Below are 112,185 nucleotides of genomic sequence, written 5' to 3' on the forward strand. Positions count from 1 at the left end.
ACTACCTCACGGACCTGTTCCCGATCATGGAGCTCGGCACCTCGGCGAAGATGCTCTCGGTCGTGCCGCTGATCAACGGCGGCGGGCTCTTCGAGACCGGCGCCGGCGGCTCCGCCCCGAAGCACGTGCAGCAGCTCGTCGAGCAGGACTACCTGCGCTGGGACAGCCTGGGCGAGTTCCTCGCGCTGGCCGTCAGCTTCGAGCACCTGGCGACCACGACCGGCAACGCCCGGGCGCAGATCCTCGCCGACACCCTCGACCGCGCCACCGGCACGTTCCTCGACGAGAACAAGTCGCCGGGTCGCAAGCTGGGCTCGATCGACAACCGCGGCAGCCACTTCTTCCTGGCGAAGTACTGGGCCGACGAGCTCGCCGCGCAGACCGTCGACGCCGAGCTGGCCGCCTCGTTCGCCGAGCTCGCCGCGACGCTGGGCGAGGGCGAGGAGGTCATCACCGCCGAGCTCATCGCGCCGCAGGGCACCGCGGTCGACATCGGGGGCTACTACCGCCTCGACGCCGCCAAGACCGAAGCGGTCATGCGCCCGTCGGCGACGCTGAACGCCGCGCTCGCGACGCTGTAGAGCCGAGACGATCCCTTCAGGAGGCGCGGTGCCGGTCGGCACCGCGCCTCCTGCCGTTCCCCGGTCCCTTCGGAGGCGCCTGCGCCTAGCGTGCAGTCATGACCGTGACCCTGCCTGAAGCCACCGACCAGACCGACCGCACCATCGTCATCACCGGCGCGAGCTCCGGCATCGGCCGCAGCGCCGCTCGCGAGCTGTCGCGTCTCGGGGCGAAGATCGCCGTCGTCGGGCGCAACCCCGACCGCACCACGTCCGTCGCCGCCGAGGTCGGCGGTCGCGCCTACGTCTCCGACTTCGCCGATCTCGCGCAGGTGCGCGATCTGGCGGCGTCGCTCCTCGCCGACCACCCGCGCATCCATGTGCTGGCGAACAACGCCGGCGGCATCTTCGCCGAGCGGACGAGCAGCCGCGACGGCTTCGAGACGACCTTCCAGAGCAACCACCTCGCGGGGTTCCTGCTGACCTCGCTGCTGATGCCGCGCCTCCTCGAGACCGCCGAGAGCTCGCCGGCCGGTGCGGTCCGCATCGTGCAGACCTCGAGCGCGGGCAACCGGATGGGCGGGGTTCGGCTCGACGACCTCGGCACCGCCACCGGCCCCTGGGTCGGCGGCATGAGGGCCTATGGGGCGTCGAAGCTCGAGAACGTGCTGTTCACCCGGGAGCTCGCCCGGCGCCTGCGCGGCACGGGAGTCGAGGCGTTCGCGTTCCACCCCGGGTTCGTCGCGTCGGGCTTCGGCGGGACGGGCGGCCTCATGACCCTCGGCAAGCGACTCGCCGTCACGACGGAGGAGGGCGCCGAGCCGCTCGTGCGGCTGGCGGGCGCGGCACGGGTCCCGGCACCGAGCGGGAACTACTTCGACCGGTTGCAGGCCCCCGGTCGTCTGCACCGGTCGGCGGACGACGCCGAGCTGGCCCGCGGCCTGTGGGAGTGCAGCGTCCGGTTCACGGAGGCTCCCGACATCGTCTGAGGGGTCCGCTCGGTGTGATTTCGCTCGGAGTCGCGATCCGGGGTCGCGTTCGCCGCCGGTGTTTCGTAGGCTACATATCGTGACTCGACTTCCGCCACGCCTCGTGCCCGACGGCCCAGACGCCGATGCCGCCCCCGCCGCCCAGGGGGTGATGGTGCGTGCGTACGGCGAGACCATCTCGCTGCTCGACCACATCGCCGGTCTCGAGCTCGACGGCATCGTCGGCCTCGAGAGCCTCTTCGCCGAGGCGATCGACCGACGCGAGAGCCTGATGCTGCCGGGGTTCGGCGCCCCGGGCCTGCCGCCCACCGAGGTCGCCCGCCTCGACGACGAGATCCGGCGTCGCATCGATCTGCTCGTGGCGCGCGGCCGTCACGACGGCACGGTCGACAAGACCCTCCGTGGCGTCGACGTCGTGTTCTGCCTGTCGCTGCTCGTGCAGGGCCTGCCCGAATACGACGACTACGAGGCGGCGGCGCAGGCGCTGGCGCTGCGGTTCGTCGAGAGCATCGCCATCGGCGCGAGATCCCGCCTGTCAGCCTTCTGACGGCGACGACCCAGCAGTCGGTGATGCTGACCCCCTAACGTCGCATCGACCAGAGGGGGAGTCATGCGTCGAGAACATCGCCACGTCACGCGCCGCGCACTGCACGGCACGATGATGCTCACGACCATCGGCATGGTCCTCCTCGTCGCGACCGTCGTCTGGGGCCGGACTCCGGTCGGTCCTGCTCCGCGCTCGGCTCCCTCCGATCAGACGGTCGTCGACGGGCCGGCGACGGTCTCGCCGACACCTCCTCCATCACCGACGCCGACGGCCGAGCCGCAGGGCCGACCGACCTCGGGCGCCGCCGCGCAGGCCGCGGTCGTCGACGTCTCCGTGTCGGCTCCCGTCGACGCCGCGGCCATGCTCGGCGTGATGCGCAGCCGGTCGATGGCGCTCGTCTCGGGCTGACCCGCGCCTCCTGCGGGCCACTCCTCCTCGGCTGTCCGATCGTCGCCAGGCGACAGGTGCGGTCGAGGGCGGGCTGCGCCTCGGTGGTCTGGACGGATGGGCGTTCGTTTAGCGGACTGTGCACGAAAATCGGTCGGCGGCCCGGTATCCCCTCGCATCGGCGTCCCGCCGCGGATCGAGGGCTGTGGGGGCTCGCAAGACGGCCTGGGAGTCCTGCGACCTCCTCGCATCGCAGCATGATCGACTGATTGACTGACGGAACAAGAGATCAGGCCGAGGTGAGAGGTGGTGCGTCGTGGTGCAGCAGCAGCAGCCCGACCCGACCGCCGGGCGTGACTCGATGACCGACGCGGGCAATGCCCTCCTCGACGCGTTCAGCGGGGCCGACGGTCGACCCGCCGCCATCGCCGACCGCCGTCCGGCCGCTTCCGAGCTCACCGCCGACGACGACTGGGCCGACTTCTTCGGCGAACTCGACCCCGAGCTGGTGTTCGAGTGCTCGGCCACGCTCTCGGGCGATCACAACGCCGTCTACGTGTACCCCGACCGCATCGCGATCGAAGGACCCGAGATCGTCGGCGGGTCGGCGACCCTCCGGCTCGCTGCCGTGACCGGCTGGGCGCTCGTCGTGCAGGGGTCGAACGTCGTGCTGACGCTGCAGGGCGATCGGCGGTACCGCATCAGGGTGCCCAAGGCGTTCCGCTCGGTGCTGCGGACGGCCCTGCTCAAGGTGCTGGGCGACTCCGAAGACCGCTGACCGCCGCGGTCGTCGACCCGCGCCTCCTGCCGTCTTCGCATTGCGGCCCGAGAAGCGGCACCATCAGGCCATCTGTGGGACCATCTGGGCATGACCCGCGAGACCGAGCCGCCGATCAGGTCGGAGATCGCGGGTCGCGACATGGACCAGGCGCGTGCCATGTACGAAGACGGCTACAACGGCAAGGGCTTCGACACCGAGCACAGCCAGTCGGACTTCGCGTACCGGTACACGATCACGGGCGACGACGAGATGACGCTGCGGTCGTCGATGTTCCTCGGGTCGATCAAGGGGGCCATCCAGCCCGAGAACGAGTACGTCGTGTCGTGGATCACCGGGGGCTCGGGCGTCTACGACCTGAACGGCGACGAGCTGCCCCTGCAGATCGGCCGGCCGGCGATGTTCCCCACCGGCAAGCAGTTCGAGTTCGAGTTCGAGGACTACCGCCAGAACCTCGTGCACTTCAACGCCGGGTTCCTCGAGCGGGTCGCCGCCGAAGAGGAGGGCACCCTGCCGGGCGCGCTCGAGTTCGATCACACGGCGATCCCCGAGGCGACGGCGCTGCTGCAGTGGAAGAACACGATCACCACGGTGGCGAAGACCGTGCTCGGCGGCGAGGCGACGCCGCTGCTGCGCTCCGAGGTCAACCGGCTCGCCGCGGTCACGCTGCTGAGCACCTTCAAGCACCGGGGGCCGCAGCTGCCCGAGCAGCTGCTGGCGCCGCGCAACGCGCGACTGCGCGCGGCCGTCGAGTACATGCACGCCAACGCCGAGCTGCCGATCACCCCGACCATGATCGCCGAGCACGCCGACCTGGGCCTCCGCGGGCTGCAGGTCGCCTTCAGCCGCCAGCTCGGCACGACGCCGACCGACTACCTGCGCGGCATCCGGCTCGACCGCGCCCGCTCGGATCTGCTGAACCTGGGGCCGCGCGAGACGACCGTGGCCGCGATCGCGACGCGCTGGGGCTTCGCCCACCTGGGACGGTTCTCGGCGTCGTACGGCGAGCGCTTCGGCGAGAAGCCGTCCGCGACGCTGCACCGGTAGCGGCGCAGCCAACGGCGCTGCGCTGCTGCGCGGCGCTGAGGCCAGCGGCGCTGCGGCGCTGAGCTGCGCGCGGTGCCGGGTGACGCCATGAACCCCGTTCGCGAAGATGAACCGCGATATAACGCGGTTCATCTTCGCGAACGGGGTTCGAGGGAGGCGGCGCTGGGCCGGGTGGCGCGAGGCCGGGTGGCGCGAGGGAGGGTGGCGCGAGGCCGGCTGGCGCCAGGGCCGGTCGCGCGAGGGCGCAGCCCCCGGCTAGGCGGCCGTGCGGTACGTGACGATCGACCCCGTGAGGGTGCGGACCGCGGTGGTCCAGGCCGAGACGCCGCGTCGCTCGCTGCGCGTGTAGCGGCCGACGGCGAGGTTGCGCTCGGCGCCGGTCGTGACGTACGAGCCGATCACCGTGGCGTCGTGAGCGCTCGAGCCGATGTACGAGCCGACGCCGACGCCGACGCCGACGCCGGCGCCCGTGTCGATGCGCGAGACGAACTGGCCGCCCAGGGGGTGCAGCTGGGCTGTGGGGGTGGTGGTGTGCGTCGAGGTCATGCCCCGACTCTAGACCTTGTTTTGAAGAATTCAAAACAAGCACTCGCATAGCGGCCTGATCGGTGCGCTAGTCCCGGCCCCCGTGCTGTTCATCGGGCAACAGGGCCGAGAAGGCGTGCCCGATCTCGGTCCGCATGTAGGCGATCGCCTCGCCGTTCTCGGGCGGTTCGAGCGAGCTCGTCGTCGACTCCGCCATCAGGGGCGAACCCGAGTCGAGCAGGAACGTCGCGACGACCTGGTTGCCGTCGGCGTTGATCGCGTTCAGCTCGACCGTGTCGGCGTCGCCCGACTGGGCGAGCAGGGCGGCGTACTCGAGCAGCGTGTCCGCCGCCTCGTCATCGACGAAGAGCGACTTGGCGGCGAACGTGATGTGCTTCATGGACCCTGTGTAGCCGGTGCCGATGCCGCCGACAAGGGATGGGCCGAGAGGTCACCCGCGGCCCGCCCGCTCCGCCCGGTGCGCCTCCTCGACTCCATGGGCGGACCGAGGAGGCGCGGGTCAGCCCCGCGGGCTCCGCACCACGCGCACGCCACCGGCCGGCACCGTCAGCGGGCCGTCGACGACCTCGCCGCCGAGCAGCTCGACCCCCGCCTCGGCCACCACGTCGGCGTCGGCGTCGGCGTGGTTGACGAAGAAGGTGAAGGTCGCGTCGTCTCCATGGCGGACGACGACCTCGAGACCCTCGACGTGGCCGCCGGGCACGACGACCCCGGCCTCGTCGAGCACGTCGCCGACGAAGGCGGCGAGGTCGTCGCCGGCCAGGCGCGTCGAGACGTACCAGGCCGTCCCGTCGCCGAGCGCGTTGCGGGTGACGGCCGGGCCGCCGGCCGCGGGGCCGGTCATGTAGCGCGCCACGGCCTCGGCGCCCTCGAGCACGATGTCGTCCGACCAGCCGGTGCCGGTGGCGCCCGAGTCGAGCGTGACGACCTGGTCGGCGTAGAGCGGCAGGAACTCGGGCACCGAGAGACCCAGCACCTCGCGCAGGCCGCCGGGGGCGCCGCCGGCCGGCACGGCGTCGTTCTCGTCGACGACTCCCGAGAAGTACGACGCGACGAAGCGGCCGCCCGATCGCACGTACGAGGTCAGGTTCTCGGACGTCTCGGCGTCGACGATGTACTGCGACGGCGCCAGCACGAGGTCGTAGCCGGACAGGTCGTCGTGCGGGTGGCGGAAGTCGACGGTGACGCCGAGGTTCCAGAGCGCGGTGTAGAAGGCGACGATGCGCTCGCGGTGGTCGAGCTCGACCGAGGGGCGCCACTCCAGGTCGTGGGCCCAGAACGACTCGACGTCCCAGAGGATGGCGACCCGCGCCTCCACCCGGGATCCCCGCACGTCGGCCAGGCGACCGAGGTCGGCGCCGTACTCGACGACCTCGCGCCAGATGCGCGACGAGGTGCCGGCGTGCGGCAGCATCGCCGAGTGGAACTTCTCGGCGCCGTACCGCGACGCCCTGAACTGGAAGAACAGGATCGCGTCGGCGCCACGGGCCAGGTGGGTCGTGCTGTTGCGGGCCAGCTCGCCGGGCCGCTTCGCGATGTTGCGCGGCTGCCAGTTGACGGCGCCCGTCGAGTGCTCCATCAGCATCCACGGCTCGCCGCCGGCCAGCGACCGGTTCAGGTCGGCGTCCATGGCGAGCAGCACGTGGTTGTCGTGGCGTTCGGCGACCAGGTAGTGGTCGTTGGCGACGACGTCGACCTCGCGGGCCCACTTCCAGTAGTCGATCGACGGGCAGTTGGTCGACATGAAGTTCGTGGTGACAGGGAGGTGCGGTGCGTGTCGCTTGATCACGTCGCGTTCGGCGACGAAGCAGGCGAGCAGGGCGTCGGAGGTGAACCGCGCGAAGTCGAGGCGCTGCGTCTGGTTCACGACCGTGGCCGAGACGCGGGGCGCGTCGATGTCGGTCCACTCGCCGTAGGTCTGACCCCAGAAGAGCGTGCCCCACGCCGCGTTCAGCGCGTCGAGCGTGCCGTACCGGGTCTTCAGCCAGGCGCGGAAGGCGCGCACCGAGTGCACTCCGTAGTCGTCGCTGATCGGGGCGCCGTACTCGTTGTGCACGTGCCAGAGCACGACCGCCGGGTGGGTCGCGTAGCGCTCGGCGAGCTTCTCGGTGATGGCGGTCGCCGCGCGACGGTAGTCGGGGGAGCTCGGGCTGACCATGCCTCGCGAGCCGCGACCGAGGGTGATGCCCTCGCGGGTCACGGGGTGCGAGTCGGGGTAGGCGGACCAGAACCAGGCCGGCGGCACGGTGGTCGGCGTGGCCAGGTCGACGTCGATGCCGGCGTCGTGCAGCAGCCCGAGGATGTCGTCGAGGAACGCGAAGTCGTACTCGCCCTCGCGGGGCTCGAGCAGCGCCCACGAGAAGATGCCGACGCTGACCAGGTTGATGCCGGCCTGCTTCATCAACGCGATGTCCTCGAGCCAGACCTCGCGGGGCCACTGCTCGGGGTTGTAGTCGCCGCCGTAGCGGATGTCGGCACGACCGGGCAGCCAGCTCGTCGTGCGACGCGGGTCGGACTCGGGGGTCGGCGTGACGGCCGGGGCGTCGAGGTCGAGTGACATGCGGTGATCTCCTTTGACTGTGTGCGCTCCCAGTTCTAGCACACGTGATGAGTCTGCAGAAGGCGCAACGACTATGTCGAACCGTGACCCGCAGTGTGTTGACAAGCGAAAAACCGTGTGCGTAACTGTAACCGCTCACAGGCACAGCGTGGTGGTTCTCCCGGCTCGCGCTGTCCGCTCACCAGCTCTTGCTTTCCTCAAGGAGGACGAATGCACAGCTCACTCCGCCGCATCGGCGTCGTCACGGTCGCCACAGCGGCCCTCATCCTCACCGGCTGCTCCGGCGGCGGTGGCAGCTCGTCCGACGGGCCCGTCGAGCTCACCTACTGGGCCTGGGCGCCCAACCTCGACAAGGTGGTCGACATCTGGAACGAGGAGAACCCCGACATCCAGGTCACCGTCAACAAGCAGGACGGCGGCGACCCCGCGATCACCAAGCTGCTCACCGCCATCAAGGCCGGCAGCGGCGCCCCCGACCTGATCCAGGCCGAGTACCAGAAGATCCCGACGCTCGTCTCGTCCGACGCGCTCGCCGACCTCACCGACCAGGGCGTCGGCGACCTCGAGGGCGACTTCAGCGAGGGCGTCTGGTCGTCGGTCACCCTCGACGGGCAGGGCGTCTACGCCATCCCTCAGGACAGCGGCCCGATGATGGCCTACTACCGCACCGACATCCTCGACCAGTACGGCCTCAGCGTCCCCACCACGTGGGACGAGTACGCCCAGGTCGCCGAAGACCTGCACGCCGCCGACCCGAGCAAGTACCTCGGCACCTTCTCGGCCAACGACGCGGGCTGGTTCGCCGGTCTCTCGCAGCAGGCCGGCGCCTCCTGGTGGTCCATCGACGACCAGAGCTGGGGCGTCGACATCGCCGAGGGCCCGACCGAGCAGGTCGCCTCGTACTGGGGCGGACTCGTCGAGAGCGGCGCCATCGACAACAAGCCGATGTACACCCCCGAGTGGAACGCCGGTCTGAACGACGGCTCGCAGGTCGGCTGGATCAGCTCGGTCTGGGCTCCCGGCGTGCTGAGCGGCAACGCACCCGACACCGCCGGCAAGTGGACCGCCGCGCCGCTGCCGCAGTGGGACGCCGCGAACCCCTCCGACGGCAACTGGGGCGGGTCGACCACGGCCGTCACCACGCAGTCCGAGAAGAAGGAGGCGGCGGTCGAGTTCGCCACCTGGCTGAACACCGACCCCGAGGCCGTCGCCGCGCTCGCCGACATCGCCGGCGTCTACCCCGCCGCGACCGAGGCCGCGGCCGACGCGCTGACCACCTCGCCCGAGTTCTTCAGCCAGCAGAGCGACTTCTACGACATCGCCGCCGAGGCGTCGTCGACCGTCGCGCCGTTCACCTACGGCCCCAACGTCAACGTCGCGTTCAGCGCGTACAACGACGAGTTCGCCAAGGCCGCCGACGCCCGCACCCAGGCGGCGTTCGAAGACGCGGTCGACGCCATGCAGGAGATCACGACGGACGACCTCGTGAAGAGCGGCTTCTCGGTCGAGTAGCCGAGTCCCTCGGGAGGGGCGGCCCTCTGCGCCGCCCCTTCCGCCCTTCCGCCCTCCACCCCCTTCACCGTCCGCGACCAGCGAGGAACCGTCATGGCCGACACGCTCACCCCTCTCACCCCGGCGGAGGTCGCCGCACCCGACCGTCGTGCGACCGCGCCCGTCGGCCGGCACGGCACGGGCAGCTTCCGCAGCCGCGTGCTCACGCCCTACGCGATGCTCGCCCCGGGCATCATCCTGTTCGTGCTGTTCATGGCGGCGCCGATCGTCTACACGCTGTTCCTCAGCTTCCAGAAGAAGCAGGTCTCGGGCCTCGGTCTCGGCTCGGCCTCGCGCGGCACGGGCTTCGCCGGTCTCGAGAACTACATCGGCACGCTCACCGACCCCGAGTTCGGCGCGAGCGTCGGTCGCGTGCTGCTCTACGGCCTCGTGCTCGTGCCCTGCATGCTCGGTCTCGCGCTGCTCTTCGCCCTGCTGCTCGACTCGAAGCGCACCCGCGCGACGTCGTTCTCGCGCATCGCGATCTTCCTGCCGTACGCCGTGCCGGCCGTCATCAGCTCGCTGCTCTGGGGGTTCCTGTACCTCCCCGCCGTCAGCCCCTTCTATTACGTCTTCGAGCGGCTCGGCTGGGACGTCCCCGGCGTGCTCGGCTCGGGCACCGTGCTCTTCGCCATCGCGAACATCGCGCTCTGGGGCGGCGTCGGCTTCAACATGATCGTCATCTACACGTCGCTGAAGGCCGTGTCGAGCGACATCTACGAGGCCGCCCGACTCGACGGGGCCTCCGAGGTGCAGATCGCCCTGCGGATCAAGATCCCGATGGTCGCCCCCGCGCTCGTCATGACCGCGCTGTTCTCGATGGTCGCGACGCTGCAGGTCTTCGCCGAGCCCACCACGCTCCGCCCCCTGACGAACAGCCTGTCGACCAGCTGGTCGCCGCTGATGCTCGTCTACCGCGACGCGTTCACCCGCGACGACATCTACTCGGCTGCGGCGACCTCGGTCGTCATCGCCCTCGCCACCTTCATCGTCTCCTTCTTCTTCCTCCGGGTCGTGCAGAAGCGAGCCTTCGGCCAGGAGGACTGACCATGACCACCACGGACCTCGACGGCGCCACCCGCCGCGGCGACCTCTCCGTCGCCGACTCGACCCGCGCCTCCTCGGCGACCGCTTCAGGAGGCGCGGGTCGGCCCCGCAGCACCCGTCGCCCCGGCGGCAGCTCGCTGACCGAGCGCCGCAGCCTCGTCTCGACCGCGATCGTGCTGATCGGCGCCGTCTACTGCCTGTTCCCCGTGCTCTGGGTCGTCATGGCGTCCACGAAGGACGGCGGCGAGCTCTTCTCGACCTTCACCCTCGCGCCCAGCACGCACCTGCTCGACAACCTCGTCGTGCTCAGCCAGTACCGCGACGGCCTGTTCTGGCGCTGGATGCTCAACACCGCCCTCTACGCCGGCATCGGCGCCCTCGCCTCGACCTACGTGTCGGCGCTCTCGGGCTACGTGCTCGCGAAGTTCGAGTTCCCCGGCAAGAAGGTCGTCTTCAACGTGCTGCTGATGGGGGTGCTGGTGCCCGGGGTCATCCTCGCGATCCCGCAGTACTTCCTGCTGGCGAACGTCGGCCTGACCAACACGTTCTGGGGCGTGCTGCTGCCGCAGATCATCAGCCCGTACGGCATCTACCTGGCCCGCATCTACGGGGCTGCGGCCGTGCCGACCGACGTGATCGAGGCGGCCCGCACCGAGGGTGCCGGCGAGCTGCACATCTTCCATCGCATCGCCGTTCCGATGCTCGGCCCGGGGCTCGTCACGATCTTCCTGTTCCAGTTCGTCGCCATCTGGAACAACTTCATGCTGCCGTACATCATGCTCGGCGACGACTCGCTGTTCCCGCTGACGGTCGGCCTGAACGGGCTGCTCAACCAGGGCGCGTCGGCGCCGGCGCTGTACACGCTCGTCATCACCGGGGCCCTGCTGTCGGTCATCCCGCTGATCCTGATCTTCCTGGTGCTGCAGCGGTACTGGCGGGTCGACCTGGCCGCCGGCGCCGTCAAGTAGTGGGAGGCGCGGGTCGGCCCGGCCCGGCGGGCGCAGGAGGCGCGGGTCGGCCCGGCTCGGCGGGAGCGGGCCCCGCGAGTCGGCAGCCCCCTAGGCTGGCCGCGTGACGAGCACTCCCGGTCGGCAGCGGCCCACGATCAACGACGTCGCCGACCAGGCGGGCGTCTCGCGGGGCACCGTGTCGCGGGTGCTGAACGGCGGTCGCTGGGTCAGCCCCGACGCGAAGGCCGCCGTCGACGCCGCCATCAAGAAGACCGGCTACCGGGTCAACCCGCACGCGCGCAGCCTCGCGACCAACCGCACCGGCTCGGTCGCGTTCCTGCTCACCGAAGACCACCAGCAGCTCTTCGAGGATCCGAACTTCTCGGCCCTGCTCAAGGGCACCGCGGCGGCGCTCGCCGAGAGCGACATGTCGCTCGTGCTGATCATGGCGGGGTCGTCGGCCGAGCAGAAGCGCGCCGTGGCCTACATCGAGGCGGGCCACGTCGACGGCGTGCTGCTCGTCTCGGCGCACAGCGGCCAGCGTCTGCTCGCCGACATCGTCGGGTCGGGCGTGCCCGCCATCGCCTGCGGCATCCCGCTCGGCTACCAGCGGCGAATGGGGTACGTCGCCGCCGACGACGAGGAGGGCGCCCGCGAGATGGTGGCGCACCTCCGCTCGCTCGGTCGCCGCCGCATCGCGACCATCGCCGGGCCGCTCGACACCCCAGGCGGCATCACCCGGCTCGACGGCTACCGCACAGAGCTCGGCGACGACCTCGACGAATCGCTGATCCGTCACGGCGACTACTCGCGAGCCAGCGGCGAGGTCGCCATGGCCGACCTGCTCGCGGCGTCGCCCGACGTCGACGCCGTCTTCGCGGCCAACGACCGCATGGCCGCGGGGGCCCTCGACGCGCTCGCCGCGGCGGGCCGCCGGGTGCCCGACGACGTCGCCGTCGGCGGCTTCGACGACTCGAGCATCGCGGCGTCGACCGAACCCGCGCTGACCACCATGCGCCAGCCGTTCGACCGGATCAGCTCCGAGATGGTGCGGCTGCTGCTGCAGCTGATCGACGGTCAGAAGCCCGCGGCGATGACGCTGCCGACCGAGCTGGTGCGGCGCGCGACCACCTGACCCGCGCCTCCTCGGCCCTGCCAATCCGCTGGACGCGCGGACGCGGCAACGGTCGCGGACCTACCGTCCACTGCAGACAGAGCACCACCAGCAGAACGAAGGACGAAACATGTCGCAAGCAATCGAGACCGTCGACGTCAGCGTGCCCGTCAGCGTCGCCTACAACCAGTGGACCCAGTTCGAGGACTTCCCGAAGTTCCTCGACGAGGTCGAGTCGATCACCCAGACCACGCCCACCCTCACGGTGTGGAAGGTCAAGGTCGGACCGGTCGAGAAGACGTTCGAGGCCGAGATCACCGAGCAGCACCCCGACGAGCGCGTCGCCTGGAACAGCACCGGCGGCGAGGTCGACCACGCCGGCGTCGTCACCTTCCACAAGCTGAGCGACTCCGAGACGCGCATCACCGTGCAGATCGACTGGACCCCCGAGGGGTTCCTCGAGAAGGTCGGCAACACGCTCGGCGCCGACAACCACGCCATCAAGAAGGACCTCAGGAACTTCAAGGAGTTCATCGAGTCGAAGGGCTCCGAGACGGGCGCATGGCGCGGAGACGTCCAGGCATGAGCGACGAGTCGACGTACACCGCGTCGTTCGTCGGTGAAGACGGCGCCGAGGTGTCGAGCGAGCAGCTCGAGCCGATCGACGGCGCACCGGTCAAGTCGCTGACCCGGCCCGGCGCGGCCGACGGCGAGGACATCACGTACGAGCTGGACCCCGAGACCGCGGACGCCGACCCGGTCGTCTACCGCGCGACGGGCGTCGCCGGGCACGACTACAGCTGACAGGCTGCGCTGCGCGCCGCGCTGCGACGCGCCGCGAGCTGCGCTGCGCCGCGCTACGACGCGCCGCGAGCTGCGCTGCGCCGTGCCATCGATGTGACTCGTTCTGCGCAGTCGGCCGCGTCTGATACGCCGAATGAGTCGCATCGACGCGCGGAGCCAGGCGCGGCTGGCGCGCGAGTCGTCGAGGTGACTCGTTCTGCGGAGTCGACCCCGTTTGATCCGCCGAACGAGTCGCATCGACGCGCGGAGCCGGCCGCGGGGTGGCGAGAGTGAGCGCTCACATGGCATGATGTGAGCGCTCACTTTCGGCGCGGATCACTCCGCCCACCCCGACGACGAAGAGGTCATCATGGTCGATCACGCTCCCCCGACCGCCCCCGGCTCAGCCGCACCCGCCGAGACCTACGTGGTGGGCGTCGACTACGGCACGTTGAGCGGCCGAGCCGTCGTGGTGCGGGTCTCCGACGGGGCCGAGCTCGGCACCGGCGTGCACGAGTACTCGCACGCCGTCGTCGACACGACCCTCCCCGGCACGGGCGACCGCCTGCCCGCCGACTGGGCGCTGCAGGTGCCGTCCGACTACGTCGACGTGCTGAAGAAGGCCGTGCCCGAGGCCCTCGCCGCCGCGGGCGTCGACCCCTCGTCGGTCATCGGCATCGGCACCGACTTCACGGCCTGCACCATGGTGCCGACCACCGCCGACGGCACTCCGCTGAACGAGCTCGAGCAGTTCGCCGGCCACCCGCACGCCTACGTCAAGCTCTGGCGTCACCACGCCGCGCAGGGTCAGGCCGACCGCATCAACGAGCTCGCAGCCGAGCGCGGCGAGTCGTGGCTGCCCCGCTACGGCGGACTCATCTCGAGCGAGTGGGAGTTCGCGAAGGGCCTCCAGCTGCTCGAAGAGGACCCCGAGGTCTACGCCGCGACCGAGCACTGGGTCGAGGCCGCCGACTGGATCGTCTGGCAGCTGAGCGGGCGCTACGTCCGCAACGCCTGCACCGCCGGCTACAAGGGCATCTACCAGGACGGCGAGTACCCGAGCCGCGAGTTCCTCGCCGCGCTGAACCCCGACTTCGCCGACTTCGCCGAGTCGAAGGTCGTGCACGAGATCGGCGCGCTGGGCGACGCCGCCGGCACGCTGACCGCCGAGGCCGCCGGCTGGACGGGCCTCCCCGAGGGCATCGCCGTCGCGGTCGGCAACGTCGACGCGCACGTGACGGCCCCCGCCGCGAAGGCCACGCAGCCCGGTCAGATGGTCGCGATCATGGGCACGAGCACCTGCCACGTGATGAACGGCGACAAGCTCGCCGAGGTGCCCGGCATGTGCGGCGTCGTCGACGGCGGCATCGTCGACGGGCTCTACGGCTACGAGGCCGGGCAGTCGGGCGTCGGCGACATCTTCGCCTGGTACGTCAAGAACCAGGTGCCGCAGTCGGCCGTCGACGCGGCCGCGGCCGCCGGCAAGAGCGTGCACCAGCACCTCACCGACGTCGCCTACGAGCAGCCCGTCGGCGCCCACGGACTCGTCGCCCTCGACTGGCACAGCGGCAACCGCTCGGTGCTCGTCGACCACGAGCTGAGCGGCGTCATCGTCGGTCAGACCCTGGCCACCTCGCCCGCCGACGGCTACCGCGCGCTGCTCGAGGCCACGGCCTTCGGCACGCGCCGCATCGTGCAGGCCTTCGACGAGTCGGGCGTGCCCGTCACCGAGTTCATCGCCGCCGGCGGTCTGCTGAAGAACAAGCACCTGATGCAGACCTACAGCGACGTGCTGCGTCTGCCGATCTCGACGATCACCAGCGAGCAGGGCCCGGCCCTCGGCTCGGCCATCCACGCCGCGGTCGCCGCCGGCGCGTACGCCGACATCCGCGCCGCGGCCGAGGCGATGGGCAGCGTCGAGCGGGCCACCTACACGCCCGACCCCGCGAACGCCGACGCCTACGACGCGCTCTACGCCGAGTACCTGCTGCTGCACGACTGGTTCGGTCGCGGGGGCAACGACGTGATGCACCGCCTGCGGGCGATGCGTCGGGAGGCGACCCGCGCCTCCTCGGCTCCTGCTCCCGGGTCGGACGGCGACAGCCGAGGAGGCGCGGACTCGGTCGAGCAGACCGCCGCCGACGCGAGCATCGAGGCCTCCGCATGAGCGGCTGGATCGATCGCGCGACCCAGGCGGCCATCGACGCCACCCGCGAGGACGTGGCGGCGCTGCACGCCGAGCTGGTGCGCTACGACCTCGTCGTCTGGACGGGCGGCAACGTCTCGGGTCGCGTGCCCGGCACCGACCTCTTCGTCATCAAGCCGAGCGGCGTCGGCTACGACGACCTCACCCCCGAGAACCAGATCGTCTGCCGCCTCGACGGCACCGTGCTCGAAGGCACCCCGGGCAGCGAACGCAGCCCGTCGAGCGACACCGCCGCGCACGCCTACGTCTACCGCAACATGCCGCACGTCGGGGGAGTGGTGCACACGCACTCGACCTACGCGACGGCCTGGGCTGCGCGCGGCGAGGCGATCCCCTGCGTGATCACGGCGATGGCCGACGAGTTCGGCGGCGAGATCCCCGTCGGGCCGTTCGCCATCATCGGCGACGAGTCGATCGGCGAGGGCATCGTCGAGACGCTGACCGGCCACCGCAGCCGCGCCGTGCTGATGCAGAACCATGGCGTCTTCACGATCGGCAGAGACGCCCGCGACGCGGTCAAGGCCGCCGTCATGACCGAGGACGTCGCGCGCACCGTGCACATCACCCGCCAGCTCGGCGAGCCCATCCCCATCCCTCAGCAGAGCATCGACGCTCTGTTCGACCGGTACCAGAACGTCTACGGCCAAGCGCCAGCAGGAGAACTGTCATGAACGACACCCTCGACCCCGTCGCCTTCCTCGCCTCGAAAGAGGTCTGGTTCCTCACCGGCAGCCAGGGCCTCTACGGCGAAGAGACCCTGAAGCAGGTCGCCGACCAGTCGAAGGCGATCGCCGACGAGCTGGCCGCCGCCTCCGACGTGCCCGTGCGTCTCGTCTGGAAGCCCGTCCTGACCGACGCCGACTCGATCCGCCGCACGATGCTCGAGGCCAACCTCGACGACTCCGTCATCGGCGTCACGGCCTGGATGCACACCTTCAGCCCCGCCAAGATGTGGATCGGCGGGCTCGACGCGCTCCGCAAGCCGCTGCTGCACCTGCACACGCAGGCCAACGTGGCGCTGCCCTGGGCCGACATCGACTTCGACTTCATGAACCTCAACCAGGCCGCGCACGGCGACCGCGAGTTCGGCTACATGCAGACCCGCCTCGGAGTGCCGCGCAAGACGGTCGTCGGTCACGTCAGCGACCCCCGCGTGCAGAAGCAGGTCGGCACGTGGATGCGCGCCGCGGCCGGAGCCTCGGCCATGCGTTCGCTCAAGCTGGCGCGCTTCGGCGACAACATGCGCTTCGTCGGCGTCACCGAGGGTGACAAGACCGAGGCCGAGCTGGCCTTCGGCGTGCAGGTCAACACCTGGGGCGTCAACGAGCTGGCCGAGGCCGTCGCCGCCGCGACCGAGTCCGAGATCGACGCGCTGGCCGCCGTCTACGAGGCCGAGTACGACGTCGTCCCGGCACTGCGCGCCGGTGGCGAGCGCCACCAGTCGCTGCGCGACGGGGCGGCGATCGAGATCGGTCTGCGGTCGTTCCTCGAGGCGGGCGGGTTCAGCGCCTTCACGACGAACTTCGAAGACCTCGGTGCGCTCAAGCAGCTGCCCGGTCTCGCCGTGCAGCGCCTCATGGCCGAGGGCTACGGCTTCGGCGCCGAGGGCGACTGGAAGACGTCCGTGCTGGTGCGCGCGGCCAACGTGATGGGCGCCGGTCTGCCGGGTGGCGCCTCCTTGATGGAGGACTACACGTACCACCTCGTGCCCGGCGAGGAGAAGATCCTCGGGGCGCACATGCTCGAGGTCAGCCCCGCCCTCACGTCGCATCGCGCGTCGCTCGAGGTGCACGCGCTCGGCATCGGCGGCAAGGACGACCCGGTGCGACTCGTCTTCTCGGCCGACCCCGGCCCCGCCGTCGTCGTCGCGATGAGCGACGTGCGCGACCGGTTCCGTCTGACGGTCAACGTGGTCGACGTCGTCGAGCCCGACGAGGACCTCCCGAACCTGCCGGTCGGCCGCGCGGTGTGGAAGCCCCGCCCGTCGTTCCCGGTGTCGGCCGAGGCCTGGCTCACCGCCGGCGCCGCGCACCACACGGTGATGTCGACGGCCGTCGGACTCGAGGCCTTCGAGGACCTCGCCCGCATCGTCGAGACCGAGCTGCTTGTCATCGACGAGGACACCCGCATCCGCGACTTCCGCCACGAGGTCGCCTGGAACGCCGCGTACCACCGCCTCGCCCGCGGCCTGTAGGGGTCCGCTCGCGGGCTCGCGGGCTCGCGGGCTCGCGGGTTCGCACTCGAGTGGTCAGAAGATGTCTTTCCGCTCAGCCTGAAGGACATCTTCTGACCACTCGGCAGCCCTGTCCGGGAGCCCGGACCTGTGCTCCATCCAGACGCCCTTCCCCTCGCGGGGGGGCGTCGTCCTTTCGCCATGCGCCGACCCGGGGCGCGCGACGCCCTCAGAGCCACCCACGGTCGAGGGCCTCAGCCGCCGCCCGTGTCCGATCCGGCTCGCCGATCTTGCGACAGGCCGAGGCGACGAGGTTGCGCACCGTGCCGACCGCGAGATGCAGCTGCGCGGCCACGTCGGCCGATCCGCTCGCGTGCGCGACGAGGCGCATGACGTCGCGCTCCCGAGGGGTGAGGGGGCACTCAGCGTGGGCCAGGGCCTCGGCGGCGGCCCCGGGGTCGACGTACTTCTCGCCGTCGACGGCCCGGGCGACGAGGGCCAGCAGCTGTCGCATCGAGAGGTTCTTCGTCAAGACGGCGTGCACTCCAGCGCGGACGCACCGTCGCACGAGTGCCGGAGGCAGCTTGTGAGCTAGCACGATGACCGTCTCGCCGGAGTCGACGGAGCGTCGCGCCTCGTCGACGGCGACTGCTTCCCAGTGGTCGAGGTCGATGACGACAGCTGACCGACGTCGTGTCGATCCACCGGCCTCCGGACCCTGAGGAGGATCGGCGGTCGACCCGGGGGTCGTGCGGCCGGTTCGGGCGACGAACATGCCGGGCGTCGAGCGTATGCACCTCTCGAGTGCCGACACGGTGAGGGTGTCGGCAGCGATGACCTTCACTGCGATCTCGTCGTCGTTCATCGATCGGTCTCCGCTCCGCTGACTCGCCTGGTCGATCACATCACGCCCATCATGTTAGATGCATGAGTCACTCACGGGCAGTCGATGATGCGAGGCACTGATGCGTCCCCATGCCTCTGGAGAAGCTTGATCCATCGACCAGAGGACGACGTGAAGGGGGTGACGAAGATGAAGAAGATCGAGACGACAACGATCAAGCCCGGTAGTGCAGCACGCTGCGACGGCGCCTGCCTGTGCACCTGACCATCGAGGGCGGGTCGCCGACGCGGCGGCCCGCTCTTCCTCTTCTTGCGAGTGATCATGAATCTCCCCCTCCTGACCTTGTTCGAGATCGAGCGGTACGAGAACTTGTGGCTGGCTCTCCGAGCCGCAGGTCCGAGACGTGCAGATCGGCTGATGACAGAGCTGGCCGCCCTCGACTCCGAGCGCTACGAGAGCGCGGCTGAAAGGCGCGACGGTCGAGTCGCGAGCGCAGCGCGTGCCCGAACGGCCATGCAGTCCCTGCCTGCCGTGCCTCGCCACCTGATCGACGAGGCTGCGAACCGGTACGGCACCTACGGGCCTCGAATGCAGCGCGACGCGAGTTTCATCATGCTGTGGTTGTCGGATCGGGACAGGCTGTCCGAGGTCGTGACGGTCGAGGGACGAAAGCATCTGGACGACGCACTGGCAGCAGACCGTGGAGTCCTGGCGCTGCCGCTTCATCTCGGAGCGTCTTACGTCATCCCTCCTCTCCTGGGGCACATCCATCCGACCCGCTTCGTCGTGAACCGGATGGACGTGGAGACCCTCAAACGGTTCGCTTTCCCGGACCTGGACGTCGCGGGCTTCCCCCTCGACGACACGACGACGTTCAGGCGTGGTCTGCGGGCGCTGAAAGCAGGGCAGATCTTCGCGATGTTCCCGGAATACGACCCTCGCGGGCAAGACCATCGCCATCAGGAGGTCGATTTCCTGGGGTCGCGCATCAAGGCCCCTCAGGGTCCGGCGCTGCTCAGCGCCGCGGCAGGGTCTCCGATGATTCCGATGCAACTGGACGCCGATGGTGACGGTCGCTTCGTCCTGCGCGTCCACGAGCCCATTCCTGCGCCCGTGACGGAGAACGACATCGCGACCGCCGTGTCATGCCTCTGGAACCTCATCGCAGCACTGCTGCTGGACGGCCGACTCGGCGACTGGGAGATGTGGACGGACTTCGATCGCATGCAACCGGGTGGCGGCACATGACCGAGGCGCCTCTGGTGAGTGTGGAAAGAGTCACCCGCCGATTCGACTCGCCGCCGGCCCCCGCCGCCGTCGATGACGTCTCCCTCGAGATCAGGAGAGGGGAGATGGTCGCGATCGTCGGGCGCTCGGGATCCGGCAAATCGACTCTCCTCCAACTCATCGGAGCGCTGGACGAACCTGACGCCGGGGAGATAAGCATCGGTGGCGTTCCGCTCGCAGGTCTCTCGGAACGAGAACGGACGGCCCTCCGCCGAGAACGTCTGGGGTTCGTCTTCCAGTCCAGTCACCTGGTGCCGACGCTCAGCATCGCCGAGAACGTGGCGCTGACCGCCATCGTCGCGGGGGAGCGGCGGCGATCCTGGGGCCCGCGTGCGGACGAACTGCTGAGACATCTCGAGCTCGGCACGCGGGGTCGTGACCGACCAGTCGAGCTGTCCGGAGGCGAACGGCAGCGCGTCGCTCTCGCGCGAGCCCTCTTCGCGCGACCGGAGGTGCTGCTGGCGGACGAACCGACCGGCGCGCTCGATACGGCGACGGCATCACGAGTCCACACTCTGCTGCGTTCGGCCGTCGGGGCCGGGACCTCCAGCGTCGTCATCGTCACGCACGACCTGGAGACGGCCTGCATCGCCGACCGTCTCATCGTCCTGCGAGACGGCCGCGTCACCGCGGATCGATCGTTCACCCCACCCGGCATAGGCCACGAGGAGGTGAGGGCTCATGAAGAACGCGTTCGTCGTTGGCTGGCGGAACATCGCTGACGGGCGCCGGCGGTCGATCTTCACGGGGCTGAGCACGGCACTGGGGGTCGCGCTCTTGACGACCGCCGTGCTCGGAGGCCTGACATCACGCCAGACAGTCGTCGGGGGCATCGAGTCGCTCGTGTCCTTGGGAGATGTCGGCGTCGTCCCCGGACCGGGACGAGAGCTGCTGCAGCAGGACGCCGTGCCGGATCTCGCCGCGCTACCTGGGGTGGACAGCGTCCTGCCCACCTTGAGCCGTGAGACGGTACTCACGGGAGGCGGTCTGTCAGACGAACCCGCCCTCCTGACCGGCGTACCCGTCGGACCGGACTCGCTCGCTGCCCTGGTCGTGACCGAGGGTCGGCTTCCGTCGGCCGACGCGACGGAGATGCTCGTTCCGTCGAGGCTCACGACTGACGCCGACGTGAGCGTCGGCACACCAGTGAGTGTCGCTACCCCGAACGGCCCCGTTCGCTTCACCGTCGTCGGAGTCGTCGATCAGCAGTCCCTCGGCGTATTCGCCGACGGACATGTGTTCACGAGCCTCGGCAACGCCCAGACGACGTACGGCCTGGACGGGGCCTTGACCCGCATCGATCTGACACTGGACGCGGCCGACGCGGATGGATGGACGACCCTGCACCAGCGCGATCTACCCGAGGGCGCGGCGTTTCAAGACACTGCCGCGATCGCTCGCGGTATAGAACCGGTCGCGACGGCGGTCTCCGTGGTCACGGGGCTGCTCGGTGTCCTCGCGCTCTCGCTCTCGACGATGCTCGTCGCCTCGGCGAGTCTCGGCGCGGTCCGATCGCGCCGCACCACCTACGCCGCACTCCGGGCCATCGGTGCCGACAGGCGCTGGATCGGCGCCTCCGTCCTCGCGGAGACGGCGATCGCCTGCGGGGCGGGAACCGTCGTCGGCGCCGTCGTGGGGGTGCTGACCGGAATCGTGCCAGGACAGGACATCCCGGGGCCGGTGTCGATCGCGCTCGCCATCGGAATCGGGGTCACGGGTGGGATCGTCGCGGGTGGTGCCGGCGCCCTCCGAGCCGTCCGCGAGGTGATGGGCATCTCGCCCGCCCTGCAGCTTCGGGGGCTGGCAGACCGCGATGTTCGAGCCGCTGGCCGTGCTCGTCCAGTCAGCCTCATCATCGGCTCGGCGGCCGTCACGGGCGTGTGCATCGCAGCGGCCTCAGGGGGACGAACCTCGCCATGCTCGGTGTCGTCGGGTGCGCCTTGCTCTCGATGATCGCCGCGCGGGCTCTCGTTCGGCCGGCGTCCGTCATCACGGCTCGCTGTCTCCGAAGCGGAGAGCTGGCTTCGCGAGACGAGCGCACCGTGCGGCGGCAGGTGGCCGCGCCGGTTGCGATGGTCGTGTTCGGCGGGGTGCTCTTGTCATCGACTGTGGGCGCGGTGTCCGACGCGACGGTCACGCAGATCGAGCGGCAGTTCGGGGCGGACGTGCAGGTGACGTCGATGGTCCCGCTCAGGGAGGTCCCCGATTTCGGCAGCGTCGACGGCGTCGGACTCATAGCCTCCGCCTCGACGGGGACGGCCAGCCTCAGCAGTGGAACGTCCGTCATCGATGTGCCTGTCCAGGCGGTCGACAGCGACGCGTGGTTCGACGTCGCCCAACTGCCGTGGCTCGATGTGGGCGACACGGAAGGGGCGGCCAGCGTGCGCGCCGCCTCGGGCATCGCCGTGCCTCGGGGGGTGGCGGAGATGCTCGGTGTCGAGGCGGGCGACGACGTCGTCCTGACGAGAGGCGGAGTCGACCGCGAGGTGACCATCGCAGGGACCTTCACCTCGCTGGCGACTGGTCAGCAGATAGTCGTCGACCGGTCGCTCGGCCGTGCTCTGGGATTCGTCGATGTGAGCAGGTGGGACATCTCCGCAGCGCCGGGTGTCGAACCCGAGATGCTCGCGGAACGCGTGGATGACCTCGTCGGACAGCAACCTGGAGTCCAGGTCATCACAGGACACGAGACCAGGACACGCGCTACGACTGAGATCGTCGGACTCACCGCCGGACTCTTCGCAGTCGTCGCTCTGACCATCGGACTCGGTGCCCTGGGTGCGAGCAGCGCCCTCAACTCGAACGTCGAGAGGCGTCGAGGGGACCTCGCCATCTTGCGCGCCATAGGCGCCGATCGTCGCTTCGTGGCCCGCGTCATCGCGACAGACGTCACAGTGGTGGCCGTCGTCGGGATCCTCGGCGGGGTCGCAGGTGGGCTCGTCGGCGGATTCCTCGGCACGGGCCTCGTCTCGGGTCTGCTCGGAGTCGCCCTCCCCCAGCCGATCCCCTGGAGTCTCGCCGGGGGTGTCGTCGGCGTGACCGTGGTCGCGCTCACTCTCGCCGCCGTCGCGCCGTTGCGGTCCGCGCTGACGACCGACCCGCTGATCGTCATGAGAGCTGAGGCGACATGACCGAGCGATACGAACCCGGCACCCGACCACGGCTTCGCGACAGCATCGTCGTCGCGATCGGAGAGGACGGGCGCATGCAGGTGAGAAACCCCTACGAGAGGACGGTCTCCACATTCGACGTCGAGGCGTGGGTGCCGCAAGTCGTCTCGAAGATGGACGGCTCCAAGACGGCGGAGGAGCTCGGATGGGCCGTGGCGCCGGCTGTTCCACGCGGCGACGTCGAAGCCATCATCGATGCGCTCGCCGAAGAACGTCTCCTCGCGGTCTCGGCCCCGAGTCGGGACGTCTCGGGACGACACAGCCGGCAGCTGCGCCTCTTCGACGACATGCTCGCGTCGGGGGATCTCATCGACGCCTCCACGTCGGACGGGGCTCAGTCGATCCTCCGGAATTCTCGAGTAGCAGTCGTCGGGGTCGGCGGTGCAGGCTCGTGGGTCGTCCAGGCGCTCGCTTCGGCGGGAGTGGGCAACCTCGATGTCATCGACGCAGACGTGGTCGAAGTCAGCAACCTCAACAGGCAGGTCCTGTTCCGACTGGAAGACGTCGGTTCGATCAAGGTCGAGGCGGCGCGACGCCGCGTAGAGCAGATCGACCCATCCATCCGGGTCACGTCCCGGAACCGGACCATCCGAACGGTGGCCGCTCTGCGCGAGATCATCGCGGGCTGTGATCTCGTCATCAATTGCGCCGATCACCCCACGGTGACACTGGCCTCCGACATCGTGGCCGAGGCCTGCATGGCGATGGGCATCCCGCACATCGTCGGAGGGGCCTATGGGGCCGTCCTCGGGGCGCCGGGCGTCTCGGTGATTCCCGGTGAGACGGTGTGCTGGTTCTGCGTCCGCGCGACTACCGCCGATGACGACGTGGGGACCCAGGCCCAGGTGATCAAGTCCGCCGGCCCAGCTGGATCGATCGCCCCCATCGCGGGAGTCGTCGGCAGCTTGACGGCGTGGGAGGCCGTGCGACTGCTTCTCGGTGTATCGCCGACTCTCTCGGGTTCCATCAGGGAGCTGGATCTCTCGACCCTGGAGTGGCATGTGCGTGCTGTTCAAGCCCGTGAGTCCTGCCGCTGTGTCCAGGCGGTTCTGTGACGGGCCGGGGCGGCGGCTCGCGGGCCGGGCGCAGGGGGCTGGCCTAGCGTGGCGGGGTGACCGAACAGAGCTCTCGCACCGCGCCTCCTGCAGCATCGATCCCCGAGGAGGCGCGGCGACGGTTCGAGACACCGGCCGGCCCGATCATCGGCCGGGTCGACGGCGACGTCGTGCGGGCGACGGGCATCCGCTACGCCGAGTCCGACCGATTCACCGCACCACGCCCGGTGCCGCCCTCGACCGAGCCCGTGCTCGCCTTCGACCGCTCGCCCGGGTCTCCGCAGCTGCCCTCCGAGACGCTGAGCGCCCTCATCGAAGGCGCCGCCGACGGCATGGTCGCCGACGAGAGCTGCCAGTTCCTCTCCGTCACCCTCCCCGCCGACCTCCGACCGGGCGAGCGCCTGCCCGTCATGGTGTGGATCCACGGCGGCTCGTACGTCACCGGCGCCGGCGACCTCTCCGTCTACGACCCCCGCGCGCTCGTCGTCGAGCAGCGCGTGGTCGTCGTCACCGTCACCTACCGTCTCGGCCTGTTCGGCTTCTTCGGCGACGGCGACCGGATCCCCGCCAACCTCGGGCTCCTCGACCAGCTCGAGGCGCTCCGCTGGGTGCACGCGAACATCGAGGGGTTCGGGGGCGCGGCCGACCGCGTCACCCTCTTCGGGCAGTCCGCGGGCGGCGACGCCATCGCCCACCTGATGATCAGCGACGGCGCCGCAGGGCTCTTCCAGCGGGCGATCGTGCAGAGCGCCCCACTCGGCATCACCTCCGGGCGCTCGAAGATGTCCGCCGCGATGGCGGTCGCCGTCGGAACCCCGTCGCGCGACGCCCCCGTCGACGAGGTGCTCGCCCGGCAGGCCGTCGCCGAGAAGGCCGCCCGACGGTTCGGCCTGCGCGGCGGCATGGCGTTCGGGCTCCAGTACGACGAGGCGCCCCTGCCCGCCGAAGCCGACCGCGACGCCGCCTGGCGCCGGGTCGCCCCCCACATCGACCTGCTGATCGGCACCACGAGCGAGGAGACCGGGCTGTTCCTGGCGTTCATCCCGGTGCTCCGTCGCCTGGCCGCGCTGCCGGTGGTGGGCGGGCTGGTGCGCAGGGCGCTGGTCGGTGGGACGACGCACGTGATCTACGGCCGGGACGCGCGGGCGTTCGCGGACCGGCACCGCGCCTCCGGCGGGAGGGCCGTGCGGTACCGGATGACCTGGGCCCCCGAGGGCGCCGAGTTCGGCGCCGCCCACGTGACCGACGTGCCGCTGCTGCTCGGCGGCCGCGAGTCGTGGGGGCACACCCGGCTGGTCGGCTCGAGCTCGTGGGAGGACGTCGACCGCCGCGGGCGCCGAGTGCGGCAGATCTGGGCCGACTTCGCCCGCACCGGCACACTGGCGGCGGACGCCGCGGCGGGGGCGCACGACACGATCACCCTCGACCGGGGCTGAGCCGGCGCGCCGCCGGCTCGCTCGCGTGACACCCCGTTTTCGGCGCTACACCCGCATCTATCGGGGTGTCGCGCCGAAAAGCGGGTGTAGCGGCGCGGCGCGGGCGCGGCGCGGCGCGGCGCGGGCTACGCGCGGAGGGCGGCGGCGACGCGGTCCCACCACGCGGCGGAGGCGGTCCGGGCGGAGTCGACCCGCGCCTCCCAGGCGGTGCGCACCGCGTCGCGCGCGCCCCAGGCGTCGAGCACGACCTGGTCGGCCGAGCCGGCCAGCACCTGCTCGGCCGAGACGACGCTCGACTGACCGAAGTTCGCCAGCGCCCCGGTCAGCTTGACCGTCGTGTAGTCGTCGACCGCGATGCCGACGGTGGGGACGCCCGCCGCGACGGCGAAGACCGCGGGGTGGTACCGGCTCGTGAGGTGCAGGGCCGCCTCCCGGGCGAAGCGCGCGGCGGCGGGGGTGTCGGTGGTCGGCTCGACGCGGGCGGGCCGCGTCATCCGGTCGATCACGGCGCGGTGCAGCAGCGAGTCGCCGCGCTCGTCGTCGGCCCGCAACGACGCCCAGTGCGCGAGGAACACGACCTCGAGCCCCGTCTCGTCGACGACCCGATCGAGGAGGCGCGCCACGGCCTCCGCGAACAGGGTGCGGTCGGCGGGTCCCACGTGGGCGGAGAGGCTGACCGCGCAGTACGGGGCCGCGGGCGCGGCGGTGCCGGTTGCGGCGTCGGCCTCGACCCCGACGAAGCTCGCATCGTCGATCGTCGCCGTCAGCCGCGACTCGGGCACGCCGAGCGTGCGGACGAGGTCGAACGAGGCGCGTTCGCGCAATCCGACCAGCTCGGCGCCCGACAGCAGCTCGGCGACGAGCGCGCGGTCGTCGCCGTCGAGCACGGGCCCGATCGTCTGCCCGGTCACGACGTACGGCTTGCCCGCGCGGCGCGCGAGCTCGGCGAGCGTCGACCGCTCGAACACGTGCATCGGCCAGAGCGACGCCATGTTGCCACCCCCGGCGACGGCGAAGGCGTCGGAGGCGCGGATCGCCTCGATCGCCTGCCACGCGGTGTGGGAGGCGGGGAGTGCGGAACGGTCGCCGTCGGCGGCGGCCAGCACGCGCCTCCTGCGCTCCAGCTGACCCTCGCGGCCGCCGGTCGACGCCGGCGAGAAGTCGAGCGCGGGCACGGCCTCGATGCCGTAGCGGGAGGCGGTCTCGGCGGGGGTGGACGAGACCCCGGTGATCGAGGCGCCGCGGGCCCGCAGCTGCGCGGTGAACTCGTCGAACATGGCCTCGTCGCCGATGTGGATCATGTCGTCGACGACGCCGACGTCTCCGATGGTGACGATGCGCACGGGGCCTCCGGGGGGTGGTGATGGGGGTCGCGGTTCCGCGCCGAGACGACGGTACCGGACGGCGGAGCGGGGCTTCGGACACGGGCTGCGGCGGGTTCGCGTCCTCCGGGGCGGGTCAGCGCTGACCCGCCGCCGATGACACGGACCCGCCCCACCGCCAGGGGCCCCGCCCGCGCGGATCGGACCCGCGCGAGAGTGTCACCGGGCGGCGATAGGCTCCCCTCTGCCCGGGGAGTCCGGGCGCGACGCACCGGCGGCGCCGCACACGCAGCACCGCCCGCGCACCAGCACCGCCCGCGCACCAGCACCGCACGGCACACGACCTCGAGAGGCACCACATGGGGATCCAGACCTCGCTCGACGCGATCCACGAGGCCGAGCGGCTCGTCGACTCCATGCGCCTCGCCGACGAGCTGGCCCTCGACGCCGCCCGCACCGGCGGCCCCCGCACCATCCGCGTGCTGCGCACGGCCCTCTCGAGCGACGACCAGCTCGTCGCCATCGCCGCCACGAACGCCCTCGCGCAGGTCTTCGACGACGCGGCCGACGTCGTGCTCTCGGGGCTGCTGTCGAGCGACCGCACCTTCTTGAGAGAGCACGCCGCCTCGGCGCTCAGCCAGCGCCTCCCTCGCTACGACACGATCGGGCGGCTGATCGGCCTCGTCGCGACCGGCGGCTTCACGGGGATGGTCGCGCAGCGCACGCTCGAGCAGTGGACGTCGTCGTCGCCCGCGCTCGTCGCCGTCGGGCTCGAGGGCGCGCTGCTCGGCGTGCACGAGCCCGATGCACGCTACCGGCTGGTCGAGACGCTCGGGCTGGTGCGCGCCGCCATCGCCACCCGGCCGCTGCTGACCATCGCCCTCGACCCCGGCGAGCACGAGCGCGTCCGGGTCGCCGCCGTCTCCGCGCTGGGGCAGCGGCAGGGCGACTCCGCGGTCGCCGCGGCGGTCGACGGGCTCGCGCGGCACGAGGGGTTCCTCGGCGACGTCGCACGGCTGGCCGTCGTCGACCTCTCGGCGCGACCCGACGAGCTCCGCGCCCCGACCGGCGACCTGACCATCGCCCAGCTGTTCCTGCACGCCGACATCGACGCCGACCTGACGCAGGCGGGCAGCGGCGACAACGGCGGGATCGCGACGCTGCTCGTGCGGCTCGGCGACGCGCTGGCGGGGCGCTCCGACGCCGGGGCGCCGGCCGGCTCCGGCGCGGGCGGCGGCTTCGGCGCGGGCGGCGGCTCCGATGCGGGCGGCGGCTTCGGCGCGGGCTTCGGTGCTCAGGCCGACCCCGACAGCCGAGGAGGCGCGGGTCGCGAGCCCGACACCCGTCACGTCGGCCGCGTGGTCACCCTCTCGCGAGGTTCGGCCGCCGGGGCGCTCGACAGCGTCGAACGGATCGCCGCCACCACGACCGGTCACACCTACGGACGGGTGCCCCTGCTCAGCGAGCCCGTCTCGTCGGCCACCGCCTGGCCGCTGCGAGTCGCGGCCCGACGCGGCATCCGTCGCATCCTGCGCGCGAGCGGCGGGGTCGACCTGCTGCACCTGCGCATGGCCGACGTCGGCAGTCTCGCGGCGTCCGACGTGGCGCGCGAACTGGACATCCCCGTGGTGTTCACGGTGGCGCCCGACCCGCACGCCGTCATCCAGTCGCTCGACCTCGCGGGCGGTCTGACCCGCGAGACCTTCGGCGACGTCGACGAGCGCGAGCACTTCTGGTTCCGCACCCGACTGGTGCAGCAGCTCGCGGCCAACGCGTCGCACACGGTGCTGTTCCCCCGACCCGAGCTGCAGCGCGACATGCGCGAACTGGTCGGCATCGACATCACGGCCCACCCCGAACGCCACACGGTCGTGCCCGAGGGCATCGATCTCGACGTGGTCGATCGCGCGGTGTCCGAGGCCGCCGAGCACGCCGCGGGGCTGCCGCCGACCCCGCCGCTCGCCGAGCTGCGCGAGCTGCTCGAGACCGTGCCGCCCGAGCGGCGCGACCTGCCGCTGCTGGTGAGCGTCGGGCGGCTGCACCGCGTGAAGGGCATGGCGACGATCGTCGAGGCGTGGGCCGGCGGCGGTGCGGGCGCGGTCGGCGGCGGCGCAGGCGCAGGTGCCGGCGGTGCGCGTGCGCTGCGCGACCGGGCCAATCTGCTGCTGATCGGCGGCGATCTGCGGCACCCGAGCGCCGACGAGCGCGAGCAGCTCGACCTCATCGACAGGATCATCCCCGCCGACCGGCACCGCGCCTCCGGCCTGCTGCTGCCCGGGCATCGCCCGAACGACACGGTCGCCCGCTGGGTCGCCGCGGCGCGCTTCGGGGTGCCCGGGCTCGCGGCCCCCCGAGGCGTCTACGTCTGCGGCAGCCTCAAAGAGGAGTTCGGCATCGCGCTGCTCGAGGCGATGGGTTCGGGTCTGCTCGTCGTCGCGCCCGAGGGCGGCGGGCCCTCGACCTACGTGCGCCAGGGCGACACCGGCTACCTCACCCGCACCTGGGACGTCGACGCCCTCCGCAGCGCGATGGGCCAGGCGCTCGAGGCCGCGGGCGACGAGACGACGGAGGCGCGGGCCGGCCGGTCACGCGACACCGTCGAGCGGTCGTTCACCATCCAGGCCATGGCCCGAGCACTGACCGGCGTGTACGAGACCGTGCACCACGACGAGCTCGAACAACGCGAATGGAGCGTGAGCAGCCGATGACCCTGCTCGTCATCAGCCCCGACTACGCCTCGCACCTGCTGCCACTGGCGACGCTGGCCACCGAATGGCGCGAGCGCGGCGAACGGGTGGTCGTCGCGACCGGGCCAGCCACCGCCTCCATCGTCGAGTCGTTCGGCTTCGAACGAGCGCACCTGCAGCTCGGCCGCGGCTCGAACCCGGGCGTCATCCGGGCGGAGGAGCAGGTCGCCGACGAGGACGCCTCGCTGCGCGGCTTCTTCGACGCGACCCGCGTCGGCATGATCGAGACCCTGACGTACCAGGCTCGCGAGCGGCTCACCGACCTCATGTGGCAGCCGGTCGAGACCGCCCGCGCCGTGCTCGCGGTCGTCGAGTCGGTCGCGCCCGACCGCATCATCGTCGACCACCTCGCCTTCAGCGCCCGCCTCGCACTCGTCGCCGGGGGAGTGCCCTACGCCGACGTCGTGCTCGGGCACCCGACGGCGCTGCCCGTCGGCGACGAGGTCTACGGCTGCCCGCCGGAGTGGCCTGCGGCGTTCGCGGCGGAGGCTGCCGGTGCGGTCGGTGCTGTCGGGGAGGCCGGTGCTGCGGGTGCGGTCGGGGAGGCCGGTGATGCGGATGTCGCGGGTGCCGCGGGAGGCGCGGGTCGGCGCGACGACGGAACGGCCGGCATCGCGGGGCTGCGCGAGCTCTGCGAACGGGTCGACGCGTCGTTCACCGCCGAGTGGAACACCGCGCTCGCCGAGCTGGCCCCGCACCTGCCGCCGTCGACGAGCGCGTTCGGCGAGCACGGCGAGCTTGCTGCTCTACAACTACCCGGGCGAGCTGGCCGACCCGGCGCGCGAGGAGCTCCTGCCGCCGCACGTCTGGCTCGGCTCGGCGGTGCGCACCGAGCCCGCCGACTCCGAGGTGGAGGCCTGGCTGGCCCAGGGCGGGGCGGTTCGGCGGGTTCCCGTCATCGGCGGCGGGTCAGCGCTGACCCGCCCCCGCCGACAGGAACCCGCCGCACCCGCCGAGCCCTTCGTGTACGTGAGCTTCGGGAGCTTCCTCTCGGTGCGCTCGGACGTGCTCGGGCGTGTGGCCGGGGCGCTCCGCACGCTCGGCGTCCGAGCGGCGATCGCACTGGGGTCGGGCGCCCGGGAGGACCTCGGCGAGATCCCGTCCGACTGGCTCGTGCGGGAGTTCCTGCCGCAGGTCAGGTTGCTCGGGGCGGCGTCCGCGGCCGTGACGCACGGGGGGAACAACAGCGTGACCGAGGCGATGACCGCCGGTGTGCCGCTCGTCGTGCTGCCGTTCTCGACCGACCAGTTCGCGGGGGCCGCGGCGCTCGAGCGGACCGGCTTCGGCGTCGCGCTGCCCCCCAACACGGCCACCGAGAGCGAGCTGGTCGAGGCGCTGCGGCATGTGCTCGCCCTCCACGAGAGCGCGCCCGACGCGGCGGCGCGCCTGGCCGCGCTCGCCTCGTCGCTGAACGAGGTGCCGGGGAGGGTGCGAGCCGCGACCGCGCTGACCGCCGGGCGCTGACCCGGGCGACCCGCGCCTCCTCGGATCAGCGCGCACGGTGCGTTCGGGGCGTTCGGGGCGCTGCCCACCTTGGTCGGAAGCGGCCCGTCGGGGGGCGCGGAGGGGCGTCTTGTGACCAAGGTGCGCTGCGCGGGGCGAGGGCGCTGCCCACGGTGGTCGGAAGCGGCCCGTCAGAGGGTGCCGAGGGGCGTCTTGTGACCAAGGTGCGCTGCGCGGGACGAGAGCGCTGCCCACGGTGGTCGGAAGTGGCCCGTCAGTGGGCGCGGAGGGGCGTCTTCTGACCAGGGTGCGCGGCGCGCGCGGGGCGCGGCGTCAGCCGAAGACGACCGCGCGCATCGCGTCGGGGCTGACGGCGGCCTCGCGATAGCGCTCCATGAGGGCGGCGTTCGCGTCGTACTGCGGGCCCTCGCGCACCTCCGCCTGGTGATGCAGCGCGAAGACCATGCCCTCGTGACGCCGCGGAGCCTCACCCAGCAGCGTGCTGTGCGCGAGATACCACGCGGCGTCCTCGAAGCCCCACCCTCGGAAGCGCTCGTCCTGCCCGCCATGACTCCGCCACGAGGAGGCGCGGGTCACGTACACCCCCGAGCACGCCCCCCGCACGAGCTCGAAGTCGCACTGCTCGAGGGGCGTCCCCGCAGCCGCCTGCGTGGTCCCCTCCCGACCGAGCCAGTGATACTCGGTGTAGGGCAGGTGCACGCGGCCGCTGTCGCGGGCCGCGTCGATCGCGGCGAGGAGGGGCTCGCGCTGGGGCAGCGTGTCGGCGTCGCCGATGACGGCGATCTCGTCGTCGGCGAGGGCCGCGACGCCGAGGTTGCGGCACTGGGCCAGGTTGAAGACGGGGTCGGGGGAGTCGACGGTGCGGATCTCGGCGTCGGGCAGGGCCTCGGCGTACCAGTCGCGGACGACCTCGAAGGCCGCGATGCGGCTGGGCTGCGGACGCCAGGGGAGCACGACGGTGACCATCCGGCGAGCCTAGCGCCGCGGGCGCGCGCGGCGACGCCGCCGGTGCTAGCTCTGCCCTGCTCCGCCCCGCGCCGCCCCGCTCCACTCTGCGAAGAACCGCGTTCGCGAAGATGAACCGCGATACAGCGCGGTTCATCTTCGCGAACGCGGTTCATGGGCGGGAGTCGCCGCACGGCGCGAGCACCGCGGCAGGAGGCGCTGGCCGCGAAGCGCAGAGGAGGCGCGCTCCGCAGGAGCCCCGCAGCCGGCGTGGATACCCTGACGGCGGCCGTCTCGTGCGGTCGACCGTCCGGAACGAGCCGGGCGCCGCCTCCGCGGTCCGCCCCTCGGCCCGCGGGTGCCTGTCGGCCGCCTCGGCCGCGACTCGCGGATGGACCCCGGGTCGGAGAGGCACCCGTGACCCCCGCATCGACCCCGTCCCCGGGCGCCGCCGCATCGGCTCACCCCACCGCCTCCGCCCGCGCCGCCGACCCCGCCGCCACGCCTCACCCCGCCGCCGCTGACCGGAACACCAGCACCGGCACCCGCGGCGCCGACGCCGACGCCGGCGCCAGCACCAGCACCAGCACCAGCACCGGCACCCGCAACACCCGCGGCGCCGACGCCGCCACCAGCACCAGCAGCACCAGCACCCGCAACACCCGCAGTACGCGCGCCGCCGCCGCCACCACCACCACCGCCCGCCCGCCGGTCCGCCTCGCGGTCGTGCTCGGCCTGCTGGCCGCGGCGATCTCCGCGGCCGGCTCGTGGATCCCGTCGTTCTGGGGCGACGAGGCCGCGAGCGTCATGTCGGCCCAGCGCCCCCTGCCGAGCCTGTTCCACATGGTCGGGCACATCGACGCCGTGCACGGTCTCTACTACCTCGGGCTGCACTTCTGGATCGACCTGTTCGGCGCCTCCCCCTTCTCGACCCGCCTGCCCTCGGCGCTCGCCGTCGGGGCGATGGTCGCCGGAGTCGTGCTCCTCGTCGACCGCCTCGGCACCCGCCGCCTCGCCGTGATCGCCGGTGTCGTCGCGGCCGTGCTGCCCCGCGTCACCTCGATGGGCACCGAGTCCCGGTCGTACGCGATCGGGGCCGCCCTCGCGGTCTGGAGCACCTGGGCGCTCGTACGGATCGTGACCTCCCGGCACCGCGCCTCCCGGGCCGACTGGGTCGTCTACGGCGTGCTCGCCGGCGCGGGGGTGGGCGTGTTCGTCTACTTCGGCCTGATCGTCGGCGTGCACGCGCTGCTGCTGCTCGCGCTGGCCCGCGACGCCCGCCCGGCCGCTGCCGCAGGAGGCGCGGCGACGATCCCCGCAGGAGGTGCGGCGACGATCCCCGCAGGAGGTGCGGCGAGCATCCCCGAAGGAGGCGCGGCGCGCCTGCGCGAGGGCGGCGACGTCGTGCGGGCCTGGGTCGCGACGGTCGTGGTCGCGCTGCTCGCGGTGTCGCCGATCGTCGTCTTCTCGGTGGCGCAGCGGGGACAGGTGTCGTTCCTCGCGCGGCGCGACACGACCAGCCCGCGCGCCCTGCTCGTCGAGCTGTGGTTCGGCGACACCCGGTTCGCCGTCGTCGCCTGGGCGCTCGTCGCAGTCGCCGTCGTGGCGCTCGCCGCCGGGCTGCTGCACCGCGCCCGCGACGGCTGGTCGGCCGCCCTCTCGGTGACACCGCGCGGCGTCCTCACGGTGACGGCGCTCCTCCTGGCGTTCGTGCCGGCCGTGGCGCTGCTCGCGCTGAACCTCGCCGTGCCCGCGTTCTCGGGCCGGTACCTGTCGTTCAGCGCTCCGGCCGTGGCGATCCTCGTCGCGATCGGCATCGACGTGCTCGCCTCACGACGGACGGCCGTCGCGGCCCTCGGCGTCGCCGTCGTCGGGCTCGCCGCACCCGTGTGGCTCGACCAGCGCGGACCGTACGCGAAGAACGCGACCGGCTGGCAGGACCTCAGCGCCCTGGTCGGCGAGCACGCCGTCGCCGGAGACGCCGTCGTCTTCGACGAGTCGCCGAAGCCGTCGATCGAGCCGCGTCTCGCGCTGCACACCTACCCCGACGGGTTCGAGGGGCTGCGCGACGTGACGCTGAAGACGCCGTTCGTCGACGCCGACGGCTGGCGCGACGACGTGCTGACGGTGCCCGAGGCGGCCGCGGCCGGTCGGTTCGACGACGCTCCGCGGGTCTGGTTCGTCGAGTACGTGGCGGCCGACGGCAGCACGTCGCCGAAGTCGGGACTGCGCGAGCTGCTGGGCGACGGCTACGCCGAGGTCGGCAGCTGGAGCACGCACCGCGCCCGCCTCGTCGAGCTCGAGCGCTAGCGCCGCGCGGGCTGCCGGCCGCGCGTCCCCGGCGCGACACCCGGTCCCGGGCGTGACACCCCGTTCCCGGCGCGACACCCGCATTCATCGGGGTGTATCGCCGAAAACCGGGTGTAGCGATGAACCGGAGCCGCGCCGCGTGCCGACCCGCGCCTCCTGCGGTCCGGTGCGGGCCGCGCTACCGCGTCAGCGCGGTCAGCTCGGCCCGGGTGCGGGCGCCGGCCTTCCGCAGCAGGTTCGAGACATGGAACTTCACGGTGTTCTCGCTGATCCCGAGCGAGTCGGCGATCGCCCGGTTGCGCGCCCCCGACGCGACGAGCCGCAGCACCTCGCGTTCGCGCCCGCTCAGCGCCACGGTCTCGTCGAGCGTCCCGCTCTCGGCGGGCGGGTCGAGGGGCAGCGAGACGGCGACGTCCGACCCCCACCCCGGCGTCGAGGCGACCGTGAGCGAGCCGTCGAGCGCCGTGACCCGTTCGGCGATGGGCCGCAGCGAGTCGTCGTGCACGGTGAGGGCGCCGGCCCCGTCGTCGCGGATGCTCATCAGCAGGTTGAGCCCGTCGCAGTCCCACTGGATCCGCACGCGGCGCGCGTCGCCGGTGTCGACGAGGGCCAGCACGGCGCTCCGCACGATGGCGCGGGCGGCGTGGGCGACCTCGCCGGGTAGCGCGCGCCCGGTCGCCGGAGGCTCGACGAACTGCACGTCGAGGTCGCCGAAGCGGACGAGCGGTCGCAGATCGCTCCGGAGGCGCGCGAAGGCCCCGACGACCGGCTCGAGCAGCAGGGATCGCTGGTGATCGGTCTCGGTGCGGATCTCGACCATGGCCGAGGCGGCGATGTCGATGGCCATGGTGCGGGCGGCGCGGTCGTCGAGCCGCGACGACCGGAGCGTCGCGAGCAGCGACTCGAGGGTGAGGGCCTGCCGGTCGACCAGCTCGGCGACCGACCGGGCGTGCTCGACGACGAGCGACCGGCTCGCGGGTGACGGCAGATCGACGAGGGGCTGGGCCGTGTCGGCTGCGGCGGCGTCGCGGGCTGTGTCAGCTGCAGCGGCTGTGTCGGGCATGGCCTCAACCTATCCTCCACAACCCGACCTACCCGAACGGATAGTCACACCTCGTCGGACGCACGGCGCATCAGGAGGTGCGGGCGAGGAGGGTGGTACCCATGCCTCCCGCAGACACCCGCGACACCGCCGCCCCCGCACCCGCCGACGCGCTCGACCTCGTGCGCGCCGAGGTCGACCAGGCCCTCCGCGCCGTGATCGAGACGAGCCCCGACGGTCTCGAGGCCGTCGCGGGTCTGCTCGCCGACGCCGACCGCGTCTTCGTGCACGGCGCGGGCCGATCGGGTCTGGCCCTCCGCATGACGGCCATGCGCCTCATGCACTTCGGGCTGACCGTGCACGTCGTCGGCGATGTCACCACCCCCGCGATCCGCGAGGGCGACGTGCTGCTGACGGCGAGCGGCTCGGGCACGACGGGCGGCATCGTCCGTGCGGCGGAGGCGGCGACCGAGGCCGGCGCCCGCGTCGCCGCGGTGACCACCGCCTCCTCGTCGCCCCTGGCCGAGCTGGCGACCGCCGTCGTCATCGTCCCCGCGGCAGAGAAGCTCGACCGCTCGGGCGACGCGTCGGCGCAGTACGCGGGCGGCCTGTTCGAGCAGGTCGTCGTGCTGGTCGGCGACGCGATCTTCCACTCGCTGTGGAAGCGCTCGGGCATCGACGCCGACGACCTCTGGCCGCGGCACGCCAACCTCGAGTAGTCGCACCGCGCCTCCTCGGATCCCGTTCCACCCCACCTCATAGAAGGAGCACCACATGAAGCTGCAGTTCGCCATGGACACCCTGACCACCGAGGCCGCTCTCGAGCTCGCCGCCGCCGCCGCACCGAGCGTCGACATCATCGAGCTGGGCACCCCTCTGATCAAGGCCGAGGGCTTCCGCGCCATCACCGCCATCAAGGAGGCGCACCCCGACAAGATCGTGTTCGCCGACCTCAAGACGATGGACGCCGGCGAGCTCGAGGCGGGCGAGGCCTTCAAGGCCGGCGCCGACCTGGTGACCGTGCTCGGCGTGGCCGGCGACAGCACCATCGCCGGTGCCGTCAAGGCGGCCAAGGCCCACGGCAAGGGCATCGTCGTCGACCTGATCGGCGTCAGCGACAAGGCCGCCCGCGCGAAGGAGGTCGTCGAGCTCGGCGCCGAGTTCGTCGAGATGCACGCCGGTCTCGACGAGCAGGCCGAAGAGGGCTTCACCTTCGAGAAGCTGCTCGAGGCCGGCAAGGCCTCGGGTGTGCCGTTCTCCGTCGCCGGCGGCGTCAAGGCGTCGTCGGTCGGCTCGGTCCGTGACGCCGGTGCGCAGGTCGCCGTCGCCGGTGCCGCGATCTACGGTGCGGACGACGTCGCCGCGGCCGCTGCGGAGATCCGCGCCGCCATCTGATCCACCGCACCACGTCGAACCCCCGTGTGAGCATCGCACCCTGTCAGGTCGGGGTTCGATGCTCATGCGGGGGTTCGTCGTCGAGGCGACGAGCGTACGCGGAGCTCGCCGAGAGGCACGGCCGTCGTCAGCGCCATTGCTGCCGGCGGCCGCACCTCTCGGCTCGCCGGGGTCGAAACTAGCGCGGACCTGAGCCGTAGTCGAGTTCACTCCGGGTGGTCGTAGTGTGATCGTGATGAGCGAGTCGATCACCCCCGAGCCCACCTCCGTCTCCGAGCCCGAGCCCGACCCCGCCCCCGGCGCCGCGCCCTCGCCCGGCATCTACCGGCACTTCAAGGGCGCGCTCTACGAGGTCGTCGGCACAGGGCGGCACAGCGAGACCGAAGAGCAGCTCGTCTTCTACCGGAAGCTCTACGACGACTACTCGTTCTGGGTTCGCCCGCTCGACGACTTCGTCGCGGACGTGCAGCGCGACGGGTACGACGGGCCGCGGTTCGTGCGCGAGCACTGATCCGGTCGGCGCTGCCCCGGTCGGCCTTGACCCGGTCGGCCGTGACCCGGTCGGCCGTGACCCGGTCGGCCCTGCCCCGGTCGGCGGTGCCCGGTCGCGCCTCACCGCACCTCCCGCATCCCTCTGCAGGATGATTCTGTGCGGATGATCAGGAACCTTCTGCATACTTGCCGCTTCGCCCGAGCGCACGCCCGTCCGCACGGGAGCGTGGGCGGACGACTCGAGGCTCAGCCGCCTCGACGGAATCCACCGCCGATCCCCGGTGTCGACGACGTGTCCAGTCCGTCGTCAGAACCGGGGTGCGCCCTCCTCGCGAGCACCGAGGAGGCGCGGGTCGGCCGAGCACTAGGACCTCATGCCCCTCGAGACACCCGGCACCACCCCCGCCCCGCCCACCCCTGAGACCGCCGCCACCGCCGTGCCCCCCACCCGCCGGGCCCTGGCCACCGCGCGTCGCCGGGCCGCCCGCCGCAAGCTGGTCGCCATCGGCTCGATCGCCGCCGTCGCCCTCGTCGGCGGCACCGGCTTCGCCGTGTACACGACGTCCGGGCCCGCGACCGGCGTGACCGCCGCCTCCCACGCGGCCGACGTCGAGGAGCAGGAGGCCGCGATCGCCGAGTCGCTCAGCCACGCGAAGGCGAAGTCGACGATCTCGATCGCGAACCAGGTCGTCGCCGCGTCCGCCGGCAAGGTCGACACCAGCGCGCTCGAGACGTCGCTGGCCGCACTGGACGACTACCGGTCGCTCGACGCCGACGCGGTCGACGACCGGGTCGCGGAGGCCGCGAGCACGGCGCAGACCGTGCAGGCCGCCGCCGCCGAGGTCGACAAGCAGGCCAAGGCCGCCGCCGAGAAGAAGGCCGCCGAGGAGAAGGCCGCCGCCGAGGCGAAGGCCGCAGCGGACGCCAAGGCCGCTGCCGACGCGAAGGCGGCCGCCGAGGCCGCTGCCGCCGCTGCCGCCGCCGCGTCGCTGGCCGAGGGCAACTCCGTCGCCGGGGCCAAGGCCACCGCGCAGCGACTCGCCGCGTCCGACTACGGCTGGGGCGCCGACCAGAACTCGTGCCTCGTCTCGCTCTGGACGAAGGAGTCCGGCTGGAACTACAAGGCGTACAACGCCAACGGCGGTGCGACGGGCATCCCGCAGGCGCTGCCCGGCAGCAAGATGGCGTCGGCCGGCTCGGACTGGGCCACGAACGCGACCACCCAGGTCGTGTGGGGGCTGGACTACATCGACCGCGCGTACGGCAGCCCGTGCGCCGCGTGGTCGCACAGCCAGGCGGTCAACTGGTACTGAGCCGCGCTGCGCGCTCGCGAGACGCCCTTCCCCGTGCGGGGGAGGGCGTCTCTCGTCTCTCCTCTCTGCCCCCCCCGGGTTCCGCGCTCGATGAGTCACGACACGCCGCGCCTCCTCGGGCCATGCGGCGTGTCGTGACTCATCGACGCGGGTGCGCGAGCGCGGCGGGCCGGGCGCCGAGTGGTAACACGCGCGACACGCGGCAGGGGCCCGCGGCTGCCAGGATCGAGGCATGAGACGCCACGCCTCCGCCCTGCTCGAGTTCGACGTCGCGGCGCCCGCCGAGTTCGTGCTGTCGGTCGCCGTGTCGCGCCTGTACGACGGGGTGGTCGACGAGTCGCTGGCGGTGACGCAGAACGGCGAACCGATCGAGGTGCGCGAGATCGACGACCGGCACGGCACGCGACTGCACCTGTGCGAGGTCGAGGCCGGGCGGGTGACCGTCGACTACCGGGCCGTCGTCGAGGGCCGGCTCGCGCCTCCTGAACTCGACGAGATCGACCTCGTGCGGTACCGCCGGCCGAGTCGGTACTGCGAGTCGGACACGCTGTTCCCGACGGCGCGGGCCGAGTTCGCCGGGCTCGACGGTCGCGATCTGCTCGCGGCGGTCAGCTCGTGGGTGGGCTCGCACCTGGCGTACGTGCCCGGGGCCAGCGCGCCGACCGACGGCGCCGTGCAGACGCTGCTCGACCGTCGCGGGGTCTGCCGCGACTACGCGCACCTCGTCGTCGCGCTGCTGCGGGCGCTCGATGTGCCGGCGCGGCTCGTGTCGGTCTACGCGCCCGGGCTGTCGCCGATGGACTTCCACGCCGTCGCCGAGGCGTGGGTCGACGGGCGGTGGCACGTGGTCGATGCGACGGCGCTGGCCCCGCGCCAGTCGCTGGTGCGGATCGCGACCGGGCGCGACGCGTCCGACACGGCGTTCCTGTCGAGCCGAGGAGGCGCGGTGACGGTCGCGAGCATGCGCGTCACCGCCGTCGTCGACGAGCTCCCGACCGACGACGTCGCGCAGTTCGTCAGCCTCGGCTGAGCCGCCGACCCCGACCCTGCGCCGAGACCCCAGCTGCTCGCTGAGACCCCAGTTCGCGCGCTGGGGTCTCGGCGACTCGCTGGGGTCTCGGGTGGCGATAGCCTCACCGGGTGCAGAATCTCGTGAATCGTCTGAAGACGCTGTCGGGCGCCCGCTGGTGGGTGCTCGCCGCGGGAGTCCTGACGCTGGCATGTGCGGTGACGGGGCTGGTCGCGATCGGTACGGCGATTCGCAACCTCGCCGCCTGGTGCGCCGTCGGTGACGTCGACGAGTGGGGAGTTCAGACCTTCGAGGGCTGCCCCGGCGACGGATCGGGGTTGTGGTGGGGCAGCGCCCTCGTGGTCATGGGGCTGCTGCTGGCCGGCTTCACCTGCCTGGCCGGCGCCGTCGTGTGGAGCGTCGAAGCGTCTCGTCCGGTGTCGACCCGGATCGGCGGACGGGGTGGGCAGGGAGACGGGGCGTCGCCCTCGTCCGAGTTGGCGCGTCTCATCACGCAGACGTGGTCGCGCGAGGCGGAGCGAGAGGTCGACGCTCACCGCTGACCCGGCCGCGAGACCCCAGCTAGTCGCTGAGACCCCAGTTCGCGCGCTGGGGTCTCGGCGACTTGCTTGGGTCTCGCGCGGCTACGGCCAGAGCGGACGCGCTCTCGCGGCCTCGATCTCGAAGTCGACGGCGTCGAGGGTGTGCCGCGCTTCGGCGACGTCGAACTCGGGCCAGCTCACGACGAGATCGAGTGCGCCGGCGGGCGGCAGCGGCCAGAGCCACAGCGAGGCCGACGTGGTGAAGAGGTCGTCGTCGCCCGTGCCGCCGTGTTCGATCAGGGTCAGGAGGGGCGGGTCGGGAACCTCGGCATCGTCACCGAAGTGATGGTGGCCGTGACCGACCCCGGTCAGGGCCTTCGTGCCGTCGGCGAGGGCGACGCCGAACCGGATGCCTCGAGTCGGGTCGGCTCTGCCCGGCCGCCAGCGTCCGCCTTCGAAGCGGTCCGACAGGTCAGCCCACTCGCGGGGCGTCTGGCCCCGGCTGCGGAGCGACCAGTCGACGTCCAGCGCGACGCCCGTCGAGTAGACGGCGAGGCCTCTGATCGTGATGGCCACATCGTCGGTCGAGGCGAGCAGCGCCGACACCCCGGTGCGCGAGGGAAGCCAGGCGGTAGGAGGCGCGGCCCACTCGGGAGCCCGATACGACTCCGCCGGGACCTCGTCGTCGGACGGCACGACCGCGGGAAAGAACGTCATGCCTCACCGTAGTCAGGCAGGTGTCCGCGCGAGCCGCCGACCAGCCGCCGAGACCCCAGCTCCTCGCCGAGACCCCTCTGCGCGCACCGGGGTCTCGGAGAGGAGCTGGGTCTCGAGCTCAGAGGATCGAGCGGCCTGCCGGCCACGCCGCCCGACCCGTGAGCGCGGTCAGCAGCGCGGGCGCTCCGGCGACCGCCGCGTCGTCCACCGCCGCGTCGGCGACGAGCGACCCGAGCACGGCGAGGGCCACGCGACCGGGGCCGGTGGGCAGCGCGTCGGCGATGCCTGCGGCGCGCCGGAGGTCGAGGGTGTGGACGACGAGCTCGAAGACGCGGGTGGGGAGGTACGTCGCGAGGGTCCATTCGCCGATCGGCGTCGAGACACGGGTGTCGGCCCGCTGCTGCGAGACGAGGTCGATCACCCGCTCGACGATCCCGTCGACCGCGTCGGGCAGACGGTCGCCGAGCTCGTCCGCCGCGCGGCGACCACGCTCGGCGACCTCGTCGGGGTCCGAGCGACCAGAGCGAACCGCCCGGAAGTAGTCGATGGTGCGCCGCGACGACGACGACGGGCCGCCGTCCAGATACTGCTCGACGGTGAGCAGCGCTCGCGACGTGTGACCGACGAGGTCACGGCGTGACCACTCGCCGAGGGCCGGGGCGTCCCACTCGTCGGGCGCGAGATCGAATTCGCGGACGGTCCGACCGAACCAGGTCGCCGCGTCGGCGAAGGCGGCCCGCGTCTCGGCGAAGTCGTCGGGCCCTGGCACAGCCACGGCTAGCCCACCAGCCGGGCGAGCCAGGCGATCAGTTCGGACGACCACCAGGCGATCGCCATGCCGATCGGGGGGATGATCACGATGCCCGAGGCGACACCGCTGATGCGTCCCCACCGGCCGCCGTACTCGCCGGCCGCGATGCTCACCGCGATGGTGACCGCGACCAGGGCGACCACCGCAACCCAGACGCTCTCGACCGATGTCGAGGCGAACGAGAAGAGCATCTCGACACCGACCGTCGCGATCGCGGCGAGCGGGGCGACGGCTGTCAGGACGCGGCCGACCCGCGATACCGGGCGCTCGCCACCACGGCCACGCGGGGGCAGCAGGGCGCGGCTCGGCACGTGCGCCACGGCCCGCTCGGCTCGCTCCAGCTCGGCGTTCTCAAACGGGTCCACGGCCATGGGTTCACAGTAGAACCCGCCGGCCGCGAGACCCCATCTTCCCGCCGAGACCCCAGTTCGCGCTCTGGGGTCTCGGCGACTAGCTGGGGTCTCGTTCGAGGCCGGCCACTGAACGTGCCCGAGACCCTAGGCCTGAGCGGAAGCCTCGTCGCTCTCCAGCCGCTTCCCCATGCTGACCGCCTCGTAGGTCGCGTAGCCGAGGCTCTCGTAGAACGCGATGACGTCGGTGTTGTCGGGTCGCACCTGCAGCTGCACCTTGGGGCAGCCGAGCGCGGCCAGCATCGCCTCGGCCTCGCCGACCAGCGCCTTCCCGAGCCCGGTGCCACGCTGGGACGCGGCGACGGCGAGGTAGTGGATCCACCCCCGGTGCCCGTCGTAGCCGACCATGGCGGTGCCGACCACCGAGTCGGCGTCGTCGGCGACGAGGAACATCTCGGGCTGGGTCATCGTCTTGCGCTGGATGTCCCGGTACGGGTCGTTCCACGGCCTGACGAGCCGCGCCTCCTGCCAGAGTGCGACCACGGCCTCGGTGTCCGCCTCGGCGAACGCTCGGATCTGAACCATGCCGAGAGCCTGACACGAGGAGGCGCGACTCCCGACCGCGAGTCGCTCACGACGCCTCGGATCGGCCTCTATCGCGTGGCGTGCGTGGGAAGCGGCACCGCGTACTTGAACCCGACGTGCGAGTCGACGAAGCCGAGGCGCGTGTAGAAGCGGTGCGCGTCGGTGCGGGCGGAGTCCGAGGTGAGCTGCACCAGGGGCGTGGCGAGGTCGATGGCCGCCTGCTCGGTCACCCAGCGCATCATCGCGCCTCCGATGCCCGACGACCGCTGCGTGCCGGCGACGCGGACCGCCTCGACCAGCAGTCGCGAGCTGCCGCGGCGTGCCATGCCGGGGATGACCGTCAGCTGCAGCGTGCCCACGACGACGCCGGCGGCGTCCACCGCCACGACGAGCTCGTTGCTCGGATCGTCGACGATCCGATCGAGTGCGGACGCGTAGGCGCCGCGGTCTGCGTCGCTCGCGACGTCGCCGCGCCCGGCGCTGATCGGATCGTCGGAGAGCAGCCGCATGATCGCCTCGAGATCGTCGCGGGTGGCCCGTCTCACGAGCACGCTCGCGTCGCGGGCACGGACGGACACGGGCAGGTTGAGTCGTGCGATCACCGCTCGTCCTCGGTGAGGGCGGCGGCGTAGGCCTTGACCGAGCGGTGGTAGCGGGGGAGGGTCGGTTCGACGGCCTCGATCGCGACGCGGAGTGCTTCGTCGGGGCGACCGGCGCTGTGCAGCGCGAGAGCGAGGAAGACCTTGGGGGCCGCGCCGGTGGCCGCGTGCTGGGGTGCGTCTCGGAGCATCGCGATGGCCTCGTCGATGCGGCCGATGTTGCGGAGGGTCGACGCGTGCTGCACGACCATCCGGGCGGCCCGGTCGGGGTCGACCGTGTTGAGGCCTGCTGCGGTGGCGGCCGCGTAGTGCACGTCGGCCTCGACCTCGTGCCCGCCGGTGTCGAAGGCGCCCCCGAGCTCGAACTCGCCCAGGGCAGGGTGCGGTGCCTCGTCGGCGAGGGCGCGCATTCGATCGATCCGCTGCTGGTCGTCGATCGTCTCGTCAGCCCACAGCGCGGCCACTCGGTCTTCCCACATTTCGTCGCTCATGCCACCACGCTATTGCGATCCGGTGGCCCGGTGGTGAGCTCGGCGCCTCATCCTCCTAGGCTTCGGGCATGACAGGGGACGTCGAAGGGTCGTACTCACGGCGTGCCGCCGAGTACATCGAGCAGCTGGGAGCGATGTCGACGGCGCATCCGTCCGATGTGCAGCTCGTGACGACATGGGCCGAGGGGGTCGACGGCCCGGTGCTCGACGCGGGGTGCGGGCCCGGGCAGTGGACGGCTCATCTGGCGGGCCGGGGCGTCGCTGCCCGAGGTGTCGATGCGGTCGGGGCATTCGTCGACCATGCCCGCGCCTCCTACCCTTCTGTGCCCTTCGCGGTGGGGAGCATCGACTCCCTGACCGACCCGGCGGACAGCTACGGGGGAGTGCTGGCGTGGTACTCGCTCATCCACCACGAGCCGGCCGCCCTCCGCGGTGCGCTCGACGAGTTCGCGCGGGTGCTCCGGCCCGGCGGCCGGCTCCTGGTGGGGTTCTTCGTCGGCGACGAGGTGGAGGCGTTCGACCACGCCGTCGTCACCGCGTACCGGTGGTCGGTCGACGCGCTGACCGCCGAGCTCGAGGAGGCGCGGTTCGACGTGGTCGAGACGCATACGCGGACAGGTGGTCGGCCTGGGTCGCGGCCGCATGGTGCGATCCTGGCGGAGCTGCGTCGGCACCCGTGAGCGTCCGGGGGTCGGCGGCGTGGTGCTCGACGCGGGGTGCAGGGGCCGGGCTCGGGGACGTGCCGATGGTCGGCGGCTATTACGTGTGGATGCGTAATAGCTCGTCACCACGATGCCCTCCGCAGAGCGGGCCCCTCGGTCGGCATCGCCGGCCGGCACCGGTGACCGCGCCGCATCGGGTCCTCGCGGGGGATGCGGGGCGCGCCTCCTGCTGATGGACTGTCGTCATGTCGCCGACCGCAGCATCCCGTCTCCGTGTGGTGCTGCTGACGCTCGGGTCTCTCGGCTCGATCGTGACCGCGGGCGGGCCCGTCTTGCTGGCCGCCGACGTTCTGGCGGAGTCACGCGGATTCCGACCGGACGGCATCGGGCTGATCGTGCCCGGAGTCGTCGCCACGGCACTCGCCATCGCCCTGTCGGCCGTCGCCTGTGTGGTCGTCTTCGCGAGCGGCGGCTCGTCTCCGACAACTCGGGCGAGGTGCAGCGCGGCCCTCGCGGTGATGCCGGTGCTGCTCACCGGGGGCATCGCGGTGTGGTGCGCTCGATACCTGTCGTCGGGCACGACCTTCGGGGCGGAGAGCGTCTGGATCGGCGTGGCGGCCGCATCCGCCATCGCCTTCACCGTCGCGTGCGCCGCCCTGCTCGGAGCGTCGCTCGTCCGTGGCGACGTGAGCCGGTCCGTGCTGCTCGCCGTCGCTCTCGGCTGCCTGAACGCCGGCGCCGTCCTCCAACCCGCGTTCCTCTCGGGCGCCATCCTCGCGTGCGCGCTCGCGGCGTGCTCGGGTGCGTTCGTCGCCGACGCGAGTGCGGACCGAGTGCGGCGGGTTCCCGTCATCGGGGGCGGGTCAGCGCTGACCCGCCACCGATGAGGGGAACCCGCCGCAACTGTTCCGCATCGGAACGTAATAGCTCGTTACGAATAGCGCTCCCGGGCCGCTCCTGCTCAGTCCTCCTGCGCCTCCGGCAGCACCTGCCCTGCGAACGGCTCGGCGCGGCGCTCGAACTCGGCACGGCGCGACTCGGGCAGCAGCCCGTCCGCCCCGTACGACAGCGTGATCGACTCGGGCTCCCACCCCGCATCCGCCACGTCGTCGAAGCGAGCGGCGAACGTGCCCTCGGCGTCGTCCTTCGACAGATCCTGGAAGGTGAACGAGAGCCACTGACCCGTCGGCCCCTCGAGACCACCCGACACGATCACCTGCTCGGCCAGCGTCGTCCCGCCGGTCTGAGCCAGGCGGTCGGCGGCGGGCTGCGGCCAGCGCTCGTCGTCGAACCAGGGCTCGGACCAGCCGTGCCGGGCGGCGACCTCGCCGATGATCGCGACCGCCGCCTCCTTCTCGGCCCACGACCGCGGCACCGACGAGGTCTGCTCGGTCGGCAGGTTCACGACCTCGAGCAGCGACGGCCCACCCCACCCGTTGTCGGTCGGGAACGTCACGTCGTCGTCGGACAGACCTGCAGGAGGCGCGACCCACCTCACCGAGAACCGCTCCGTCAGCGCCGCCTCCATCTCGTCGACCATCGCCTCGCCCTCCGCGACGCCCTCCTCGAGAGAGAGGCCGGCCAGCACCTCGTCGACGGGCAGACCGAACCGGCCGGGATGCTCGCTCCAGTCGAGCTCGGTCTCACGCCCCTGAGCGTCGACGACCGTCGTGACGACCGGATCGGGCACGAGCAGCCAGGCCAGGGCGCCGATGCCGAGAGCGGGCACGGCCAGAGCCAGGCCGACGACCAGGGCGACGGTGCGGCGGCTCGACCCGCGCCTCCTGCCGTCTGTCGCGGCGGCGGGGTCGGCGGCGGGGTCGGTCGTGTCGGAGGGCATGAGCCGAGTCTCGGGCAGCACGGCGGCGGCCCGCATCCCTCGTGAGGACCATCCCGCTCGGCAGGAGGCGCGGCGCCGCACGGCAGGAGGCGCGGCGCGGCACGGCAGGAGGCGCGGGCCGGGTTCGGCGGGTTCCCGTCCTCCGCGGCGGGTCAGCGCTGACCCGCCCCCGATGACGGGAACCCGCCGCAGCCCCGGCCCCAGGCCCCCCCGGACCCAGGACAGCAGGAGGCGCGGGGTCCAGAGTCGAGGGATGGCACACATCCTCGTCACCGGCTCGACCGACGGCCTCGGCCGCGGCGCCGCCGAAGCCCTGCTCGAGCAGGGGCACCACGTCGTCGTCCACGCGCGCGGCGACACCCGCGGGGAGGTGCTGCAGCCGCTCGTCGACCGCGGCGCCCGACTCGTCGTCGCCGACCTCGGCGACCGAGACGCGGTCACGGCGCTCGCCGACGAGCTGAACGCCCTCGACTCCCCGCTCGACGCGGTCATCCACAACGCCGGGCTCATCCGCGGCGCGGCGATGATGCCGGTCAACGTCGTCGCGCCCTACCTGCTCACCGCCCTGCTGACGGCGCCGACCCGGCACGTGTATCTCAGCAGCGGCATGCACAAGAGCGGCAGCGCGTCGGTGCTCGACGCCGTCGACTGGGCGGGGACGCGCGAGACGGGGTCGTACTCCGACAGCAAGCTGTTCGTGACGGCGTTCTCGGCGGCTGTCGCGCGCCTCCTGCCCGATCTGCGCAGCAATGCGGTCGACCCGGGCTGGGTGGCCACGAAGATGGGAGGCGCGGGGGCGCCCGACGACTTCGAGCTCGGTCACCGTACGCAGCGGCGGCTGGCCCTCGGCGAGCTGGGCGAGGTCAGCGGGGCGTACTGGTTCCACGACGAGCAGCAGCGGCCGCACGAGTCTGTCGGCGACGAGGGCTTCCAGGACGCGGTGCTCGCGGCGCTCGAGCGCGAGACGGGCGTGGTGCTGCCGCGCGGGTGAACGCTGTGCGTGCGTGCGTGCGTGCGTGCATGCATTCGTGCGTGTGCGCGTGCACGGGCCGGGTTCGGCGGGTTCCCGTCATCGGCGGCGGGTCAGCGCTGACCCGCCCCGAGTGACACGAACCCGCCGGACCCACCGCGCGTGGGCTGGGCCCGTCGTGCGTGGGGCGGACCCGGCGCACGTGGCGGGAACCCGTGCTCCCGAGGTCCGAGACCCTGGCCCAGGAGGTGCCATGGTGCCACAGCTATTACGCATCGTCGCGTAATAGCTCGCGAGCGTCGGCCCGGCCCGGCCCGGCCCGGCCCGCCCGCCTCGCCCCGCCCCGGCTCCGTTTGCAGTCATGACTCGACGAGAGGGTGCGACCCTGGTGGCATGGATTCGAGAAGAGTCGTGGTCGACCCTGTCACGCAGGTCGAGCTCCTGGTGCCCGAGGGCCTCTCGTCGTGGCGGGCCATCGAGCGTGCCCGCAAGGCTCGCGACGGAGAGCTGCGCAGCATCCGTCTGTTCGTCGACTGGGGTCACGCCTATCCGCTCTGGGAGAGCGGCACGGACAAATACGGGATGGAGCCCGACGACTACGGCCTCTCCGCTGAACTCGCCGCCCGACTACTCGCGTGGACCGACACCTTCTTCGACCATCTCGTGCCCGAGACGGGCTGGGACACGCTGGAGTGGGAGCAGGCGTGGCACGCCGAGGGCGAGACCCTGGCGGACCTCCTCGAGCTCGAGGTCTACGACATCGCGGAGGTGCAGCGCGAATTCCGCCCCGCCGGATGGTCTGCCGCGTGAAGCATCGACACCCCGTAAGCGGGGTGCCTGTTCCCACCTCAGCCGCGTAGCGTGATCGGCAGCGGCCGGGCCGCAGGTGTCGGATAGTTCGAGCGGTGGAGGACGAGGAGGCGCGGTGAGCGAGACGACGATGGATCGTTCCGAAGCACGGGAGCGTCTCCGGCTCGCGGCGCTGGACGACCTGGGGATCATGGGCACCGGTGCGGAGGAGCGCTTCGACCGGATCACGCGCATGGCCAAGCAGCTCTTCGGGGTGCCGATCGCCGAGATCAACTTCATCGACCAGGACCACCAGTTCACGAAGTCCCCGCAGTCACCGGGCGCGGCGCCGTTCGGACCGCGGGCGGACTCGTTCTGCGATGTCGTCGTGCAGCAGCCCGACATCCTCGTGGTCCCCGATGCCCTCGAGGATGCGCGGTTCGCTCACCGAGGGTCCGTCACGGGCGACCCCCACATCCGCTTCTACGCAGGGCGACCCCTGAGCGTGGCCGACGGCGCCCAGGTCGGCACGATCTGCCTCGTCGACACGGCCGCACGGGACCTCACCCTCGAGGACCAGGATCTGCTCGACGAGCTCGGCGCCTGGGTCGAACGCGAGCTGCGCCAGGTGCACGCCGCCGATCACGCCCGTCGCACCCAGCAGCAGATGCTCCCCGCGCCGTTCACGCACGAAGACGGGTTCACGGTCGCCGGCTTCACGCGGCCGTACTCCGAGGTCGCAGGCGACTTCTTCACCTCCGTCTCGTCGCCCGAGCGGATCGACGTCACCCTCACCGACGTGATGGGCAAGGGCTACTCCGCCGCCCTCATCGCCGCTACGGTGCGAGCCGCATTCCAGGCTCGGCCCGGCTGGGAGCCCGCAGCGGCCGTCTCCGCGGTCAACGAGCAGGTGCTCGCCGACCTCTCGGCGACGGGGACCTTCGCCACCCTCTTCCACGCGGCCCTCGACACTCGAACCGGTCTTCTCCGATACGCCGATGCGGGACACGGCCTGTCGGTCGTCCTCCGCACCGACGGGACCTCGGTGCGGTTGGCCTCGACGGACCTCCCGATCGGAATCGCCCAGGGCGGCGGCTGGACGGCCCACGAGACCACTCTGAACCCCGGCGACGTCCTGTTCACCTGCTCGGACGGCGCGCTCGACCTGTTCGACGGCACGCTGGGCGCCCTCGATGAGCTCGCGGCCCTCGTCCGACGGTCCGCCGACGACGCGAGCCTGTTCGCAGAGCTGTCGGATGCCATCGGAGCCCTCCGTCCCGAGGACGACGTCACCGTGCTGGTCGTCCGTCGTCACGAGAAGAAAGCGAGGCGACCGTGATCACCTCCCTGACCTACCTGAGCACGGCGTCGACGCCGTTCGATGCGACGCAGATCGCGGCCCTGCTGCTGCAGAGCCGCGAGAACAACGAGCGCCACGGCCTCACCGGGATGCTCCTCTACAAGAAGGGCCGCTTCATGCAGGTCCTCGAAGGCGCCGACAGGGATGTCCGCGAGAGATACGCGGCGATCTCCGGCGATCCCCGCCACACGGGTCTCAAGACGCTGCTCGACGAGTCCATCGAGCAGCGGAGGTTCCCGCAGTGGTCGATGGGCCTCCCCGACCCCGTCGACGCCGACCTGCGCACGGCACCCGGCTACGAGTCCCTCTTCGAGACACCCGTCGGGCGCTTCGGAATCCGCGAGGACTCCTCCCGTGCCCAGCTCCTCCTCGAATGGTTCCGCCGCAAGGCGTAGCCCGTGGCCGGGCAGTCGCCTCAGGGATTCGCGGCGACCCGTCCCGGAGAAGTGCCCGCGACGAGAGACCGGCGCGAGTCACGGTCGGTGCCAGTGACGCGGCCGTGCGATGTCCTGAGGGAGCGCCGTTCGGGCGTCGCCCCGGGCCGCAGCGATCTGCGACTGCGTGACGAAGAGCGCCGCGGACAGGTCCGCGCCTTCGAGCCGCGCATCGCGGAGGTCGGCTCCGAGGAGGTCCACGTGTGAGAGATCCATGCCGCGGAGGTCGGCGGCGATGAGACACGCCCCGCGCAGATCCGCACCGCCGAGCGTCATGGCTCGCAGGTCCGCCCCCGCATGATCCGACCCGGCCATGAAGTCCGAGGCCCCACCCTCGTCCTCGTTCTGGTATCCGCCTCGCACCTCTGCGCTCACGTCGATGAGAACCTGTCGAACCTGTTCATGGAGTTCTGACACATCGGTGGCCAGTACCGACTCCGCATCAGCAGCGAGGGAGGCGGCGATCCTGTCACGGAGGTCGTCTGCGGGCGCTGCGGAATCAGGCGACATCGCTCTCGCGCTGGCCTCGGTGAGGTGCCACAGCATCTCGTGCAGTTGACGGGCCAGCGCGAAAGCAGCGAACATCTCGGGCGCCGTCGCTGGGCTCTCTCGCCAACTCACGTCGTCGAACAACTGCTGGGATACGAACTGACCGGCGCCGAAACAGTCGAAGACCGTGCAGCCGCGGAAGCCTCGCTGGGGAAGCGAATCGTGGATGGTGCACGCGAAGTCGTCGGACAGGTTTCTACAAGCGGTCCCCGCTGGCTTGTCGATCGCGAAGTCAGCGGAGCGTTGAAAGCCGAACGCCGTGCAGCAGAGTGCGAAGCAGTCGCCGCAGTTCGCTCGGAGATCTGCGCGGCTGTGAGATGAGGGGTCGGGAAGGTTGATGGACGCCATGAGGAGAAGCTCTCTGGAAAGTGAATTTCGATAGGGGGCGAGGAGGGGGAACTCCCGGAGGAATTCCCGATCCGGGCGCACAAAATCACCGCCCTCGTCGAGGAGAGCGAACCGGTGCTGCTTATGAGCCTCGGCGTCACAGAGAGAATGAGGATGTCACTGCCGCCAGGCTAGCGGGCGGCGGGAGTGCGAGCCCGGTGGCGCTGCGCCCAGTCCCTTCCGGCGGCATCAGATCTGGCTGTGGTCGCCCAATATGCCGGTGAATGCGTACAGCACGATGGCGACCGAGACCATCAGCATGAAGAGGCCGACGACGATCATCTGCCCGGGGGATTGGGTCTGCGCACCGACGTATGCCCCCCGCTCCTTTCGGAACAGTCGAGCCATGTCCGAGATGTGCTGATGGAACACGATGAAGCAGACACCGAAGATCGCGAAGGCAGGGGAGAAGAAGAGCGCAGCGACTTGGATCCCGGTCATCATCAGAATGTATCGGTGAAGCGCCGGCGGTTCCGCCTTCTCAAGGGCACCCGTCGGGATTGGCGCGCCCTGTCGCACGGCGCACGACGACGCGGCGTCCAGGGCCCGTGGGCCCTGGACGCCGCGTCGTCGGTCGGTCAGCGCGCGGTCACGCCTCGCGGCCGGCGGGCATCTGGGTCTTGCGGGGGTCGGTCTCGGCGAGCCCGGCGAAGATCGACTCGATCTTCGAGAGCACGTCGGACTCGAGCTTCACGCCCGACGCCTTCGCGTTCGACTCGACCTGCTCGGGGCGCGACGCCCCGATGATCGCCGACGCCACGTTCTCGTTCGACAGCACCCATGCCAGCGACAGCTGGGCCTGCGTCAGACCGAGCTCGTCGGCGATCGGCTTCAGCTGAGCGACCGCGTCGAGGACGTCGTCGCGCATCCAGCGCTCGATCATCGCCGCCCCGCCCTTCTGGTCGGTCGCCCGGCTGCCCTCGGGCAGAGCGGCGCCCTTCGTGTACTTGCCGGTCAGCACGCCCTGCGCGATGGGCGACCAGACGATCTGCGAGATGCCGAGCTCCTTCGAGGTCGGGACCACCTCCTCCTCGATGACCCTCCACAGCAGCGAGTACTCGGGCTGGTTCGAGACGAGCTGGATCTTCAGCTCACGTGCCAGCCGGTGCGCCTCGCGCAGCTGCTCGGCATTCCACTCCGAGACGCCGATGTAGAGCACCTTGCCCTGACGCACGAGGTCGGCGAAGGTCTCCATCGTCTCCTCCAGCGGCGTCTCGACGTCGTACCGGTGCGCCTGATAGAGGTCGACGTAGTCGGTCTGCAGCCGCTTCAGCGACGCGTTGATCGACTCGGTGATGTGCTTGCGGCTGAGGCCCGTGTCGTTGTGACCCTTGGGGCCGGTCGGGCCGTAGACCTTCGTGAAGATCTCGACCGACTCGCGCCGCTCGCCCTTCAGCGCCTCGCCGAGCACCACCTCGGCCTGCGTGTTCGCGTAGACGTCGGCCGTGTCGAACGTCGAGATGCCGACGTCGAGCGAGGTGCGGACGCACGCGGTCGCGGTGTCGTTCTCGACCTGCGAGCCGTGCGTCAGCCAGTTGCCGAACGTGAGCTCGGAGACCTTGAGTCCTGAGTTGCCGAGGTACCTGAATTCCATGGGGTTCTCCTTGTCGGGCGCGCTCCGCTGCGGGCCGTCGTCGACGCTACGCCTCGAGGGCGCCGTCGCGGCCTCACCCCACCCGCGGCCAGTCGGTCGTCAGGTACGCCTCGACCGCGCGGTTGCGGAACGAGTAGGGCTTGCCCCGATCGATGATGCCCCGGACGGTGTCCAGCCTTCGCGACACGGCACCCACCTGGGGCGCGCTCGTCGCCCCCATGCGCTGCGCGATCACGGTGAGCTTCCGGTCGTCGCGGGGCAAGGCCGCCATCGCGTTGATGAACTCCTGTTCGCCGGACGGCAGACGGTTCAGGATGCGTTCGACGTGGGCTGACGCTTCGCTCTCGGCGCCTCGCCACCCGGAGACGACGTCGTCTTCCGAGATCGTCGCGCCGTCGCTCGCGTTCCAGGCGCGCTGGCCCGCGAGCTGGAAGAGGAACGGCTCTCCGCAGCACAGCTCGGCGATCGCCTTCGTCGCATCTCGGCTCATCCGCACGATCTCGACACCGCCGTCGGCGGCCGCAGTCTCCCAGCCTTCGACGACGAACGGCTGCAGGGCCTGAAGCAGGGCCCCTTCGTCGAGTGCGGCCAGGGTCGTGGTGCGGAACCGCCGGGCGAAGGTCGCCCCCTTGCGCGCCCCGGCCATGTCCTCGAAGTCGGGCAATCCCGTCAGGTAGACGGCGATGGGCAGGAACCGTGTCACCACGACCCCGCCCGGGGCCGTCACCTCGACCTCGTACGACAGGGCGTCGCCGAGCGCTATCAGCAGCTGCGACAGGGCCGCCTCGTCGGCGATGTTCTGCACCTCGTCGATGTGGATCATCACGACGACGCCCTGCTCGATCGCCGCTCGTCCGAGCTCGACCAGCAGCTCGAACAAGGCGGTGGACGGCTCCGCACCCTCGCCGCCTCGCACCGTGACCGAGAACCCCGAGATCGCGACCTGCTCGACCCGAGCCAGGAGCTGCAGCACATGCTGTCGAGACGAGGCGCGCAGACCCGCTGTGTCGGCCAGGCGCAGCACTGCGGAGGCGACCAGCTTCAGAGGGTCCGCCCCGACCGGCATGCGCACCTGCGGGGTCACCCAGTCGCCGAGCTCTGCGGCGTCGCGGGCGATGCGGCGTACCAGGCTCGATTTGCCGGTGCCCGGCTCGCCGAGGATCGTCCGGCCGGTCTCGTACAGACCCGCATTCCTCCGGGGTCGCAGGACGTCTCTCCAGTCGCTGAGCTGTTCGAAGCGACCTGCCCAGACGTCGGGGACGATGTCGGATCCAGCCTGGAAGGGGTTCGTGAGGGGCGACCGCATGAAGATAAAGTTATCAGAGGGCAGGTCGACTGCTGATAACTTTATCAAGCAAGATCAGGGTGGCCCGGAGGTGCTGCGCGCATCGCCCGGTCGTCTCCGTGGGCTGCCGTCACGCGCCTGTATGCCCGTCTGGCAGCTATTACGCGTTCATGCGTAATAGCCGATCTGCAGAACCCCGCCCCCGCTCGAAGCGCGAGCCCCCGCTCGAAACCCGAGCCAACCCGCGCTCTCGGTCGGGGACTGCGCCCTGCGCCTACTGCGGCCGCTGCACCGCGCGCCGAGGCCCGCGACTACTCCGGCCGCTGCGAGGCAGGCTCCGTCTTCTCCGCGCGCACCGCGGGCTCGTTCTGCCGCGCCCCCGCGGGCCACGACTCGGGCCCCGCCGACCCGGCCGGGTACGTGTCGAGCTCGACGTCGCCCGCGTTCCACGCCGCGATCACCGGGTCGACGATGCGCCAGCACTGCTCCGCCGTGTCGCCGCGCACCGACAGGGTCGGGTCGTCGTCGAGGATCCCGCTCAGCACCTCGCCGTAGGCCGTCAGATCCGAGCTGCCGAACTCGGCGTGCAGCGCCGCCCGACCGAGGTCGTACGCGTCACCCGGGCCGTTGACGTTGAGCTCGAGCGACATCTCGTCGGGGCTGATGGCGATGCGGAGGCGGTCGGGCGTGCCACCGCCGACGAACTCGGCGGGGACGTGCGCGGGCGGGCGGAACGTGATCACGATCTCGCGCCTCCTCGAGGCCAGCGCCTTGCCCGACCGGAGCAGGATCGGCACCCCGGCCCAGCGCCAGTTCGCCACCTCGACCACGACCTCCGCGAGCGTCTCGGTCTCGAGCGAGGGGTCGACGCCCTCCTCCGAGGCGTAGGCCGGCAGCTCGCGCCCGTCGACCGTGCCCGCCTCGTACCGCGCCCGCCGGCTGTTCGCCACCGGATCGCCCTCCCACAGCCGTGTCGCCCGCAGCACCAGGGCCTTCTCGTCGCGCAGATCGGCCGCCGTCAACGTCGCCGGAGCGTTCATCGTCAGCACCGCCATCACCTGCAGCAGGTGACTCTGGATCATGTCGACCAGCGCCCCCGCGTGGTCGTAGTAGCGGGCACGGTTCTCGAGACCGAGCTCCTCGTCGTAGACGATCTCGATGCTCTCGACGTGCGTGTTGTTCAGCATCGGCTCGATCAGCCGGTTCGCGAAGCGCAGCCCGAGCAGGTTCAGCACCGTCGACCGCCCCAGGAAGTGGTCGACCCGGTGCACCTGGTCTTCGGGCACCAGCGCCAGCACCTCGCGGTTCAGCTTCTCGGCCGACGCCAGGTCGGTGCCGAACGGCTTCTCGAGCGCGAGCGCCGTGCCCTCGGGCAGGTCGAGCTCGGCCAGGGCCGCGCAGCACTTCGCGGTGATCGCGGGCGGCAGAGCGAAGTAGATCGAAGGAGGCGCGGTGCACTCGCCGAGGAGCGCCCGCATCTGCTCGGCATCGGTCACGTCGACCGTCCGGTAGATCGTCGACTCGAGCAGCGCCTCGACCGCCGGGCCCGACGCCTCGACGCTCTCGAACGCCTCGGCGACGTGCGCGCGCCACGCGCTCTCGTCGAACTCCTCCGTGCCGGCGCCGACCAGCTGCACCCGCCGCTCGGACTCGTACGTCAGCAACCCGCCCAGGCCGGGCATCAGGAGGCGCGCAGCGAGATCACCGCTCGCGCCGAGGATCAACAGGGTCGCGGACTCGGTCGGCGCGTTCGTCATGCCTGCACGCTAGTCGGGAGGCGCGCCCGACGCCCTCGCGCGCCTCCTCGTGCCGCCGGACACCCCGTTTTCGGCGCTGCACCCGCATTCATCGGGGTGTTGCGCGGGAAAAGGGGTGTTCGGCGAGGAGCGCGCGGCCGCCGACGCGGGCCGACCGCCGCACTGCACCCCGTTTTCGGCGCTGCACCCGCATCTATCGGGGTGTTGCGCGGGGAAGGGGGTGTTGCGCGGGGAAGGGGGTGTTCGGCGCGGGGCGCAGCGCGCGTCAGCGCTTGCGGGTGGGGCGGAGCGAGAGCGATTCGACGGTCGCCCCGTGCGGCAGATCGACCACCAGGCGGACGGCGTCGGCGACCGACTGGGGCTCGAGGTAGAGCGCGGCGTCGTACTCGCCGCCCTCCTTCTCGACGAGCTCGTGCTGCATGTCGGTGTCGACCCGGCCGGGGTGGACCGAGCTGACCCGCACGCCGTGCGGACGCTCCTCCTCGCGCAGCGAGTCGGTCAGCGCCCGCAGAGCGAATTTGCTCGCCGCGTAGGTGCTGCCGCCGGGGCCGGCGGTCAGACCCGAGCCGCTGTTGATCGTGACGACCGTGCCCTGCGCGGTGCGCAGCGCCGGCAGCAGCTGCCGGGTCAGCTCGGCCACGGCGAAGACGTTGACCTCGAAGACGCGGCGCCAGTCGTCGAGGGCGGTGCGCTCGACCTCGGCGCCGCCGATCACACCGGCCGCGTGCACGATCACGTCGAGCGACTCGAGGGTCGGCGCCTCGAACGAGTCGCCCGCGAGGTCGGCGACCCAGGCCGTCGCGGACGGGAGCGACTCGACGATCGCGGCCACCGCCTCCTGCGAGCGGCCGTGCACGATCACGTGATGGTCGCGCCCGAGCTCACGGGCGACGACGAGCCCGATGCCGCGGGTCGATCCGGTGACGAGAGCGGTCTTCACGTGCGTGTGCCTCCAGGAGGGCGATGCGGGTCGGGGCGATGCGGGTCGGGGTCGGCTCAGGTGCGGGTGACGGGGATCTGCCCGGTCAGCATCGGCATCTTGCGATCGCTGAGCAGCCAGTGCTCGTCGGTCGCGGTCACCAGGAACGCGAGCGGCCCGGGTCGGCACACGACGATCGCGCCGTGGTCTTGATGCTGCAGCACCTGGTCGAGCGCGCCTCCGAGATCGCGGTCGTCTTCGGTGCCGCGCGACGTCACGACGGCGCATCGGCTCTCGGCGCCCATCGCCTGCAGCAGGCGCCGCATGCCCTCGGGGTCGCTGCGGTCGGGGCCGACCGGGTGCTTGGCGTTCATGTCGACCCAGTCGGCCGACTCGAGCACGGCGGCGAGACGCTCGTCGGCCTCGTCGGCGGCGACCTGGGCGAGGTCGTGGACGGTGCCGCGCTGGTCGGGTGCGGCGAACGCCTCGAGTGCGTCGATCACGGTCTGGGGGAGCGAGGCCACAGGGTCTCCTTCAGTTCTGGTCGTCCATCATCCCATCCACAGCCTCCGGACGTTTCAGCCGACGGGGGGAGGTTCTGCTGCGAAGATGACGGGGTGAACTCGTCTGCCACCCCACGCCCCGCCCTCGGGCTGCTCCTCGACGTCGACGGGCCGATCGCCAGCCCGATCACCCGCAGCATCGCGATCCCCGCCATCACGCGCGATCTCGTCGCCCTGGCCTCGGCCGGCATCCCGCTGGTGTTCAACACGGGCCGCTCCGACGCGTTCATCCGCGACGAGGTCGTCGTGCCGCTGATGGCCGCCGGTCTGCCCCGCGGCGCCCGCGTGCACGGCGTCTGCGAGAAGGGCGCCTCGTGGTTCTCGATCGGCCCCGAGCACGGCCCCGACGGCATGAGCGAGGTCGTCGTCGACGAGTCGCTCGCCATGCCCGCCGACTTCTCGGCCGAGATGGACTCCCTGGTCGCCGCCGAGTTCGCCGACCTCGTCTTCTTCGACCGCACCAAGCGCGCCATGGTCTCGATCGAGCAGCTCACCTCGGTCACGTCGGCCGCCTACCTCGCCCGCCAGGCCGATCTCGACCGCAAGGCGATGGAGGCGCTGGTCGCCCGGGGCTTCGGCGTCCGCCGTCTCGACGACGTCCGCCCCGACGCCGACGGCGCCGTGCAGTGGCGCATCGACCCGACCATCATCTCGACCGACATCGAGTCCGTGCTGCTCGGCAAAGACCGGGGCGCCGAGCGCGCCCTCGAGCTGCTCGCCCTCGACGGCCCGCTGCCGATCAGCTGGCGCACCGTCGGCGACTCCCGCAGCGACTACGCCATGGCCGACTGGCTGCACGCCAACGGGCACGACGTCGCCCACGTCGACGTGCGCCCGGCCGACGGCGTGCCCGTGACCCCGTACCCGGTGCTGACGAGCGCCACCGACCTCATCCACGACGAGGCCGGGGCGGAGTTCCTGGCCGGCTGGGTCGGCGACCTGCGCGGCTGACGCGACCCGCGCCTCCTCAGCGGGCGACGGTGTCGGTGACGCGCACGTCGTCGACCAGGCGGCGGATCGAGCCGTCGTCGCCGATCTCGACGAGCGCCCCGCCCCAGAACTGCAGGTCCGCGTCGGAGTCGAGCCTCCAGAGCGTGCGACCGCCGGCGAGGTCGACGCCCATCACGGTCGAGAACACGCGGTGACCCGCGATCGCGTCCGAGCTGTCGCTGCCGGCGACGTAGGCGACCGAGCGCGAGACGGCGACCACCGACGAGTCCGGGGGCACGTACGCCCGCATCCGCTCGGAGCCCGTCTCGGCGTCGAGCAGCAGCAGAGCCCGGTCGGTGCTCGGGTCGCCCAGCCCCGAGCGGGCGCTGAAGGTCTGCACGAACACGTCGTCGTCCCAGCGGCCCGGGCGGGAGTCGCTGACGAGTGGGATGCCGCGGCTCTCACCCGTGCGCTCGACGACCCAGCGGTCGTCGCCCGTCTCGAGGTCGGCGCAGTGCACGCCCGTCCGGTCGGAGAACGCGACGCAGCCGCCGGTCACGACGGGCAGCCGGTCCTGATCGAAGGGGCGCCGCCAGCGCTCCGTGCCGTCGGGCGACCAGGCGGACACCTCGGCCCGAGAGTCCATGCCGCGCCCGAAGTCGACGACGAACACCGTGTCGCCGACCCCGTACGCCTGGGCCGAGGGCGACAGGTCGTCGGCCCACGACCGCTCGTCGCCGGTCGCGCCGTCGATCACGGTGCCGGTGCCGCCGCTCACGACGAGCAGACCGTCGTCGAGCAGCACCGACGAGCTGATGTCGCCGGTCTGCTCGTCCGACCAGACCGGGGTGCCGAGGTCGTCGCGGCGGTAGAGCAGGGTGCGGGGACCGCTCTGCGAGTCGAGGAGGGCCTCGGCCGCGGCGCCCGCGAGAGGGTCGTCTGAGTAGCCGTAGACGGGTGCCGGCGAGACCGAGACGAGCACGAGCCCGTCGTCGGCGGCCTCGACGATCGGCGTCGCGTCGTCCGAGGTGGTGACGTCGGCGAGGGCGCCGGTCGCGAGATCGACGCGCGCGTAGCCCGAGGCGCCCCGCCCGTAGCCGTAGAGGCCGGTCGTGCTGACGATCGCGTCGCCCCGGGCCTCGTCGACGAACGCGGCGAGCGTGCCGCCGCCCCCGCTGATCTCCGAGATGTCGACCGACCAGCGCACCGTGCCGGCCAGCGGGTCGAGGCGCACGAGCCGCTCGGAGCGGCCGCGCTCGTCGTAGCAGCCGGTCTCGGTGTAGGCCAGCTGCGACGAGGTCGACACGAGCACGTCGGCGCCGACGGAGGCGAGCACCGAGTAGGTGAGGCAGCCGTCGGAGACCTCGGGCAGACCGAGCGCCGCGGTCGTCAGCTGCCACGGGCCGGGAGTCGGGCGGTGCCGCAGCTCGTCGACCACGAGCCCGTCGACCGGCCCGCCCGACGCCCCGCCGGCGGGGTAGCCGGGCTGCGTGGCGAGACCGAGTCCGATCACCGCGGCGGTCGCGACGACGAGCGCCGTGGCCGACACGACGAGCCGACGCCCGAAGGAGGCGCGGTGCCAGCGGGCGCGGAGGGCCCCGTCGACGCGACGGTCGCCCTGTCCGTCCACCCGCGCCTCCTCGGTGCCTCGTCGTCGTCGCCGTGCCGCAGCCGTGCGGCTCAGCATTCAGCGTACGGGTGGGCGCCGGACGAGGAGGTGCGGGCTCGGCGGACGGCGGGCGCACCGCAGGTAGGCTGGTCGCGCTTCGACCACCCGCACCGCGCCTCCTCGGAAGGACACGTCATCGACGTCCTGATCATCTCGATCCTCGCGGTCGCGGCCGTCGCGCTCATCGTGATGCAGGCGGTCTACCGCCGGCGGGTGCTGCGTCGACGCGAGGCCGCGGGGCAGACGGTGCTCGGCAAGGGTCCGTTCATCCTGCTCGGCGTGATGGCGGCGTTCTTCGTGTTCGCGGTGTTCGTGTTCCCGGCGCTCGTCCGCGCGGGCTAGCCGGCGCTGCGCTGAGGGCTGCCCGCACAGCGCCAGAAGATGGACACGACGCCAGGTTTAACCTGGCGCCGTGTCCACAACCTGGCGTCGTGGCGCGGGCTAGCCGAGCGGCGACGTCGCGGCGTCGGCGGTCGGCGGCACCACGTCGGCCTGCGTCCGCAACCCGTGCGCGACCCCGTCGGCGTCGACCGACACGAGCGCGCCCGCCCAGAAGTCGAGCGTGCCCCGTGCGGGCGACCGCTGCTGCCAGAGCCGCCGCCCGTCGGAGAGGTCGAACGCCGTCACCATCGTCTGCGAGAAGTCCTGGCCGACGATCGAACCCGCGAAGCCCGCCGTCCTCGCCAGACCGGCGGAGAACGACATCGCCGGCACCTCCGCCGAGAACATCGTGGCCCCGGTCGCCGTCGACAGGCCGACGAAGGTCGACGGGTGGTCGTCCTCGAGGTCCGCGACGCCCGCCGCGCCGGAGCTCATGTCGACCACGATCGCCGACCCGCCCTGCGGCTGCTGATACGAGTCGACCCGTGCCGAGTAGCCGTCGTCGAGCGCGAGGGTCCGCTGCCAGCGCTCGCCGCCGTCGACGGCGTCGAGGCAGCGGAACGTCGACGGCGGTTCGGAGACCATGACGCAGTCGTCGGTCACCGTCACCGCGCCGCTCAGCGCGAGAGGCTCCGACCACCTCGACCCGCCGGATCGATCGAGCGCCATCACCTCGCGTTCACCGGCGCGCGTCGTCACGGTCGCGATCAGCAGCTCGTCTCCGGCCCCGCCGATCGCACCGTCGCCCGCGTCGCCCGCGTCGCCCGCGACCAGGCCCGCGACCCCGCCGCTCTCGACCGTGGCCGCGCCTCCGGGCACGGGGTTCGCCTCGCCGGTCTCGGCGTCGATGATCACCGGCCCGTTCGTCGTCTCGACGATCAGGAACGCCCCGAGCAGCAGCGGGACGTCGCTCGTGCCGACCTCGCCGCTCCAGATCGTCGCAGCGGGGTCGTCAACGTCGATCAGACGGTAGAGCGTCGTGTCGCCGTCGGTGTACTCGATGCCCTGGCCGTCGTCCGAGACGCGGTCGCGGGGCTGGAGAGCCACGAGTGCTCGGCCCGAGTGGATGCCCATGAGCACGGGCACGGCCGCGGTCGGATCGTCGACGGGGCCGATCACGTCGGCGACCACGCTGCCGTCGTCGAGATCGACGCGCACCGCCCGATCGCCGGGGGCTGCCTGCCCGAAGACCGTCGCGAGCGACCCGTCGTCGTCGGCGACGAGGTTCAGGTACGCGCCCGAGGCCCCCAGGCGCGACGTCAGATCGAGCACCCAGCGCACGTCGCCCGAGTCGGGGTCGATGCGCAGGAGCATCGCCGGGGGAGAATCGCACCCGTCGTACGCCGTGGCGGAACCGGCGACCAGCGCGTCTCCGTCGATCTCGCCCACCGGTCGGAATCCGCGGCACCCTGCGGGCAGCGGGGTGTCGTTCAGGGCGGCGAGGTCGGTGCTCCACGCCTCGCGGGTCGGCGCCTGTCGCAGATCGCCGAGCAGCGTCGCCCCGTCGGGCCAGTCGGGATAGACGGGCTGCGAGCCGGTGCCGACACCCGCGACGAGGGCCGTGGCCACGACCAGGCCCGTGAACAGGCCCACCAGCCGACGCCCCGAGGAGGCGCGGTGCCAGCGGCCGCGCACCGCCCGCCCGACTCGTCGCCGCGCGCGCTCGAGCGGCATCGGGTCGGGTGCCCCCGCGCTCGGCCTGCCGTCGCCCGTGTCGTTCCCCATGGCGTCATCGTACGAGGAAGGGGCGCGCCTCCTTGTATGCTGGCGCGTCGTCCCCAGGCGGGGGCCGGCACCGTCGAACGAGGAGACGAGATGGCGAACCCCACGCCCACCCGCGGGCCCCGCAGCCTGTGGCGCACGAAGTCGGTCGAGTCGTCGATCGCCGACTCGAACATCGCCGAGAACGGCCTGAAGCGCACGCTCGGCACCTGGGATCTGACGCTCATGGGCGTCGCGGTCGCCGTCGGCGCGGGCATCTTCTCGGTCGGCGCGAACGCCGCGGCGAACTACGCGGGGCCGGCCGTCACGCTGTCGTTCATCCTCGCCGCGCTCACCTGCGGGCTCGCGATCATGTGCTACGCCGAGTTCGCGTCGACCATCCCGGTCGCCGGCAGCGCCTACACGTTCACCTACGCGACGATGGGCGAGTTCCTCGCCTGGATCATCGGGTGGGACCTCATCCTCGAGATGTTCACCGCTTCGGCCGTGCTCGCCAAGTACTGGGGCGTGTACCTCGCGTCGGCGTTCGAGACCTTCGGCATCGGCATCCCCGCGACCTTCATGCTGGGCGGCATCGAGGTCAGCTGGCCGGCGTTCCTGATCGTCGCCGTCTTCACCGCGCTGCTCGTCGCGGGCACGCAGCTGACCGCCCGCGTCGGCGCCGTCTTCACGATCATCAAGGTCGCGATCGTGCTCTTCGTGATCGTCGTCGGCTTCTTCTTCGTGCGTGCCGCGAACTACACGCCCTTCGTGCCCGCCGCCGAGCCGAGCGCGAACGGCGCCGGCGCGAGCGACACCTGGTCGCAGTCGATGTTCTCGTTCATGACCGGCGCGGCCCCCGCGCAGTACGGCGTCTTCGGCCTGCTCGCCGCGGCATCGCTCGTCTTCTTCGCGTTCATCGGATTCGACGTCGTCGCGACCAGCGCCGAAGAGGTCAAGAACCCGCAGAAGACGCTGCCCCGCGGCATCTTCCTCGGTCTCGCCGTCGTGACCGTGCTCTACGTGCTCGTCTCGATCGTGCTGACCGGCATGGTGTCGTACCGCGACCTCGCCGGCGAGGAGGACCCTTCGCTCGCGACCGCGTTCCGCCTCGTGGGCGCCGACTGGGCCGCCGGTGTCATCTCGGTCGGTGCGCTCGCCGGTCTGACGACGGTCATCATGGTGCTGCTGCTCGGCCTGTCGCGCATCGTGTTCTCGATGAGCCGCGACGGCCTGCTGCCGCGCTGGCTCGCGAAGACGAGCCCGACCCGCAAGACCCCGGTGCGCATCCAGGTCATCGCCGGAACGGTCGTCGCATTCGTCGCCGCGTTCACCGACGTGGGAGTGCTCGAGGAGATGATCAACATCGGCACGCTCTCGGCGTTCGTGCTGGTCAGCATCGGCGTGATCGTGCTGCGTCGCAAGCGCCCCGATCTGCCGCGGGCGTTCCGCGTGCCGCTGTCGCCGGTGCTGCCGATCCTGTCGGCTGCGCTCTGCGTATGGCTGATGCTGAACCTGACGACGCTGACCTGGGCGCGGTTCGCGGCCTGGCTCGTGCTCGGCGTGATCGTGTACTTCGCGTACGGACGGCGGCACTCGCGGGTCGGTCGGGGCGAGGACGCATCGGCCGATGCCGGGGTCGAGACGTCGGCCGCGTCGGGGGTCGAGCGCTCGTAGCGGCGGGCCTCCACTGCGAGGTCGTCGATGCTCAGGAGGCGCGGGTCGGGTTCGCCTGACCCGCGCCTCCTGCGTCTGTGCTCACGCAGTGCGGACTCGGGTGAGCTGTGCCGGCCGGCAGGGTCAGACGACGCCGAGCTCGAGCAGGTCGAGGGTCTCGAGCACGAGGGAGACCTCGGTGCGACTGGTGTAGTCGGTGTGGATGTCGACGAAGACGACGCGGCCGTCGCCGTCGATGACGAGGACGGTCGGGAACGGGATCTCGGCCGACCCGTCGACGTTGTCGTCGGCCATGTCGAAGCCGAGCTCGCGCTGGGCGCCGCGGGCTCCGACGCTCGGCTCGGTCGCGATGCCGAGCGCGCGGCTGAGCACGTTGCCCGGGTCGGACAGCACGGTGAACTCGAGGTCCCCGGCGGCGACGGACTTCTCGGACCCGGCCGGCGTCTGCGGGCTGATGGCCACGAGCTCGACACCGCGCTCGCGGAGCGACGGGAGCAGGTCGTCCTGATAGGTCTTGAGCGTGATGTTGCAGTAGGGGCACCAGGCTCCGCGGTAGAAGACCACGACCGCGGGAGATGCGCCGATCGCGTCGATGAGCGCGATGTCACGACCGGTGGGGGTGAGGAGCGCGGCGTCGACGATCTGGTCGCCCACGCGCACGGCGTCGGCCGGCACCCCGAGCGAGCGGAGGTGAGCCTGCTCGGCCTCGAAGATCGCCTCGAGTTCGGGGCCGATCTCGGCGTTGAAGGTCCGTTGGAAGTCGGCGACCTGCGTGGCGATGTCCTGGGACGTCATGTCGTCGTGGTCCTAACGGGTCGAGGCGCGAAGAGTCCCCTGATCGTAGTCGAGTGCGTGGGTGCGGGGCCGGGGCTGGTGGGCGGCCGCTCACCGACGCCGCGGAGGTGGCGGGCGCTCTGTTTCGAGCTATTACGCATCGATGCGTAGCGACACGTCGTCGGCGGGCACCTCGGGGCCCCGTCACCTACGACTCCTATGACTCCTACGACTCCTACGACTCCTACGACTCCTACGACTCCTACGACTCCTACGCATGCGTGCGTAATAGCTGATGCGCGCGCGCCCCCGCCCGTGAGTTCCGGGTGTCGTGACCGGGCCGTCGCGCCTGCGGGTCGGGAGGCGCGTGTCGGGTCGACCCGCGCCTCCTTCGGGTCAGGCCTCGGGCGTCTCGAGCAGGTCGAGCGCCGCGACGATCTCGTCGACCTCGGTCCGGGTCGTGTAGTCGGTGTGCACGTCGGCGAACACCACGGTGCCGTCGCGATCGACGACCAGTACCGTCGGGAACGGGATGTCACCCGTCGCATCGGCGTTGCTGTCGGCGACGTCGAACCCCAGCTGACCGTGCACGGCACGCGCGTCGGCGCTCGGCTCGGTGCGGATGCCCAGCGCACTGCTGAAGACGTTGCCCGGGTCGGACAGCACGGGGAACTCGAGCGAGCCGTTCGTCACCGACGCCTCGGACCCCTCGGGGGTCTGCGGGCTGATGGCGACCAGCGCGACGCCGCGCTCACGGAGCCGGGGCAGCAGCTCGGCCTGGTAGGTCTTGAGCGTCAGGTTGCAGTAGGGGCACCAGGCTCCGCGGTAGAAGACCAGCACGGCGGGGCCCTCTCCGACGGTCTGGGCGAGCGAGACCTCGTCGCCGGCGGGCGTGACGAGCGTCGCCTCGACGATCGTGTCACCCGCCGCCACCGCGTCGTCGGGGGTGCCCGCGGCACGGAGGGCGCTCTGCTCGTCGGCGAACACCTTCGAGAACTCGGGCCCGATCTGCGCCGTGAACCCCTCGTCGAACTCGGTCACCTGGTCGGCGATGCGGGGGGTGGTGGGGGATTCGGCGTTCGACATGGTCGTCCTCTCGGCGGTGAGCGGCACGTCGGGTACGTGCAGTTCGGCTGCGGCCGATCGTAGGCAGGCGAGCTGGGCGGGCGGCCCGGGTGCGTCACGCGGCGTCACACGCGACGGCGGTCGCGCATCAGCTCTGGCAGTGCGGGCACCAGTACGTGTCGCGCAGCTCGAGCTCGCTCTCACCGAGGGTGCCCCGGAGGATCTTCGTGCCGCAGCGCAGACACGGCTTGCCGGCCCGCCCGTAGACCCAGTCGGTCACGCCCCGGAGGTTGCCGGTCGTCGTGCGGTCGACGCGGTCTCTGTTGGCGAGGATCAGGCGGTGCGCGAGGTCGATCAGCTTGGGCCGGTTCTCGACCTCGCCGACGGGACGCGTGGGCAGCACACCCCGCAGGAAGCACAGCTCGTTGCGATAGACGTTGCCGACGCCGGCGAGCACCCGCTGATCGAGCAGGGCGAGACCGACCTCGCGCCGAGGGTCGGCCTCGAGGTTCGCGAGCGCCGTCGCGGCGTTCCAGTCGGGGCCGAGCAGATCGGGGCCCAGGTACGCGACGACGCTGTCTTCGGGGTCGCGGGCGACCAGCTCGACCAGGCCGAGATCGAACCCGACGGCGACCCACTCGGCCGTCTCGAGCACGACCCGTGCCTGATAGGCGGGGCGCCGCCACTTCGTGCCGTGGCGGTATACGTGCCACGACCCCTCCATCTTGAGGTGCGTGTGCAGCGTCAGGTCGCCGATGTGGTGCAGCAGGTGCTTGCCCCGCGGGATGACGTCGTCGACGACCTCGCCGGTCAGATCGACGGTCGCGAACGCCGGCACCCGGAAGTCGGTCGCCGTCAGCGTCTGCCCGTGCAGCACCGCGTCGAGGTTGGTCGCGGCGCGGTAGACGGTGTCTCCTTCAGGCATCGGTCACGACCTCAATCGGATGCCGCTGGGGGTGGGGGCGAAGCCGGCGTCGCGCAGGGCGTCGCCGAGGGCGGTGCCGAGCACGAACTCGCCGTCGACCCGCTCGATGGCGAGCTTCTTCAGACGCGTCCGCACCGTGGAGGCCAGCGACGCGGCCGCCAGGGCCAGCTCGCGCTCGTCGGGCTCGCCGAAGGTCAGCACGGTCTTGCCGCCCCGCTCGACGTAGACGGTCAGCCGTCCGTCGACCAGCACGACCAGCGAGCCGGCCTTGCGCCCGGGGCGGTGACCCGATCTCTTCTTCGTCGCCGCGCCTCCTGCGTCGACGGCCGTGCGATCGGCGGCCGCACGATCGGCGGACGAGGAGGCACGGGCCGCGTCGACCGGGGACCTCGCCTCACCCCGCGCCCCGGCCCCCGTCGCCGTGGTCGCCGCTGCAGCGGAGGCCGCCTCGGCCGCGCTCGCCGCCGCGCGGGCCGCCTCGTCGGCGGGGGCGCCGTCGAGGGTCTGCCCCGGCCAGGGGAGTGCGGCGCCGTACGGGTTCGCAGGGTCGGTCGCCGCGAGCGTGACCACGGGCACGTCGAGCTGGCGACCGGCGGCGACGAGGGTGTCGTCGTCTCGACGGTCGCCCTCGTCGCGGATGAACGAGCGGAGGCGGTCGACGGTCGGACCGGTGGCGAACTGCGCCGCCCCGAGCCCCTCGATGAAGTAGCCGCGGCGGGCGCGACCGGTCTCTTCGAAGCCGCTGAGCACCTTGTACGCCGTCGAGAAGCCGCCCCGCACGCCCTCGTTCACGACGGCGCCGCGCGTGACGACGCCGTGGCGCTCGAGCAGGATCTCGGCCGTCGCCGCGGCCCGGATCGTACCGTCGGGCTCGGCCAGCGGCAGCAGCGACCAGCGACCGCCCACCGTCGGCGGACCGGCCTGGCGGGGCATCGCGATGCGACCGCGGCTGCGGTACGACGACCGCGAGCGGGTGGGTGCACGGGGCCGGGGGGCCTTGCCGCCGCCGACCTGGGTGCGGAGCGGCGCGAAGGTGTCGTTGGTGATCTGCCCGGCCCAGACCAGCTGCCAGATCGCGGTGACGAGGGCGTCGTCGTCGGTGCTGCCGACGGCGTCGGAGAGCTGACGGAAGAAGTAGGCGCCGCCGCCCGCGAGGGCCGCCAGCACCTCGCGCTGGAGGTCGTCGGTCTCGGCGCCCGACGGCTCGGGCAGGGTGACCTGCGCACCGTCGGCGAGGTGCAGGCTGACCCAGCCGTCGTTGCCGGGCAGGGTGCCGGTGCCCGACCAGATGATGTCGCCGGTGGCGGTGAGCTCGTCGAGCATCGCGGGGCTGTAGTCGGTGATGCGGGCGGGGAGGATGAGGGACTCCCACGCGGAGGCGGGCAGCGAGACCCCGCTCAGCTGGTCGACGACCTGCAGCACCCCGTCGAGACCGCGCAGCCCCGAGCCCTTCAGCCCGGTGGCGACGTGCTGCCACGCGGGCAGGAACCTGCCGAGCGTCTCGGGCGCCACCGGTTCGACCTCGTGCCGCAGCGCGGCGAGCGACTTGCCGCGGAGGCGCCGCAGCACCTCGGCATCGCACCACTCGCTGCCCTGCTGGCGGGGTCTGAACTCGCCCTCGACGACGCGGCGCTGGGTCGCGAGCTTGCGGAGGGCGTCGAGCACGACGGCGCCGCCGAGCCCGAGCCGCTCGGCGACCATGGCCGAGGTGAAGGGCCCGTGGGTGCGCGCGTACCGGCCGACGAGATCGCCGAGGGGGTCGTCGACGGTCTCGACGAACGCGGTCGGCACCCCGATCGGCAGGGCGACCCCGAGGGCGTCCCGGAGGCGCGAGGCGTCTTCGATGCCCGCCCAGCGCACGACGCCGGAGTGGGTGAAGCGCAGCACGCGGTTCGACCAGGCGAGATCGGTCAGGGCCGTCTCGAGGGAGCGGTGCGCGTCGTCGCGGGCCGCGACGTCGCCGGCGACGAGCGTGGCCGCGAGCCAGCTGCGGTCGATGATCTCGTCGGTGGTGAGCGGGCCGAGCAGACGCAGCAGATCGACGACGCCCTCGATGTCGCGGGCGCGCCGGTCGGGGGCGAGTCGCTGCAGCTCGAGCTCGTGCTGGTCGATGACGTCGGCGTCGAGCAGCTCGCGCAGCTCGGCGCGCCCGAGCAGCTCTTGCAGCAGCGTCGAGTCGAGCGACAGGGCCGCGGCGCGGCGCTCGGCGAGGGGCGAGTCGCCCTCGTACATGAACGCGGCGACGTAGCCGAAGAGCAGCGACCGGGCGAAGGGCGAGGGCACCTCGGTCTCGGTCTCGACGATGCGGACGGTGCGGCTGGCGAGATCGCGGGTGAGGCTCATCAGCGCGGGGAGGTCGTAGACGTCTTGCAGGACCTCGCGCACCGCCTCGAGCACGATCGGGAACGACGGGTACTTGCGGGCGACGTCGAGCAGCTGCGACGAGCGCTGACGCTGCTGCCAGAGCGGTGAGCGCTTGCCGGGGTTGTAGCGCGGCAGCAGCAGGGCGCGGGCGGCGCACTCGCGGAATCGCGACGAGAACAGCGCCGACCCGCCGACCTCCTCGGTGACGATGTCGTCGAGATCGTCGAGCTCGAACGAGAAGAGCTCGGCCCCGGGAGGCTCGGCGTCGGTGTCGGGGATCCGCACGACGATGCCGTCGTCGGCGGCCATCGCCCCGCCGTCGACCCCGAGCTGGTCGCGGATGCGCGCCGACACGGCGAGAGCCCACGGGGCGTGCACCTGCATGCCGTAGGGCGAGTGGAGGATGAGGCGCCAGTCGCCGAGCTCGTCGCGGAACCGCTCGACGACGAGCGTCGTGTCGGTCGGCACGTACGAGGTGGCGGCCTTCTGCTCGGTGAGGAACGCGATGAGGTTGCGGGCGGCGCGCTCGTCGAGTCCGCCGGCGGCGACCCGCGTCGTCGCGTCGGCCTCGCTCGAGTTGGAGAGCTCGCGGATGTAGCCGCCGATCGCCTTGCCGAGCTCGGCCGGGCGGCCGATGCCGTCGCCCTTCCAGAACGGGACGCGACCCGGCTGGCCGTAGGCGGGCGACACGAGCACGCGGTCGTGGGTGATGTCTTCGATGCGCCAGCTCGTGGCGCCGAGGGCGAAGACGTCGCCGACCCGCGACTCGTAGACCATCTCCTCGTCCAGCTCGCCGACGCGCGCGGCCTTCTCGCCCACCATGAAGACGCCGAAGAGACCCCGGTCGGGGATGGTGCCGCCGCTCGTCACGGCGAGACGCTGGGCGCCCGGTCGGCCGGTGAGGGTGCCGTGCACGCGATCCCACACGATGCGGGGGCGCAGCTCGGCGAACTCGTCGGAGGGGTACTTGCCGCTGAGCAGATCGAGCGTCGCATCGTAGGCAGAGCGGGGCAGGGTCGCGAAGGGGGCGCTGCGCCGGACCGTCTCGAACCACTCGTCGGCGTCGAGCTCGTCGAGCGCGACGGCGGCGACCGTCTGCTGCGCGAGGACGTCGAGGGGGTTGGTCGGCACCCGCAGCTCTTCGATCAGGCCGGCCACCATGCGCTCTGCGGCGACGGCGGAGTGGATGAGGTCGGCGCGGTGCTTGGGGAACAGCACGCCCCGCGACGTCTCGCCGACCTGGTGCCCGGCGCGCCCGACCCGCTGCAGACCGCTCGCGACCGACGGTGGCGACTCGACCTGGATGACGAGGTCGACGGCGCCCATGTCGATGCCGAGCTCGAGCGAGCTGGTCGCGACCACGCACCGCAGCCGACCGCTCTTCAGGTCGTCTTCGATGAGCGCCCGCTGGTCTTTCGACACCGACCCGTGGTGGGCGCGCGCGAGCAGCGGATCGGAGCCCGAGGTCTGCCCCGAGCCGCCCATCAGCTGCGCGGGCGCGCCGCCGCCGACGGCGGGGTTGCGAGTCGGAGGGGAGGGCGCGAACGGGTCGACGACCACGTCGGCACCCGCTTCGGACGCGTCGCCTGCCGCAGGACCGCCATCGGCGTCGAGCGCCACGCCGCCGCCGCCGGCCGCGACCAGCTGGCCCCGTGCCTCTTCGGTGGCCCGCACCGCGGTCTCGAGGTCGCCGCCCTGGCGTTCGATCCAGATGTCGTTGAGTCGCGCGGTCAAGCGCTCGGCCAGTCGGCGCGAGTTCGAGAAGACGATGGTCGACCGGTGCTCGGCGATCAGATCGACGATGCCCTCTTCGACGTGCGGCCAGATCGACCCCTGAGGCGCGGCGCCCGCCGCCGAGCCCTCGAGCGGTGCGGCCGTGCCGAGCTCGGTCATGTCGTCGACCGGCACGACGACCCGCAGGTCGAACTTCTTGTCGGCGCGGGGGTTGACGATGGTGACCGGTGCCGGGCCGGCCAGGAACCTCGCGACCTCTTCGGGCGGACGCACCGTCGCGCTGAGGCCGATGCGCTGGGCCGGCTCGTCGAGCAGGGCGTCGAGCCGCTCGAGCGAGAGGGCGAGGTGGGCGCCCCGCTTGGTCGACGCGACCGCGTGGACCTCGTCGATGATGACGGTCTGCACGCCCTTGAGCGTCTCGCGCGCCTGCGAGGTGAGCATCAGGTAGAGCGACTCGGGTGTCGTGATGAGGATGTCGGTCGGGGTGCGGGCCAGCCGCCCGCGATCGCTCGAGCTGGTGTCGCCCGAGCGCACGCCGACCGTGATGTCGGGCGCCTCGGTGCCGAGTCGCCGGGCCGTCTGCGTGATGCCGACCAGAGGCGACCGGAGGTTGCGCTCGACGTCGACGCCGAGGGCCTTGAGAGGGGAGATGTAGAGGACGCGGGTGCGGTGCAGCTTCTCTTCGGGCGGGGGCGTCGACGCCAGCGAGTCGATCGACCAGAGGAACGACGCCAGTGTCTTGCCCGACCCCGTGGGTGCGATGACCAGCGCGTGGTCGCCCTGGCTGATGGCCGCCCAGGCGCCCTCCTGCGCGCGGGTCGGCGCGGCGAATGCCCCGCGGAACCACTCGCGGGTGGCGGGGGAGAAGCGGTCGAGCACGTCGTTCATCGGTGCCATCTTGCTCCGGACCACTGACATTCCGTCTCGCGCGCCTCCTCGGGGTCGTGACTCCCCGACCGACCGTCACCGGGCGCGGCCGGCGGCCCGGCTACGGTGGTCGCATGCCCCCCGCGCTCCGCATCGACCCGTCCGCCGGCCCCGGCCGTCGAGCGACGAGTCGCGGATGACCCGCCGAGGAGGCGCGGCTCTCCGCCGCGGGCAGCTGGCCGTCAGCAAGGCGCTCGCCTTCGCCTCGGCGCTCGCCCTCCTCGTCGGCCTGGTGCGGATCCTGCAGGCGCACGTCGTGGCGGGCGCGGCCTTCGTCGTCATCGCCGTCGCGCTGATCGCGGTCGCGTTCGCACTCGCCCGGGCGGCGACCCGGCGTCGCTGAGCCGACCCGCGCCTCCTCGGCCCGGTGTCGGCGGCACCGCCTACGCTGGCCGCATGCACAGTCGCACACTCGGCCGCACCGGCCGCGAAGTATCCGTCATCGGCCTCGGCACCTGGCAGCTCGGAGCCGACTGGGGTGACGTCACCGAGAGCGACGCGCTCGAGGTGCTCGGCGCCTCCGTCGAGGCGGGGGTCACCTTCTTCGACACCGCCGACGTCTACGGCGATGGGCGCAGCGAGCAGATCATCGGCCGGTTCCGCACCGCGAACCCCGAGGTCGACGTCACCGTCGCGACCAAGATGGGCCGCCGTCTCGACCAGCTGCCGGCCAACTACGTCCGCCAGAACTTCATCGAATGGACCGACCGCTCGCGCCGCAACCTCGGCGTCGACACCCTCGACCTCGTGCAGCTGCACTGCCCGCCCACGCCCGTCTTCGAGAGCGACGCCGTGTACGACGCGCTCGACGAGCTGGTCGCGAACGGGGCGATCGCCGCCTACGGCGTCAGCGTCGAAGAGACGGCCCAGGCCCTCACCGCCATCGCCCGCCCGAATCTCGCGACCGTGCAGATCATCCTCAACGCGTTCCGGCTCAAGCCGCTCGACGAGGTGCTGCCCCGAGCCGAGGAGGCGGGGGTCGGCATCATCGCCCGCGTCCCGCTGGCCAGCGGCCTGCTCTCGGGCAAGTACACGACCGAGACGACCTTCGCCGAGAACGACCACCGCAGCTACAACCGCAACGGCGAGGCGTTCGACCAGGGCGAGACCTTCAGCGGCGTCGACTTCGAGCAGGGCGTCACCGCGGCTCGCGAGTTCGCCGAGTCGGTGCCCGAGGGCGTCACCGTGCCCCAGGCGGCCCTCGCCTGGATCGTCGATCAGCCCGGCGTCAGCACCGTCATCCCCGGTGCTCGCAACGTCGAGCAGGCGCGCGCCAACGCCGCGGCCGGCGAGGTGACGCTCGACGAGGGGCTCGACTCCGAGGTCGTCCGCATCTACGAGAAGTACTTCCGCGAGGCCGTGCACCCGCGCTGGTAGCGCGCCCGGTGGGCTGGGCAGGCCACGTCACACCTCGTATCCGGCGTGACACCCCGAGAACGCGGGGTGTGACGCCGGTTCCGGGGTGTGGGGCCGGTTCCGAGGTGTGAGGCCGCGGATCAGCCGCGAGGGCGGTACACGCGCAACGCCCGGGGCAGCAGGCGCACCTCGTAGCGGAACCCGTCGCGCTCTGCGGTCTCGGGCAGTGAGGTGTCGCCCTCGCCGTCGTGCGCGATCGCCGGGCGGGGCGCCCCCGCGACGCTCACCGCGAACCGCGACGTGACCTCGGTCGAGAACGCCTCCTTCTCGGGCAGGAGGCCGAGGAGGCGCAGGGTCGCCGTGCTCCTCGGGCCGAACGCCAGCGACGACAGCGCCCCGATACGGCCGAGCCTCGAGCCGGACGACAGGGTGCGGACCTCGAGCGAGCCGTCGTCGAGGGCCCGGCGCCGCATGGGCGAGACGACGTCGTCGTCATTGCGCCCGACCCCGACGAAGACCGACCACGCCGTGCGCGCGGCCCCCTGGCGCACAGCGCCGCCGTCGCCCGTCGCATCGTCCGCACCGACGCCCGCCGCACCGACGCCCGCCGCATCGGCGCCACCGCGGCTCCCCGCGTCGCCGTGTCGCTCGAAGGTCACCGTGCGTCCCCGTCGCAGGATCAGCACACCGGACACGAGCCCGGCCACGCGCTTGCCCAGCCGCCCTTCGAGTCGGTCGCGCTCGGCGAGGTAGTCGGCGTAGACGCCGAGGGCCGTGGCGTTGATCGCGAGGTGGTGCGGCTCGCCGTCGACGTCGACCGCGGCGACGTCGACCCGCGCGCCGGTGCCGGCGGCGAGGGCGGCGACCGCGGTCTCGACCGAGTCCGTGCCGACGGCTCGCGAGAAGTGATCGAAGGTGCCGCCGGGCACGACGAGCAGCGGCAGATCGTGCTCGAGCGCGACGCGGGCGGCCGTCTCGACCGTCCCGTCGCCGCCGACGACCGCGAGCACCCGCGGAGGATTCCGCCGCCGCAGTTCGGCGGCGACCATCTCGCCGAGGTCGGTGTCGCCGAGCGACCGGTAGCGCGCCTCCGGAAGCCGCTTGCGCAGCAGCGTCACGGGGTCTCGCCGACGAGCAGCCCCCGACGCCCCGTTCGAGACGACGAGGACGCCCTCGCCGCGCGACGACGCGGGCAGTTCGATCGGTTCGCCGGCCAGAGCGGCCGGGCCGACGGGGTGCGCCGGCACGGGCAGCACGAGCCGCCCCGCGACCGCGACCCCGGCCCCGAGCAGCGCGCCGCCGACCACGTCGGACAGCCAGTGCGCCCCGACCTTCAGCCGCGAGTACGACACGGCGGCGGCCAGCGGAGCGAGCACGAGACCGGTGCGGGGCGACTCGAGGGCCACCCCGGTGACGAACGCGATCGCGCTGGCGGTGTGACCGGAGGGGAAGGAGGCGCTCCGAGGCTGGCGACGCAGCTGACGGCCGATGGGCACGTCGTCGAGCAGAGGCCGCGGACCCCCGACGAGGTTCTTGCCGACCGCGTTGGCGATCAGGCTGGCCATCCCGAGCGAGAGCGCGCCGCGCGAACCGGCGCGGCGGTTGCCGACGAGCAGCAGGACGGCGGCGGTCGTCAGCCAGAGCGTGCCGTGGTCGGCCGAGTGCGAGAGCCGCTTCCAGGCACGATCCGATCGCGGGTGCCGTTCGCGTCCGTTGATCAGGTTCGCGGCCGCGCGGTCGACACGACGGACGCCCATCGGCAGGGTGATGACGGGGAGGATCCGTCGTCGGGCGGCAGGGACGTCGTGGTCGGGGAGCACGCGTCCACCGTACCCGGGGTCACCTGGCGCTCGGCCCGTGGGGCGAGTGCGTGGCGGTGGCCAGAAGATGCCCTTCGCCGCGCCAGGAGGGGCGTCTTCCGACCAGCGTGAGGGGTGCGTGCTCGACGGTGGTCGGCAGATGCCCGTCGCCGCACAAGGGAGGGGCGGTCTGCGCCCAACGTCGCTTCGCTCGGCTCACGCGCCGCACGGGGCGGGGGCGGGGCGGCGACGGGCTGCTCGGTGGGCAGAAGATGCCCTTCTCGGCGCGGCGAAGGGCGTCTCCTGACCAGCGTGGGGGGCGCGTGCTCGACGGTGGTCGGAAGATGCCCTTCGCCGCGCGAGGAGGGGCGTCTTCTGACCAGCGTCGCCTCGCTCAGCCGCGCCGGGTCAGCCGCGCTCGCCCAGCGTCGCCGGCTCAGCCGTGCCGGGTCAGGCGTGCCGCGCGCCCTCGCCGGCGATCACGGCCCGGTACCCCTCGCGGAACGTCGGGTACGCGAACGAGAACCCCGTCGCCCGCAGTCGGGCGTTCGAGAGCCGCTTGTCGCCGCCCGACTGCCGCCCCGTGGGAGGCGCGCTCGGGGGAGCCTCGACCCCCAGCTCGTCCGCGAGGAACAGCAGCACGTCGTCGAGCCGGACGGGCTCGTCGTCGACGCCGAGGTAGACGGCCTCGGGCTGCGAGACAGCCGTCGTCAGGTGCACGATCGCGGCGGCGGCGTCGTCGCGGTGGATGCGGTTCGTGTGCGGCGACCCTCCAGGCCGGTCGGACAGCGTGGCCGCACCGCTGCGCACCTGGTCGATCAGTCGCTCGCGACCGGGTCCGTAGACCCCACCGAGCCGCAGCAGCACCGCCTCGGGAGCCCGTCCGCGCAGCAGCCGCTCAGCCTCGAGCAGCACGTCGGCGGTCGGAGTTCCGCCGCGGGCCGGAGTCTCCTCCGTCACGAGTCCGCCGTCGGCGACGTCGTAGACCGCGGTCGACGAGACGACGAGGAGGCGCGGGTCGGCCGCCGACGCCGCGATCCCGTCGAGCACGTGGCGCAGCCCGTCGACGTAGGTGGTGCGGTACTCGCCCGGCGTGCGCGAGCCGGCCGCCAGAGCGACGACGACGACCTCGGTGTCGTCGTCGACCACGGGTGTCTCGCGACGGAGGTCGACCGAGCGACCCTCGATGCGGGCGGGCAGCAGGTCGGCACGACGGCGGAGTCCGACCACGCGGTGGCCGTCGGCGGCGAACCGCAGACCCGCCTCGGTGCCCAGGTCGCCGCAGCCCGCGATCAGAACGCTCATGCTCCGAGGCTATCCCTCGCGCGCCTCCTCGATCTGTCGCGGGGGCGCGTGCGCGTCAGGGTGGGCGTGACTGGCCCCTTGTGCGCGTGGGAGGGGCAACAACTGACCACTGAGTTCGGCCGGGGGAAGCGTGCGGGGCAGGGTGGGCAGGGTGGGCAGAATGGGCCCTTCGCGCGCGTCGGAGGGGCGCTAACTGACCACTCGAGTTCGGGGCGCGCCAGGGAGGTGCGGCGCAAGAGTCAGGGTGGGCGTGAGTGGCCCCTTGTGCGCGTGGGAGGGGCGACAACTGACCACTGGAGCCGGGGGGCGCGGCGGCGCGCGCGTCAGAGGAGGTCGAGGGTCGCCTGGTCGGGCTCGCCGCCGAAGTACTTCGTCAGGGCGCGCCCGAACCGCGACTCGGCGGGCTCCGCCTCCGCGAAGAGGGTCAGCGACGAGCGCGCCTTGAGCGCGTCGACGCCGCCGAACACCGCATCGGCGTCGGAGATCGACAGGGAGAGCAGCACGTCCACGCTCTCGCGCAGACGCGGCCCGAGCAGCGGGTGCGCCAGGTACGCGCGGGCCTCGCCGATCGACCCGATCGCGTAGTGCTGCGCCGTCGCACTGCGACCCAGCCCCGCGATCTGCGGGAACACGAACCACATCCAGTGGCTCACCTTGCGACCGTCGCGCAGCTCGGAGAGGGCGCGGTCGTAGGTGCCGTGCGCCTCCTGGGCCGTGACGAAGCGGTCGAGGTCGAACGGGTCGGTATCGGTGTCGGCGTCGCCGTGACGGCTGTGCGGGTCGGTGCCGGTCGGATCGCTCATCGGTCTGTTCTACGCCGCACCGGACCCGCTAGTCTGGTCGGCTGCCCACGGGGCGGCGCGCATCGACCGCACGCACCTGCGGCCGGAAGGCCCGACATGACCCCGACCGACCCGACGCCCACCGACCGAGCACCGATCGTCATCGAGCGCATCGCCATCCCGCAGACGATCGACGCGCCCGACGCCGCCGACTTCGTCGAGTCCGTCGCCGTCGAGAACGCGATCCGGGCCGACGCGATCGGCTCCGACGACCTGGCCTGGCTGCCCGACGAGCAGCTGCCGAACTGGCTCGACGCCTACAGGGACATGCGCTGGTACGTCGTCCGCGACGCCGGGCGCATCGTCGCGACCGGGTCGTACGAGAGCCGACTCGACGGCGACGGCGCGAGCACCGCCTACGTCGACGTGATGGTGCTCCCCTCGCACCGGCGCCGGGGGATCGGCTCGGCGCTGCTCGCCCACGTCGAGGAGGTCGCGCGCCGCGAGGGCCGGACCCAGGCGATCGCCTACGTGCGGTCGACCGGCGAGGCCGAGCCGCGCCTCCTGCCCCCCACCGGCGCCGGGTCGGTCGGAGCCGACGATGCGGCCGTGCAGCTGCTGCAGGGCGCCGGCTGGGTGCTCGGGCAGGTGGTGCGCTGCAGCCGCCTGGCGTTGCCGGTGGACGAGGAGGCGCTGGCCGGCATCCGAGACCGCGCCCGCACCGCCGCCGGTGACGACTACCGACTGCACACCTGGGTCGGACGCTCACCCGAGCGGTGGCTCGACGACCTCGCCGCGCTCGAGACGCGGATGAGCACGGACGCCCCCTCGGGCGGCGTCGACGAGCCGGAGGACGTCTGGACGCCCGAGCGGTTCCGCGACGCCGAGGAGAAGGCGCTCGCCGGTCCGCGGACGCGGTTCACCGCCGCCGTCGAGCACGTGCCGACCGGGCGGCTGGCGGGGTTCAGCCAGCTCGAGGCGCCGGCCGAGCGGACCCGACCGGCGTTCCAGCAGGACACCCTCGTGCTGCGCGAGCACCGCGGGCACCGACTCGGCTGGCTGTTGAAGATCGCGACGACCGACCTGCTCACCGCCGAACGCCCCGGTCACCCGGGCGTCTTCACCTTCAACGCCGAGGAGAACCGCCCCATGCTCGACGTCAACGAGGCCGTCGGCTTCGTCCCCTTCGAGTACGAGGGGGTGTGGAGCAGGAGGCTCAGGCCGTGAAGTCGGCGCTGATCGTCGCGGTGACCTCGATGTCGGCGGGGTGCAGGTCGTAGACCACCGAACCGCCGTCGTCGAGCATCGAGGCGGCCATCAGCGAACGGGATGAGCCGAAGCCGAGGTGACCCGCGCCTCCTGACCCTCCTTCGCCCGGTCGCAGCCCCGGCTCGTAGACGGCCTGCAGCACGGGGCTGCCGAGACCCAGCGCGTCGGCGTAGTCGGAGGCGCGCGCCACGGCGTCGGCGACCGCGGCGAGACGGGCGTCCTGTTCGACCTCGGCGCGACGCGCGTGACCGAGCGACCACTCGATGCCGTCGATCGACACGCCCTCGACGTGCGCGAGCTCGCCGACCCAGTCGGCCAGCGCGGCGAAGTCCTGGAACCGCACCTCGATCGTCGACCGCGTGCGGTACCGGACCGAGGAGGCGCGGCTCCCGTCGGGCGACGCCGGCTCGGTCACGAGACCGACCGACACCGATCGCGCCGTCCACCAGGTGGCCGCGCCCTGCCGGCGCAGCACCGTCGCCTGCTCGGTGACCCGGTTGTGCACCGCGATGCCCTCGTCGACGACGGCCGCGCGGTCGTCGCCCTCGAGCTCGACCGCCAGCCGGAGCAGGCCCCGCTCGGCGTGATGACGGTGCGTGACGGTGCCCGAGACGACGATGTCGGCCATGTCTCCGCCGCCCCCTAGACGACCAGGTCGGTGCTGTCGGGCGCGTGCGTGCCCTCGGCGGTGAACGGGTTCGTCACCCTCGAGATGAACGCGTTCAGGTCGTCGAGCTCGTCTTGCGAGACGCCGTGGGCGAGCTCGGCGTAGACCTCGACGTCGGCGTCGGCGTGCTCGCCGAGCCACTCGACGGTGCGGGTCACGGCGTCGATCGGGATGACCTGGTCGGCGTCGCCGCGACCGTAGAAGACGGCGGGGCGCACCCGCGCGAGGGCGGCGTCGGCGTCTGCCGAGGCGGGGTCGGCGACCACGAAGCCGGCCAGCACGGCCGCGAACGTGAAGCGCTCGGGCGCGCGGCGCAGCAGCTGCAGCGACAGCGAGCCGCCCTGCGAGAAGCCGAGCAGGCTGACGCTCGTGTACGACTCGGCCAGCGAGTCGAGCCAGTCGAGGACGGCGGTCGCCGCCTCGTCGACCGGCGCGGGGTCGGGCGAGCCCGGCAGAGCGAGCGGGTACCACGAGAAGCCGTCGCCGTGAGGCAAGGGCGCTCGCAGCGAGGCGATCGCGAAGGCCTGCGGCAGATAGGGAGCCAGCCCGATCAGATCGCCCTCGTGCGAACCGACCCCGTGCAGCAGCACCAGCAGCGGCCGACCGTCGCGCTCGGACTCGTCGACGGACCACGTGACCACGGAGGGATCGATCTGCACCATGGCCAGAGCCTATCCAGCACCACCGTCGCCGTGTTCGCCTGTAGCGTTTTCGTCACCCGACCGTCACACGGGGTTGGTAGACATGCCTCATGAGCTCCGTGCAGACCCCTGACCCCAATCCCGGCTGGCTCTCGGAGGAGGAGCTCTTCCAGATACGTCAGCGGCTGCCGATCCTGTACGTCGAGGCGGTGCCGGTGCGCGTCGACGGCATGGGCGTCGTCACCGAGGTGGGCGTGCTGCTGCGCGCCTCGTCGGAGGGCTCGATGTCGCGCATGCTCGTCTCGGGCCGCGTCATGTACGGCGAGAGCCTGCGCACGGCGCTCTTCCGCCACCTCGAGAAGGACCTCGGGCCGATGGCGTTCCCGCAGCTGCCGCTGTCGCCCGTGCCGTTCCAGGTGGCCGAGTACTTCCCGCTGCCGGGGTCGTCGGTCTACACCGACGCGCGTCAGCACGCCGTGTCGCTCGCGTACGTCGTGCCGGTCACGGGCACCTGCGACCCGCGCCAGGACGCCCTCGAGCTCACGTGGCTGACGCCGCACCAGGCGGCGAGCGACGACGTGGCCGCCGAGATGGAGGGCGGGCGCGGCGCTCTGCTGCGCAGCGCGCTCGCCTCCGTCGGCGCCCTGCAGTAGCCCGCCGCCGCGCCGCCCCGCCGGCGCTCGTTCGCTGCGACACCTCGAAAGCCGCGCTACACCCGCATTCATCGGGGTGTAGCGCGGCTTTCGGGGTGCTGGGCCGGTCATCCACAGCCGAGGAGGCGCGGGTGGCGCCGTGCGGATCACATGCGTCATGCTCTACCCGTGCTCGAAACGCTGATCCGCCGTGACTCCGTCATCCGATCGGGCGGCGACAGCTCCACGATCGAGCGCGATGCCCGGCGAGGGCTCCTGCGGCGGGTCGCACCCGGCGCCTACGTGCCCACTCCGGTCTGGCAGGCGCTCACGGCCGCCGAGCGCCATGTGATGCGGGTGCACGCCATCGTGCCGCGGTTCGGCGACGAGGTCGTCGTCTCGCACGAGTCGGCGTTGGCGCTCCGCGGCTTCCCGCTGCTGGGGGACTGGCCCGAGCGCGTGCACGTCATCGACCCCCGGCGTCATCGCGACAAGGTCGGCCCCTGGGCGCATCAGCACGCTGGGCCGTTCGTCAGCGGCGAGATCGATATCGTCGACGGTCTGCGCGTCGCGGTGCCTCGTCAGGCCGCCGTCGACGCGGTGAGGCGACACGATCTCGCGGGCGGGGCCGTGATCCTCGACCACGGTCTGCGCACCGGCGCCTTCTCGCGAGCGGAGCTCGAGGCGGTGGCGGCACGGCGTCCCGGCGTTCCGGGCAGTCGACGCGCCGCGGCCGCGATCGCCTTCGCCGACGCCCGCGCCGATTCGCCGGGCGAGTCCCTGAGTCGCGCTGTCATCCACCTCGCCGGCCTCTCGAAGCCCGAGCTGCAGGCCCGGTTCCCGCGGGGAGGATCGCTCGTGGGGATCGTCGACTTCTGGTGGCCCGAATGCGGAGTGATCGGCGAGTTCGACGGCGAAGTGAAGTACCGCGATGCGGGCCCGAGGCGCGGACGCACGCCCGAGCAGGTCGTCATCGACGAGAAGCGCCGAGAGGACGCCCTGCGCTCGCTGCCCGGCGTGAGGGCCGTCGTGAGGTGGAGCTGGGCCGACGCCCTCCGGAAGGACCCGCTCGTCGCTGCGCTCCGCCGCGCCGGCGTGCGCTGACGCGCGGCGCGGCGCGGCGCGCGGCGCGCGGCGCGCGCTCGGCGCGGCGCGCCGCGCGCGGCGCGCGCTGCAACGCGCAACACCCCGTTCTCGGCGCTACACCCCGATGAATGCGGGTGTTGCGCTGAGAACGGGGTGTCAGGCGGGTGGCGCCGTCAGGCGCGGGTCAGCGACCGCCGCGCTGGCCGCCGCCGGTGCGGGCCTTGCCGCCGACGAGACCGCCGACCTTCAGCGAGCCGGGGCGTCCGCCCTCCGAGGAGGCGCGGCGTCCGCCGGAGCGCTGCCCGCCTTCGCGGGGGCCGCCCTGCGACGCCGCGAAGTCGGCCTGGTCGTTGCGGACGGCGTTGGTGCGGCTCTGGCCGCCGTCGCTCTGGGCGCGGCGTCCGGTCTGGCGGGTGCCACGGGCCTCGTCGCGGCCGGCGTCACGGCCGCCGTCGCGCACCGGCGTCACGGCGCCACGGCCGGACTCGGTCGAGTAGAAGGTCGAGGCGCCACCGCGGGGGGCGGCGTCGCGGCGCGCGCCGCCGTCGCGGCCGGCACCCTGGCGTCCGCCGTCACGCGAGCCACCCGAGCGGGCTGCGCCGTCGCGACCGCGACCGGTCTCGGAGCCGCGACCCGCGCCTCCTTGGCGTCCGTCGCGCGAGCCGCCGGCCGATGCCGCCGCGGGGCGACCCGAGCGGTCCTGGCGGGCGATGGGGTTGCCCTGCGAGTCCTGACGAGCGGCGCGCTTGCGCTGCGCGTTGGCGCCCTGCGAGCGACCGCCGCCGCCCTGCTGCTGCTGCACGGCGGCACGGGGGGCGGGCTTGACGTACGCGGCGACCTCGCCGACCAGCGCGGCGACCTCGGGCGAGGACGGCACGACGGCGGTGATGGTCGGGCGGATGTCCGCCTTCTTCATCAGCTGGGCGACGTCGCGCTTCTGGCTGGGGATGACGAGGGTGACGACGTCTCCCTCGGCGCCGGCGCGGGCGGTGCGGCCCGAGCGGTGCAGGTACGCCTTGTGCTCGGTGGGCGGGTCGACGTGGATGACGAGCTCGATGTCGTCGACGTGCACACCGCGGGCGGCGACGTCGGTGGCGACGAGCACGCGGGCGCTGCCGTCTTGGAAGGCGGCGAGGTTGCGGTCGCGCTGCGGCTGCGACAGGTTGCCGTGGAGGTCGACGGCGGGGATGCCGGCGTCGGTCAGCTTCTTGGCGAGCTTCTTGGCGTGGTGCTTGGTGCGCATGAAGAGGATGCGACGGCCCTTGCCGCCGGCCAGCGTCTGCACGAGGGCGTTCTTGCTGTCGAGGTCGGGGGTCTCGAACACGTGGTGGGTCATCTTGGCGACGGGCGAGTTGGCCTCGTCGACGGAGTGCAGCACCTCGTTGTGGAGGAACTGCTTGACCAGCTTGTCCACGCCGTTGTCGAGGGTCGCGCTGAAGAGCAGGCGCTGACCGTCGGTCGGGGTGGCCTTCAGGATGCGCGTGACACCGGGCAGGAACCCCAGGTCGGCCATGTGGTCGGCCTCGTCGAGCACGGTGATCTCGATGGCGTCGAGCTTGACGAAGCCCTGCTTCATGAGGTCTTCGAGGCGGCCGGGGCAGGCGATGATGATGTCGACGCCGGCCTTGAGGGCCTGCACCTGACGGTTCTGCGAGACGCCGCCGAAGATGGTGGTGGTGCGCATGCCGTAGGCCGCGGCGAGCGGGGCCAGGACGGCGTCGATCTGCGTGGCGAGCTCGCGGGTGGGGGCGAGCACCAGGCCGAGGGGGCGGCCGGCGCGACGCTGACCGCCGGCCAGCTTGCCGCCGAGGCGCGCAGCCATCGGGATGGAGAACGCGAGGGTCTTGCCCGAGCCGGTCTTGCCGCGGCCGAGCACGTCGCGCCCGGCGAGGGTGTCGGGCAGGGTGTCGACCTGGATCGGGAAGGCGGTGGTCTTGCCCTCCGCCGCGAGCGACTTGACGATCGGGGCGGGGACGCCGAGCGAGCTGAAGGTGACGGTGTCGGCCGTCTCGTCGACGGTCGAGCCGTCGGGGGTGGTGTTCTCGGTGTCGAGGGTGTTCGTTGACATGTGGTGCACCTTTCGGGGCATCGGTGTCGAGCCGGGCCAGGCTGCGTGACCACCGTGTCGGGCGACGACGTCGTGCTGACGTGTTCGCGCGGGGGCGGGGCAGTGCCGGGAGAACGGCTGTCGTAGCCGGGCTCGAGATGTGGCGACGGTGCAGGTGTGCACGATCGTTTCGCCGCAGAGTGAGCTTCGCGCGCCTGCTGGGCTGCCTGGGTGTGTGCCAGGACGGGAGAGGCGGGGAGGGGCGTGCTACGACGCAGGGAGCCGGTCAGGCCGACTCGCAAGTGGTTCCAGCCTAGCGGAGGTGCGCGGAAAGCGCGACGGGGGTGCCGAGGAGGCGCGGGTCGAGTCGTGACGCCGCGCGCGGGCCGGATTCCGGTCGCCGGTGGAGCGCGGAGCATGTCGCCAGGGAGACCAATGGTCGTGAGCAGCAAGGTCGATCAGCCGTTCATCTCCTCGATCACCAGAGTCGGACCGTCGGCAGGAACTCGGCCAACAGGCACCCGTCAGAGAGCGTCAGGAGGACGACGCCTGGGGTGGCGATCGTGAGCATTGCCGTCACGAGACCGATGGCGAGACCCTGTTTCCGCGTCAGGGTCCCCAGCGGCGTGCGTCGGCTGAGCACGACGGCGGCCCCGAACCACAGGAGTGGCGGAATGGTCGGAGTCAGGTGAATGGCCACGCCGACGACGGGCGACGGCATCTGTCGGATCTCCTCCCATGACAGCAGCACCTCGATGCCGACGACGAGGGAGATGGGGAGCAGGGCGAGCAGGACGAAGCCGATCTGCAGGATGAACCAGGCACGTGGCTTGGATGTCGCCCAACCTCCTGCCGACATCGATCCCCACAGGGGGAGCCATGAGGTCGTCACGACGGCCGCCAGCATGGGTTCGAAGCGATCATCAGCGGCGACCCTGTGGCACCCGTCGGTCAGGACCAGCATGAAGGAGACCCAGTTGATGGCGTTGGCCTGCACCAGGGAGCAGGCGGCACCGATGAACGCGACGAGGGCTGACCAGATCCATGCTGGTCTGAGCGACCTAGCCATTCGTTCGACATGGGATCGTCACTGTGGCGAGGCCTGCGGCGATGACGATGAGGGCTATATGAGTCGCGACGCCGAGCCAGGGGCTGCCTCTGGGCACGGGCGGTTCGTGCAGTACATCCACGCGGAGAAGGCTCCGCGCCGGAGGGCCCAGGAGCAGGCTGATGAACCCTGCCGTGGACGTAACCCCGACGAGCATCGGAATGGCGTCATCACCGGACATGAGGAGGAGGCCGACGCCTGCCACGACCGTGCTTCCGACGAAGCCGCAGATCAGATGGGAGACCCGTATGAGGAGGTCGACTCTGCCTGGCGTCGACAGTCTGCCCAGGAAGTGCCGCGAGAGCGCGACCGGCATGGCCGCCGAGGCGACGAATAAGCAACTGATGACGCTCGGTGCTCTGAATAGCGACTCGAAGAACAGTGCCACCAGGGCGGAGGCATGTACTGGAGCAGAAATGAGGCCGACGGCGGCACGACGAATCGACATCCGTTGACGGTATTACATCGATGTCGTCATGCAATCAACCGTTCGGCTGATCTCCCTCGGTCCGATCCCGGAGGATGAAAGCCTCAGCGCACCGTCCCGTAGCGCTCGCCGACGGGGATCTCCACGGCGACCGTGTTGCCCGGCTGGGCGAGGGGGCAGGCCCAGGCGGGGTCGTAGGCGCAGCTGGGGTTGTAGGCGAAGTTGAAGTCGAGCACGATCGTGCCGGGCTCGGTGCCCGCGCCGAGGTCGGCGCCCTTGACCGAGTCGATCAGGTACCGACCGCCTCCGTACGTCCCTCCCGGCTTGCCGGCCAGCGCATCCTTCACCGGCACGAACAAGCCGCCGCCGTACTGCACGAGCTTCCACACGTCGAGTCTCCCGACGCCTGGCACATCCGCCACGCCCACCAGGTCGAACTGCACATCGCCGTCGGTGCCCGTCTCGACGACCATGCGTCGAGTCTCTACGGACTCGACCGCCACCTCGAACCGCCAGGCCGGGTCGTACGGAGTGGTCGGCAGTCCCGTGAAACCGGGCCGGTCCTCCGGCAGGAGCGGCGTCGACGGGTGCGTCGTGAACAGCTCGTCGCGGGTGCGCCGCCAGAGGTCGTGCGCCTCGACCAGATCGGCCGACTCGCGCACGTCGCGGTACAGGCGGTGGATGGTCCGACGCCACGACGCGATGTCGAGCGCCGACCGAGCCGCGCTGGGGACCGAGGCCCCGGGCACGTCACTCCCTGCCGCGGCCACAGGGGTCGCGGAGTCGGATGCAGCAGAAGACGAGGAGGCGCGGGTGGGGTCGGTCACGTCACCCACCGTACGCAGCGCCTCCGACACTGCTCGCGCCTCCTTCTCAGGTCCGCGATGCCGCAGCGCCCGCCCGTCGAACGCCCTCTAGGCGTGCTTCGGGTGCGTCGGGGCCCCGCGCCAGGTCGGCGCGAGCGCCTTCATGCGGAGTGCCCGCCACTGCCAGGTCGCCCAGAGCCCGGGCCAGAGCAGCAGGCCGAGGGCGCCGGCGTGGAACTCCATGCGGTCGCGCAGCAGCGTCCCGTCCGGGCCGTCGGGCGAGACGGCCATGCGGTGGTTGATGCGCATCCGGGCGAACTGGCCGCTCGTGCCCGTACCGGTGTCGCGCTGGATCCACGCCCCGTCGCGCTCGTGCCAGTCGAGGTCGACGTGCGTGCTGCCGAGGGGCAGGACGCCGAGGATGCTCGCCGAGACCGGGTGCGCCTCCTCGGTCCAGCGCTCGGGGAAGCCCTCGGGCGCATCCGAGCGGTACTTCACCAGGGGCTTCGTCACGGCGACCATCACGCGGGGGTCGCGGAGGGCGTCGGTCGCGACGTCGACGGGGCAGGCGAGGCGGATCTTGAGCTGCACGTGCATGCGTCGATCCAACTCCTGCGGCCTGTGGAGGGGGCCGCCTGCGGAGGGGCCGAGGAGGCGCGGGTCGCGGCCGTCCGTCATCGCGCGTCATGCTCGGCCACCGCCCCGCTCGTCCGACCTACTGTGGAGGGATGAACGCGCACGGCCAGCAGAAGTACCAGGTCAGGCTCGACCACGGCATCGACGGAGCCGGCCGCATCGCACCCGGCGCCCACCTCGTCGTGGTCGTCGACGCCCTCGACGGGCACGGGCTGCTCTCGACCGACGAGACGGTCGCCGCCGTGCTCGACGCCGTCGCCGAGGGGTCCGAAGGGGCTGACCGGAGCGAGGGCGCCGATGACGCCGAGCGCGGCGACGGGCCCGTGCACGCCGAGACCGTCGAGGTGCTGCTCGTGACGACCCCCGCCGACGCCGACGGCGTCGCCCGCCGCGTGCTCGAGCGGCAGGCCGACCGGGGCGACCGCGCCGTCGTCGCGATCGTCGCCGCCGGCGCCGTCGAGCCCGACGGCTTCCGCCCCGCGGTCGAGGACCAGCTCGCCGCCGGAGCCGTCGTCGACGCGCTCGCCGCGGTCGGCATCGACTCGTCGTCGCCCGAGGCGGCCGTCGCCTGCGCCGCCGCGGTGTCGCTCCGGCGGGCGACGTCGCACCTTCTCACGGCGTCGGCCTCGGCGGGAGAGCTCGTCGCGACCGGCCGGGCCGACCTCGTGTCGTCGACCCGCGCCTCCTAGGCTGCGCCGCGCCTCCTGAATCGCGCTGCGCCTCCTGAACCGGCCAGCGCCTCCTGAGCGGACCCGCGCCTCCTGCCCCGGTGCCCACTGTCGGGGGCGCGGCGTAGCCTGTGCCGCATCGCGACCACCCGTCGCCCGAACCGCTGGAGGAACCATGAAGGCAGTGCTCACCGACGGAACCGTCGTCGCCGAGGCCCCGAAAGACGAGCTCGTCTCGATCGAGGGCAACTGGTACTTCCCGCCGTCGAGCGTCGACGAGAGCCTGCTCGAGAAGAGCCCCACCCAGTACCACTGCCCGTGGAAGGGCGACACCCAGTACTTCAGCGTCCGATCCGGCGACACCCTGCTGAAGGACCGCGCCTGGAGCTACCCCACCCCCATCCCGTCGTCGTTCGACCGCGTCGGCTCGGACTACTCGGGCTACGTCGCCTTCTACAACGACGTGCAGATCGTCGACTGACCCGAGGAGGCGCGGGTCGAGTCCGTCAGACCGGCGCCACGACGCCAGGTCGCCGGGTCGCCACGACGCCTCGACGCCAGAAGATGGACACGACGCCAGCTTCATACGTGGCGTCGTGTCCACTTTCTGGCGTTTTAGGGGGAGCGGCGCGGGGTGCTGGCGGCGCGCCCGGGCGGGCGGGGTCGGGGTCAGCGGGTCGCGGTGCGCTGGCGGTGCGCTCGCACCTTGGCGCGGTTGCCGCAGCGCTGCATCGAGCACCAGCGGCGGCTCCCGGCACGCGACTCGTCGTAGAAGACGAGCCCGCACGCCTCGTTCGAGCAGCGCCGCATCCGCGAGTCCGGCCCGCCGCCGAACCCGACCGTCGTGAACAGCGCGACCGCATCGCGGGCGACCGATGCCATGGCCTGCCCCAGCCGGAGCCGCCCCGCACCGGCCTGACGCCGACCACCCTCGAGCGACGGCGGCACGTCGGGCAGCGCGGCGAAGAGGTTGAGCGTGTCGACGTCCTGCGGATCGGTCGAGGTGCCGTCCGCTGCGGCCACGGCGAGTCGGGCGATCGCGTCGCGCAGACCTCGGGCGTCGGCGAGTTCGCGATCGCCCGCGGCACCGGCGACCCCCTCGAAGCGCTCGCCGATCCAGTCGTCGAGGTCGGGCGGCAGCAGCAGGCCATCCCACGGGGTCGACCCGTCGGCGGGCAGCGCGAGCCCCGACTCGGGGCCGAAGCGCGAGCCGGCGCGGAACCCTCCGAGGTAGGCGAAATCGAGCCCCAGCGAACCCGAGTCGAAGAACCAGCGGGTGTCGGTGTCTGATCTGAGCCACTGTCCGGTCTGCACCGAACCACTCTAACCGGTTACGCGCCTCCTCGGCTCGCGCCCTGCCGCTCCACTCAGGGCTCGCGCTTCGTCCAGGTGATGAGGTGGTCGGGGTCGTACCTGCGCGAGCAGCGCCCGCACGACAGCGGGCGCTTCGGCTCGCGGTACCGGAAGTGCTCGTGCCCCTCCGAGCAGAGGCCCACCCACGGAGCGAGATCCGACGCGATCGCCCCGTCGTGCAGACGGCTGCCGATGTAGCCGAGGTCGGTCGCGACGGACTTCCAGCGCGGTCCGTGCCCCGCCTTCGACCCGGCGAGGGCGTGCGCCACCTCGTGCAGCAGCACCTGGTGGATCTCGTCGTCGTCGTACCGACCGGCCAGGTGCTTCGACACCGTGATGCGCTTCTGCGTGTAGTTGCACAGCCCGGCGCGGGTCTTGGCGTTGTCGAAGCCGAAGCTCCAGACGGCGGGGTCGAGGTGCAGGGCGATCAGCGCGTCGGCCCAGCGCCTCACCCGATCGAGATCGGCCATGAGCGGATCAGGAGGCGCGGGTCACCGGGGCGGGAACGGCCAGGTCGACGGCTGGTCGTCTTTGGGCAGGGCGTCGACGACTCCGGTGACACCGGTCGCGCCGGGTCGGGTCGTGTCGGCGTCGTCGTCGTCGGGTCGGCCCGAGGTCGCACCGCGGTCCGACCGAGAGGACGAGTCGCGGAACCGGTCGCCCTCGCGGTGACCGGCGGCGTTCGCGGCGAGGCTCGAGATCTTGCCCCACAGGCTCGTGTCGGCTCGCACCGGACGGTCGCTCTCGGGGGCGGGCGGCACCTCGTCGCGCCGGGCGTGGCGGGCCGCACGTTCGTCGGAGTCGTCGGTGCGCGTCGCAGCGGCCCGCGCGGCGGCCGCGGGGTCGACGAGCGACTCGGACGGCAGACCGCCGGTGGGGTTCGTGTCGCCGGGGCGGGGAGCGTCGGGACCGGCGTCGAAGACCTCCGCCGCGCCTCCGGAAGCGGGGTCGTCGAGCGGTTCGACCGACTGGCCGTCGGTCTGCGCGAGGTAGGCACGGAGGATGTCGTCGATGGCGTTCTGCAGATCCACGGCGCGATCGCGCGGGGCGCCGCTCGCCGAGTAGGCGGTCAGCGCGTGGGCGAGGCTGGCCCGCGCCTCGTCGTGGCGGCCGAGCTCGAGCAGCGTGTAACCCTCGAGCTCGGCGGCCGCGGCCTCGAGCTCGCGCCACTCTTCGGTCGACGCCGTGATGAGACTCGTGTGCAGGTCGTTGAGGGCACGCTCGAGCTTGCCCTGCTCACGGAAGATGTGCGCCCGACGGATCCGCGCAGCCGTCGAGTCGGCCCGGTCGCCGGTGAAGTGCGCGAGGCGGAAGGCCTCTTCGGCGATCGCCAGGGCTTCGTCGAGTCGACCGAGCAGCCTCAGCAGATCGGCGCGCTCGCCGAGGGCCGAGGTGCTGCGGCTCTGCCCGAGCGCACCGAGGCGGGCCTCGGCGGCTGGCACGTCGACCGCCGTGCGGAGGCTGATCGGCTCGAAGCCGCCGGCCCCGCCCAGCCTCGAGCCGGCAGGCTCGGCGAGGCCCGGGGGCACGCTCTGGGGGCGGGCGCTGCCGGGTGCGGATCCGAGGTGGGGGGCGTGCTCGCTCATCGTGTACGAGGGTAACCGCCCGCCCCGCGAACGGACCGCACGGCGCGCAGGCTCACCCGCTTGCCGCCCCGATTCGCGACGCACCCGCCGTCGCGGTGGCGGACGACGTGCCTCGAAGCGGTGGCGCGGGGCGGGCGGGGCGGCGCGGCGCGGCGCCGGGCTGGCGAACGAGGTGCCTCGAAGCGGGGGATCGGGGCCGCGGGGGCAACGTTTCGGGGCACTTCGACGTGCGGGGAGCGCAGGAGGCGTGGGCGCGGGGGCGGGCGCGGCGGCGCGGGATGCGCGGGGCGCAGTGCTGCCGAACGAGGTGCCGCAAAGCGGTGGGTCGGGGGCGCGGGGGCAACGTTTCGGGGCACTTCGACGTGCGGGGAGCGCAGGAGGCGCGGGCGCGGGCGCGGCGGCGCGGGATGCGCGGGGCGCAGTGCTGCCGAACGAGGTGCCTCAAAACGGTGGGTCGGGGGCGCAGGAGCAACGTTTTGGGGCGCTTCGATGCGCGGCGGGCGCGGGCGCGGGGGCGCGATGCGTGGGGCGCAGTGCTGCCGAACCAAGTGCCGCAAAGCGGGGGCCGGGGGCGGGGGAGCAACGTTTTGGGGCGCTTCGATGCGCGGCGGGAGGCGCGGGGCGGGGCGGTGGCGAACGAGGTGCCTCGAAGCGGGGGGCCGGGGGCGGGGGAGCAACGTTTTGGGGCGCTTCGATGCGCGGCGGGAGGCGCGGGGCGGGGCGGTGGCGAACCAGGTGCCGCAAAGCGGGGGGTCGGGGGCGCGGGAGCAACGTTTCGGGGCACTTCGACGCGCGGCGGGCGCGGGGGCGGGAGGCGAGGGATGCGCGGGGCGCAGTGCTGCGAACGAGGTGCCTCGAAGGGGTGGGTCGGGGGCGTGGGAGCGACGTTTTGGGGCGCTTCGACGGGTGGCGCGCGCGGCGCGGGCGGCGCGCGAGGCGCAGGGGAGGCGCGGGTCAGGGCACCCGGGTCAGCGGCACCGAGACGATGCGGTCGTCGTCGGCGCCGGGCGAGCCGCGGCCGTCGGTGTTGCTCGTCACGAGCCACAGGGTGCTGTCGGGCCCGGGCAGCACGTCGCGGATGCGGCCGAGCGACCGGTCGCCGGTGAACCGCTCGGTGGGCACCGCCGCCGAGGTCGCCGGCACCTGGATCTCGAACAGCCGCTCGCCGCCGAGCCCCGCCAGGAACAGCGTCGAGCCCACTGCCGTGAGACCGCTCGGGCTCGCGTCGTCGGTCGACCACTGCAGCACCGGGTTGAGGAAGTCGCCGTCGTCGCCCCGGCCCTCCACCTCGGGCCAGCCGTAGTTCGAGCCCGGCGACAGCGAGTTCAGCTCGTCGTAGGTGTTCTGACCGAACTCGGCGGCCCACGGCGACCCGAAGGCGTCCCACGCGATGCCCTGCGGGTTGCGGTGCCCCAGCGTGTAGACGGGCGAGCCCGGCATCGGGTTGTCGGACGGCACGGCGCCGGTCGGCGAGAGACGCAGCACCTTGCCGCCGAGCGAGTCGGGGTCTTGTGCGGCGGTCGGGTCGGAGGCGTCGCCGGTCGTGGCGTAGAGCATGCCGTCGGGACCGAAGGCCAGGCGCCCGCCGTCGTGGTTCGACGCCTTGGGGATGCCGGTCAGCACCTCCTCGACGCCGCCCAGCCCGTACGAGCCGGCCGTGCCCGTGATGGGCGCCCGCACGATGCGGTTGTCGTCGGCGGTGGTCAGGTAGGCGTAGAGGTACGACGGGGCTCCGCCGAGCACGGCGAGCCCGAGCAGCCCGCCCTCGCCCTCGTGCACGACGCCGTCGATCCGCGCCACGTCGCGCAGCTCGCCCGAGGCGGTGAGCTCGACGACGCGGCCGCTGTCGCGGAGGCTGACGAGCGCCGAGCCGCTGTCGAGTCGGACGACCGACCAGGGCGCCTCGAGTCCGGTGGCGACGTCGGTCGTCTCGGCGTCGTCGGCGATCGTGACCCCGTCGGTGCTCGTCGTGGCGGCCACCGGCGAGGGCCCGACGTCGGCCGGTCCGCTCGAACGCGCCGAGGACGACGAGGCGTCGGAGAGCGCGGGCCCGGCGGTGGGCACCTCGCTCGTGCATCCGGCCACGAGCAGGAGCCCCGCGGTGAGCGCGAGCCCCGTGGCGAGCACCCGCGGGCGGACGGCGCGGTGCCCCCGGGGGGTGGTCTTCCGCGCCTCGTGCATCACCCCATGAGACAGCATGCCGAGCACCCCGGAGGGCCCGGTCGCTCCATCGTTAACGGACCGTGACGCGGGTGTCCGCACTCTGGAGGACACCGCTGGGCGCGCCCGCCGGCATGCCGATCGACGTGCCGGTGGGCGGCCTCGTCAGCGGGGGCCGAGCTCCGCCCGGAGCGGCCAGTCCTGACCCTCGAGGATCAGCTGAGCACCCGCCCCGGTCACCCGGTTGACGACGACGGGCGCCAGCAGGTTCACCGTCATCCCCGAGGAGGCGGGGGTCGCCACGACGAGGAGCATCGCGTCGTCCGCGTCGGTCAGCTCGAGCAGCGCCGTCTGCTCGTCGGTGATGACCGGCGAGTAGTCGGTCAGGTGCACCGACGCGTCGAGCACGAACAGCCGCACGTCGGCGTCGTCGTCGAGGACGTCGACGGCGCGGAGGGCGAAGAGTCCGACGGCGCCCTCGATCTCGTCGAGCACGAAGTCGACCTTCGGCTCGAGGCCGAACGGCGGGGCGACGAAGCGCACCGGGGTCTGCGTGATGCCGCTCATCGGAGGAAGTCCATCAGCGAGGTCTGGACGACCCGGGCGGTGACGGCGAGCGCCGCCTGGTAGCTGTTCTCCTGGAGCTTGAGTTCGAGCACGGCCTGCCCGAGGTCGAGGTCCTCGATACCGGATCGCTGGGCCTCGAGTCCGACCTTGGTGTCCATCAGGGTGTCCTTGGCTCTCAGTAGCTGAGCGTGGCTCGCTCCGACCGACGACTGTACGCCGCGGAGGTCGCCGACGCGAGTGTCGATGTCGGCGAGGTGAGCGCTGACGTTGACCCCGCCGCGGAGGTCGGTCACGATGTCGTCGATCAGGCGGAACACCGAGTCGTCGCCGGTGCCGAAGGCCGTCCGGCCGTCGGCGTCGACGCGGACGGTGGTCTCGGGGCCGACGCGACGCACGACGGTGCCGCTCTCGGACCCGGTGTGGGTGTAGTCGTCCGTCCAGGCGACGCCGGCGTCGGAGGTGCCGGCGAAGACGCTGCGGCCGTTGTAGCTGGTGTTGGCCGTGCCGAGCAGGTCCTTCTTCAGGCCCTCCAGCTCGATCGCGATCGCCTCGAGCGCGGCGGGCCCCGCGGCGCCGGTGTTGGCGCCCTGGAGGGTGAGCTGCCGCACCTTCGCCATGATCGAGTCGGCCGCCGAGAGGGCGCCGTCGGCGGTCGACAGCCAGCCGTCGCCGTCGTCGGCGTTGCGCGACTGCTGGGCGGCGGCCGCCTGCAGGTTCTTCACGCGCATGGCCTCGGCGGCGCCGGTCGGGTCGTCGGAGGGCCTGCCGATCCTCTGCAGGCTCGACGCGCGGTCCTGGCTCTCGGCGACGCGGGTCTTGCTCGACATCAGGTGCTGCTGCGCTCGCAGGCTGCTCATCTGGTCGGTGACGCGGCTGATCATCGTCCGTTACCTCCCGACCCGGCCCATGCCGTTGATGAGGGTGTCGAGCATCTCGTCGATGGCGGTCATGACGCGGGCGGCCCCCTGGTAGGCGTGCTGGTACGAGAGCAGGTTGACGTTCTCCTCGTCGAGGCTGACGCCTGCGCCCGAGAGCTGACGGTTCTTGGCCGAGCTCGCGGCGAGGTCGGTGAGCGCGGCCTGCTGCGACTCGCTCTTCGCGGTCGCGCCGATCGTCGCGACGACGGCCGACCAGGTGCGGTCGGGCGAGCCGGCTCCGACGCCGATCTGGGCGATGGCGAGGGCGACCGTGTTGTCGTGCGCGCCTCCTGCGCCGTCGCCCGAGGCGATCGTGCCGGGCCCCGTCGGCAGCACCGTGAGGCTGCGGGCGGGCGAGCCGCCGGGCGTGAGAGCGAAGAAGTCGTGACCGTCCGTGCCGTCCGCGGTGAAGCCCGTCCGGTGCACGGCGTTCACCTGCGTCGCGAGCTGGGTGGCGAGGGCGTCGTACGAGGCGGCGGCCTCGGCCAGCGTGCCGCCGACGCCGCCCGCGGCGGGCTGCAGCAGCGAGACCGTGCCGGCGAGGCTGCCGCCGGTCAGCGGGATCGACCGGCCGGGGCGGTCGGCCCACTCGACGGCCACACCGGCCGTCGCCGTCGCCATGCTGTAACCGCCGGTGACGGCGACCGTGCGGGCCGAGGTGCCGCTGACCAGGGCGTCGCCGCCGATCAGCACCTCGACCGTGCCGTCGCCCACGTCGCGGACGGTGCCGCCGGCGATCGTCGCGATGCGCTCGGTGAGCAGCGATCGGGCGTCGATCAGCTCGTTCGAGCCGACCCCGAGCTGCGTGTTCGTGCGGATGCGGGCATTGAGGTCGGCGACCTGCGAGGCGGCGGAGTTGAGCTCGGCGGCGAGTCCGTCGCTCTGCGTGCGCAGCCCGCCCCACTGCTCGTCGACGGCACGGTGCCCGGCCGAGAGCGCGGCGGCCAGCGAGGTGGCCTGACCGATCAGCACGGCGGCGGGCCCGGCGTCGCCGGGGTTGTTGGCGACGTCGCCCCAGGCCGACCAGAACGCGTTCAGCTGACTCGAGATGCCGTTCGTCGAGGGCTCGCCGAGCGACGCCTCGAGGGTGGCGACCGCGGAGGCGCGGGTCGACTGGTACCCGGCGGTCGCGGCCGCGCTCCGCACCTGCCCGTCGACGACCTGGTTGCCGAGTCGGGCGATGGCGTCGATCGAGACGCCCTGGCCGGCGACGACGCCGGCGCTGAAGATGCCGGCCCGGGCCGGCGACTCGATCGACGAGGTCGTGATGCGCTGACGCGTGTAGCCGTCGGTGTTGACGTTGGCGATGTTCTGACCGGTCACGTCGAGACCCGTGCGGGCCGCCACGAGACCGGTGTAGGCCGTGTTGAGGCCGCCGAAGGTGCTGCCCATGCTCAGAGGCTCCCGTCGAAGAGGTGCCCGCCGGAGGCGGTGGTGCCGCCCGGGGTGCCGACCCGGCGCCCGGCGGCGGTGGCGGCGGTCGAGCCGGTCGCGTCGTAGATGGCGCCCGCTGCGGCGGTCGCGTCGTCGGTCGTCGCGGCCAGGGTCTCCTGGGTGGCGCGGGCCGCGGCGCGGAGGAAGCGCTCGTTCTCGTCGCGCAGCTGCGCGATGCGGGCGGTGAGGTCGGTCATCGCCCGGAGGTGCGCGGTGAAGATCTCGCCCCAGGGGCCTGCGGGAGCCGCGGCGATGATGTCACGGAGGGGCGCCTCCTCGTCCGTCCCCCATTGCTGGGCGACGGAGGAGACCTCGACGCTGCGCTCCAGCCCGGCGGTCCGCAGCCGGTCGAGCACCTGCTCGACCTCGCGCGTGGCGTGGTCGATCCAGCGGGTGCGACCGGCGGTCAGCAGCAGCTGCTCCTCCTCCAGCTTGAAGGTGAGCAGCTCGAGCAGCTCGCGTTCACGCCAGAGCAGCGCGGACAGTTCGTTCGCGCCCATGGGGTCTCCTCGGTCGGGTGTCGATGATCTCGGCGGGGGAGCGGTGACGTCCCCTACGAGGAGGACTATCGACGCCACCCTCGCCGCCGTTAGCGAGGCGCGCCAGACGGTCGACGGATCCGATCGCATAGCGGGTGGCCGGGGTCGACCGGAAGTCGCGTCGGCACCCCACTGCGGGGGAGGGGGTACGGGTGCTGTCCTCCACAGACGCGACACCTGTTCCCCCTGACTGGGGTCACACAGGCGCCCCGCAGGCTGAGTGGACGCCGATAGCGTTGCCGATGCAGGGAGGGTCGTCGACCAGCCCGACCGGTCACCCCGAAGACCGATCACGCACCCGCACGACCCCCGCACGACCCCCGCACGACCCCGACACCCCGAAGCACGAACCCCCGTCTCGACGCGTCCGACACGCGTCTCGACCGCACCAGTCGCTTACCCGCAGCTCAGACCGTGCGTCTCGACATCAGCCCTGATCAGAGGGCTGTTCGTCGCGCCCGCGATCCACACCTGTCCTGACGGACCCTCTTGCTGGGAGCAAGCGATGAACCGCACCGAACGCAACGCCCTGGTGGTCGAGAACCTGCCGCTCGTCGGCTACCTCGTCTCCGAGGTCTGCGCCCGCGCCACGCACCTGTCGCGCGACGACCTCGCCGGCGTCGGCGCGATCGCGCTCGTGCAGGCGGCGGACGCCTTCGACCCGACCCTCGGGATCCCGTTCGGCGCCTACGCCCGCACCCGCATCGTCGGGGCCTTCGCCGACGACATGCGCTCGGGCGACTGGGCCAGCCGCGGCACCCGCAAGCGCATCAAGGAGACCCTGGCCACCCAGGAGGCGCTGACCGCGTCGCTGGGGAGGCGCCCGTCGGTCGACGAGCTCGCCTCGGCCCTCGGGGTCGACCGTCAGGCGGCGCAGTCCGCGTTGAGCGACGCCGGCCGCACGGTCTCGACCCTCGACGACACCATCGCCGACCATCTCTCGAGCGACCTGCCGCTGCCGGGCGACGACCTGCTCGTCGACGAGCGCAGCCGCTACCTGCGGGCCGCCGTCGAGGCCCTCCCCGAGCGCATGCGCCTGATCATCGAGGGCGTCTACTTCGGAGACCGCACCGTCACCGAGATCGCCGACGAGCTCGGCATCACCCACAGCGCCGTCTCGCAGCAGCGCACCGAGGCCGTCCGTCTGCTGCGCGACGGACTCGCCGCGCACTACGCCGACGACCCCGACGCCGGGTTCGAGCCCGTGTCGAAGACCGCGCCCGCCCGGCGCAGCGCCTACCTGTCGCGCGTCGCGACGAACGCGGCCGTCGGCATCGCGCGGGCCCTGCGCGACCCCGAGCCCCAGGGCTTCAGCACGGCGGTCTGAACCGCCCCGAGAACTTTCGACGTCGCACTAACGCGCGTCGTGAGCCGGTCGACAGTAGCCGGTGTCAGCCCACGGATGGGCCGACGAACAACACCCAGTCACGGAGGAGAACACCATGGGTATGCAGATCAACACCAACCTCGCGGCCAACAACACCTACCGCAACCTCAACAGCACGCAGAACGACCTGTCGAAGAGCCTCGAGAAGCTCTCCAGCGGTCTTCGCATCAACCGTGCCGCTGACGACGCGGCGGGTCTCGCGATCTCCGAGGGCCTGCGCTCGCAGGTCGGCGGACTCACGGTGGCCGCACGCAACGCCCAGGACGGCATCTCGGTCATCCAGACCGCGGAAGGCGGACTGACGGAGGTCCACTCGATCCTCCAGCGCGTCCGCGACCTGGCCGTCCAGGCCGGTAACGACTCGAACAACGACAAGGCTCGCGAGGCGATCTCGACCGAGGTCGCCGCCCTCGGCGAGGAGCTCACGCGGATCTCGAAGTCCACCAACTTCACCGGAACCGCACTGCTCGACGGCACCGCGTCGCTGACCTTCCAGGTCGGAGCCGGCTCGAACGCCGACGCCGACCAGATCACGGTCGACCTCAAGGGTGCGGACATCGGGAAGATCGCCGAGATCGTCAGCGGCATCGCCACGCAGGCGGCGACGGCTCCCGGCACCACGCCCGACCCCGGCACCGACCCCGGTGACGGCACCGACCCGGCGCCCACCCCCGCCCCGGCGGCGGGGACGGCCGGACTCAAGAGCTCGGCTGACGCCCTGCTCGCGATCGCGGCCATCGACGAGGCCATCACCGACGTGTCCACCGAGCGCTCCAAGCTCGGTGCCGTGCAGAACCGCTTCGAGCACTCCATCGCGTCGACCAACGTCGCGAAGGAGAACCTCACGGCGGCGAACTCGCGCATCCGCGACGTCGACATGGCCGAGGAGATGGTCAAGTACACGCGCTCCAACGTGCTCACCCAGGCCGGCACCGCGATGCTGGCCCAGGCGAACCAGAGCACGCAGAGCGTCCTGTCGCTGCTCCGCTAGTCGGACCGGGGCCCGGCTCCGTGCTCCCAGCACAGAGCTGACGTCTCGACCCGCCTCGCTCGGAGACCGGGTGGCGAGAGGTCGCAGCTGATCCTGCGACCTCCTGCCACCCGGTCTCGACACGGTCACCGCGCCTCCTGCAGTCCCCGATCCGCCCCACCACCCCCTCGACAGGAGCACCGCATGGCCTCGTTCGGCATCGACGGTCTCGTCAGCGGCCTGGACACGACGACGCTGATCAACTCGTTGATGCAGTCCGAGGCCGTGCCCCAGACGATCCTCAAGAACAAGGCCACCGCCGGGCAGACGCTCGTCTCCGCCCTGCAGGGGCTGAACACGAAGATCGCCGAGCTGGCGACGCTCGCCGCCGCGACCGCGAAGACCGGCTCGCTCTCGCTCTTCACGCCGACCAGCAGCTCGACCGCCGTGACCGCCAAGACCTCGGCCGGTGCGGTCTCGGGCTCGATCGACCTCGTCGTCGGCGCGGTCGCGTCGTCCAAGACCGCGGTGACCGCGGCCATGACGGCCTGGCCCGACTCGCCCGCGACCCTCACCTTCGTCTCGGCGTCGGGAGCCGTGACCGAGGTGACCGCCGCCTCCTCGTCGCTCGACGACGTCGTCCAGGCCGTCAACGCGTCGGCCGCCGGCGTCACGGCCGTGAAGGTCGCCTCGGGCACGGACGCCTCGGGCGCCGTCCGGTACCGACTGCAGCTCTCGAGCGAGAAGACCGGGGCCGAGGGCGGCTTCGAGGTGCACCGCGGCAGCGCGGCCGACGTCGCGGCGGGCACGGCGACCGATCTGATGACCGAACCCGGCGCGGCCGTGATCTCGCAGGCGCGCGACGCCTCGATCACGCTGTGGGCGGGGACGGCGGCCGAGCAGGTCGTCACCAGCAGCAGCAACACGTTCGCCGACGTCATCCCCGGCGTCTCGGTGACGGTGTCGGCCGTGACCACCGAGCCCGTGCACCTCTCGATCGCCCGCGACGCGACCGCCGCCACGAAGGTCGCCACCGACCTCGTCGCCGGGGTCAACGCCGCCCTGACGATCATCGCCGGCAAGAGCGCCGCATCGACCTCGACCAGCTCGGCGGGCGTCACGACGGTCACCGCCGGCGTCTTCGGCGGCGACTCGACCACGCGCGGCATCACGCAGCGCCTGACCGACGCCGTCCTCAGCCCCGTCGACGGGCAGTCGCCCAGCGCGATCGGCATCTCGATCGACGCGAAGACCGGGCAGTTCGCGGTCGACGCCGACAAGTTCGCCGCCGCCCTCGCCGCCGACCCCGAGAAGGTGCAGGCGACGATGAGCGCCATCGCCGAGCGCGTCGCGTCGACGTCGACCGCCGTCTCGGACAAGTTCGACGGATCGCTCACGAAGTTCATCACCGGTCAGCAGTCGGTCGTCCGCGACCTGAACGACCGGGTCGGCATCTGGGACGACCGCCTCGCCGCGCGACGCGAGAACCTGCAGAAGACCTACTCCGCCCTCGAGGTCGCCCTCAGCGCCCTCACCGCCCAGCAGAGCTACATCACCAGCCAGCTCGCGGGCCTGTCGGCGAGCAGCAGCTGATGGACGCCACCTCGTTCGCGGCCTTCGCCGCCGCCTCGTCCGCCCCGACCGCCGTCGTGCAGAAGCAGCGCGCCCGGTACACGGCCGAGGCCGTGCAGTCGGCGACGCCCGTGCAGCTCGTCACCATGCTCTACGACCGCCTGCTGCTCGACCTGTCGCGCGCCGAGGTGGCCCAGGCGGCCGCCGACTGGGCCGCGGCCTCCGAGCAGCTGCTGCACGCCCAGGCGATCGTCGCCGAGCTGTCGTCGTCGCTCAGGATCGACGTGTGGGATGGCGGCGAGGGCCTCCTCGCCCTCTACACGTACTCGTCGACCGCCCTGGTCAACGCCAACATCCACCGCGACGTGGCCGTGACCCGCGAGGTGATCGCGCTGCTCGAACCGCTGCGCCAGACGTGGCACGAGGCCGCCGCGTCGCTGCAGGCCGAGGGGCGGGCATCGGGCGCCGGGATGTCGGGTTCCGGTGTCGGCTGAGGGGGCTGTGGCGGCTGAGTCTGCTGCCGCGGCTGGGTCTGCTGGCTGGGTGCCGGCTGGCGGGATGGGAGATCACCCGCGGTGGTCGGCCGTGCTCGACGACCTCGAGCGCTGGCTGGACGACGCCGAGCGGACGCTGTCGGCGATCGGGCCGGAGCCGGCGAGCGGGCCGGAGTCGGCGTTCGGGGTCGAGCCGGCGAGCGGGGCCGAGAAGCCGAGCGGGGTCGAGTCGGCCGGAGCCGCGTCGAGCCAGCCCGCGCCCCTGCTGCCCTGGGCGCCGCCCACGGGGCTGGGACCGGTGCCGTCCGCTCTGTCGACCCGCGCCTCCTCGGTGCTGGCCCGGCAGGGAGCGGTCGTGGCGCGCCTCCTCGAAGCGCGTTCGGCGGTGCTGCAGCATCTCGGAGCGGTCCGCTCGGTCGAGCAGGGGCGCGAGCCCGGTCGGCCCGTGTACCTCGACACCGTCGGCTGACACCCCGCCCCGCCCCCTGCGTCGAGGAGTCACGACACGCCGCGGCACGGGCGTGCACGCGGCGTGTCGTGACTCATGACGCGGCTGGCCCGGGTGTCCTGACACGTTCGGCTCCCGCCCCCGCATGTCGTGGAGTCACGACACGCCGCGGGCACCGGGGTGCGGGCGGCATGTCGTGACTCATCGACCGGTGGGGCAGGGCAGGGCAGGGCAGGGCAGGGCAGGGCGGGGCAGGAGGCGCGGGTCAGCCCCAGGGGATGACGCCGACCACGATCGCCACGGCCAGCATCACGAGCGACACGATCGCCGCACGCCACAGCACCTTCTTGTGGTGGTCGCCGAGGTTCACGTTCGCGAGGCTGACGAGCAGCAGGATCGCCGGCACCAGCGGGCTCTGCAGGTGCACCGGCTGTCCGACCACCGACGCCCGCGCCATCTCGACCGGGTCGATGCCGAACGCCGCGCCGCTCTGCGCCAGCACGGGCAGGATGCCGAAGTAGAAGGCGTCGTTGCTCATGAAGAAGGTGAGCGGCAGGCTCAGCACCCCGGTGATCACCGCGAGGTACGGACCCATCGAGGTGGGGATCACGTCGACCAGCCACTGCGCCATCGCGTCGACCATGCCGGTGCCGTTCAGCACGCCGATCAGCACGCCGGCGGCGAAGACCATCGAGACGACTCCGACGATGCTCGGCGCGTGCGCCACGATCTCGGCCGACTGCTCCTTCACGCGGGGGAAGTTCACCAGCAGCGCGATCGCCGTGCCGACCATGAACACGTAGGCGAGCGGGAACAGGTCGGCCACGAGCAGCACCATCACGGCGACGGTCAGCACGAGGTTGAACCAGATCATCTTCGGGCGGAGCGTCGGGCGGTCGGGGTCGAGCATCGTGTCGGCCAGGGTCGCGCCGCCGGGGGTGCCGTTCTCGTTGCCGCCGTAGGCCGCCGCGCCCGCGCCGACGCCCGGGCCAGCGCCAGCGGGGTTGTCGACCGCGCGCTCGCCGGGGGCGTCGGCGCGGCTGCCGTCGGCCCGCCCGCCCCGCACTCCGAGGGCGACCGTCGGGCTGGTGAACATCGAGACGCCGACCCCGGGGATGCCGGTGCCGCCGCCGCGCGAGGCGGTCGCGAGCTCCTGCGAGAGCGGCGACATCGCAGCCGCCGCGGCCCCGAGGCGCGATTCGCCGATCTCGAGAGTGCCGAGGCGGCGGCGCTCGCGCAGCCCCATCAGCCACGCGAAGACGAAGACCAGCACGAGGCCGGCGATCAGCGACGGCACGAGCGGCACGAAGATGTCGCTCGGCTGCACGCCGAGGGCCGCCGCCGCACGGACGGTCGGGCCGCCCCACGGCACGATGTTCAGCGTCCCGTTGGCGAGACCGGCGACGCAGGTCAGCACCACGGGGCTCATGCCGAGCTTGAGATAGATGGGGAGCATGGCCGCGGTCGTCACGATGAACGTGGTCGAGCCGTCGCCGTCGAGCGAGACCGCCCCGGCGAGCAGCGCCGTGCCGAGCACGACCTTCGCGGGGTCGTTGCCGGTCACCCGCAGGATCAGCCGCACCAGCGGATCGAACAGCCCGACGTCGATCATCAGACCGAAGTACATGATCGCGAACATCAGCAGCGCGGCCGTCGGGGCCAGATCGCCGATCGCCTCGATGACCATGTCGCCGATGCCGAGACCCGCGCCGGCGAAGAGCCCGAAGATGGTCGGCACCATGATCAGGGCCAGCATCGGCGACAGCTTCTTGGTCATGATCAGCGCCATGAAGGTCAGCACCATGAGGTAACCGAGTACGACGAGCATCCGAACTCCTTCGTCCGTGAGCGGCACCGTGGAGGAGCCGAGCGTGTCCGGGCACGCTAGCCGCGCCTCCTCGGTCGCGTCGCGCTTCTGCGCATTCGCCGACTATCGCGCGTTGGTCGTGTTCTGCGCGTTCTGCTCACGCTCGCGGGGCCGTGTCGCGGGGGTGGGGCGGGTTCGTGTCATCGGGGGCGGGTCAGCGCTGACCCGCCGCCGATGACGGGAACCCGCCGAACCCGCGGGCCGCCACGCGAGCAGGCACCGCAGGAGGCGCGGGTCGCCGCGACCGCGCCCGGTACCCTGGCCGACGTGACCGACGACAGCTCACGCCCGCGCTCGCGGCCCGGCGCCCGCCTCCGCCTCCGCCCCCGCCGGTTCGCGACCGAGGTGCTGCTGCTGCAGCTCGCCGTCGTCACCGCCATCGTCGTGCTCACCAGCGCCGTGTTCGCCGCGATCGCCGTGCAGCGCCTGGCCCGCGAGGCCGAGTCGACGGCGCTCGCCGTGGCGCAGAGCGTCGCCTCCGACACCGATGTGCGGGCCGAGGTCGCGGCTCTCAGCGTCGACGGAACGCCGATCGACGAGGGCTCCCTCGCCGCGGGCGACCTGCAGCGCACGGCGGTCGCGGCCCAGCTGCGCACCGGAGCGCTCTTCGTCGTCATCACGGACGACCGCGGCGTCCGCCTGGCGCACCCCGACCCGACGCGGATCGGCGAGCGGGTCAGCACGAGCCCCGATGCGGCGCTCCGCGGGGAGGAGGTCGTCTCGTGGGAGCGCGGCACGCTCGGCGAGTCGGCCCGCGCCAAGGTGCCGATCGTCGCGCCCACCGCGGACGACCCGCGATCCGGCGCAGGAGGCGCGGGCTCCGCAGGCGGATCGGCCGACGCTCCGACCGGGTCAGGCGACGCCGGGGCAGGCGACGCCGGGGCCGAGCCCGTCGCCGATGCCGCCGACGTGGTGGGCGAGGTCAGCGTCGGCTACGCCCCTGCGCGCGTCTACGAGACGCTCGCCCGCGACAGCCTGCCCGTGATCGGCGTCGCCCTGCTCGCCCTGGCGATCGGCGTCGTCGCCTCCGTGCTCATCCGCCGGCGCCTCGACCGGCTGACCCTCGGGCTCCAGCCCGAGGAGCTCGCCGCCCTCGTGCAGAACCAGCAGGCCGTGCTCGGCGGTGTCGCCGAGGGCGTGCTCGCGGTCTCGCGCGACGGGGTGGTGACGGTCTGCAACGATCTGGCACCGCGCCTCCTCGGCCTGCCGCCCGGCGCGGTGGTGGGACGACGCGTCGACTCGCTGGAGCTGCCGGGCGTGCTCGTTGAGATGCTGGTCGGCACGTCGCCGGACGGCCGAGGAGGCGCGGGCCGGGCCCCGCAGACCGGCACCGGCCCCGCCGACACGACGCTGGTCGTCGGGCCGCACGTGCTGCTCGTCGACGTGCGCGCGGTCTCGCACGACGGCGTCGACCTCGGACGCGTGGCGGTGCTGCGCGACCGCACCGACGTCGAGGCGCTGACCCGCCGCCTCGACGCGGTGGGCGCGATGACCACCGCGCTGCGCGCCCAGCGGCACGAGTTCGCGAACCGGCTGCACGCCGTGTCCGGGCTGCTCGAGCTCGGTCGCACCGAGCAGGCGCGCGGCTACCTCGCCGACGTGCTCGACCACGGGCCGCTGCGCTACCCGGTCGCCCACGCGGATCGGCTGACCGAGCCGTACCTGCAGGCGTTCCTCGGGGCGAAGGGGGTCGAGGCCGCCGAGCGCGGGGTGCTGCTGAAGCTCGGCCCCGAGACGCTCGTGTCGGGCACGGTCGTCGAGGCCGGCGACGTCACCACGGTGCTCGGCAACCTCGTCGACAACGCCGTGCGCGCCGCGGTCGCCGGCGACGTCAGCCCCGCCTGGATCGAGGTCGAGGTGCTCGACGACGGCACCGACCTGCACCTGTCGGTGATGGACTCGGGCCGCGGCGTGGCCGACGCGGGCGCGCTGTTCGAGCGGGCGGCGGGCGGTGCGGACGCCGGTGGCGGGGCACCGGCGCTCCCGCCCGATGGTGCCGACGACGACCCCTCGCGCGTGCACGGGCTCGGCTTCGGTCTGCCGCTCTCGCGCGACATCGCCCGACGGCGCGGCGGCGACGTCTGGCTCGGCTCGCCGGGCGGCGACGGCCACGGTGCCGTGTTCTGCGCGCGTCTGGCCGACGCCGTCCAGCCGCCCGCGCCTCCTGAGAGGATCGACCCGTGACCACCCCCGACCTGACCGTGCTCGTCGTCGACGACGACTTCTACGTGGCCGAGCTGCACCGGCGGCAGGTCGACGAGGTGCCGGGGTTCCGCGCGCTGGCGCCCGTCGGCACGGTCGCCGAGATGCGCCGCGTGCTCGCCGAGACCCCGATCGACCTGCTGCTGCTCGACGTGCACCTGCCCGACGGGAGCGGCCTCGACCTGCTGCGCGAGGTCGACGTCGACGCGTTCGTGCTCAGCGCGGCCTCCGACGGGGAGACCGTGCGGCGCGCGCTGCGGCGCGGGGTCGTCGGCTACCTGATCAAGCCGTTCGGCTCGGGCGTGCTCGCCGACCGGCTCCGGGCCTATCAGCGCTATCGCAACGTGCTCGACGACCGCGGGAGCGTCGACCAGGAGGCCCTCGAGCGCGCACTCCGCATCCTGCACTCGGGCGACGCGGCGAAGGCGGCGTCGCCGTCGCGGTCGGCGACCGAGCAGTCGGTGCTCGAGCAGTTCGCGGTGCCGGGTGCTGGTGGGGGTGCTGCGGGGGGTGCCGGTGCGGGCGCGGGTGCGGGTTCGGGCGGCAGTGCGGCTGCGGGCGCGGATGGGGGCTCAGCCGGCGAGCTCTCCGCCGCCGACGTCGCCGCACGGGTCGGAGTGTCGAGGGCGACCGCGCAGCGGTACCTCGCCGCGCTCGCCGCCGACGGCCTCGTCACGATGAGGCTGAGCTACGGAGCGACCGGCCGCCCCGAGCACCGCTACTCCCGCCCCTGACGCGCGCCGCGCCTCCTCGGCTCCCCCCGCCCCGCTCGTCGAAGTGACGCAAACGGGGTGGTCGCGCCCCCCGGAGGCCCCGTTCGCGTCACTTCGATGCTGCTGCTTCCGCGCCTGAGGGGCGCCGCGCCTCCTCGGCTCGTCGAAGTGACGCAGAGAGGGCGGTCGCGAGCTCCGAGGGGTCCTTTCGCGTCACTTCGATACCGCACCCCCCCCAGTACGGGGTGGGGGCTTACGCCGCGGCTCCGGCCGTCGATAGAGCGACGTGAGCACGGATCGCTCGCCCACCCGGCCACGGATCGGCCCCCGCCCGACGCACGCAGCAGCACGCACAGGGCACCTCGAACCTCCCCGGGACGGCCATGCCACTCGAATCCGTGACGCAAGCGGCGCTGCAGAGCGCCCTCGACGGTCTGTCGCTGCGCCAGAAGTCGATCGCGAACAACATCGCCAACGTGAACACGCCCGGCTACCAGGCCAAGCGCGTGCAGTTCGAGGAGGCGCTGGGCCGGTCGGTCGCGGAGGGCGGCGGGGCGGTCCAGGCGACCACGGCCCGCTCGCTCGAGCCGACCCGCACCGACGGCAGCAACGTGAACCTCGACACCGAGACGCTGTCGAACGTCGACACGGTGCTGCGGTACCAGTTCGCGACGCAGGCGATGAACTCCGAGCTGACGGCCGTGCGCGCCGCGTTCAGGACGAGCTGATGACCGCCTTCGACGCGATCGGCATCGCGAGCACCGGCCTGACCGTGCACCGCAAGTGGCTCGACGCCGTCTCGGACAACATCGCCAACGCGAACACGGTCAAGTCGATGGACGACACCGCGTTCCAGGCCCGCTACATCGAGGTGCAGGAGGGCGACGGCACCTCGGGCGTCTTCGTCAGAGCGGACCGCTACGGCAGCGAGGCCGGGCGCGTCACGTACTCGCCCGACCACCCGCTCGCCGACGCCGAGGGCTACGTGCGCATGCCCGACATCGACCTCGGCGCCCAGATGGGCGACCTGATCATGGCGCAGCGCGGCTACCAGGCCAACGCCGCTGTCGTCGACCGTGCCAAGACGGCCTACGAGGCCGCACTCCAGATCGGACGTGGCTGATGCCCCTCTCGGCGATCCAGGCTCTCGGAGCCGTCCAACCGTCCGGTTACGCCGATGCCGCCTCGCTGCTGCAGGGGGCCGGTGGCGCGTCGGGTGCCGCGGGCGCTCTCGACGCGACCGGACGAGGAGGCGCGACCAGCGCCTCCGGGGCGACCTTCGGCGCGTCGATGGCCGGTGCGGTCGAGGGCCTCCAGCAGATGCAGGGCGAGGCCAAGACCCTCGCCGTCAAGGCCGTGACCGGTGATCTGACCGACATCCACGACGCGACCATCGCGGCGACGCGCGCCCAGGTCACCCTCGAGCTCGTCAGCGCCGTCCGCAACAAGGGCGTCGACGCCTTCAACGAGATCATGAGGATGCAGGCCTGATGCCCACCGCCGTCAAGAACTCGCTCGACCGGATGCGCGCGACCCTCGCGGGCTTCTCGATCGCGCAGAAGACCATCGCGGTCATCCTGCTCGCCGCCCTCGTGCTCGGCGTCGTCGCGCTGTCCGCGTGGCTGTCGAAGCCGACCTACACGCCGCTGTTCAGCGGCGTGGACCCGGCCGACGCGAGCGCCATCGTCGAGCAGCTGCAGGCCGACGGGGTGCCGTACGAGCTGACCGCCGGCGGCAACACGATCCTGGTGCCCGAGGAGCACGTCTACCAGGAGCGCCTCACCGCCGCGGCCGCCGGTCTGCCCTCGACCGCCGGCACCGGCGGCTACACGCTGCTCGACACGATGGGCGTGACGTCGTCGGAGTTCCAGCAGGACGTCACCTACAAGCGCGCCATCGAGGGCGAGCTCGCCAACACCATCAAGACGATGGAGGGCGTGAAGAACGCGACCGTGCAGCTCGCCATCCCCGAGGAGACCGTGTTCGTCGCCGAGCAGCGCGACCCCACGGCGTCGGTGTTCGTCGAGACGCAGGCGGGGGTCTCGCTGACCACGAAGCAGGTGCAGGCGATCGTCAACCTGACCAGCGCCTCCGTCGAGGGCATGACCCCGACCGGCGTGGCCGTCACCGACTCGACCGGCACGGTGCTCTCCGAGGTCGGCACCGGGGCGACGGGAGGAGGCGCGGGCGAGGCCGGCGAGTACGAGACGAAGGTGCAGACGGCCGTGCAGACCATGCTCGACAAGGTCGTCGGCGTCGGCAACTCGTCGGTCGTGGTCGCGGCTCAGCTGGACCAGAACTCGGGCACGCGCGTCACCGAGTCGTTCACCGAGCCCGAGAGCGGACCCCTCGCGCTGAACGAGTCGAGCACCACCGAGCAGTACGGCCCGGACGGCGCCGGCACCGGCACCACCGGGGTGCTCGGCCCCGACAACATCGCCGTGCCCGCGGGCGGCGACGGCGAGGCCGCGACGGCCGACGGCGCCGCGGGCGACGGGTACGTCAACGAGTCGGCGACGAAGAACAACGCGGTCGACAAGGTCACCGAGACGATGAGCGTGCCGTCGGGCACGGTGGCCCGCCAGACGGTGTCCGTCGCGCTGAACGCCACGGCCGCGCAGGGCGTCAACATGCAGAGCATCCGCGACCTGGTCGACAGCGCGGCCGGGATCGACGGCGCCCGCGGCGACACCGTCGACGTGGCCATGGTCGACTTCGACACCTCGGCCGCCGCCGCCGCGCAGGAGGCGCTGGCCGCCGCCGACGCCGCCGCCGCGACGGAGGCGATGTGGTCGACGATTCGCACCGCGAGCATCGTCGGGTTCGTCGCGCTCGCCGCCATCGTCGCGCTCATCGTCTTCGCCCGTCGGAGCCGCCGTCAGGCTCGGGAGGACGTCGACCTCGGCGAGCTCGCGTCCGCGAACGCCGCCCAGACCTGGGACGCGACCATGCGTCTCGACCTGGACGCCGCCTCCGGACGCTCCATGCTCGGCGCCGACGACACGGCGACGCAGATGCTGCCGACGGGCGACGCCCCCGAGCCGTCGCCCGAGGTGCTGTCGGCCGAGCGCCGCCGCGCCGAGGTGGACGCGCTCGCCGAACGCGACCCGGCCAAGACGGCCGAGCTGCTGCGCGGCCTGATGGACCAGCGGAGCGGACTGTGACCGACCTCGTCGTGCCGTTCGCCGCCACCCCGCAGGCGCCGACCGCCCTGACGGGGCCGCAGAAGGTCGCCGTCATCCTGATGCAGATGGAGCAGAGCCGGGCCGCGACCGTCATGCAGCAGTTCAGCGAGGACGAGGCTGCGGAGATCACGACGGAGATCGTGCGGATGCGCCGGGTCGACGCCGCCGTCGCCGAGTCGACCGTGGCCGAGTTCCACGAGCTGAGCGTGTCGGGTCAGCACCAGCCGCGCGGCGGACACGACGTCGCGATCGGCCTGCTCGAGGCCTCGTTCGGATCGGAGCGCGCGGCCGGCGTCATGGAGCGGCTCGCGTCGAACATGGCCCGGAAGACGTTCGAGTTCCTCGACGAGGCCGACCCGGGTCAGGTCGTCGCGCTGCTCGACGGCGAACTGCCGCAGACCATCGCCCTCGTGCTCGCCCATGTGCGTCCGCCCCAGGCGTCCGCCGTGCTCGCGGGGCTCGACCTCGACGTGCGCGCCGACGTCGCGCAGGCGATCGCCACCATGGGCACCGCCACGCCCGAGGCCGTCGGGATCGTCGCGGCGACGCTCAAGATCCGGGCCGGGGCCGTCGTGGCTCCGCGCGACCAGATCGAGGTCGTCGGCGGCATCCAGCCCCTCGTCGAGATCATCAACCGCAGCGACAGCGCGACCGAGCGGGCGCTGCTCGACGGTCTCGACGCCCGCGACCCCGAGCTGGCCGAGGAGGTCAGGTCGCGGATGCTCACCTTCGAGGACATCGTCCGGCTCGAGACGCGCGACATCCAGCAGGTGCTGCGCGGCATCGACGCGGCCGTGCTCGCCCTGGCGATGAAGGGGGCGCCGTCGGCCGTGACCGAGGTCATCCGCGGCAACGTGTCGGCCCGCAACGCCGAGCTGCTCGACGACGAGCTGGCCTCGCTCGGACCGGTGCGCCGGTCGCAGATCGAGGAGGCGCGGGCCGAGGTCGTCCGCGCCATCCGCGAACTCGAGGCGCTCGGTTCGATCACCGTGCACCGCGCCGACGACGACGCCCTGGTCGAGTAGCCCGGGCGCGCGCTCTCGGCCGGGGTGTGCGTTGTCGGTGCGTGTGGGTGCGTGTGCAAATCGCGACTGTTTCGGCGCGTAACTGGGTTTTTGGGGGAGTGGAGCGGCGTCCCGCCGCCGTTTTGTCGGGTTCGGCACGCCGGAGGTGGGTCGGGGCGGTCGCGATTTGCGCGCACGCACCAGCACCCCCTCCGCGGCCCCCCTTCGGGGCAGCGCCTAACGCCGACCCGCCTCCGGTCGAGAGTCGCAGCTGAGCACGGATCGCTCACCTCACCCCGGCCACGGATCGGCCGTCGTCCTCGAACGCCGAACGGCCCGTGATGCTCGATTCCGTGATGAACCCCCCGGCCTCCGCGCCGGGCTCCGTCGCGCGTGTCGTGTATCCGACCATCGCCGGTCCTGGATCCGACCGCGCCGCCGCCCGCGACGCCGACGACGTGCGTGCCGAGGCCCGGGGCCACGCCGCCGGGTACGCCGCGGGTCTCCGCGCCGCCGAGCTCGAACTCGCCGCGCGCCGGGCCGCCCTCGAGGCCGAGCACGCCGAGCTGCGCGAGCGGCTCATGGCGCACGGGGTCGCCGCGGCGGACATCCTGGTCACGGCAGCGAGGGCGCTCGACGCCCGCGTGGTCCAGTCGGTCTCCGACGCCGAGGAGGTGCTGGTCGCCACCGCATTCGACCTCGCGGAGGCGGTGGTCGGCTACGAACTCCGAGCCTCCGAGCCCGTAGCGGATGCGTCATCGGCGGACCGCCCTTCGACGGACGAGCCCTCGGCGGACGCGCCCGCGACCCCCGGAGACCCCGATCCCCGCGCCGGACGCACCGCCCGGGCGGCCGTCGCGCGCGCCCTCGCCGGAGCGGACGGGAGCGTCGTGACCACCCTCCGGCTGCACCCTCTCGATCTGGCGCTCCTCGACGAGTCGACCCGTGCCTCCTCGGCTCCCGGGGTCGTCTTCGCCGCGGATCCGTCGCTCGGGCGGGGCGACGCCGAGGCCGATCTGCCGGCCGGGCTGATCGACGCCCGTCTCGACACGGCGCTCGCCCGCGCGCGACAGGCCCTGCTGGGCGCGCCTGCGGACACCGCGCCGTCCACGACCGGAGCGACCTCGTGACCGCGCCGACCGCCCTCGCACCCGCCCCCGCACCTGCCGCCTTCGCACCCGCCCCTGCCCGCGTCGCCCAGACCCGCATCGCGGCCGCCCACGCCGCCGCCCGTCCGCAGCGCGTCGGCCGGGTCAGCACCGCCGTCGGTCTCGGCATCACGATCGTCGGTCTCGACGCCGCGGTCGGCGACGTCGTCAGCGTCGGCGACGCGACCGACGGTTCGAACCTCGCCGAGGTCGTCGCGACGACGCCCGACGGCGTCCGCTGCATGCCGCTCGGCAGGCTCGCCGGGATCACCTCGGGCACTCCGGCGCGCTCGACCGGGCGCCCGCTGCTCGTCCCGACCGGTGCGGGGCTGTTCGGCCGCGTGCTCGACGGCCTCGGTCGTCCGATCGACGGCAGGGGTCCGCTGGTCGGCCCGGGCGGCGGCCCCGTCGATCTCGTGCCGCTCGACCACGCGACGCCCTCCGCGATGCACCGGGCGCGCATCGACACGCCGCTGCAGCTCGGCGTCCGCGTGCTCGACACGCTGACGACCGTGGGTCGCGGTCAGCGCGTGGGGCTGTTCGCCGGGTCGGGCGTCGGCAAGTCGTCGCTGCTGTCGATGATCGCGCGCGGCTCCGACGCCGAGGTCAGCGTGATCGCCCTCGTCGGCGAGCGCGGCAGGGAGGTGCGCGAGTTCCTCGAGGACGACCTCGGCCCCGAGGGTCTCGCCCGCTCTATCGTCGTCGTCTCGACCAGCGACGAGCCCGCCCTCATGCGTCTGCGCGCGGCCTTCGTCGCGACGCGCATCGCCGAGTCGTTCCGTGACGCGGGCTCCGACGTGATGCTGATGATGGACTCGCTGACGCGCGTCGCGATGGCGCAGCGTGAGATCGGCCTGTCGGTGGGCGAGCCCCCGGCGACGCGCGGCTACCCGCCGTCGACGTTCTCTGTGCTCGCCGGGCTGCTCGAGCGAGCCGGCACCGATCGGGTCGGCTCGGTGACGGGCATGTACACGGTGCTGGTCGACGGCGACGACCACAACGAGCCGGTCGCCGACGCGGCCCGCAGCATCCTCGACGGTCACGTCGTGCTCGACCGGAAGCTGGCCGTGACCGGCCACTTCCCGTCGGTCGACGCGCTCGGCTCGGTGTCGCGCGTGGCGTCGAAGGTGACGAGTCCGCCGCAGCGCGCCGCCGCGACGGTGCTGCGCAAGGTGATGGCCGCGCGTCGGGCGGCCCAGGATCTGCTCGACGTCGGCGCCTATCAGCGCGGGGCGAACCCGCTGGTCGATGCGGCCGTCGACAACCAGGCGGCCATCGACGCGTTCCTGCAGCAGGGCATGGACGAGCGGTCGACGTCGGCCGACTCGTGGAACCGCCTCGCGCAGCTGACCTCCCGGCTCGGGGGTGCCTGATGGCGCGCGTCTTCTCGCTGATCGGGCTGCTCCGACTGCGGCATGCCCAGCAGGGTCAGGCGGCGGCGACGTTGGCCGATGCGAACGAGCGGCTGCGCGAGGCGTCCGACCGTCGCATGGCGGCGCGTCGCACTCTCGACGACGGCCCGGTCGAGGTCTCCGACGCCGCGATGCTCAGTGCGATCGCGGCGTCGCGCGCGTCGACGCGGGGGATGCTCTCCGAGCTCGACGCCGTCGCCGAGCGTCGCCGTGCTGAGGCCGACGAGGCGCAGCGGGCCTTCAACGAGGCGCGCCGCGCCGCCCTGGCGCTCGAGAAGCTCGAGGCGCAGCACGCCGCGACGACCGCCGCCGACGATCTCCGGGCCGAGCAGACCGTGCTCGACGAGATCGCATCGCAGAGCCGAGGAGGCGCGACATGAGTCCCGTGAGCGAGGTCCTGTCCCGGATCGACGACATCAGATCGCAGCTGGCCCAGGTCCGTGCGGGCCGTGCGGGTCTGATCGACGCGACCGGCGCCTCCGGGTCGTCGGCCGATCGGGCCGCGTCGGCGTCGGCGTTCGCGTCAGCGCTGTCGGCGACCGGTTCGACGCTGGGGTCGGCGGGGTCGGCCGCGGAGGCCGCGGCCGCTCTCGGTCTGACCGGTGCGGGTGCGGCGGGTCCGTCGGCGACGGGTGCCGGGGCGGCCGGGGCGGCTGGGGCGACCACCGCCTCCGTCGACGCCGTGAAGGGAGCCGTCGCGTCGGGCAGCGGGGCCTCCGGGGCCGATGTCGTCTCGGGTGCCGAGAAGTACCTCGGGGTGCCGTACGTCTTCGGGGGAGAGGACCGCAGCGGGATGGACTGCTCGGGCCTCGTGCAGACCGTGTTCAAGGAGCTCGGCGTCGCGATGCCGCGCGTCGTGCCCGACCAGGCGCGGATGGGTGCGGAGGTCGGCTCGCTCGCCGATGCGCGGCCGGGCGACCTGCTCGTGGCGAAGGGCGAGGGGCACATCGTGATCTACGTCGGAGACGGCAAGGTGCTGCATGCGCCTCGCCCGGGCAAGGACGTCCAGATCGTGAACAACTGGTACAGCGACGCCGACCTGTCGACGATCCGGCGCGTGGTCCCGGCGACCGGGTCGGCGGGTGCGGTGTCGGCCGGAGCTGTGGGGCTCGGCGCGGCGGGGCTCGGCGCGCCGGCGTTCGCCGGTACCGACATGACGACCGCTGCGCTGCAGCAGATCATGCGGGCGGGGGTCGGCTCGTGAGCGGTCTGCGCACCCTGCCGTTCGTGGCGGCGCCCGTCGATGGTGCGGGGTCGAGTCGTGCGCGCGCCGGAGTCTCCGCCTCGGGCCGGGCGACCGACGTCGTGTTCGGAGCGGCGATGCTCTCGGCCGGTGCTGCCCCGGCTCCCGACCGCCCCGCCCCGGCTCCCGACCACGCCGGGTCGGTTCCGCCGATGCCGTCGACCCCGGTCCCTGGTCCCTCCTCGGTCTCGGCGGCTGCCCCGGTGTCCGGAGCCTCCGTGCCGGGAGCGACCCCGACATCCGCTATCACGCATGCAGTCGTGATAGCCGATTCCGTCGACGCGGCGCCCGCCGGCACGGCCCCCGACGACGCGGCGCCCGACGACGCGGCGCCC

107 protein-coding genes and 1 pseudogene (1 of these 108 running past the window's edge) are annotated in these 112,185 nt (G+C 72.4%); 62 read left to right on the plus strand and 46 right to left on the minus strand.

The genetic code is table 11. From position 1 onward, the window contains the following. The 6 genes from ACZZY9_RS09530 to ACZZY9_RS09555 form a co-directional block, all read left to right on the plus strand. Window positions 1–581, plus strand: partial view of an NADP-dependent isocitrate dehydrogenase gene (locus ACZZY9_RS09530; RefSeq protein ID WP_463463904.1) — the 3' portion only. The gene continues 1,630 nt to the left of window position 1, outside the view; 581 of the gene's 2,211 nt are visible here — the last part of the coding sequence; its start codon lies beyond the left edge, outside the window; its stop codon occupies window positions 579–581. A 98-nt stretch (window positions 582–679) separates the two neighbouring features. Beyond that, a complete protein-coding gene (locus ACZZY9_RS09535) occupies window positions 680–1,549 on the plus strand; it encodes an SDR family NAD(P)-dependent oxidoreductase (RefSeq protein ID WP_463463905.1) in 870 nt (289 codons plus the stop codon). Between the two features lie 79 nt (window positions 1,550–1,628). Continuing rightward, window positions 1,629–2,096 (plus strand): hypothetical protein, encoded by a 468-nt coding sequence (locus ACZZY9_RS09540; RefSeq protein WP_463463906.1) that lies wholly within the window; start codon window positions 1,629–1,631, stop codon window positions 2,094–2,096. A 63-nt stretch (window positions 2,097–2,159) separates the two neighbouring features. Next, window positions 2,160–2,504, plus strand: a complete 345-nt coding sequence (locus tag ACZZY9_RS09545; RefSeq protein WP_463463907.1) for a hypothetical protein — start codon at window positions 2,160–2,162, stop codon at window positions 2,502–2,504. A 295-nt stretch (window positions 2,505–2,799) separates the two neighbouring features. Next, the gene (locus ACZZY9_RS09550; protein WP_463463908.1) at window positions 2,800–3,261 is read left to right on the plus strand and encodes a hypothetical protein; all 462 of its coding nucleotides are present in this window, start codon (window positions 2,800–2,802) and stop codon (window positions 3,259–3,261) included. Between the two features lie 90 nt (window positions 3,262–3,351). Further along, window positions 3,352–4,308 (plus strand): helix-turn-helix transcriptional regulator, encoded by a 957-nt coding sequence (locus ACZZY9_RS09555; RefSeq protein ID WP_320478411.1) that lies wholly within the window; start codon window positions 3,352–3,354, stop codon window positions 4,306–4,308. 255 nt (window positions 4,309–4,563) lie between these two features. Here ACZZY9_RS09555 and ACZZY9_RS09560 read toward each other — a convergent pair whose 3' ends face one another. From ACZZY9_RS09560 to ACZZY9_RS09570, 3 genes are all read right to left on the minus strand, one after another. Continuing rightward, complete coding sequence (locus tag ACZZY9_RS09560; RefSeq protein ID WP_463463909.1) at window positions 4,564–4,854, minus strand: hypothetical protein; 291 nt, start codon at window positions 4,852–4,854, stop codon at window positions 4,564–4,566. A 67-nt stretch (window positions 4,855–4,921) separates the two neighbouring features. After that, window positions 4,922–5,233 (minus strand): hypothetical protein, encoded by a 312-nt coding sequence (locus ACZZY9_RS09565; protein ID WP_463463910.1) that lies wholly within the window; start codon window positions 5,231–5,233, stop codon window positions 4,922–4,924. Window positions 5,234–5,353: 120 nt separating this feature from the next. Beyond that, window positions 5,354–7,414, minus strand: a complete 2,061-nt coding sequence (locus ACZZY9_RS09570; protein ID WP_463463911.1) for a beta-galactosidase — start codon at window positions 7,412–7,414, stop codon at window positions 5,354–5,356. Window positions 7,415–7,624: 210 nt separating this feature from the next. Here ACZZY9_RS09570 and ACZZY9_RS09575 point away from each other — a divergent pair, with 210 nt between their 5' ends. The 9 genes from ACZZY9_RS09575 to araA all read left to right on the plus strand — a co-directional run bounded on the left by ACZZY9_RS09575 (window position 7,625) and on the right by araA (window position 17,259). Next, window positions 7,625–8,926, plus strand: a complete 1,302-nt coding sequence (locus ACZZY9_RS09575; RefSeq protein WP_463463912.1) for an ABC transporter substrate-binding protein — start codon at window positions 7,625–7,627, stop codon at window positions 8,924–8,926. 93 nt (window positions 8,927–9,019) lie between these two features. Continuing rightward, complete coding sequence (locus tag ACZZY9_RS09580; protein WP_192060923.1) at window positions 9,020–10,012, plus strand: carbohydrate ABC transporter permease; 993 nt, start codon at window positions 9,020–9,022, stop codon at window positions 10,010–10,012. Window positions 10,013–10,014: 2 nt separating this feature from the next. Then, on the plus strand, window positions 10,015–10,980 hold the full coding sequence (locus tag ACZZY9_RS09585; protein WP_463463913.1) for a carbohydrate ABC transporter permease: 966 nt from the start codon (window positions 10,015–10,017) through the stop codon (window positions 10,978–10,980). A gap of 103 nt (window positions 10,981–11,083) precedes the next feature. After that, window positions 11,084–12,097, plus strand: a complete 1,014-nt coding sequence (locus ACZZY9_RS09590; RefSeq protein WP_463463914.1) for a LacI family DNA-binding transcriptional regulator — start codon at window positions 11,084–11,086, stop codon at window positions 12,095–12,097. Window positions 12,098–12,206: 109 nt separating this feature from the next. Then, window positions 12,207–12,662, plus strand: coding sequence for an SRPBCC family protein (locus tag ACZZY9_RS09595; protein WP_463463915.1), 456 nt, complete (start codon window positions 12,207–12,209; stop codon window positions 12,660–12,662). Further along, window positions 12,659–12,880: a hypothetical protein gene (locus tag ACZZY9_RS09600; RefSeq protein WP_463463916.1), complete on the plus strand. Its 222-nt coding sequence runs from the start codon at window positions 12,659–12,661 to the stop codon at window positions 12,878–12,880. The genes ACZZY9_RS09595 and ACZZY9_RS09600 overlap by 4 nt, the downstream gene beginning before the upstream one ends. 349 nt (window positions 12,881–13,229) lie before the next feature. Next, window positions 13,230–15,026: a ribulokinase gene (araB, locus tag ACZZY9_RS09605; RefSeq protein ID WP_463463917.1), complete on the plus strand. Its 1,797-nt coding sequence runs from the start codon at window positions 13,230–13,232 to the stop codon at window positions 15,024–15,026. Next, window positions 15,023–15,736: an L-ribulose-5-phosphate 4-epimerase gene (locus tag ACZZY9_RS09610; protein ID WP_320478416.1), complete on the plus strand. Its 714-nt coding sequence runs from the start codon at window positions 15,023–15,025 to the stop codon at window positions 15,734–15,736. The genes araB and ACZZY9_RS09610 overlap by 4 nt, the downstream gene beginning before the upstream one ends. Then, complete coding sequence (gene araA, locus ACZZY9_RS09615; RefSeq protein ID WP_463463918.1) at window positions 15,733–17,259, plus strand: L-arabinose isomerase; 1,527 nt, start codon at window positions 15,733–15,735, stop codon at window positions 17,257–17,259. Before ACZZY9_RS09610 ends, araA begins: the two co-directional genes overlap by 4 nt. A gap of 208 nt (window positions 17,260–17,467) precedes the next feature. On the opposite strand, the gene ACZZY9_RS09620 is transcribed toward araA, so the two are convergent. Beyond that, entirely contained in the window at window positions 17,468–18,103 is a 636-nt protein-coding gene (locus ACZZY9_RS09620) for a response regulator transcription factor (RefSeq protein ID WP_320479110.1), read from the minus strand. Window positions 18,104–18,403: 300 nt separating this feature from the next. On the opposite strand from ACZZY9_RS09620, the gene ACZZY9_RS09625 reads away from it, so the two are divergent. From ACZZY9_RS09625 to ACZZY9_RS09650, 6 genes are all read left to right on the plus strand, one after another. Next, window positions 18,404–19,330, plus strand: a complete 927-nt coding sequence (locus tag ACZZY9_RS09625) for an LpxL/LpxP family acyltransferase (RefSeq protein WP_463463919.1) — start codon at window positions 18,404–18,406, stop codon at window positions 19,328–19,330. Continuing rightward, entirely contained in the window at window positions 19,327–20,091 is a 765-nt protein-coding gene (locus ACZZY9_RS09630) for an ABC transporter ATP-binding protein (RefSeq protein WP_320479108.1), read from the plus strand. Before ACZZY9_RS09625 ends, ACZZY9_RS09630 begins: the two co-directional genes overlap by 4 nt. Continuing rightward, window positions 20,051–21,322 carry an ABC transporter permease gene (locus tag ACZZY9_RS09635; protein WP_463463920.1) on the plus strand — a complete coding sequence of 424 codons (1,272 nt, stop codon included), beginning with the start codon at window positions 20,051–20,053 and terminating at the stop codon, window positions 21,320–21,322. The genes ACZZY9_RS09630 and ACZZY9_RS09635 overlap by 41 nt, the downstream gene beginning before the upstream one ends. 164 nt (window positions 21,323–21,486) lie before the next feature. Further along, the gene (locus ACZZY9_RS09640) at window positions 21,487–22,500 is read left to right on the plus strand and encodes an ABC transporter permease (RefSeq protein WP_463463921.1); all 1,014 of its coding nucleotides are present in this window, start codon (window positions 21,487–21,489) and stop codon (window positions 22,498–22,500) included. Next, window positions 22,497–23,594 (plus strand): HesA/MoeB/ThiF family protein, encoded by a 1,098-nt coding sequence (locus ACZZY9_RS09645; RefSeq protein ID WP_463463922.1) that lies wholly within the window; start codon window positions 22,497–22,499, stop codon window positions 23,592–23,594. The genes ACZZY9_RS09640 and ACZZY9_RS09645 overlap by 4 nt, the downstream gene beginning before the upstream one ends. Window positions 23,595–23,650: 56 nt before the next feature. After that, the gene (locus tag ACZZY9_RS09650; RefSeq protein ID WP_463463923.1) at window positions 23,651–25,030 is read left to right on the plus strand and encodes a carboxylesterase family protein; all 1,380 of its coding nucleotides are present in this window, start codon (window positions 23,651–23,653) and stop codon (window positions 25,028–25,030) included. Between the two features lie 125 nt (window positions 25,031–25,155). On the opposite strand, the gene ACZZY9_RS09655 is transcribed toward ACZZY9_RS09650, so the two are convergent. Then, the gene (locus tag ACZZY9_RS09655; RefSeq protein WP_463463924.1) at window positions 25,156–26,373 is read right to left on the minus strand and encodes a polysaccharide pyruvyl transferase family protein; all 1,218 of its coding nucleotides are present in this window, start codon (window positions 26,371–26,373) and stop codon (window positions 25,156–25,158) included. 338 nt (window positions 26,374–26,711) lie between these two features. Between ACZZY9_RS09655 and ACZZY9_RS09660 the strand changes: the two genes are divergently transcribed. Further along, window positions 26,712–29,060: a glycosyltransferase gene (locus ACZZY9_RS09660; RefSeq protein ID WP_463463925.1), complete on the plus strand. Its 2,349-nt coding sequence runs from the start codon at window positions 26,712–26,714 to the stop codon at window positions 29,058–29,060. Continuing rightward, a pseudogene (locus ACZZY9_RS09665) lies at window positions 29,057–30,563 on the plus strand (nucleotide disphospho-sugar-binding domain-containing protein). The gene ACZZY9_RS09660 and the pseudogene ACZZY9_RS09665 overlap by 4 nt, the downstream one beginning before the upstream one ends. 312 nt (window positions 30,564–30,875) lie before the next feature. Here the strand turns inward: ACZZY9_RS09665 and ACZZY9_RS09670 are convergent. Continuing rightward, window positions 30,876–31,529 (minus strand): galactosyltransferase-related protein, encoded by a 654-nt coding sequence (locus ACZZY9_RS09670; RefSeq protein WP_320480074.1) that lies wholly within the window; start codon window positions 31,527–31,529, stop codon window positions 30,876–30,878. 396 nt (window positions 31,530–31,925) lie between these two features. Between ACZZY9_RS09670 and ACZZY9_RS09675 the strand changes: the two genes are divergently transcribed. Then, entirely contained in the window at window positions 31,926–33,818 is a 1,893-nt protein-coding gene (locus ACZZY9_RS09675) for a glycosyltransferase family 39 protein (RefSeq protein ID WP_463463926.1), read from the plus strand. Between the two features lie 178 nt (window positions 33,819–33,996). On the opposite strand, the gene ACZZY9_RS09680 is transcribed toward ACZZY9_RS09675, so the two are convergent. Then, window positions 33,997–34,881, minus strand: a complete 885-nt coding sequence (locus ACZZY9_RS09680) for a LuxR C-terminal-related transcriptional regulator (protein WP_463463927.1) — start codon at window positions 34,879–34,881, stop codon at window positions 33,997–33,999. Between the two features lie 101 nt (window positions 34,882–34,982). On the opposite strand from ACZZY9_RS09680, the gene hxlB reads away from it, so the two are divergent. The 6 genes from hxlB to ACZZY9_RS09710 all read left to right on the plus strand — a co-directional run bounded on the left by hxlB (window position 34,983) and on the right by ACZZY9_RS09710 (window position 39,632). Then, the gene (gene hxlB / locus ACZZY9_RS09685) at window positions 34,983–35,579 is read left to right on the plus strand and encodes a 6-phospho-3-hexuloisomerase (protein WP_463463928.1); all 597 of its coding nucleotides are present in this window, start codon (window positions 34,983–34,985) and stop codon (window positions 35,577–35,579) included. 55 nt (window positions 35,580–35,634) lie between these two features. Continuing rightward, the gene (hxlA, locus tag ACZZY9_RS09690) at window positions 35,635–36,255 is read left to right on the plus strand and encodes a 3-hexulose-6-phosphate synthase (protein WP_192060937.1); all 621 of its coding nucleotides are present in this window, start codon (window positions 35,635–35,637) and stop codon (window positions 36,253–36,255) included. A 235-nt stretch (window positions 36,256–36,490) separates the two neighbouring features. Next, window positions 36,491–36,766 carry a DUF1653 domain-containing protein gene (locus ACZZY9_RS09695; RefSeq protein ID WP_463463929.1) on the plus strand — a complete coding sequence of 92 codons (276 nt, stop codon included), beginning with the start codon at window positions 36,491–36,493 and terminating at the stop codon, window positions 36,764–36,766. Window positions 36,767–37,121: 355 nt separating this feature from the next. Further along, on the plus strand, window positions 37,122–38,060 hold the full coding sequence (locus ACZZY9_RS09700) for an aggregation-promoting factor C-terminal-like domain-containing protein (RefSeq protein ID WP_244637183.1): 939 nt from the start codon (window positions 37,122–37,124) through the stop codon (window positions 38,058–38,060). Window positions 38,061–38,292: 232 nt separating this feature from the next. Next, window positions 38,293–39,090, plus strand: coding sequence for a transglutaminase-like domain-containing protein (locus ACZZY9_RS09705; RefSeq protein ID WP_192060939.1), 798 nt, complete (start codon window positions 38,293–38,295; stop codon window positions 39,088–39,090). Between the two features lie 110 nt (window positions 39,091–39,200). Continuing rightward, on the plus strand, window positions 39,201–39,632 hold the full coding sequence (locus ACZZY9_RS09710) for a hypothetical protein (protein WP_463463930.1): 432 nt from the start codon (window positions 39,201–39,203) through the stop codon (window positions 39,630–39,632). 81 nt (window positions 39,633–39,713) lie between these two features. Here the strand turns inward: ACZZY9_RS09710 and ACZZY9_RS09715 are convergent, their stop codons facing one another. The 6 genes from ACZZY9_RS09715 to ACZZY9_RS09740 all read right to left on the minus strand — a co-directional run bounded on the left by ACZZY9_RS09715 (window position 39,714) and on the right by ACZZY9_RS09740 (window position 43,164). Beyond that, window positions 39,714–40,328, minus strand: a complete 615-nt coding sequence (locus ACZZY9_RS09715; protein WP_463463931.1) for a hypothetical protein — start codon at window positions 40,326–40,328, stop codon at window positions 39,714–39,716. A gap of 118 nt (window positions 40,329–40,446) precedes the next feature. Beyond that, on the minus strand, window positions 40,447–41,097 hold the full coding sequence (locus ACZZY9_RS09720) for a maleylpyruvate isomerase N-terminal domain-containing protein (RefSeq protein WP_463463932.1): 651 nt from the start codon (window positions 41,095–41,097) through the stop codon (window positions 40,447–40,449). An 8-nt stretch (window positions 41,098–41,105) separates the two neighbouring features. Continuing rightward, complete coding sequence (locus ACZZY9_RS09725) at window positions 41,106–41,510, minus strand: hypothetical protein (RefSeq protein ID WP_463463933.1); 405 nt, start codon at window positions 41,508–41,510, stop codon at window positions 41,106–41,108. 126 nt (window positions 41,511–41,636) lie between these two features. Then, on the minus strand, window positions 41,637–42,074 hold the full coding sequence (locus ACZZY9_RS09730; RefSeq protein WP_463463934.1) for a GNAT family acetyltransferase: 438 nt from the start codon (window positions 42,072–42,074) through the stop codon (window positions 41,637–41,639). Between the two features lie 68 nt (window positions 42,075–42,142). Then, entirely contained in the window at window positions 42,143–42,676 is a 534-nt protein-coding gene (locus tag ACZZY9_RS09735) for a GNAT family N-acetyltransferase (protein ID WP_463463935.1), read from the minus strand. Continuing rightward, complete coding sequence (locus tag ACZZY9_RS09740) at window positions 42,673–43,164, minus strand: tetratricopeptide repeat protein (RefSeq protein ID WP_463463936.1); 492 nt, start codon at window positions 43,162–43,164, stop codon at window positions 42,673–42,675. The genes ACZZY9_RS09735 and ACZZY9_RS09740 overlap by 4 nt, the downstream gene beginning before the upstream one ends. A 68-nt stretch (window positions 43,165–43,232) precedes the next feature. Between ACZZY9_RS09740 and ACZZY9_RS09745 the strand changes: the two genes are divergently transcribed. Both ACZZY9_RS09745 and ACZZY9_RS09750 read left to right on the plus strand, forming a co-directional pair. Continuing rightward, window positions 43,233–43,844, plus strand: a complete 612-nt coding sequence (locus tag ACZZY9_RS09745) for a class I SAM-dependent methyltransferase (protein ID WP_463463937.1) — start codon at window positions 43,233–43,235, stop codon at window positions 43,842–43,844. A 227-nt stretch (window positions 43,845–44,071) separates the two neighbouring features. Further along, a complete protein-coding gene (locus ACZZY9_RS09750; RefSeq protein WP_463463938.1) occupies window positions 44,072–44,713 on the plus strand; it encodes a hypothetical protein in 642 nt (213 codons plus the stop codon). Between the two features lie 74 nt (window positions 44,714–44,787). On the opposite strand, the gene ACZZY9_RS09755 is transcribed toward ACZZY9_RS09750, so the two are convergent. Next, window positions 44,788–45,666, minus strand: coding sequence for a hypothetical protein (locus tag ACZZY9_RS09755; RefSeq protein WP_463463939.1), 879 nt, complete (start codon window positions 45,664–45,666; stop codon window positions 44,788–44,790). A gap of 253 nt (window positions 45,667–45,919) precedes the next feature. Between ACZZY9_RS09755 and ACZZY9_RS09760 the strand changes: the two genes are divergently transcribed. The 4 genes from ACZZY9_RS09760 (at window position 45,920) to ACZZY9_RS09775 (ending at window position 49,180) form a co-directional block, all read left to right on the plus strand. After that, window positions 45,920–46,657 (plus strand): SDR family NAD(P)-dependent oxidoreductase, encoded by a 738-nt coding sequence (locus ACZZY9_RS09760; protein WP_463463940.1) that lies wholly within the window; start codon window positions 45,920–45,922, stop codon window positions 46,655–46,657. Window positions 46,658–47,029: 372 nt separating this feature from the next. Further along, complete coding sequence (locus ACZZY9_RS09765) at window positions 47,030–47,446, plus strand: hypothetical protein (RefSeq protein WP_463463941.1); 417 nt, start codon at window positions 47,030–47,032, stop codon at window positions 47,444–47,446. 115 nt (window positions 47,447–47,561) lie between these two features. Continuing rightward, window positions 47,562–48,764 carry a PP2C family protein-serine/threonine phosphatase gene (locus ACZZY9_RS09770; protein WP_463463942.1) on the plus strand — a complete coding sequence of 401 codons (1,203 nt, stop codon included), beginning with the start codon at window positions 47,562–47,564 and terminating at the stop codon, window positions 48,762–48,764. Then, the gene (locus tag ACZZY9_RS09775; protein WP_463463943.1) at window positions 48,761–49,180 is read left to right on the plus strand and encodes a BLUF domain-containing protein; all 420 of its coding nucleotides are present in this window, start codon (window positions 48,761–48,763) and stop codon (window positions 49,178–49,180) included. The genes ACZZY9_RS09770 and ACZZY9_RS09775 overlap by 4 nt, the downstream gene beginning before the upstream one ends. A 78-nt stretch (window positions 49,181–49,258) precedes the next feature. Here the strand turns inward: ACZZY9_RS09775 and ACZZY9_RS09780 are convergent, their stop codons facing one another. The 7 genes from ACZZY9_RS09780 to ACZZY9_RS09810 all read right to left on the minus strand — a co-directional run bounded on the left by ACZZY9_RS09780 (window position 49,259) and on the right by ACZZY9_RS09810 (window position 56,234). Then, window positions 49,259–50,116: a pentapeptide repeat-containing protein gene (locus tag ACZZY9_RS09780; RefSeq protein ID WP_463463944.1), complete on the minus strand. Its 858-nt coding sequence runs from the start codon at window positions 50,114–50,116 to the stop codon at window positions 49,259–49,261. A gap of 228 nt (window positions 50,117–50,344) precedes the next feature. Further along, window positions 50,345–50,596 carry a hypothetical protein gene (locus ACZZY9_RS09785; protein ID WP_463463945.1) on the minus strand — a complete coding sequence of 84 codons (252 nt, stop codon included), beginning with the start codon at window positions 50,594–50,596 and terminating at the stop codon, window positions 50,345–50,347. A gap of 148 nt (window positions 50,597–50,744) precedes the next feature. After that, the gene (locus ACZZY9_RS09790; RefSeq protein WP_463463946.1) at window positions 50,745–51,749 is read right to left on the minus strand and encodes an aldo/keto reductase family protein; all 1,005 of its coding nucleotides are present in this window, start codon (window positions 51,747–51,749) and stop codon (window positions 50,745–50,747) included. Between the two features lie 73 nt (window positions 51,750–51,822). Continuing rightward, window positions 51,823–53,055 carry an ATP-binding protein gene (locus ACZZY9_RS09795; RefSeq protein WP_463463947.1) on the minus strand — a complete coding sequence of 411 codons (1,233 nt, stop codon included), beginning with the start codon at window positions 53,053–53,055 and terminating at the stop codon, window positions 51,823–51,825. Between the two features lie 290 nt (window positions 53,056–53,345). After that, window positions 53,346–54,791, minus strand: a complete 1,446-nt coding sequence (locus ACZZY9_RS09800; RefSeq protein WP_463463948.1) for a glucose-6-phosphate dehydrogenase — start codon at window positions 54,789–54,791, stop codon at window positions 53,346–53,348. A gap of 265 nt (window positions 54,792–55,056) precedes the next feature. Beyond that, window positions 55,057–55,731, minus strand: a complete 675-nt coding sequence (locus ACZZY9_RS09805; RefSeq protein WP_463463949.1) for an SDR family oxidoreductase — start codon at window positions 55,729–55,731, stop codon at window positions 55,057–55,059. Between the two features lie 56 nt (window positions 55,732–55,787). Beyond that, the gene (locus ACZZY9_RS09810) at window positions 55,788–56,234 is read right to left on the minus strand and encodes a hypothetical protein (protein WP_463463950.1); all 447 of its coding nucleotides are present in this window, start codon (window positions 56,232–56,234) and stop codon (window positions 55,788–55,790) included. Window positions 56,235–56,327: 93 nt separating this feature from the next. On the opposite strand from ACZZY9_RS09810, the gene ACZZY9_RS09815 reads away from it, so the two are divergent. After that, entirely contained in the window at window positions 56,328–57,224 is an 897-nt protein-coding gene (locus tag ACZZY9_RS09815) for a hypothetical protein (RefSeq protein WP_463463951.1), read from the plus strand. Window positions 57,225–57,240: 16 nt separating this feature from the next. On the opposite strand, the gene ACZZY9_RS09820 is transcribed toward ACZZY9_RS09815, so the two are convergent. Further along, window positions 57,241–58,833: an outer membrane protein assembly factor BamB family protein gene (locus ACZZY9_RS09820; protein WP_463463952.1), complete on the minus strand. Its 1,593-nt coding sequence runs from the start codon at window positions 58,831–58,833 to the stop codon at window positions 57,241–57,243. 87 nt (window positions 58,834–58,920) lie between these two features. Between ACZZY9_RS09820 and ACZZY9_RS09825 the strand changes: the two genes are divergently transcribed. After that, window positions 58,921–59,214, plus strand: a complete 294-nt coding sequence (locus tag ACZZY9_RS09825; protein ID WP_463463953.1) for a hypothetical protein — start codon at window positions 58,921–58,923, stop codon at window positions 59,212–59,214. A 99-nt stretch (window positions 59,215–59,313) separates the two neighbouring features. Here ACZZY9_RS09825 and ACZZY9_RS09830 read toward each other — a convergent pair whose 3' ends face one another. Beyond that, window positions 59,314–60,978: an outer membrane protein assembly factor BamB family protein gene (locus ACZZY9_RS09830; protein ID WP_463463954.1), complete on the minus strand. Its 1,665-nt coding sequence runs from the start codon at window positions 60,976–60,978 to the stop codon at window positions 59,314–59,316. Between the two features lie 90 nt (window positions 60,979–61,068). Here ACZZY9_RS09830 and ACZZY9_RS09835 point away from each other — a divergent pair, with 90 nt between their 5' ends. Beyond that, window positions 61,069–62,631: an APC family permease gene (locus ACZZY9_RS09835; protein ID WP_463463955.1), complete on the plus strand. Its 1,563-nt coding sequence runs from the start codon at window positions 61,069–61,071 to the stop codon at window positions 62,629–62,631. A 123-nt stretch (window positions 62,632–62,754) separates the two neighbouring features. Here the strand turns inward: ACZZY9_RS09835 and ACZZY9_RS09840 are convergent, their stop codons facing one another. The 4 genes from ACZZY9_RS09840 to ACZZY9_RS09855 all read right to left on the minus strand — a co-directional run bounded on the left by ACZZY9_RS09840 (window position 62,755) and on the right by ACZZY9_RS09855 (window position 70,381). Further along, entirely contained in the window at window positions 62,755–63,426 is a 672-nt protein-coding gene (locus ACZZY9_RS09840; RefSeq protein ID WP_463463956.1) for a peroxiredoxin-like family protein, read from the minus strand. Window positions 63,427–63,801: 375 nt separating this feature from the next. Further along, entirely contained in the window at window positions 63,802–64,491 is a 690-nt protein-coding gene (locus tag ACZZY9_RS09845) for a peroxiredoxin-like family protein (RefSeq protein ID WP_463463957.1), read from the minus strand. 127 nt (window positions 64,492–64,618) lie between these two features. Continuing rightward, complete coding sequence (locus tag ACZZY9_RS09850) at window positions 64,619–65,395, minus strand: DNA-formamidopyrimidine glycosylase family protein (RefSeq protein WP_463463958.1); 777 nt, start codon at window positions 65,393–65,395, stop codon at window positions 64,619–64,621. A gap of 3 nt (window positions 65,396–65,398) precedes the next feature. Continuing rightward, window positions 65,399–70,381, minus strand: coding sequence for an Lhr family ATP-dependent helicase (locus tag ACZZY9_RS09855; protein WP_463463959.1), 4,983 nt, complete (start codon window positions 70,379–70,381; stop codon window positions 65,399–65,401). Between the two features lie 175 nt (window positions 70,382–70,556). On the opposite strand from ACZZY9_RS09855, the gene ACZZY9_RS09860 reads away from it, so the two are divergent. Both ACZZY9_RS09860 and ACZZY9_RS09865 read left to right on the plus strand, forming a co-directional pair. Next, a complete protein-coding gene (locus tag ACZZY9_RS09860) occupies window positions 70,557–70,763 on the plus strand; it encodes a hypothetical protein (protein ID WP_192060968.1) in 207 nt (68 codons plus the stop codon). A 53-nt stretch (window positions 70,764–70,816) separates the two neighbouring features. Further along, window positions 70,817–71,797 (plus strand): aldo/keto reductase, encoded by a 981-nt coding sequence (locus tag ACZZY9_RS09865; protein ID WP_463463960.1) that lies wholly within the window; start codon window positions 70,817–70,819, stop codon window positions 71,795–71,797. A gap of 119 nt (window positions 71,798–71,916) precedes the next feature. Here the strand turns inward: ACZZY9_RS09865 and ACZZY9_RS09870 are convergent, their stop codons facing one another. From ACZZY9_RS09870 to ACZZY9_RS09880, 3 genes are all read right to left on the minus strand, one after another. Continuing rightward, the gene (locus tag ACZZY9_RS09870) at window positions 71,917–73,596 is read right to left on the minus strand and encodes a phosphatase PAP2 family protein (RefSeq protein WP_463463961.1); all 1,680 of its coding nucleotides are present in this window, start codon (window positions 73,594–73,596) and stop codon (window positions 71,917–71,919) included. Between the two features lie 429 nt (window positions 73,597–74,025). After that, window positions 74,026–74,880 carry an NAD-dependent epimerase/dehydratase family protein gene (locus ACZZY9_RS09875; protein ID WP_463463962.1) on the minus strand — a complete coding sequence of 285 codons (855 nt, stop codon included), beginning with the start codon at window positions 74,878–74,880 and terminating at the stop codon, window positions 74,026–74,028. Between the two features lie 323 nt (window positions 74,881–75,203). Next, entirely contained in the window at window positions 75,204–75,683 is a 480-nt protein-coding gene (locus ACZZY9_RS09880; RefSeq protein WP_463463963.1) for a DUF1810 domain-containing protein, read from the minus strand. 96 nt (window positions 75,684–75,779) lie between these two features. Here ACZZY9_RS09880 and ACZZY9_RS09885 point away from each other — a divergent pair, with 96 nt between their 5' ends. Beyond that, window positions 75,780–76,889 (plus strand): N-acetyltransferase family protein, encoded by a 1,110-nt coding sequence (locus ACZZY9_RS09885; protein WP_463463964.1) that lies wholly within the window; start codon window positions 75,780–75,782, stop codon window positions 76,887–76,889. Here ACZZY9_RS09885 and ACZZY9_RS09890 read toward each other — a convergent pair. Beyond that, on the minus strand, window positions 76,879–77,559 hold the full coding sequence (locus tag ACZZY9_RS09890; RefSeq protein WP_320480046.1) for an SIMPL domain-containing protein: 681 nt from the start codon (window positions 77,557–77,559) through the stop codon (window positions 76,879–76,881). The genes ACZZY9_RS09885 and ACZZY9_RS09890 overlap by 11 nt on opposite strands. Before the next feature lie 14 nt (window positions 77,560–77,573). After that, window positions 77,574–78,260, minus strand: coding sequence for an alpha/beta hydrolase (locus tag ACZZY9_RS09895; protein ID WP_463463965.1), 687 nt, complete (start codon window positions 78,258–78,260; stop codon window positions 77,574–77,576). Between the two features lie 89 nt (window positions 78,261–78,349). On the opposite strand from ACZZY9_RS09895, the gene ACZZY9_RS09900 reads away from it, so the two are divergent. Beyond that, window positions 78,350–78,892: an NUDIX hydrolase family protein gene (locus tag ACZZY9_RS09900; RefSeq protein ID WP_192060976.1), complete on the plus strand. Its 543-nt coding sequence runs from the start codon at window positions 78,350–78,352 to the stop codon at window positions 78,890–78,892. 168 nt (window positions 78,893–79,060) lie between these two features. Beyond that, window positions 79,061–79,975, plus strand: a complete 915-nt coding sequence (locus ACZZY9_RS09905; protein WP_463463966.1) for a hypothetical protein — start codon at window positions 79,061–79,063, stop codon at window positions 79,973–79,975. Between the two features lie 166 nt (window positions 79,976–80,141). Here ACZZY9_RS09905 and ACZZY9_RS09910 read toward each other — a convergent pair whose 3' ends face one another. The 5 genes from ACZZY9_RS09910 to ACZZY9_RS09930 all read right to left on the minus strand — a co-directional run bounded on the left by ACZZY9_RS09910 (window position 80,142) and on the right by ACZZY9_RS09930 (window position 84,942). Further along, window positions 80,142–82,025, minus strand: coding sequence for a DEAD/DEAH box helicase (locus ACZZY9_RS09910; protein ID WP_463463967.1), 1,884 nt, complete (start codon window positions 82,023–82,025; stop codon window positions 80,142–80,144). Window positions 82,026–82,482: 457 nt separating this feature from the next. After that, on the minus strand, window positions 82,483–83,001 hold the full coding sequence (locus ACZZY9_RS09915) for a hypothetical protein (protein WP_463463968.1): 519 nt from the start codon (window positions 82,999–83,001) through the stop codon (window positions 82,483–82,485). Window positions 83,002–83,065: 64 nt separating this feature from the next. After that, entirely contained in the window at window positions 83,066–83,560 is a 495-nt protein-coding gene (locus tag ACZZY9_RS09920; RefSeq protein ID WP_463463969.1) for a hypothetical protein, read from the minus strand. Window positions 83,561–83,643: 83 nt separating this feature from the next. Then, window positions 83,644–84,288: a DUF1684 domain-containing protein gene (locus tag ACZZY9_RS09925; protein ID WP_463464663.1), complete on the minus strand. Its 645-nt coding sequence runs from the start codon at window positions 84,286–84,288 to the stop codon at window positions 83,644–83,646. Between the two features lie 165 nt (window positions 84,289–84,453). Next, complete coding sequence (locus ACZZY9_RS09930) at window positions 84,454–84,942, minus strand: hypothetical protein (protein WP_463463970.1); 489 nt, start codon at window positions 84,940–84,942, stop codon at window positions 84,454–84,456. A 131-nt stretch (window positions 84,943–85,073) separates the two neighbouring features. On the opposite strand from ACZZY9_RS09930, the gene ACZZY9_RS09935 reads away from it, so the two are divergent. Both ACZZY9_RS09935 and ACZZY9_RS09940 read left to right on the plus strand, forming a co-directional pair. Beyond that, window positions 85,074–85,670 carry a 2-phosphosulfolactate phosphatase gene (locus ACZZY9_RS09935; RefSeq protein ID WP_463463971.1) on the plus strand — a complete coding sequence of 199 codons (597 nt, stop codon included), beginning with the start codon at window positions 85,074–85,076 and terminating at the stop codon, window positions 85,668–85,670. A 154-nt stretch (window positions 85,671–85,824) separates the two neighbouring features. Beyond that, window positions 85,825–86,130 (plus strand): DUF427 domain-containing protein, encoded by a 306-nt coding sequence (locus ACZZY9_RS09940; protein WP_192060982.1) that lies wholly within the window; start codon window positions 85,825–85,827, stop codon window positions 86,128–86,130. 188 nt (window positions 86,131–86,318) lie between these two features. On the opposite strand, the gene ACZZY9_RS09945 is transcribed toward ACZZY9_RS09940, so the two are convergent. The 8 genes from ACZZY9_RS09945 to ACZZY9_RS09980 all read right to left on the minus strand — a co-directional run bounded on the left by ACZZY9_RS09945 (window position 86,319) and on the right by ACZZY9_RS09980 (window position 94,166). Continuing rightward, on the minus strand, window positions 86,319–86,963 hold the full coding sequence (locus ACZZY9_RS09945) for a CGNR zinc finger domain-containing protein (protein ID WP_463463972.1): 645 nt from the start codon (window positions 86,961–86,963) through the stop codon (window positions 86,319–86,321). A gap of 53 nt (window positions 86,964–87,016) precedes the next feature. Then, window positions 87,017–87,472, minus strand: coding sequence for a SprT-like domain-containing protein (locus tag ACZZY9_RS09950; RefSeq protein ID WP_320477405.1), 456 nt, complete (start codon window positions 87,470–87,472; stop codon window positions 87,017–87,019). A 21-nt stretch (window positions 87,473–87,493) separates the two neighbouring features. Then, window positions 87,494–88,588 (minus strand): tetratricopeptide repeat protein, encoded by a 1,095-nt coding sequence (locus tag ACZZY9_RS09955; protein WP_463463973.1) that lies wholly within the window; start codon window positions 88,586–88,588, stop codon window positions 87,494–87,496. Window positions 88,589–89,542: 954 nt separating this feature from the next. Further along, window positions 89,543–90,787, minus strand: a complete 1,245-nt coding sequence (locus tag ACZZY9_RS09960; protein WP_463463974.1) for a PQQ-dependent sugar dehydrogenase — start codon at window positions 90,785–90,787, stop codon at window positions 89,543–89,545. A 126-nt stretch (window positions 90,788–90,913) separates the two neighbouring features. Then, window positions 90,914–91,315 (minus strand): flagellar assembly protein FliW, encoded by a 402-nt coding sequence (locus tag ACZZY9_RS09965; RefSeq protein ID WP_463463975.1) that lies wholly within the window; start codon window positions 91,313–91,315, stop codon window positions 90,914–90,916. Beyond that, the gene (locus ACZZY9_RS09970) at window positions 91,312–92,196 is read right to left on the minus strand and encodes a flagellin N-terminal helical domain-containing protein (protein ID WP_463463976.1); all 885 of its coding nucleotides are present in this window, start codon (window positions 92,194–92,196) and stop codon (window positions 91,312–91,314) included. The genes ACZZY9_RS09965 and ACZZY9_RS09970 overlap by 4 nt, the downstream gene beginning before the upstream one ends. A gap of 6 nt (window positions 92,197–92,202) precedes the next feature. Further along, window positions 92,203–93,624 carry a flagellar hook-associated protein FlgK gene (gene flgK, locus ACZZY9_RS09975; RefSeq protein WP_463463977.1) on the minus strand — a complete coding sequence of 474 codons (1,422 nt, stop codon included), beginning with the start codon at window positions 93,622–93,624 and terminating at the stop codon, window positions 92,203–92,205. A 2-nt stretch (window positions 93,625–93,626) separates the two neighbouring features. Further along, window positions 93,627–94,166: a flagellar protein FlgN gene (locus ACZZY9_RS09980; RefSeq protein ID WP_192060989.1), complete on the minus strand. Its 540-nt coding sequence runs from the start codon at window positions 94,164–94,166 to the stop codon at window positions 93,627–93,629. A 544-nt stretch (window positions 94,167–94,710) separates the two neighbouring features. Here ACZZY9_RS09980 and ACZZY9_RS09985 point away from each other — a divergent pair. From ACZZY9_RS09985 to ACZZY9_RS10005, 5 genes are all read left to right on the plus strand, one after another. Continuing rightward, window positions 94,711–95,532, plus strand: a complete 822-nt coding sequence (locus ACZZY9_RS09985; protein WP_192060990.1) for a sigma-70 family RNA polymerase sigma factor — start codon at window positions 94,711–94,713, stop codon at window positions 95,530–95,532. A 115-nt stretch (window positions 95,533–95,647) separates the two neighbouring features. Then, window positions 95,648–96,583 (plus strand): flagellin N-terminal helical domain-containing protein, encoded by a 936-nt coding sequence (locus ACZZY9_RS09990; protein WP_463463978.1) that lies wholly within the window; start codon window positions 95,648–95,650, stop codon window positions 96,581–96,583. Between the two features lie 183 nt (window positions 96,584–96,766). Beyond that, a complete protein-coding gene (gene fliD, locus ACZZY9_RS09995; RefSeq protein ID WP_463463979.1) occupies window positions 96,767–98,155 on the plus strand; it encodes a flagellar filament capping protein FliD in 1,389 nt (462 codons plus the stop codon). Next, window positions 98,155–98,628 (plus strand): flagellar export chaperone FliS, encoded by a 474-nt coding sequence (gene fliS, locus ACZZY9_RS10000; RefSeq protein WP_463463980.1) that lies wholly within the window; start codon window positions 98,155–98,157, stop codon window positions 98,626–98,628. The genes fliD and fliS overlap by 1 nt, the downstream gene beginning before the upstream one ends. A 64-nt stretch (window positions 98,629–98,692) precedes the next feature. Further along, window positions 98,693–99,097, plus strand: a complete 405-nt coding sequence (locus ACZZY9_RS10005; RefSeq protein WP_463463981.1) for a hypothetical protein — start codon at window positions 98,693–98,695, stop codon at window positions 99,095–99,097. Between the two features lie 244 nt (window positions 99,098–99,341). Here the strand turns inward: ACZZY9_RS10005 and ACZZY9_RS10010 are convergent, their stop codons facing one another. Continuing rightward, window positions 99,342–100,904 carry a CitMHS family transporter gene (locus tag ACZZY9_RS10010; RefSeq protein ID WP_463463982.1) on the minus strand — a complete coding sequence of 521 codons (1,563 nt, stop codon included), beginning with the start codon at window positions 100,902–100,904 and terminating at the stop codon, window positions 99,342–99,344. Between the two features lie 306 nt (window positions 100,905–101,210). Here ACZZY9_RS10010 and ACZZY9_RS10015 point away from each other — a divergent pair, with 306 nt between their 5' ends. The 11 genes from ACZZY9_RS10015 (at window position 101,211) to ACZZY9_RS10065 (ending at window position 111,811) form a co-directional block, all read left to right on the plus strand. Continuing rightward, complete coding sequence (locus ACZZY9_RS10015) at window positions 101,211–103,127, plus strand: sensor histidine kinase (RefSeq protein WP_463463983.1); 1,917 nt, start codon at window positions 101,211–101,213, stop codon at window positions 103,125–103,127. Then, window positions 103,124–103,879, plus strand: coding sequence for a response regulator transcription factor (locus ACZZY9_RS10020; RefSeq protein ID WP_463463984.1), 756 nt, complete (start codon window positions 103,124–103,126; stop codon window positions 103,877–103,879). The genes ACZZY9_RS10015 and ACZZY9_RS10020 overlap by 4 nt, the downstream gene beginning before the upstream one ends. A gap of 362 nt (window positions 103,880–104,241) precedes the next feature. Further along, window positions 104,242–104,586 (plus strand): flagellar basal body rod protein FlgB, encoded by a 345-nt coding sequence (locus tag ACZZY9_RS10025; RefSeq protein WP_192060997.1) that lies wholly within the window; start codon window positions 104,242–104,244, stop codon window positions 104,584–104,586. Continuing rightward, complete coding sequence (locus ACZZY9_RS10030) at window positions 104,586–104,981, plus strand: flagellar basal body rod protein FlgC (RefSeq protein ID WP_192060998.1); 396 nt, start codon at window positions 104,586–104,588, stop codon at window positions 104,979–104,981. Before ACZZY9_RS10025 ends, ACZZY9_RS10030 begins: the two co-directional genes overlap by 1 nt. Next, window positions 104,981–105,349: a flagellar hook-basal body complex protein FliE gene (gene fliE / locus ACZZY9_RS10035; RefSeq protein ID WP_192060999.1), complete on the plus strand. Its 369-nt coding sequence runs from the start codon at window positions 104,981–104,983 to the stop codon at window positions 105,347–105,349. The genes ACZZY9_RS10030 and fliE overlap by 1 nt, the downstream gene beginning before the upstream one ends. Further along, on the plus strand, window positions 105,349–107,022 hold the full coding sequence (fliF, locus tag ACZZY9_RS10040) for a flagellar basal-body MS-ring/collar protein FliF (protein ID WP_463463985.1): 1,674 nt from the start codon (window positions 105,349–105,351) through the stop codon (window positions 107,020–107,022). The genes fliE and fliF overlap by 1 nt, the downstream gene beginning before the upstream one ends. Then, on the plus strand, window positions 107,019–108,068 hold the full coding sequence (gene fliG / locus ACZZY9_RS10045) for a flagellar motor switch protein FliG (RefSeq protein ID WP_463463986.1): 1,050 nt from the start codon (window positions 107,019–107,021) through the stop codon (window positions 108,066–108,068). Before fliF ends, fliG begins: the two co-directional genes overlap by 4 nt. Before the next feature lie 332 nt (window positions 108,069–108,400). Continuing rightward, entirely contained in the window at window positions 108,401–109,177 is a 777-nt protein-coding gene (locus ACZZY9_RS10050) for a FliH/SctL family protein (RefSeq protein ID WP_463463987.1), read from the plus strand. Between the two features lie 77 nt (window positions 109,178–109,254). Further along, window positions 109,255–110,568 carry a FliI/YscN family ATPase gene (locus ACZZY9_RS10055; RefSeq protein ID WP_463464664.1) on the plus strand — a complete coding sequence of 438 codons (1,314 nt, stop codon included), beginning with the start codon at window positions 109,255–109,257 and terminating at the stop codon, window positions 110,566–110,568. Further along, the gene (locus ACZZY9_RS10060) at window positions 110,568–110,987 is read left to right on the plus strand and encodes a flagellar export protein FliJ (RefSeq protein ID WP_192061002.1); all 420 of its coding nucleotides are present in this window, start codon (window positions 110,568–110,570) and stop codon (window positions 110,985–110,987) included. The genes ACZZY9_RS10055 and ACZZY9_RS10060 overlap by 1 nt, the downstream gene beginning before the upstream one ends. Beyond that, window positions 110,984–111,811 carry a C40 family peptidase gene (locus ACZZY9_RS10065; RefSeq protein ID WP_463463988.1) on the plus strand — a complete coding sequence of 276 codons (828 nt, stop codon included), beginning with the start codon at window positions 110,984–110,986 and terminating at the stop codon, window positions 111,809–111,811. Before ACZZY9_RS10060 ends, ACZZY9_RS10065 begins: the two co-directional genes overlap by 4 nt. Window positions 111,812–112,185: the final 374 nt, after the last annotated feature.

This window comes from Frigoribacterium sp. AC394 (assembly GCF_979258095.1).

Bases quoted from the DNA above. Each gene is read 5' to 3' on its own strand.
- ACZZY9_RS09930 (WP_463463970.1), bottom strand. From the start codon at position 84,942: ATGCACGTGCAGCTCAAGATCCGCCTCGCCTGCCCCGTCGACGTCGCG.
- ACZZY9_RS09780 (WP_463463944.1), bottom strand. From the start codon at position 50,116: ATGGCGTCCATCAACCTTCCCGACCCCTCATCTCACAGCCGCGCAGAT.
- ACZZY9_RS09600 (WP_463463916.1), top strand. From the start codon at position 12,659: ATGAGCGACGAGTCGACGTACACCGCGTCGTTCGTCGGTGAAGACGGC.
- ACZZY9_RS09620 (WP_320479110.1), bottom strand. From the start codon at position 18,103: ATGAACGACGACGAGATCGCAGTGAAGGTCATCGCTGCCGACACCCTC.
- hxlA (WP_192060937.1), top strand. From the start codon at position 35,635: ATGAAGCTGCAGTTCGCCATGGACACCCTGACCACCGAGGCCGCTCTC.
- ACZZY9_RS09800 (WP_463463948.1), bottom strand. From the start codon at position 54,791: ATGACGAACGCGCCGACCGAGTCCGCGACCCTGTTGATCCTCGGCGCG.
- ACZZY9_RS09960 (WP_463463974.1), bottom strand. From the start codon at position 90,787: ATGCTGTCTCATGGGGTGATGCACGAGGCGCGGAAGACCACCCCCCGG.
- ACZZY9_RS09560 (WP_463463909.1), bottom strand. From the start codon at position 4,854: ATGACCTCGACGCACACCACCACCCCCACAGCCCAGCTGCACCCCCTG.
- ACZZY9_RS09565 (WP_463463910.1), bottom strand. From the start codon at position 5,233: ATGAAGCACATCACGTTCGCCGCCAAGTCGCTCTTCGTCGATGACGAG.
- ACZZY9_RS09890 (WP_320480046.1), bottom strand. From the start codon at position 77,559: ATGGCCGACATCGTCGTCTCGGGCACCGTCACGCACCGTCATCACGCC.
- araA (WP_463463918.1), top strand. From the start codon at position 15,733: ATGAACGACACCCTCGACCCCGTCGCCTTCCTCGCCTCGAAAGAGGTC.
- ACZZY9_RS09570 (WP_463463911.1), bottom strand. From the start codon at position 7,414: ATGTCACTCGACCTCGACGCCCCGGCCGTCACGCCGACCCCCGAGTCC.
- ACZZY9_RS09970 (WP_463463976.1), bottom strand. From the start codon at position 92,196: ATGATCAGCCGCGTCACCGACCAGATGAGCAGCCTGCGAGCGCAGCAG.
- ACZZY9_RS09880 (WP_463463963.1), bottom strand. From the start codon at position 75,683: ATGAGCGATCCGACCGGCACCGACCCGCACAGCCGTCACGGCGACGCC.
- ACZZY9_RS09545 (WP_463463907.1), top strand. From the start codon at position 2,160: ATGCGTCGAGAACATCGCCACGTCACGCGCCGCGCACTGCACGGCACG.
- ACZZY9_RS09575 (WP_463463912.1), top strand. From the start codon at position 7,625: ATGCACAGCTCACTCCGCCGCATCGGCGTCGTCACGGTCGCCACAGCG.
- ACZZY9_RS10010 (WP_463463982.1), bottom strand. From the start codon at position 100,904: ATGCTCGTCGTACTCGGTTACCTCATGGTGCTGACCTTCATGGCGCTG.
- ACZZY9_RS09755 (WP_463463939.1), bottom strand. From the start codon at position 45,666: ATGCCCTCCGACACGACCGACCCCGCCGCCGACCCCGCCGCCGCGACA.
- ACZZY9_RS09790 (WP_463463946.1), bottom strand. From the start codon at position 51,749: ATGGAATTCAGGTACCTCGGCAACTCAGGACTCAAGGTCTCCGAGCTC.
- ACZZY9_RS09830 (WP_463463954.1), bottom strand. From the start codon at position 60,978: ATGGGGAACGACACGGGCGACGGCAGGCCGAGCGCGGGGGCACCCGAC.
- fliE (WP_192060999.1), top strand. From the start codon at position 104,981: ATGCCCCTCTCGGCGATCCAGGCTCTCGGAGCCGTCCAACCGTCCGGT.
- ACZZY9_RS09985 (WP_192060990.1), top strand. From the start codon at position 94,711: ATGAACCGCACCGAACGCAACGCCCTGGTGGTCGAGAACCTGCCGCTC.
- ACZZY9_RS10060 (WP_192061002.1), top strand. From the start codon at position 110,568: ATGGCGCGCGTCTTCTCGCTGATCGGGCTGCTCCGACTGCGGCATGCC.
- ACZZY9_RS09705 (WP_192060939.1), top strand. From the start codon at position 38,293: ATGAGACGCCACGCCTCCGCCCTGCTCGAGTTCGACGTCGCGGCGCCC.
- ACZZY9_RS09535 (WP_463463905.1), top strand. From the start codon at position 680: ATGACCGTGACCCTGCCTGAAGCCACCGACCAGACCGACCGCACCATC.
- ACZZY9_RS09745 (WP_463463937.1), top strand. From the start codon at position 43,233: ATGACAGGGGACGTCGAAGGGTCGTACTCACGGCGTGCCGCCGAGTAC.
- ACZZY9_RS09585 (WP_463463913.1), top strand. From the start codon at position 10,015: ATGACCACCACGGACCTCGACGGCGCCACCCGCCGCGGCGACCTCTCC.
- ACZZY9_RS09555 (WP_320478411.1), top strand. From the start codon at position 3,352: ATGACCCGCGAGACCGAGCCGCCGATCAGGTCGGAGATCGCGGGTCGC.
- ACZZY9_RS09630 (WP_320479108.1), top strand. From the start codon at position 19,327: ATGACCGAGGCGCCTCTGGTGAGTGTGGAAAGAGTCACCCGCCGATTC.
- ACZZY9_RS09860 (WP_192060968.1), top strand. From the start codon at position 70,557: ATGACCCGCCGAGGAGGCGCGGCTCTCCGCCGCGGGCAGCTGGCCGTC.
- ACZZY9_RS09695 (WP_463463929.1), top strand. From the start codon at position 36,491: ATGAGCGAGTCGATCACCCCCGAGCCCACCTCCGTCTCCGAGCCCGAG.
- ACZZY9_RS09645 (WP_463463922.1), top strand. From the start codon at position 22,497: ATGACCGAGCGATACGAACCCGGCACCCGACCACGGCTTCGCGACAGC.
- ACZZY9_RS09955 (WP_463463973.1), bottom strand. From the start codon at position 88,588: ATGAGCGAGCACGCCCCCCACCTCGGATCCGCACCCGGCAGCGCCCGC.
- ACZZY9_RS09935 (WP_463463971.1), top strand. From the start codon at position 85,074: ATGAACGCGCACGGCCAGCAGAAGTACCAGGTCAGGCTCGACCACGGC.
- ACZZY9_RS09610 (WP_320478416.1), top strand. From the start codon at position 15,023: ATGAGCGGCTGGATCGATCGCGCGACCCAGGCGGCCATCGACGCCACC.
- ACZZY9_RS09740 (WP_463463936.1), bottom strand. From the start codon at position 43,164: ATGAGCGACGAAATGTGGGAAGACCGAGTGGCCGCGCTGTGGGCTGAC.
- hxlB (WP_463463928.1), top strand. From the start codon at position 34,983: ATGCCTCCCGCAGACACCCGCGACACCGCCGCCCCCGCACCCGCCGAC.
- araB (WP_463463917.1), top strand. From the start codon at position 13,230: ATGGTCGATCACGCTCCCCCGACCGCCCCCGGCTCAGCCGCACCCGCC.
- ACZZY9_RS10005 (WP_463463981.1), top strand. From the start codon at position 98,693: ATGGGAGATCACCCGCGGTGGTCGGCCGTGCTCGACGACCTCGAGCGC.
- ACZZY9_RS09765 (WP_463463941.1), top strand. From the start codon at position 47,030: ATGGATTCGAGAAGAGTCGTGGTCGACCCTGTCACGCAGGTCGAGCTC.
- ACZZY9_RS09980 (WP_192060989.1), bottom strand. From the start codon at position 94,166: ATGGGCGCGAACGAACTGTCCGCGCTGCTCTGGCGTGAACGCGAGCTG.
- ACZZY9_RS09940 (WP_192060982.1), top strand. From the start codon at position 85,825: ATGAAGGCAGTGCTCACCGACGGAACCGTCGTCGCCGAGGCCCCGAAA.
- ACZZY9_RS09845 (WP_463463957.1), bottom strand. From the start codon at position 64,491: ATGTCGAACGCCGAATCCCCCACCACCCCCCGCATCGCCGACCAGGTG.
- ACZZY9_RS09855 (WP_463463959.1), bottom strand. From the start codon at position 70,381: ATGAACGACGTGCTCGACCGCTTCTCCCCCGCCACCCGCGAGTGGTTC.
- ACZZY9_RS09920 (WP_463463969.1), bottom strand. From the start codon at position 83,560: ATGTCGATTCGTCGTGCCGCCGTCGGCCTCATTTCTGCTCCAGTACAT.
- ACZZY9_RS09895 (WP_463463965.1), bottom strand. From the start codon at position 78,260: ATGGTGCAGATCGATCCCTCCGTGGTCACGTGGTCCGTCGACGAGTCC.
- ACZZY9_RS09760 (WP_463463940.1), top strand. From the start codon at position 45,920: ATGGCACACATCCTCGTCACCGGCTCGACCGACGGCCTCGGCCGCGGC.
- ACZZY9_RS09660 (WP_463463925.1), top strand. From the start codon at position 26,712: ATGGGGATCCAGACCTCGCTCGACGCGATCCACGAGGCCGAGCGGCTC.
- ACZZY9_RS09680 (WP_463463927.1), bottom strand. From the start codon at position 34,881: ATGCCCGACACAGCCGCTGCAGCTGACACAGCCCGCGACGCCGCCGCA.
- ACZZY9_RS09750 (WP_463463938.1), top strand. From the start codon at position 44,072: ATGTCGCCGACCGCAGCATCCCGTCTCCGTGTGGTGCTGCTGACGCTC.
- fliF (WP_463463985.1), top strand. From the start codon at position 105,349: ATGCCCACCGCCGTCAAGAACTCGCTCGACCGGATGCGCGCGACCCTC.
- ACZZY9_RS09785 (WP_463463945.1), bottom strand. From the start codon at position 50,596: ATGACCGGGATCCAAGTCGCTGCGCTCTTCTTCTCCCCTGCCTTCGCG.
- ACZZY9_RS09580 (WP_192060923.1), top strand. From the start codon at position 9,020: ATGGCCGACACGCTCACCCCTCTCACCCCGGCGGAGGTCGCCGCACCC.
- ACZZY9_RS09635 (WP_463463920.1), top strand. From the start codon at position 20,051: ATGAAGAACGCGTTCGTCGTTGGCTGGCGGAACATCGCTGACGGGCGC.
- ACZZY9_RS09910 (WP_463463967.1), bottom strand. From the start codon at position 82,025: ATGTCAACGAACACCCTCGACACCGAGAACACCACCCCCGACGGCTCG.
- ACZZY9_RS09715 (WP_463463931.1), bottom strand. From the start codon at position 40,328: ATGACGTTCTTTCCCGCGGTCGTGCCGTCCGACGACGAGGTCCCGGCG.
- ACZZY9_RS09625 (WP_463463919.1), top strand. From the start codon at position 18,404: ATGAATCTCCCCCTCCTGACCTTGTTCGAGATCGAGCGGTACGAGAAC.
- ACZZY9_RS09885 (WP_463463964.1), top strand. From the start codon at position 75,780: ATGACCCCGACCGACCCGACGCCCACCGACCGAGCACCGATCGTCATC.
- ACZZY9_RS09725 (WP_463463933.1), bottom strand. From the start codon at position 41,510: ATGGCCGTGGACCCGTTTGAGAACGCCGAGCTGGAGCGAGCCGAGCGG.
- ACZZY9_RS09900 (WP_192060976.1), top strand. From the start codon at position 78,350: ATGAGCTCCGTGCAGACCCCTGACCCCAATCCCGGCTGGCTCTCGGAG.
- ACZZY9_RS10030 (WP_192060998.1), top strand. From the start codon at position 104,586: ATGACCGCCTTCGACGCGATCGGCATCGCGAGCACCGGCCTGACCGTG.
- fliS (WP_463463980.1), top strand. From the start codon at position 98,155: ATGGACGCCACCTCGTTCGCGGCCTTCGCCGCCGCCTCGTCCGCCCCG.
- ACZZY9_RS09875 (WP_463463962.1), bottom strand. From the start codon at position 74,880: ATGAGCGTTCTGATCGCGGGCTGCGGCGACCTGGGCACCGAGGCGGGT.
- ACZZY9_RS09840 (WP_463463956.1), bottom strand. From the start codon at position 63,426: ATGACGTCCCAGGACATCGCCACGCAGGTCGCCGACTTCCAACGGACC.
- ACZZY9_RS09670 (WP_320480074.1), bottom strand. From the start codon at position 31,529: ATGGTCACCGTCGTGCTCCCCTGGCGTCCGCAGCCCAGCCGCATCGCG.
- flgK (WP_463463977.1), bottom strand. From the start codon at position 93,624: ATGGGCAGCACCTTCGGCGGCCTCAACACGGCCTACACCGGTCTCGTG.
- ACZZY9_RS09850 (WP_463463958.1), bottom strand. From the start codon at position 65,395: ATGCCTGAAGGAGACACCGTCTACCGCGCCGCGACCAACCTCGACGCG.
- ACZZY9_RS09700 (WP_244637183.1), top strand. From the start codon at position 37,122: ATGCCCCTCGAGACACCCGGCACCACCCCCGCCCCGCCCACCCCTGAG.
- ACZZY9_RS09990 (WP_463463978.1), top strand. From the start codon at position 95,648: ATGGGTATGCAGATCAACACCAACCTCGCGGCCAACAACACCTACCGC.
- ACZZY9_RS10025 (WP_192060997.1), top strand. From the start codon at position 104,242: ATGCCACTCGAATCCGTGACGCAAGCGGCGCTGCAGAGCGCCCTCGAC.
- ACZZY9_RS09950 (WP_320477405.1), bottom strand. From the start codon at position 87,472: ATGGCCGATCTCGATCGGGTGAGGCGCTGGGCCGACGCGCTGATCGCC.
- ACZZY9_RS09595 (WP_463463915.1), top strand. From the start codon at position 12,207: ATGTCGCAAGCAATCGAGACCGTCGACGTCAGCGTGCCCGTCAGCGTC.
- fliD (WP_463463979.1), top strand. From the start codon at position 96,767: ATGGCCTCGTTCGGCATCGACGGTCTCGTCAGCGGCCTGGACACGACG.
- ACZZY9_RS09965 (WP_463463975.1), bottom strand. From the start codon at position 91,315: ATGAGCGGCATCACGCAGACCCCGGTGCGCTTCGTCGCCCCGCCGTTC.
- ACZZY9_RS09835 (WP_463463955.1), top strand. From the start codon at position 61,069: ATGGCGAACCCCACGCCCACCCGCGGGCCCCGCAGCCTGTGGCGCACG.
- ACZZY9_RS09795 (WP_463463947.1), bottom strand. From the start codon at position 53,055: ATGCGGTCGCCCCTCACGAACCCCTTCCAGGCTGGATCCGACATCGTC.
- ACZZY9_RS09865 (WP_463463960.1), top strand. From the start codon at position 70,817: ATGCACAGTCGCACACTCGGCCGCACCGGCCGCGAAGTATCCGTCATC.
- ACZZY9_RS09730 (WP_463463934.1), bottom strand. From the start codon at position 42,074: ATGGTTCAGATCCGAGCGTTCGCCGAGGCGGACACCGAGGCCGTGGTC.
- ACZZY9_RS10065 (WP_463463988.1), top strand. From the start codon at position 110,984: ATGAGTCCCGTGAGCGAGGTCCTGTCCCGGATCGACGACATCAGATCG.